We start from the raw sequence: 113,186 nt of genomic DNA, 5'->3' as shown, positions 1-113,186 counted from the left end.
ATGGGTTGCGTCCAGTCTAATCTACCATGCTTTCTTAACCATGTAAGGACCGTACTTCGACCTTGAATACCGTAGTGCTGTTGAGCTTGCTTATAGGTTAGCTCGCCTTTTTCTACTTGACTGACAACGGCTAATTTAAAGCCTAATGTGTAATCACGTTGTGTACGTTTAATGCTGATTGTGCTTGAAGGTTTCATAGATAAGTCTCCAAAGTGTCAACTTATCTCAGGACGGGACAACATAGGCAATAAAAAAAGCGCCCTGTTGGGCGCTTTTTATTAGTATGCAATCAAGTTTTAGAACTTAACTGTTACACCGGCATAGAAGCTACGACCAATAGTGTCATAAACTTCAGGTACTGTACCGCCGTCACTACCGTTAGATACGTTTGAAGGTTCTACATCAGTAATGTTTTTAACACCACCGCTGATCATCCAAGTATCGTTGATGTAGTATGACGCAGAAACATTGTGATATAGCACAGAATCAACTTTCTCACCTGTTGCCAAATCGTCCATTTCACCGATATAACGGTTGAAGTACATTACGCTCCAATCACCTTGACCCGCTTTGATGCTGAAGTTGTTACGATACTGAGCATATGCACCGAAGTTACCATCGATCTTGTTGGTGTAATCGATACCGTCTTGCTCAAAGTTCAACAAGTAAGTGGTGTCATTGCTAATAACCCAATCTAAGCTTAACGCTTCAAAGTTATAAGCTAGGTTGAAATCGATACCACTGGTGTCTTGGTAACCCACGTTGGTCAATGAGTTTGTCAAGTTAGAAAGATCACCATTTGGTCCAATGTTGAACGTTTCACACGCTGAAGTATCGCCACCAAAACAAGCATCAAGTCCCGCTTGAGTATCTAAACGCGTAATTGCGTTTTTCACTTTAAAGCGCCAGTAATCAACTGTTAGAGACAGACCATCAACATAACTTGGTGAGTAAACTAAACCAGCAGTATAAGACTCAGACTCTTCAGGTTTTAGATCTTCATCAGAGGTATAGTTAACTAAGATCTGTGGATCTTGCTCGTTGCCCCAAGGATCAGTTAGGTAGTCATATGAACCTGAGTTACCGCCATATAGCTCGCTAACGCTTGGTGCACGGAAACCTGTTGCAGCAACAGTACGTAGCATCAAGTCATCAGTCGCTTCATAGGTTAAACCAATTTTCCACGTTGAAGCATTACCGAAGGTAGAGTAGTCATCAAAGCGTAGTGCAAATTCACCGGTCAATTTATCTGTGAACGGTACACTCACTTCTTGGAATACTGAGATTACGTTGTAGCTACCATCAGTTGGATCTTGCTGTGCAGCAGTACCCTCACCTGCAACAATGATTGGGTCTGGATTGTAATAACCGCTTTCGTAGCGATATTCAGCACCGATAGCAAATGCAACTGCACCTGCATCCAAATCAAACAACTCACCGTTAATACCGGCAGAAATTGCATGCTGCTCGTTACCACCATCTGCTTTTTCTGTGTAAGCAACGCTATTTAGCAACTCTTGGTCGGTCATAGGTTGACCAGTTAACCAAGCATCTTGATCAGCATAAATTGCGTCTGCCATTAAGTTTGCGTTGATTGAGTTTTCTACTTGAGTTTTAGCCTTGTTATTACCATAGGTATAAGACACATCCCAAATCAGGCCAGTATTGACATCGATTGAACCTTCAAGGCCTGCAGAAACACGCCAAGTATCTGTGTCTTGACTATAGATACGTGGACCTACATCGTTCATACGTTTACGGTAGTTAACTTGACCGTTGTCATCTGGACCAATACCCGCATCAATCATGTCTTGATCAAGTTCAAAACACTTAGCTGGATCATCACCTGGCTGACAAACATCTAGCATAATATTAGCGGGTTGTGGTGCTAGCTGCTGGTTAGACTTACGCTTGGTATAAAGTACATCACCAGTTAACACTACATCGTTACCTAGCTCTTGTGTCATGTTAGCAAATAGGCTGTAGCGTTTGCTTGGTGTTTGGTAAAAGCTGTCTTGAGTGAAGTCATAACCTTCTTCACGATCAACCCAATTGCCATTCTCATCTTTAACCATACCGCCTAATGAACCATTAGGGATAAATGAGCTATTACCTGGATCAGTCCAGTCACGGTCAGATTGAATTACGCCACGACGTTCAGAATAAGCGGCACCGAAAGTATAGTTACCGGTATCAGTGTTGAAGCCATAAAGTGCACTTATCTCACCGTTTTCACCATCGCTCTTGTCGGTCATACCGCCAAGTACGTCAATTTGGAAGCCTTCAAAGTCTTTCTTGGTGATGATGTTAACCACACCCGCAATTGCGTCTGAACCGTAAACAGCAGAAGCACCATCTTTTAAGATTTCTACACGTGAAATCATCGCAACAGGAATAGCATTAAGGTCAACTGCGCTGTCTGCACCTGAGCCAGAGTTAACCATGCGACGACCATTAAGTAGAACCAATGTACGTTGAGAGCCCATACCACGCAGGTCTACTTGAGCCACACCGTCTGAACCATTGTTAGTGCTAGAACCTACTGCCGCACCAGCCATTGAGGTTTGAGCTTGTAGAAGCTCATCTACAGTGGTGAAGCCTTCTGCACGGATAGCAGCTGCATCGATAACGGTAACTGGAGATGCTGTTTCCATGTCTTGACGTTGAATACGAGAGCCAGTCACCGCAATACGCTCTACATTCGCTGACTCTTCTTCAGCCGCTGCAGTTGCACTGGTTAACGCAGCACCACTTGCTACTGATGCAATTAAGCTGTACTTAATTGCTGAGGCCAATTTTGATGTTCTGATCATTACGATTCACTCCCTAAATTAATTATTTTTATTAGCGCCAGAAATTAATTAGTCGGCGTTGGAATCGATACTGTAGTTTCACGTAACTACAGTCAATCACGATTTAAATTAACCTAAGATAATAAAGTGTTAAAATAACGTACCAATAAAGTTTTAAACACAAACGCCATTTTACAAAATATCGCTAAAATTGATTTAAAAAGAGTAAAACGCTAGATATGAATACTTAAAGCCGGATTTGCAGACAGCGATACAGCAACAGTTATTTAACTTCGCAAAGTACCGCTTTTGTGATATTGATCACAGTTTTTCGCATTTAGCAGGCTCTCGAGATCGAAAAAGTGACTAACTAGTGAGCCAGGTCAAATATTTATTCTGGCTAAAATAAGCCCATAAAGCTTAGGTACAGGATTCAGTTAACCTTGATAACAGAATGTTACACTGTCACAGCCCTGATACAATTTGCGACAAGTGTAATTTAAGATGGCTTAATGGTTTATTTTTGGTTGCATTAAAGTAGGTGGTATACATATTTAAGCGATGAACTTGACGAGTGAGATAATTAATTATTCGTAATTAATTTCCACTGTGTAATTAACTGTGTAGCTACCATTTTCAGCCGGTTTTATAACAGTTAATTTCCCACCTACTATTAACGTGAGTTGGCCTGATTGGATATCAAAAAGCTGTTGTTGAGCACCATCTTGCAGATTCGGCTCAAACGTAAAATGATCAGTAACGACATTATGCACTACCACATTGATGTGGGACTGCCCCACGGCTGAGATATTAAATTGCGCGACATTAGCATCAGAAGTCAGGCAACCCGAACCTGTACGCCCTGCACTACTGATTTGGCACACTGAATCAGCCGTGTTGAGCACATCGCCTAGTTGTAAGGTGGCGTGCTCGGCAATATCAACCGGGTAGACTAAATTAAAACCCGCCTGACCGATGGCTGCGGTAAGCAATATGTTGAGCAAATAGAAACCAGATTTGATGGGGATAAAGCAATTATAGTGGCTAGCTCAATAACTGCATTGTACAAAACTATACCCAGGTCACAGTTTATGATTTTGAAAACATTAGTGAGAGAGTTTTATCGGCGCAAGCTGTAAAAATTCACCTGGTTGAATATCAACGATAATAGCGTCCTCAGAAGCGACTCTGAGCTCGTAGCGACCAGGGACAATCGCATCAAATAGAAAAACGCCATCAAATTCCACACGTGTTTTGTAATAGTCATTGGTTTGCAGCGCAACGAGCTCCACCAGTTTGCCTTTAGCGGGTAGCGGCGAGTTACCAGACACAATCACAATGCCTTCTATTTCAGCGGTATTTACCACGGGGTACATTATCTGTTGAACATGCCCAGGTTGCGCATTAACGCTAAAAATTGGTGTTCTAGCCACCAAAAATGGGTCAGGTAAACTACCTTCATTTAACATCAGTTTATGGGGTTGGCCGACTCGGAGCTGATTGATCAACAACTCGCCCTCTGCATTGGTTGCCAGTTCTGCCTGACTATGACCCGAAAAGCGCACACCTTCTAAAGGGTGTTCAGACTCATCTAAGTGGTTATTACCGTTATCATCTTGGAACACAACTAACTTAACCGCACCGGTATTAAGATAGTTTTGACTGTCAATCAACAGCAAATTGTCATCGGCGTACCACAACGCCGAGCTATTCCATTTAAGTTGACCAAACCAATCACCTTCATCGTCAGCGTCTACCATAAATCTTAATGTGCCATAATCAAACAGATAGGATAACGCATTACGAATACTGTATTGCGCGCTAGTTTGCGGATGGTAGCGCATCTCTACCTGATAATTAAGGCGCTCACCTATCGTGCGGTTTGCGTTAGCCACCCAGATATCAACCTCCGTGCCTTCACCTAGGCCGATATCTAGATAGCTACGCAAGTACCACTGTCCAAGCTTGCCTGAAATGGCTAACCGAGAAATATACTCATCAATGCCACCTGATTGTAGCCAGCGTAATTCGCCTGACATTGATATCCTGCCCAACTGGCTTGATAACCTGGCATTGGCTTGTAAACTATCACTGCTTAGTCGATAGTCTCGCCAATCTCCACCAAGCGACCAGCTCATAGCGGTGTTAGCAAAGCTACCATTTAACGATAGGTTTGCTTGCTGGTTTAAACGCATTTGTGGATTATCCCATGACTCAAAATCATCAAAATGCGACCAGTCGGCAATCCAATCTACACTCTCTATACTCCCTTGCAGCGTTGCACCGATAGCATGCCCCTCGCCACTGTTGGCATAATTGATCTGCAGTAAATTATTTTCGCCAAGCAGGTTCATGCTCAGTTTAGGTATGGTAAGCCATTGATCATCATCTAGTTGTTGCCTAACAATCGCAAGGCCAGCAGTAAAACTGTCAGTCAAAGCGTATTGGCCACTTATATAGTACTGCTGTAAATCATCCTGCTCTCTAGCAAGCGCGCCTACTTGGACGCCACTATCGCCCTGCTCCAACACCGAGTCATCCAGTAATTTAGAGAAATTCTCTACTTTGGTTTCACCGTTTGGCCCAAAGAAACGCAGTTGATACTGGTTTAAGCCTATAAAATAAGGCACCTGCTCAAAACGGTATAAGCCGTCTTGGGCGATGCGTTGTACATTGACTAGCGCGTTATTGCGATAGAGTTCTACGTCCCAATCACTTAACCACTCACCCTCCACGGTAATGTAGCGTAAATCTTGGGTGATGCCGTCGCCTGCACTTAAGGTTACTCCCAGCCCTTGGTCGCCATCGGACAACAAAGGTAGGCTTTGGGAATTTACGGTACCGAGGCGATAGTGCTTTACCCAGTCATCTGGGCTACGTTTTTCGATGAACGCAGTGACATTATCACCGGAATCAGAATGGGAGTAACTCACGTAAGCTTGATGGTGTAACAACTCGCTTTTTGCTTGTAATGAAACCTCTTGGCCTAGCTGTGTTTCGCCCCCTTGGTTATTAGCATTAATGCCCACATCCATATTAACGGCTAGATCACCCAAAATCGCATTCTGTTTAGGTATTTCGACAACTTGCTGATGACTTGCTGCACTCTTCTGAGCGTTAAAAAGTTGATATCGCTTTTGCCGTTCTCGTAATTGACTTAGTGGCACAGCATCAGAATGTTCAATCACAAAGCGCTGCCTATTAGCTTGAAAGTCTATCTTTAAGCCAAACATCTGCTGCACCACTCCCAAAGGTAGGTAAACATCCCAATCATCATAAAACAGCGCGGTATCGGCGCTTTCACATAAAGTCGAATGATTTTGATAACGCATTAAGCCATTACTGATATCAATGACTGCTTGCTCGTCTTTAAACCAACCATTAACTGAGAGCCCATCCATATCCACTGCTATTGGTAACATCAACAACTCAGCAAGTAGTTGCAAAGGAAGGTAGACCGCAGATCCATGCTGATAGGCAAATAGCTCTTCACTTAACACGTCTGAGCCGTAGCGTAATTGACTGATCAAAAATTGCTCATCGGCTGTTGGCTGAGTTTGATAGTGGCGATTAATAATTCGATTACAACGCCGAGGATGATGTTCCATAGCAGCGCCAATACTGCGGACGTTATTGTTACTGCTTTGCTCCGATTTGCCTTGGTGATGTGCCGGTTGAATGTGGGCGCGGGTCACTTGGCTAGCCTTTCTGGTCCCATAACCCGATGAGTCGGCACTTTCTTCAATCATTTCACCTTGAATGAAACGATGACTGTTAGGTTTAGGTTTTTTTGCTATTTTCGATACCGACGGTGGATTTTGCTTACCTTGTAAATCAACATTGGCGGCACTGTTATAATCAACTAGGCTTCGCGGCGACTGTTCGCTCCGTCGGCGATTATTGTTAACAGTGACTGCTAGTGAATTTGATTCAGATAGATGAGCGCGAATAGCTTGCTGATCACCTATGTAGTTATTCGCTACCTGTGACGATGAAATTTGATTGGAGGCTAATCTATCTGCCTGATTAGGATTATTCGAATGATAGGGCGTACTGTCAAATTTCTGATCATTTGGATTTGGAGTTGGCAAGGCGCTACCACCAAGAGCCACTATGCTACTATCTGTTGCGGTACTATCTGTTGCGGTACTATCTGTTGCGGTACTATCTGTTGCAGTGCTAAGCCAGATATAGAGCAATATTGCTAATCCTGACAACGGCAAAAGCACCAGGTAGAACACCCAGTGCTTAACCAAGCCCAACTGTTGCTCCGGAGCCTTATTCATGTTGCAGTTAATATGTGCTATCTAAGCGCGTACTCAACCACCTTAGGGTTTGGTAAGTGTTCATTTTCAGAGTAGCGCACCCAAAGGCGGTCGCTAGGTTCGATCATTTGGTCTAAGCTGACATTAAAAGTGCGTTGCTCAATTTCTGTGTAAAGGGCCGCATTCTTAAAACTGCCAACGGTTTGTTTTTCACCATTGGTCTCTCGCAGCACTTCAATATCGCCATAACTGCTGCGATCGCCTGTCCGCTTAAGCGTCACTGCTACATTGCCATTGCCTTGGGTTAAGTCACCTTTCTCAATAAACACTTCGCTATCAAGCTCACCGACTCTCAGCACTACGGGTACAGAGATCCGTAACATAGCCGAAATACTTAAAGATAGATCTTTAGCGTTTTCTGTAGCAGCACTATCTAGCGCTTCAGTGAGCGGAATTTGACTAAATACCAGATAACTCCGATATTCACCTTGCGCAGTCCCTCTAGGTAAGCGTAATGCGAGGCGCACTCTCGTCCCTTCTTCAGGCTCAAGAGTAATTCGACGCGGTGAATAACGCACAAACTGACTTAGTTTGCCTTTGCCTTCAAGGGAAACATAATCGCCACTGGGCAGCTGCTGTTTATCTTGAAAGTAGATGTTAAAACGGGATGTGACATTACCCTTATTAACAAGAGAAAAAATGGCACTTTTTTGGCGGCTGCTATCAAGCTCAGCACGGGTTGGTGTCACTAATAGACTTGCTTGCGAGTGTGTAGCAAGCATAAACAGGCTCAGACAGCCTAGTAAGATTCTTTTCATGTTATCGCCCAGCTAGTTTATATGAGACAAGCTCAATAATATTGTTGGTTAGCTTACTTCGAGCAGAATATAAAGGTGCCCTGCTGTTAGCAGGGCAAACATCTAAAGCGTTAGATTTTAGTAGATCACATCTACGGTGTAGCTGATAGTTTGGTCGCCAGATGATGCACTAGCAGCAACAATATCAATTGAACCGCCCACTACGAGTGTGGCCGTGTTTGAAGCAACAGTCACAGTGCTTGAAGCAATAGACGGTGTGAAAGTCACGCCCGCAACGCTGGTATCAGCACCTGACAAGGTCACATTTACATCACCATCATTGGCAGTAATTGTGAATACACCAGATTCAGAAGTATTACCGCCAGCAAGACACGCTGCACCAGTGACCGTATTGGCATAATCAAGCGTACAGTTGCCATCGGCAGAAATATCGATATTACCGAATTCCATGACAGTTGTTTCTGTTACGGTGATAGGTTGGACAAGTTTAAATTGTGCGGTACCAGTGGCCTGTTCAGCAGCACTTTGACCAGCAAAAAACATCATTGAAGCAGCAGCGGTAGCAAGAAGTCTTTTTTTCATTATTTTGAGTTCCATAAGTAGTACGTCTTATTATTATCACTCACACCTAGCCTTTCCCTAGCTAACTCCGCTCTTCCTTGATCACGTATAAGTCGATGTTTAAAAGGCACTTTAGCTGTGCCTTGAGAAGTAAACTACCAAAGATGACACAATTAGCAACACTTTATTTACATTTGGATCACATTTTGCAAAACTCGGTAACATAAAAACTTATAATCAAGCCTATAAACAGCATAAAACTCTACTGAAACCGCTTTCAAAAACATGTTTTTAGCAGTAAAGCTTGAATATCAATCACTGAGACCATCGTTATTTAAAAATGGAATAAGTTATTACCTCAAATAAAAAAATGGTTTTATACTAATGACTTGTAACCATTAAGTAGTTTATGGCAACTTAATAGCAGGTAACAGACTAGAAAAATATAATATGCCTAGCGATAAAATTTCTACGAAGAATTTGCAATCCCCAAGGTATTGCATGTTAACCACACACAAAGCCTTTTTGGCTACCTTGCAGGGATTAATGCTACTGATTGCCCTGTTTGCGAGTATCAAGGCCCATGCACAGATCACAATCACTGAAATACAACCGTTAAAGTATCCTAGCGTCATTCGTAATAGCACAGCGAGTTCGATTGTTGTGGTCAATTGGAAAGGCAATCTTGGCGCGTCAACCAATGTGACCTTACTTGATAACGATTTTCATAATGGCCAGTATTTTATTACCTCAGATACCGACCAACCTATCACCATTAACTTTTACCAATTGGCTAACGAATATAAAGTTAACCTCAAAACACTCAGAGTTAGATATCAAGGAACTACCCTAAAAACCTTTCCTGCGGTAGATTTACCTAACCCCGGCACAGATGGAGAGTATCTTGAAATTGGCGCCAAAGTGGTGGCTACCAAGAAAGCAGAAGCGGGTATAAAATACCCGCAATATGTACTTGAAGTGACTGAGCAATAGCGCTTTATTCAGGCTTTATAAGGTCAAAGTGGCTATAGGCTCTTGCGGTAGCGATACGACCGCGCGGGGTGCGTTGAATAAATCCTTGCTGGATCAAGAACGGCTCTAACACATCTTCTATCGTTTCCCGCTCTTCGCCAATGGCAGCGGCTAGGTTATCTAAGCCTACAGGGCCGCCCATAAATTTATCGATAATGGCCAGCAACAACTTGCGGTCCATATAGTCAAAGCCTTCGGCATCAACATCCAACATATTTAGCGCATCTTCAGCAACTGCTTTAGTCACATGGCCATCATACTTCACTTCTGCATAATCTCTGACTCGGCGCAGCAATCGGTTAGCGATACGTGGCGTGCCTCGAGAACGTCTGGCAACCTCTACCGCCCCTTGATCATCAATAGGCAGGGTCATTACTTTAGCGGAGCGCGTCACAATACTGCTTAAGTCCACCACATTATAAAACTCAAGCCTAAGTGGAATGCCAAAGCGTGCTCTTAGAGGTGAAGTTAATGCGCCGGCGCGGGTGGTCGCGCCTATTAAAGTAAACGGTGGTAAATCGAGCTTAATCGATCTAGCTGCAGGTCCCTCGCCTATCATGATATCTAACTGATAATCTTCCATGGCTGGATATAGAATCTCTTCAACCACTGGACTTAAACGGTGGATCTCATCGATAAATAATACATCGCCCGCTTCCAAGTTAGTCAGCAAAGCCGCCAAATCCCCAGCCTTTTCTAATACCGGGCCCGAAGTTGATTTAATGTTGACACCCATTTCATTGGCAACAATCATCGCCAATGTGGTTTTACCTAGACCAGGTGGGCCATAAATGAGCATATGGTCTAAGGCTTCTTTGCGCTTTTTAGCCGCCTCAATAAACACTTTTAGCTGTGCACGAGTATCGTCCTGGCCTGTATACTCGTCCAATAACTTAGGCCGCATCGCCCTATCAATATGTTCGTCTTGCTCTTCGATACCTTGTACCTGAGCGTGAACCAACCGATCTGCTTCTATCATTATTGCTTAGCGCCTTAGTTATAACATTGACTTCAATGATGCCTTAATGAGGGTTTCTGAGTCCATGCCTTCTTTAAAAGCAGCCGACACAGCTTTACTCGCTTGTGCAGGCTTATAACCCAAACTCAATAAGGCGGCAATGGCATCTTCCTCTGCAGTATTCACAACTTCCGCAGGTGTATAGTTGGTCTGGAGTACAAACTCTCGCTCAGAGCCGACGGATGCTTCCATCAGCGTTTTCAATTTATCGCGCATTTCCACTAGCAAGCGTTCAGCAGTTTTCTTTCCTACCCCTGGCAACTTAACTAAGGTAGCAATATCGTCATGTTCGACACATTTAACGAACTCGGCAGCAGTCATGCCAGATAAAATTGTCAGTCCAAGCTTAGGACCCACGCCATTGGCTTTAATCAACAGGCGAAATAACGCTCTTTCTTGCTTAGTAATAAAGCCATATAACAACTGTGCATCTTCGCGAACCACAAAATGCGTATAAATCACAGCTTCTTTATTCAGTTCGGGAAGCTCATAAAAACTGGTGAGTGGCATCTGTACTTCATAACCAACGCCCGATACATCAATTAACACTTCGGGTGCCTGCTTCTCTACTAAAATACCTCGGAGTCTACCCAGCATTGGACAATCCTTATAATTGTTTTTAGGTTATTTGTAACGGCCATAACTGCGTGACTTAGCTTTGCCACCCATTGCAATAAGCCCCTGATAAGTATGAAAGTGGCAAAGGGCTACCGCTAGCGCATCCGCCGCGTCAGCTTGTGGCGCAGCGCTAAGCTTAAATATCTGTTGTACCATATGTTGTACTTGGCTTTTTTGTGCTCTACCTGTACCTACAACGGCACTTTTGATCTGTGTAGCGGTATATTCAGCTACGGGCAGTTCGGCGTGGGTGGCTGCAACAATCGCTGCGCCTCTTGCCTGCCCCAATTTAAGGGCTGAATCAGCATTTTTAGCCATAAACACATTTTCAATGGCAAATTCATCGGGTTGATATTGCTTGATGATTTCAGACACGCCATCAAAAATAATTTTGAGCCGACTGGGTAAGTCTCCAGACTGGGTACGTATGCAGCCGCTACCTAAATAAATTTGCTGCCGTCCCTGACACTGAATAACGCCGTAACCACAAATTCTCGAACCTGGATCGATGCCTAATATGATTGGCATAAGTTAATAGTGGCCTATTCTAAATCTTGCAAAATGTCGTCAGCTATGTCGCCATTGTGATAAACCTCTTGCACATCATCGTGGTCTTCAAGATTATCAATGAGACGTAAGAATTTCGGCGCAGTCGCAGCGTCCAGCTCAGCTTTGGTCGATGGAATCATGGTCACTTCTGCGTTAATAGCTTGTAAACCTGCACCATCAAGCGCGTCTTTAACAGCACCAAAGTCTTCTGGGGTGGTGAACACATCAATTGAACTATCATCATGGGTAACGACATCATCAGCGCCCGCTTCTAATGCCGCATCCATCACTACATCCTCATCAGTGCCTTCAGCGTATGAGATCACGCCACGTTTACTAAACAGATAAGCAACGGAACCATCTGTCCCTAAATTACCGCCAGATTTGCTAAATGCATTACGCACACCGGAAACGGTACGGTTTTTATTGTCTGTCATGGTTTCCACCATCACAGCAGTGCCGCCAGGGCCGTAGCCTTCATACATGATGGTTTCAAGTACTTGGCCATCAAGCTCGCCAGCGCCGCGTTTAATCGCGCGCTCAACGGTGTCGCGTGTCATGTTGTTGGAAAGGGATTTATCTATCGCTGCACGTAATCTAGGGTTAGAATCAGGATCTGAGCCGCCTTCTCTGGCGGCAACAGTTAACTCACGGATAAACTTGGTAAATAGTTTGCCTCGCTTGGCATCTTGAGCGGCTTTGCGGTGCTTAATGTTCGCCCATTTACTGTGTCCAGCCATGTGTTCTCCTTATCGTGCCAATACAGCTTGCTGCGCTAAGACTGAGCTTAACGCAGCATCGCCATTACTGCTCTTTGTTTTCTTCAGCGGCAATGACGCTTACGCCAAGCTCTTCTAATTGAGCTGGGTTAGCAAAGCCCGGTGCATTAGTTAATGGACAAGCCGCAGTCGTGGTTTTAGGGAATGCCATCACATCACGAATCGAGCTCGCACCTGTCATTAACATGATAATACGGTCTAAGCCGAACGCTAAACCAGCGTGTGGCGGTGTGCCATAACGTAATGCTTCTAGCAAGAAACCGAACTTCTCATTCGCTTCTTCGTCATTAATACCCAAAATTCTAAATACCGCTGACTGCATTTTGCTGTCATGGATACGGACTGAACCGCCACCTAGCTCACAGCCATTAAGCACCATATCGTAAGCATCTGAAATTGCTGCAGTTGGATTCGCTTCCAACTCTTCAGGAGTTATACCGGTTGGCGCAGTAAATGGATGGTGCATGGCATGTAAACCGCCGTCAGAAGTACGCTCGAACATTGGGAAATCAACGACCCAAAGCGGCTTCCATTCATCGGAAACTAAATCAAAATCTTCACCGACTTTCAGACGTAACGCCCCCATGGCCTCTGCCACGATATTGGCTTTGTCAGCACCAAACAGGATTAGATCGCCGTCTTTAGCATTGGTGCGCGCTAGCAATGCTTTGACCACTGTCTCATTTAAGAACTTAAGTACAGGTGACTGCACACCTTCCATACCTGCAGCTAAATCATTCACCTTCATCCATGCTAATCCCTTGGCACCATAGATACCAACGTACTTAGCATATTCATCCAACTGTTTACGAGATAGCTTAGCGCCACCAGGTACACATAGTAGTGCTACTCGGCCTTCTGGATCTGTCGCTGGGCCTTGGAATACTTTAAATTCAACTTCGCTTAAAATATCCGCCGCGTCGATTAACTCTAATGGGTTACGAAGATCTGGCTTATCTGAACCATATCGCTGCATGGCTTCAGCAAAAGTCATACGTGGAAATTCGCCCAAATCGACATTCAACAGCTCTTGGAATAATGAGCGCGTCATCTCTTCGGTTTTCGCCATCACCTGCTCAGAGGTCATGAACGAGGTTTCAATATCTATTTGAGTAAACTCTGGCTGACGGTCAGCACGAAGGTCTTCATCACGGAAACACTTCACAATTTGATAGTAACGATCAAACCCAGACATCATTAATAACTGTTTGAACAGTTGTGGAGATTGTGGCAGCGCAAAAAACTGACCTTTGTAAGTACGGCTTGGTACTAAGTAATCACGCGCGCCTTCTGGGGTCGCTTTAGTCAGGATCGGAGTTTCAATGTCCAAAAAGCCATTGGTATCAAGGAAACGTCTAACCGCACTGGTCACTTTTGAGCGGAAGATAATACGCTCAGCCATTTCTGGGCGACGTAAATCTAAGTAACGATACTTTAATCGTTGCTCTTCAGTATTATGTTGGTTTTTATCCATGTTGATTGGCAATGGCGCAGCGGCATTAAGGATAGTAAGCCCTTTACCCAGCACTTCGATTTCACCGGTACGCATGTCACTGTTGATCTGGCTATCTGGGCGCGCTCTCACTAAACCCTTAACCTGAACACAGAATTCACCACGTAAAGTGCTCGCCACTTCAAAGACTTCAGGTAAATCTGGGTCATATACGACCTGAATAACACCTTCACGATCACGCAGATCAAGAAACACAACGCCACCTAAATCACGGCTACGGTTGACCCAACCTACTAAGGTAACTTCTTCTCCAACATGAGACCGGTTGACGTCTCCACAATAATGACTGCGCATCTTTCTTTTCCTTAACGCCCACAGATGACTAATCTGGGAAATATTCAATAACATGATAAAAGCGGCATTATAGTGAATTAATGCCAGTTTCAAAACAACTTCATGATTAAAGCACGTGAGTTACGATGGGTTTGTGCATTAATCCAGCAAAATGATGGCCTAGCCCGACATTTGATCGCAAAAAGCCAAGGATTACGCTGTACGATAGCAATTGCCACCGCACTCTCTTGCTCTAGACATCAATCCATCAGCCTTACGCAGCAGCTCTACGGCACTGTCACCATCATTAGGGTAACAAGCAACACCAATGCTCACTGAGACATCAATGGTTTTTTCATCCACACTGTAAGGTTTATTTAGCTGACGAATCACCCCATCGGCCATCTGGCAAACTTTATCTAAATCCTGTACGCGATTAAGCACAATAACAAATTCATTGTGACTAAAACGCGCTAACGTATCTGAATTACGCAGAAGATCCTTTAAATCATTGGCAATCATAGTAATGAGTCGGTCCCCAGTACTGTGGCCAAAATTTTGATTGACCCGCTTAAGGCTATCAACGGATACAAATAACACCCCAAAGCGCTGCATTTCGCGAGCATGATTGAGTATGGCCTGATCTAGCCTATCGTCCAAAATCAATCGCGTAGGCAACTGGGTTAAACCATCAATATGGGTTCTGCGATGCTGCTCTTCACCCAATGCCTCAGCAAGCTTGCGGTTGCGAGCGATGAATAGGGCTAAAATCAAACCGCAAACCAATATCGTGCCTAGAGCCAAGATGACATAACCGCACCACCACTGGCCATTGAAAAAGCCACTATTGACCTCAGTTGGCTTGACCCAATGTTGATAAATCTGTTGACGCTGCTCTGCGGTGATACTGGCCACACCGACATTTAAAAGCGGCAACAAGGCTTTATGGCGTGGGTGTACACCTATATGACTTTGCTGCTCTGAAAAGTCCGCTAACACCGACATTTTTAAACTGTTATGCTCTTTAGCGGTGAGTTCGTAAGCCATATTGAGAACTTTCTCAACAAACGCATCCGCTTTACCTTCAGACACCGCCTCAATACCTGCCCGCGTATCAGGCACCAGCACTAAATCAATATCAAGCTCATCAGCCATTAATCGATTGACTAAATGGTAGCCTTCCACGACCGCTAGGCGTTGCCCTGATAACTCTTTTAGGCTAAACAAGGACACTTTATCTAAATGAGTGACCAAGGCCCAAGGTGACGGCCAATATGGCTCAGTAAATAGTAAACTTGATGCGCGCTCGGGTGTTTTTGCAACACTGCCAGCAATGTCAATGTCGCCACGCTTTAACGCCTCAATCAGATCCTGCCAGCGCTTAAAGGCAACCGGTTCAAACTTGAAACCAAGCCCTTTTTCTAAATAGGCAAAAATTTCACCATTAATGCCGGCATATTCGCCATTAGCATCAACAAACTCCATAGGTTGCCAATCGTTCAAATGGCCAACCTTTAATGTTGGAGCCTGTTGAATCACGCTTTGTTGCTGTTTACTGAGGGACAATAAACTGCGCTTAGCGGCAAAAGTGTGATCGTTGCGATCTAACACCCACTTACGCTCGACATCAATTAACTCACGCTGGGAAATCAGATTAAACCCTGCTGCCACCCTTTGGGTTAAACCACTATCTTCCTTACGGGTCAGCGCAAAAATATCTGTGGTGAATTCAAGTGGGATATATTGATGAAAGTCACCCCATACTTTCAAACTAATCAAGTAATGGTGTGTCCAAGCTGATGACGCCACAAAAGCTTGAATATGGCCATTTTTAGCCGCCTCTATCATTTGGTCGACGCCTTGATAGAGCTTTAACTGCGAATCGGGCAATACCTCTCTAAGCTTGTCGATGTAGGGCGCTGTGGGCACCGCACCAATACGCTTACCTTGCAGTTGTTTTAAATCGGTGATCGGGGTTTGATAACTAAACAACCGGCTTTTGACCTGATAAATCTTATGTGCACGGGTTAAGCCAGTATTCATTGATTCACTTTCAGGGTAGCCAATATGGATATCACTGCGCCCCTGCATCACATCGCCTAAAGTCTGCTTCATGTTACCGACACGGAAACTAATGTTGATGCCCGTTTTCTGTGACCATAACTTCCATAAATCGATATACATTCCGTGTGGCTGACCTTCACTATCCACGTCCACAAACGGTTCTATACCTGAGGTTGTTGAAATCACTAACGCATCGGAGCTATTGCTATAACCGAGCCATAATTTTTTAATCTGCTTAACTCTTGCTGGGTTAATAGCTGCGAAGCCTTGATCAATCTTAGCAATCAGCTCGGCTCGGCCTTTGAGCACCGCGGGGACCACATCTATATTGTCGATATTAAGGCGCTGGTTGAGCGGAAACTGCTCAACAATGGTGCGATTTACTGACTGATCACGTAAGTACCCTTCCATACTGCCAAATATATCTAACTCTTGGCGCAGTACCGCTTCTAGCAGCTCTGTGCGATTTTCAAACTCAGTGATGGCAAAGCGTGAATCGATTTGCCTTAATGTACTGGCATGGGCAGAGCCTTTAACCACACCAATTTTGTAGGGTAACAGGTCGGCAAAATCATATTTTCCTGCCAGCGACGCACGCAAATAAAGATAAGTGCTAATTTCCGCTATCGGATCAGCAAAATCATAGTGCTCACTACGAGCCGCATTTTTTGCCATACCGATATGAATATCTGCATCACCACGGGCAAGTTGCTGTAATGAGTCTTGCCAATGGCGGGCAACAAACACCACCGGCATCGCGGTAACTCGCGACCACTCCTGCCACAAATCGACCAACACGCCCTGAGGCTGACCACTATCATCAACAAATTGATAAGGGTAACTGTCTTCACCCATGACGAGTACCAAGGGCTTTTCTGTTTCTGCGTACAAACTAAAGGACGCAAATACGGCGAATAGTGAAAACGTAAAAATGACGAGAATATTTTTCAACTGGCAGACCTTGAACGTCAATACGATGTGACATGAATGTTGTAATAAGGCTATTAGACAAAATTTTATCTATAATTTCCAGTACTAGCCTTGCTGACAACAGTTATCATTCGCTAGAATAACCTGTTGAAATTAACCAGTACTATCCAATGAAATCAGCTCAAGACACTATCTACGCTACAGCCTGCGAACATATTAGCGACTTCCAATTTGATGATAAAGTTGCCGGTGTTTTTCCAGACATGATCAGGCGATCAGTACCAGGTTATGGGCAAATCATTAATACCTTAGGTGAATTTGCCAATAAATACGTGACGCCAGGTAGCCAGGTTTATGATCTTGGTTGTTCATTGGGAGCGGCAACATTGAGTATTCGTCGTAGCATTCAAGGTCGTGGGGCGACCATTATTGCGGTGGATAACAGCGAAGCGATGACACAAGGGTGTCAAAATAATTTAGCCGCCTATGTCAGTGATATTCCGGTTGACCTCATTTGTGGCGATATACGCGATATTCAAATAGAAAACGCCTCTATGGTGGTATTGAATTTTACTATGCAGTTCTTAGCGCCTGCAGATCGCGATAGTTTGCTACGTAAAATCTATCTCGGTCTGCGACCCGGTGGTATTTTAGTCCTATCGGAAAAGTTATATTTTGAAGATGACAAAATTCAGATCATGCTCGACGACCTTCATCTAGACTTTAAACGAGCCAACGGCTATAGCGAGCTAGAAATAAGTCAAAAGCGCAGTTCGCTTGAACATGTTATGAAACCCGACTCATTACCCCAGCACGTTAATCGGCTAAACGCACAAGGATTCGAGCACACCAGCGTTTGGTACCAATGTTTTAATTTTGCATCTATGGTGGCAATCAAGTGATCAGTTTTAGTTCGTTCTACAAACAAATTTCAGATTCAAGTTTACAGCATTGGCTTGAAACTTTTCCGGCAATACTGGGTCAATGGCAACGTGACCATAAACATGGCAGTTTGCCCAAGTGGGAGAAAGTGCTCAATAAATTGCACTACCCCGCACCCGACCAGATTGATTTAAAGCACTCCGTCACTATAGGTTCTGGCGATCAACTCACTGACGGTGAGCGCCAAAAATTGGAAAACCTGCTGCGGATATTCCAACCATGGCGTAAGGGTCCGTTTTCACTGCACGGCATCGAAATTGACACCGAGTGGCGCTCAGATTGGAAGTGGGAGCGAGTTCAACCTCACATCAGTCCGCTTGAAAATCGCACAGTGTTAGATGTCGGTTGCGGCAGTGGTTATCATATGTGGCGCATGCTAGGTGAAGATGCCAAACATGTGGTGGGAATTGATCCATCAGTGCTTTTCCTCTGCCAATTTGAAGCGGTAAAACGCCTCGCAGGTGAAGAGCTGCCAATCCATTTATTGCCTTTAGGCATTGAAGAGCTGCCGCCGCTAGATGCATTTGATACTGTGTTTTCTATGGGCGTACTTTATCATCGCCGTTCACCCATCGACCATTTATTCCAGTTACGTGATCAATTGCGGACTGGTGGAGAGTTGGTGCTAGAAACATTAGTCATCGACGGTGATGAAAATACCGTATTAGTCCCGAGTGGGCGCTACGGAAAAATGAATAACACTTGGTTTATTCCATCAGCTAAAGCGCTAGAGCTATGGTTGAAAAAGGCAGACTTTATCGATGTTAAATGCGTCGATATTGATGTGACCTCTTTAGCAGAGCAACGCAGCACTGACTGGATGCCAAACGAATCATTGGTCGATTATTTAGATCCTAATGATATTAGCCTGACAATTGAAGGGTACCCAGCACCTAAACGTGCTACCTTTGTCGCTACAAAAAATCAGCCAAATAAAGACTTAATCTAAACGAAATAGTAATTGGGAATACAGGACTATGTTGAAAAAGATTATCACACTAGCCGTTATCGCGGGTTTAACAGGCTGTGCCGCTAAATCAAATACTGACGCTATGCCAGTACCCGTTGATGCAGCGACATTAGACAGTCAACTTAGCGCTCAACAAACCGAGCTAGTTAAGATTATCGAGACCAATCAACAAGCACAGCAGCAAGATGTAGCCGCATTATCAGACGAGATTAAATCTTTGCAAGCGCAAATAGCTAACCTTAATGTTGAGCAACAACAAGAGCAAGCCACAGTCATTCCCGTAGAAATGGAGTGTGACGTCTCTCCCATAGGTGACAAGTTCATTCTAGGTGCGACTGAACATGTGTATATTGAAGAGGTTAAAGGCCGCTTCAAAACACGTATTGATACCGGCGCTGAATCATCATCACTGGATGCACGCAATATCATCTTGTTTGAGCGCGACGGTAAGCAATGGGTTCGATTTGATGTCTTTACCTTAGGCGAAGATAATCCAGCACAAACTTTCGAATCTAAAGTCGAGCGTTTTGTCCGTATCAAACAAGATGCCAATGAAAGCAGTGACCGCCGCCCAGTTATCCACGCTCACTTACAAATCGGTAAGTATAAAGCGGAAACCGATCTTAACTTAGTTGACCGCAGCCATTTAGAGTTTCCATTGCTACTTGGACGTAAATTTATGCAAGATATTGCCGTGGTCGATGTCAGCCAAACCTATATCCATGGTAAGCCTGCTGTGAAGCAAGCCACTAGCAAGTAAGGAAATTATTAATAATGCATTCTAGAAAACCTTTTTATTTGTTAGTCGCGCTACTGTTTATCTCAGGGTTAGCCGCTAGCATCTATCGTGGTATAGAGCACAATGTGCCCTTCTTACCTGGTAAACAAGTACAAAGCTGGGCAGTTGATGCCAAAGTGCGCTTCCAAGCCACGGGCGAATCTGCTGAAGTGTCATTTTCTTTACCAGAAGATCCGGCTTATGAAGTGTTAGTAGAAAATGCGACCTCTCCAGGATACGGTCTCTCTATCACTAGCGATGAAGAAGGACGTCGCGCCGTGTGGTCGATTCGTGAAGCTGCGGGTCAACAAGATCTCTACTATAAAGTCACCTTAATCCCAACAGGTGTTAAGCAGATAGCGGCATCTGAAGAGCCACAAACACCAGAGCCATACAATTGGCCAGCAACAGAAAAAGCGGCTGCAGAACAAGCCATTGAAGAAGTGTGGTCTCGCAGTGCGACTAACTTATCGTTCGCACAGCAGCTTAATAAAGCCCTGACAGCAGCCGAGCGTAGCCAAAATATCGAACTGCTGCTGAGCAGCAACCGCCCCGCTAGACTATTTGTACGTATGCTAAACAGCAAAGGCGTACCGGCTCAAACCGTCAGTGGTTTGTTCTTAGAAGACCAACGCAGACGTCAGCAACTGGTGACTTTTGTTGAGGTTTATCATGATGGTCAGTGGCACCTATTCAACCCAATTGATGGCACTCAGGGTCGCCCTGATAACTTACTAATTTGGGATCGCTCAGGTAAATCAACATTAGATGTTATTGGTGGTATTAACTCACAAGTAAACTTCTCAATGTTGCAAGATACCCGCTCTGCCCTCGCCACCTCTATCGATGTGATGAAGAACAGCGACGCTCTTGATTTTAGTCTCTATCAACTGCCTCTCGAAGAGCAAAGCTTATTTAAAGGTATTTTGCTGATCCCTATCGGTGTGTTGATGGTGGTATTTTTGCGGGTCATTATCGGCATTAAAACCTCAGGGACTTTCATGCCGGTTTTGATAGCCTTAGCCTTCATTCAAACTACCCTATTAACCGGTCTAGTTGGTTTCTTACTGATTGTCGCGTTCGGTTTGATGATCCGCTCATATTTATCGCAGCTAAACCTGCTATTAATATCACGAATATCGGCGGTGATTATTGTGGTGATAGGCATCATCGGCCTATTCACATTGTTATCCTATAAGTTTGGTCTCAGTGAAGGCCTAACCATCACGTTCTTCCCCATGATCATTTTAGCGTGGACCATTGAGAGAATGTCGATTCTTTGGGAAGAAGAAGGCGCTAAAGAAGTCTTTGTCCAAGGTGGCGGTAGTTTATTTGTAGCAACCTTAGCCTATATGGCAATGAGCGCGACTTGGATTCAGCACTGGGTATTCAACTTCCTCGGTATTCACCTAGTGATTTTGGCTATGGTACTGCTTATGGGTCAATACACAGGTTATAAGCTACTAGAGCTAAGACGCTTTAAGCCATTGGCGGGAGAGTAATATGATGTTTGCTCGCCCTCGCGCGCTTGCATCCCAAGGGGTACTTGGGATGAATAAGCGTAATATTGACTTTATTGGCCGCTATAATCCGCGCAAATATTACAAACGCGTGGATGATAAGCTCACGACTAAGCAGCTGGCGCTCGCCAATGATATTGCGGTACCGGATTTGATTGGTACCGTGAGCGAACAGCACGAAATCGCCCATATACCAGAAATGGTCAACAACCGCACAGGATTTGTGATCAAGCCTTCTCAAGGCTCTGGTGGTAAGGGGATTTTGGTTATCACTAAAGTCGAGAACGGTCGATATTACAAGCCTAATGGCAATGAAGTCACACCGTCAGAAGTAGACCGTCACGTATCAAATGTATTGAGCGGACTGTTTTCTTTAGGTGGTAACCCTGATGTGGCCATTGTAGAAGGGCTAATTGAGTTCGATCCGGTGTTTGATGGTTACTCCTATGAAGGCGTGCCTGATATTCGCCTTATCGTATTCAAAGGCTTTCCAATTATGGGCATGCTGCGCTTATCTACTGCAGCATCAGACGGCAAAGCTAACTTGCACCAAGGCGCCGTTGGCGTAGGTGTTGATATTGGCACAGGTAAAGGACTGCATGCAGTTCAGTTCGACCAGCCAATTGACTTCCATCCGGATACCAACAAGAAGTTGATTGATATTGCTGTGCCGCACTGGGACACCCTATTACATACAGCCTCTAAAGCTTATGAGATGAGTGAGCTGGGTTATCTAGGGACAGATATGGTGCTAGACCAAAAACGGGGACCATTACTGCTAGAGCTTAATGCTCGTCCAGGTCTGGCTATTCAGATCGCCAATGGTCGCGGCATTTTGCCGTTTCTCCATCATGTCGAAAACCTAAAAAATACTGCTATGTCAGTGGAAGAGCGCGTTGCATATGCTAAAAAGCATTTTTGCAGTACTGCTCAGCCTTAGTTGTTTGACGGCAGCTTACGCTGCCGTCTCTCCCATCTCACTCTTACACAATCAGTGTATCGAATTTAATAACGATGCCTACCTCGCTGATCTCAATCAAAGCACAAGCATCGAATTAAGCCAGCAAGCCACCACACTTGAATATCACCTGTTGTCGATTGTTAATTTGCGTGACAGTGTGCACTACTACCGCCAATATTCGCTGGCACCTCAAGAGAATGAGTACTTATTACAATGCCAATTGCACTTAGCTGACTTATTCGAAGAGCTTATCCATCAGCCAAAAGTGGTTAGCATCGTCAACGGACTCTCTCAAGCTGCCGATCCGCAGTTGAGGCTATTGGGCGAGCAACTGACACAGCTACAATCACAAACTTTAGCCATCACCCCGAAGGCAAAACTGCATACTGCCCAAGCGACAATTAAGCGAGGTTTAGCGCCCGAAGATGTCAGCTTGCTGTTTAGTGAGAGTCAATGTGAGATAAATAGTACCGATGCAAACTCAAACCGCAGCATCAATCTAACAGTCGCAGGCTACTTGATGCGCCAAACCGATACAGATTGTCGCCGCAAGGTTTGGCAAGCCTATCAGGCTAGAGCGTCACAACGTAACTCACAAGCCTTGCAGCAAATCTGGGATATAAGACAGCAACAAGCAAATAATCAAGGTTTTGCTGATTACACAGCATATTCATTAACCACAGATATGCTGCAAAAACCGGCGCGAGTAAAGCTATTTCTCGACGGCCAGACAAAACCAACCGTGTCGCCGTGGGATCTTCCCCAAATGCTTAAGCAGGCAACAAGCACCAACACAACATCCATCAGCGGCCTGGAGATGTTATTACAGGCCTACCAAGTTTTAGCAGAGTTTGGCGTCCGTGTTGAGCAGATAGATCAGCGTTATCACCGAATCTGGTTGGACAATCGTTTACTGGGTGATGTGATTATCAGTAGTGGCAATCGCAGCAAATTACTAACTCGACGCCATGGTGTCCTTGGCCATCAATTTGCGCAAATTGAATTAAAGTTGCCAGACACACTCAATAACTACCGCCAACAGCAGCAATTGGTCAATACCGTAGCGCAGGCGTTCGAACAACTCAGTTATTCTCAAAGGCATTATCTGCTTAATAGCGGCAGCGCTAACAATGTGAGTCGACAAATAGGTCAACTTTGGTTGAGCCAATATTTACAAGCGCAGCTGTTGCCTGCCATTGCTGACAACAGCCGAGAAAAACTTTTGGCTGAGTTTCGTCACCAACAGCGAGTGTTTCGCGCTAAAATCGCTGTCAGTTTTTATGCGCTTGATGCCCCCTACACCGATTTACCCCAGCAGTTCACTAACAGTTTTGGCCAACCTTGGTTAGATGAAGCAAGCTACCCTTTGCATTTTTATGCTATAGCTGAGCAAGGCCCGCTGTATTATCAACATGTGTGGCAAAGTGCCTTAAGCCAATACATTTACCGAATTAATAAACCGTGTCAGAATCAACATCACGTGTTCACAACGTTACTTGTTAATGAACCCGCTTTGCCATTAGCGTCTATTTTAACGACATTACTCGGCGAAGCACTCACCCCGACTCAACTGATAGAAAGGATAAATCATGCACAAGCTGCTGAAAACAAGCACCTTAGTACTTGCGCTTCTTAGTGTCTCTCCGCTGACCTATGCTGAAAAACAAGCGCAGGCGGTTACCGAACAGCAGGTATACCAAGGCATCAAGATGAACCTTGAAAATCACTTGTATCAATTACCACCGCGTGTGCAGGGCCACTATGGTATACGCCAATTCCGCATGACAGGTGATGAAAAGTACGCCAATGCAGCCTTAATCGATTTATATGCCGTGACAGAATCACAAGCCTTCTATGCGTGCCAACTCGATAAACCAGGCTTTATTGAGTCAGAGTCTAAACGAGCAATTTCGGTATTAGGCAACGGTCCTCGTGCCAAAGCACGTAAAAAGGCCTTGAAGCCCTTTCCTGAGTTTTTGTTTTATACCGACGTACTGTTACGCTTCTCAAGTCGCATTGATGAATTTGGCTTAGTTGGGCCTTGTGATGATAAGTTACGCGCTGCTTTGAAAAAAACCGACCTACGCCAAGGCTTGACAGATAAAGCAATGATAGAAGCTTGGGCAGCGCAGCTGATTAACTATGTATACTGGGCCAAGCAGATAGGCGTAGGCGACTATGTTGACGAATACAAAGCTGCATTCAATGAAGTTTACCCAAGCGATAAAGATGAGCAGCTATCAACACGTCAGTACCGCAACAAAATCTATGGGCTCACTCATTTTATTTTTGCCGCCAGCGAATATTATCAACACCGTGTTGATGTCAAAGAGTTTGCTTGGATCCTCGACTACTTCGATGCCAATATCGAACGTATTTTAGAAGATGCTACCGATGACATCATTGCAGAGGTGGGCATCAGCTTTCACTTAGCTGGCCTGAGCGATCATCGGGTGGTAAAACTGACCCAAGCGCATATCGTAAATGCTTATGATGTTGAAGCTAATATCATTAAATCACCACGTGGTAATCCAGATTTAGCACTTGGTGAACATCGAAATGTGCTGGCGATGATGCTATTACAGTGGCCAGAAAAACTGCATAAAGGCCCCTACTTCCATAAATTAAAGGCAACCAAAAAGTATTTACCTAAACAGGTAAGCGAAAAACCTTAAGGAGCTCGCCCATTGTGCAATGAGTCATAATGGGCGACTTTAACCACTATGAGCAAAGCTAAATCCACCCTAGAACAGTGGCGAATTTTACAAGCAGTTGTTGACCACGGAGGCTACGCTCAAGCTGCTGCACAGCTAAATCGTAGTCAGTCATCGCTCAATCACGCTGTCGCTAAATTGCAAGATCAATTAGGTGTCACCCTTTTAGTCGTCAAAGGTCGCAAAGCTCAACTTACTGATGCTGGCGAAATGCTGCTTCGACGCTCCCGTGGATTAACCTATGCCATCAATGAAATTGAGCAGTTAGCAGGGAATTTGCACAGTGGCTGGGAACCAACACTGACCATTGCCCGTGAAATTGTTTACCCAACCCACCACTTAGTCGATGCATTGAGTGCATTTGAACCGCAAAGCCGCGGCACTCGCGTGACGATTATTGATTCTGTGATTAATGGGACTAAAGAGTTAATTGAAGCTGAGCAAGTAGATATTGCTATCGTCGGCGGCCTGCCCCCGACTGGCCACTTGATTGAACCTTTATGTGAAATTGATTTTGCGCTGGTTTGCCACCCGCAACATCCGCTTGCCTCTCATAATGAGGAGTTAGATGACCATACGCTTTCTCAACATTTACAAATCGTCATCAAAGATACCGGTTTAAAGAACACCGATGATATTGGCTGGCTCAAAGCTGAGCAGCGCTGGACGGTTTCGAACTTTCATGAAGCATTAGTGATACTCGCTAAACCCATCGGATTTTGCTGGATACCCCAGCATTTGGTAGCGCAGAGCTTGGCTAGCGGCAGCCTCTATCAACTGACCTTAAGAGGCGGGACTCGCCGCAGAGTGATGACAAGTTTAGTGATCCCCAATCGTGATAGACAAGGGCCAGCAAGTAAATTGGTTGAGCAACTGATCTTAAATCAACATCTCAAACCAGTAGAACCTAAGTAATACCAATCATATCAACATTCCTAAGTCGTTGCCTCGCTACCGGCTACGCAAGCCAAGCAGGCAAACATAAACCCGTTATACCAATCAGTATAAGAATTTGATCTACTCAGCGCGCTTTTGGCAAACTAATTCAAGACGAATAACTGAAACAATGGTTGCTCCCTTGTGAGGTTATTCAACGCAGAAATAGGCAGCCAAAAACGCGCCAGAATGGTGAGTTTTAGCGGTTTTGATACCGTGTTAACGAGTTTAACCGTAGAACAACTATGCTCTTCACTCGTTGCCTTGCCTCAGAACCGCTAAATTCTCACTGAGTGACTAAATGTTTATACTGATTGGTATTAGACGGCCATCAGCTAGCAATGAAAGAGATATCCAGGCTAGGAATTACAGCAATCAGTAAAAGGTAGAAAGACTTAATCTTGGTTAAGTGAGGTAAAAAAATCGATAGACGTTTTTAACGTCTAGCTTATACCCTAAAATCGATGCTAGAAGACGACGCCTGTTGCGGGTTATATTTTGATTGCAGAACATCTAGATTAACCTGCTGAATTTCAACACGCTCTTGCTGAGTCTGGCTTTGCTGCGTCACTTGGGTATTGATACTGTCTATACTTGTCGCAACAGCATTGTTTTGCTCGTCACGGGCCACATAACTAATATTGCCATCAGCATCTGTTTCAGGCTGAAAACGACTGCCTTCATTTTCAAAAGGATTAACCCGCGCTTGTTGACCGTTACCTGAGCTAAATATGGGGGGCGTTTGATTGTTGTCGCCAGCAAATTGCTCACTACGTTCGCTAGCCAAATCTGCTTTAGCACTATTTAGGTTACGCATTGCTTCGTTAGCCACTTGAATATCAGCCATTGATGGCTGTACCGGTGCCATTGCTGCTGCATAGACCTTTTGCATTTTATTGACCGTAGCCTGAGGATCATTAGCGATTGGCGTTATATCAATCTGCACTTCACCATCAACCGCATAGCGTTTGCCGTCACTTCCCTGTTCATAAGAGTAACTGGGAGAACCAGCATACTGGCCACCCACATTAGCGTGGGCTTGTTCATGGGCGCGTACTTCAGCATCACGTTTAGCAAGCGCTTGTAACTCTTGTTGAGCCTGTTGCTCTTTTACCGCTTGTTGATCATCACTTGATTTATCTTCTTCAGTATTAGTGCCAGCCTCTTCGGCGCCAGCTTGCTGAGATTCATCCTCAACACTTGGCGGCGCTTGCCTAGGCTCACCTTCCCCAGCGCGTTCACTGCTTTGGTTATCACTGGCAGGGTTAGTCTCTCCTGCAGCCACACTCGGTGCACTGCTGCTATCTGCTCGTGGAGTAGTTTCATCGCCGTTGTTAGTGGCACGATTATCTGGGCTAACATTGACCAAAGCATCAACAGATAATGCCCCTTGCTGCAAACTAAATTGCCCTTGCCCAACTTGAGTGGCTTGAGTGGTTTGGCTGTTTGCTGCTGCAGGCGCGCTAATCGGCACCGGTGTTTGCGGCACGGCGTGGCTAACACCAATGGCCTGGCCATGATGTAAGGTTTGTTTAGCGACCTTGGGGGCGTGTGCATGGCTTATTGAAGCCGATGAGGCTGTGCCTTGTGCTGTGCCCGTGCCTGATGTTGAGCTCGATGCCGTGCTAGATTTTGACTGCGATGAATGGTTGGATTGACGTGTAAAAGCCGCTTCACCACTTTTCAGTGGTAAAGCAGTCTGACTCGGCGCAGCAGTGACGCCTTGCATCATTAAACCTCTAAATCGATGATTGTTCCAATGGTCTCATTGGACGTTTCAATCACTTCTACAGCAGCTTCGGCTTGTTGGCCAGATTCTAAGGCTGACACCAATGCCTGTGTTTTATCAGTAGCTTCAACCGGCCTAGCGGTATCGGTCTCTGCCACTGGATCGTTTTTTTGAGTTGGCTTAGCAACATCAACGGTGGCCTGAGTTAGACCCGACTGTGCACTTTGTAACCCGGCTACGCCGGATGCAAAGCTCGATGGGATCTCCATGGAATGCTCCAATTGACTTTAAATTAACAGTGTAATTATTAGCCACATTAGCTAAAAAGTACAGTGAAACTCGTCAATACAGGCTAATTACTCCACTGCCCTTGCCAATCTTTCCATACCGGTGTTAAGCCTTGCGATCGAATCACCTGGGCAATCTGTGCAGGCGTACGATCGTCGCTGATCTCAAATTGATCCAGTTGTGTCTGTTGCGCAGCATATCCACCCGGTTGAGTTGAGCTGCCTGCGCTTAGATGTGTCACCCCTAAAGCAAATAATTTATCTCTTAGCGCTGGGGATTCACGCGTTGACAAGCTAATCTCAAGCTCTTGATTAAACAGTCTAAAAGCAAATATCATCTGCAGTAAGCCACGGTCGGTCAGTAACACCTTAGGCTCAACACCACCGGTGCACGGCCGTAACCTCGGCAACGAGATGCTGTAACGACTACGCCAGTAGCGCTGCTCTAAAAAAGCTAAATGATGACCCATTAGCAGCGCATCAAGTCGCCAATCATCAAGTCCTAACAATACGCCTAAGCCAATTTTATCCACGCCAGCTTGCGCCACTCTTTCGGGTGCCGCTAAACGATTTAGGAAGTCACTTTTCTTGCCTCTAGTATGGTGCTTGGCATAAGTATTAGGCTGATAGGTCTCTTGATAGAGCATCACCGCATCAAGTCCGGCCTGCTTAAGCTGTCGATACTCATCCGTTGCCAACGGCTGAACTTCCATCGCTAAATAGTTAAACTTGGGTTTAATGAGCGGCAGCGCAGACAAAAAATAATCAATACCTACTTTAGTTTCATGCTCACCAGAGACCAGTAAAATTGAGTCGTAGCCTAAGCGTTTAATCGCGTCAGCTTCAGCGTTTATCTCATCACTATTGAGTGTTTTACGTTTAAGTTTATTACTCATGGTAAAACCACAGTAGTCGCACTCGTTGGCACATAAGTTAGACAAGTACAATGGAATATACATGTTTAACGCAGCGCCAAATCGTTGCCGAGTCAACGCGACAGAACGCTGCGCCATCTGCTCTAAATAGGCTTCAGCCGCCGGTGACAATAATGCTAATAAGCTTTTAAGATCGCCTCTTGGCCGTACTAACGCTGCTTCAACGTCTGCAGCGGTTGTCGAGTACAGCTGCATCGATAAACTATCGCGATCTAAGCCGCTAAAATACTCAGCAAAACTCATTATCGTCCCCTAAACGCCGGATCATCCAAAAAGCCGGTTAGGCTGCTATCTTGGTTGATGACACTCTGACTCAGGCCAATATCTAGCGGGCTTGTATGTTGAGCCTGCTTAGTGACCTGGCCTAGTCCCGCTAAGTAGGCTTGCCGTCCACAGTCTGTGGCAGTGGCAAAACAGCGAGCCATCTCCACCGGCAAAGCACTGCTCGCGATTGCAGTATTAACCAGCACCGCATCTGCGCCCATCTCCATGGCCAGCGCCGCTTGCGATGGTCGGCCAATGCCGGCATCAATCACTACAGGTACATTGGCTTGCTCAATAATCATCTCTAAAAATGCCGTGGTTTGAATGCCGCTGTTGGAGCCAATGGGGCCCGCTAACGGCATAACCGCCGCACAACCCACTTCCTCTAAGCGGCGACACAATACGGGATCGGCATGCACATAAGGCAAAACAACAAATCCCTGCTCACATAACATCTTTGCGGCTAATAAGGTTTCTACCGGATCAGGCATTAAATACTTAGGATCAGGGTGGATCTCCAATTTAACCCAATTGGTTTGCATCATTTCACGGGCTAATTGCGCAACAAATACTGCTTCTTTCGCATCACGGGCGCCGGAAGTGTTCGGCAATAACTTAACATTGGCATCGACCAAAGGCTGCAGAATATCATCCGATCCGGTTTGTAGATCGATACGTTTTACCGCCATTGTCACTAACTGCGAACCCGACGCCTTGATTGAATCTAACATCGTCTTAGCGCTGTTAAATTTGCCCGTACCGGTAAACAGCCGCGAGTCAAAACTGTGGTCAGCTATCACTAATTTATCTTGCATCATTTACCCTCCCGCCACTGCACCGAACAGTTCAATATGTGCATTTGGCTCACAAGCGATGTTTTGCCACTGACTCTTTGGAATAACCTGGCCATTAGACACCAAAGCCACAGAGTCACTATCAATTGCCAATATTGCCAGTAGTTCACTCAAAGTTGTGCCCTGTGGCACTTGGTGACGGCTATCATTAACATGTAGCGCGATAAGCGCCGATTCATTTGAAACGCTCATGGTTAAGTATCCTTTTGCTGTAAGCTGCCACATACGGGACAATCTGGGTCGGCTAGTCGTTGCGACTGACGCCATTGCAGGTTTACGCCATCTAAGCGATGAAAAACACCTAATGGCTGCTCGATACCACTGAGGTATTTTATCGCGACCAGCGACTGTAGCGCCGCCATCATCGTCACCATGGGCCCAAGTACTCCCGTGGTACTGCAATTGTTGCTTACCCGCATGGATTGCGGAAATAAGCAATGATAACAACCGTTTTTTGCTAATAACTGTGGATGGTACAAGCTAAGCTGACCATCAAAGTGGCTCACCGAACCAGACAGCAGCGCAATGTCATTGGTAACACAAAAGCGATTGACCCAATGACGCGTATCAAAATTATCACTGCAATCAATCAACAAATCACAATCACTATCGATGCGGTGGTTGAGCGCGTCATTAGCAAATTCATTCACCGCACTTATCTTGGTTTGCGGATAGTTTTGCCCTAACCTGTTGGCTGCTACGGCTGCTTTGAATTGGCCAATATCTGCATCATTAAACAACAACTGCCGAGGCAGATTGCTACTGTCCACTTTATCGCCATCATATAAGATCATTTCACCTAGCCCAGACGCTGCTAGGCTATGGGCAAGATGATGACCTAAACCACCCACGCCGATTATCACCACTTTGGCTTGGGCCAACTTAAGCTGACCCACTTCACCAAATTCAGGCACCATGATCTGACGAGAGTATCGGATAAAATCACTGTCGCTGAGCACTATGCCTCCTGCCATGCGTGACTAAGCTGCTGATAAGCACTAGCGGGACAAGCCGCTTGGGTTACCGCGCGTACAACGGCTATGTCATCAACCTGAGTTTGTTTAACGAGACTCAGGTTTTCGGCGTCAATCCCGCCAATAGCCACTAACGGTACTGTGCCGCTAAACAGTTGCACGTAGCGACTTAAATGCGCTAGCCCCTGAGGTGTCGATGGCATGGTTTTAGTGGTGGTGGCAAAAATATGTCCAAGTGCCAGGTAACTCGGCTTAACTTGCAGGGCAATTAATGCCTCGAAATAACCATGGCTAGATAGACCTAAACGGCAACCATTTTCAGCAATCGCGGCTAAATCTGCTTGGTAGAGATCTTCTTGTCCTAAGTGAATACCAAATGCACGCTGTGCAATTGCCAACTGCCAATGGTCATTGATAAACAGCTGGGCCTGATGGCGATAGCCTAATGCCACCGCCTCGGTAATTTTCTCCGATAGCAGCGGATCATCATTTTGCTTAATACGCAATTGAATCGTCTTAGCACCAGCATCAAGTAGTGTGGCAATTAAACTCACCTCATCGACAACCGGATACACGCCTAAAGACGCCTGCTGGTCATTACAGCGTGGGAAGTTAACGTTAGCCGCACTCATCCACGGACCATCATCAAGCACATCGATATGGGGAAAATAAGCCAATGAATCAGGCCAGCGAGTTTTCTCTACCGGCGCATGGCCTTGACCCGGCGCAATGGCGCACGCTATCCCTTGAGTGACAAATGCTTTCGCTACCACAACCGCATCATGGAGAACAAAACCATGGGCCATCACTGTAGCAATCGCGGAAGATAGAGTGCAGCCACTGCCATGACAGCCTTGTTGGCGGTATTGTTGATCCCCAACGCGGGGCCCTTTTAATAAAAAGCTACGCTGCTGATGCAGCGGTGAAGTGCGCTCAGCCTGTCTGCAGACAAAAATATCCTGCGCATACTGCTGATGCCAAAGCCCACCATTATCACCACCTTTGACAAGCACATTGGTTTGCAGCAGCGCTGCTAGTTGCTGGCCAGCAAGGTGCGCTTGTTGTAGGTCATCAATGGGCTGAGTCAACGCTTGCAACTCAAACATATTGGGGGTGATCAGTGTGATGAGGCCTTTAAAGGGCGTAAAATCCAGACGATTAGCTAGATTTAGCTTATCACCACTACTGGCCACCATCACCGGATCCACAATCACCGCGACAGTGACATCATGACGCTTTTGATAGTCTTTAAGATCAATCGCTAACCAATTTGCGACTCGCTCAAGTTGCTGCTGATCGCTCAGTAAGCCGATTTTAATCGCTTTAGGCGGCAAATCACTTAGCAAACTATCAAGTTGGGCAAGTAGCATTTCATCGCTCACCGCCTCAACGAGATCAACTGCCACTGAGTTTTGGGCAGTAACAGAGGTAATGACACTGCAGCCATGAGCTTCTAACGCATGCATTGTCAACAAGTCAGCTTGAATACCTGCGCCACCGCCGCTGTCGGAGCCCGCTATCGTCCATACAATAGGTTTTTCACAGCCAAGGTCCATCGATGGCTGTGTGCTTGCCAATGCCACCTTAAGACTCCTCAGTGGCTTCGAGTTGAGCTTGGGCTTCGTGGTATAGCTCACCACCTTGAGCCTTAAATTGCGCCGACATCTGCGCCATGCCGATATCAGCAGTGCTTGCTGCGCGGTATTGTGAGTCAGTTTGCACGCTCACTTGCTGAGCAGCGGCATATTCACGCACTTCTTGGGTAATTTTCATTGAACAGAATTTAGGGCCACACATTGAGCAGAAATGGGCAACTTTGGCAGATTCCTGCGGTAGAGATTCATCGTGATAAGCACGTGCGGTATCTGGGTCTAAACCTAAGTTGTACTGGTCTTCCCAACGGAACTCAAAACGCGCTTTTGATAAGGCGTTATCGCGAATTTGTGCACTCGGATGCCCTTTAGCAACATCACCAGCATGAGCCGCAATCTTATAAGCAATTAACCCTTGCTTTACATCTTCTTTATTGGGTAAGCCTAAGTGCTCTTTTGGAGTCACATAGCACAGCATCGCACAGCCATACCATGCGATCATGGCCGCGCCAATACCTGAGGTAAAGTGATCATAGCCCGGCGCAATGTCAGTCGTTTGCGGGCCTAATGTATAAAAAGGCGCTTCATCACAGTGGTCTAACTGCTTGTCCATATTCTCTTTAATCAAGTTCATTGGAATATGACCAGGCCCTTCAATGATGGTTTGTACATCATGCTTCCAGGCGACTTTAACCAGCTCACCTAAGGTTTCCAACTCAGCAAATTGAGCTTCATCATTAGCATCCGCTATGGATCCTGGACGCATGCCATCACCGAGCGACAACGACACGTCGTAAGCGGCACATATTTCACAGATTTCATCAAAGTGGGTGTAAAGGAAGTTCTCTTGATGGTGAGACAAACACCACTTAGCCATGATTGAACCACCACGAGAAACAATACCTGTGAGCCTTTTCGCCGTCATGGGCACGTAGCGCAGCAATACACCAGCATGAATGGTGAAATAGTCCACCCCTTGCTCGGCTTGTTCAATCAAGGTGTCTCTAAATACATCCCAACTCAGGTCTTCGGCAACCCCATTGACCTTCTCTAAGGCTTGATAGATAGGCACGGTACCAATAGGTACTGGTGAATTACGAATAATCCATTCGCGAGTTTCATGGATATACCGGCCTGTAGACAGATCCATCACAGTGTCGGCGCCCCAGCGAGTTGACCATACAAGCTTTTCAACTTCTTCCTCAATCGATGAAGTCACCGCCGAATTACCAATATTGGCATTAACCTTAACTAAAAAGTTGCGGCCAATGATCATAGGTTCAGCTTCTGGGTGGTTGATATTTAACGGGATAATCGCCCGGCCTCGGGCAACTTCCTGGCGCACAAACTCGGCAGTGATTGGGGTTGAAATAGACGCGCCAAAGCTTTCACCCACATCTTTTTGAGTCAGCACTTCGTCGGTGATTTGATCACGCGCCATATTCTCACGAATGGCGATATATTTCATCTCCGGGGTGATTATGCCCTGTCTGGCATAATGCAGCTGCGTGACCACTTTGCCTTGTTTAGCGCGGATCGGCGGCACTAACGCTTCAAATCGTAGATGGTCAAGTCCATCATCGGCTAGGCGTTGCTGGGTAAATCCTGAACTCGCCCCGGCGAGCTTCTCAACATCGGCGCGCTCTTCAATCCAGTTCTGGCGCATTTTAGGCAAACCCACTCTAACGTTGATATTTGCTTGTGGATCTGAATATGGGCCAGCGCAGTCATAAACTTTTAGTGGCGGGTTAGCTTCAAATACTGGGTCATCTTCAGTGCCACCAACCAGCGTATCTGATTGAAATATCTGCCGCATACCCACTTGCAGATCTGGGCGAGAGCCCTGTAAATAAACCTTTTCAGAATTAGGGTGCTGCAGCGGCTTTAGGTTATCAATAAACTGTTGAGCTTGAGCCCGGGTTTCACGACGATTTGACATTAGCAATCTCACTTAAAATTAGAATGAAGTTGCTTGTCAGGAGAGATGAGAGTTGATGAGCTGCAAATCTATAACCGCATTTAGCATGTAGTAGATTTGCCAATAATCGCAGCTAATTCAGTCACCAATTGAGTAACAAAAATCAGCGATATAACAGCAATTATCATGCTTGTTTCCTTCGCAGGGATTAGCCTGATCAGGTTCAACGGATCCCGAATTAACGGTCTCAGCCATATGGCACTCCGACAAGATGCCAGCAGTATAGACCTAAAGTTCAGTCACTCACAAGCTAAAATAATAACTATGAATTGAAAGTATTTGATTACATCTAATACAATAAAAACAAATAATTAGAAGATTAATGTCAGAAATTAAATAAAAACAATTAAGTTAATATGAAAATACTTCATTTACACACTAGTGATTTTTTACTGCCGGATGATGCATTTTTTGCAGCCTTTTCGTCATAGCGGCTTGAATAGCGCGTTTAATCTTGTCGCCAGTGCAATTAAAGGGGAAACCAATATTCTCAGCATGGGGATTTAATGGTGTCGGGACTTTAGCGATGCGATAACAGGTATCGCCAATCTTAACGATACGATTGGGATCCATCTCATTATCCAGTGTCAGTGCCGTGTCGTAGTAATCGATTTTGGGTAACTCAAGTACCAACATATCTGGGGTTAAGGCACTCATGGTCTTAGTTGCCGTATACTGCTCGGCCTGAGTCGCAACCAGTGTATCGAGGGCTTGATTGCGTTGCTGCGTGATATAACTTTGGGTAAAGCTGCTGACATTATGCTCAACAATATCATTGCTTACCGTAGCAGCCCTGTCTTGCTGAATGTCAAAAAGATACTGGTTCTTCGCTGGCGCAGTCGTTTGCATCCAGCTAGGTTGTGGCTCGTTAAGTGCCTCAGGCAAGCTTGGCGCTTCGACTATCACCTCTAGTGCTGGCGGCATAAGCACTTGGTCTGTTGCTTCTCTCTCTACGGCTGTGGTGGCTACAGATTGCGATGGTGACGGCTGCGCTTCTTCAACTGGCTGCTGACTTAAGTGAGTTTCTGTTTCTGTTTCTGGCAATTCTTCAGCTAAGCTTGTCGATTGCCACTGCGTTAATTGTGCTGCGGTGACGGTATAAGCATTAATTTTCGGCGCTGCTGGCGGCGTGATAGTCAATGGCAAACTAGAACTATGCCAAAGTAAGTGCAGCGCCATCACCAGTGCAATATGACAAGCAACAACTAAAACCACCGCCTTGATGGCATTATCACTAAAAATGCGATTGGTATGTTCATAGGTGTCTACACGACTGGCGATCAAGGCATCGCCCATCGATGTTATATTTGACGCAGTATGATCTGTAGCAGGATCGGCTACAGCTAGAGTTGATGAATTAAACTCTATTGACGACGTTATTTCATCATTGTCAGTTCCAGCGGAGAATCCGCCACCTAAATAAGCGGGCGAGCTGCTATCCTTGTGGTTATCCATCTATCCTTACGAACTCCATTCGTGCTTTGTTTTGTGACTGTCACTCTGCGCCCATAGTTATCACTGTTACTTATGGGTTTTATCGATGAGCCTTGCGCTAAAAATGGCGAGTTAATCACTCCTTAGCTAAAAGTGGTTGGGCTAAGCATGCTTGAGCGATATTAAAAATAACCGCTGCTCAGCAGTCAAATTTTGCCATTATCTCATTTAACCGTACAAGCTATAACAGCAATGTAATGATTGCAGGTTTAGAAGCTACTAATGCTAATTAGTTCAATTTATTGCTTTAAGCAGCAATTAATTTTCAGCGTACAAGTGTACACTTAATTGATGTATTCAGTCGCACTTGCTGTTACACTGGCCAATCAGACCTACTTTAGAGTAAATACTTAATGGCCGAGTCCAGCACAACACTTCCGCAAAATAGTGAACCTAAAGCTATTTTGCCATACAGCGCCAAGGAAGAGTTGGCCAATAGCATTAGTCATGGATTGGGCGTGTTATTCGGTATTGTCGGGCTGTGGATGTTACTCAGCAAAGGCTTACCACATCTAACAACCGGCCAACTGGTCGGTGTAAGCTTATATGGCTTTAGCTTTATTCTGCTGTTTTTATGCTCAACACTTTACCATAGTGCGACATCGGCAAAGTGGCGCCAGCGTTGGAAGCTCGCCGATCACTGCGCCATCTACCTGTTGATAGCAGGCACCTATACACCAATGATGATGATTGAGCTCGCTGACAGCCAAGCGACCACCATTCTTATTGCGATATGGGCGCTAGCGGTGGGTGGTATTATTTTCAAAACCAAATTTATTCATCGCTTTAAAAAGCTTAGCCTAGCGCTATATCTGTTAATGGGCTGGCTATGTGTCACTGTCATGGAAGAGCTCATCCAATCAATGACTCACCTTGGATTTAATTTGCTGTTGCTAGGTGGGATCTTCTATAGCCTTGGCGTGGTATTTTATGTGGCTAAACGCATTCCATTCAATCACGCTATTTGGCACCTATTTGTACTCGCGGGTGCGGTCAGCCACTTTCTCTGTATCTATTTAACCGTGATTTAGCCACCGTCATTTAGTGACTGTCATTTAGCAACCATAGTTAAATCACGCTTTGGTACGCTGGGTAGGCATCATAGCTAAGGCTTGCGTGAGTTGCTCAGCATCAGCGGTTCGTCCTGCATCGCTCATCAACTGAGCCACACATTCTACGGTACATAAACCGCCGGCAACCTGATTACGCCTCAGTGCATACTGAGAGTTCGCCACAGAGGTAAAATTCAGCCGTTTGATTTGATTCAAATAAGGACTTTGACGATACATCTTGCGTGCTTCTTGCCAAGTTGCATCAAGAATAATCACCTGTATTGACTGATTATTGCTGTAAAAATCAGAGGTAGAGTTAGTCACCTCAACCATAACTGTGTCATCGGCAGGAAACAGCAACCAAGTGTCAGGCTGCTTTGTTATATCCATCAACAAAGGGTCGGGTTCAACCCGAGACCAGACGATACGTCGGCAAGTATCTGGGTGCATTTCTAATGCCAATCGTCCGGTATTCGTCGGTCTATCCACTTCACGTTCGTGGGTAAGTAAGATGATTTGTAAACTCATTATTATTTGCTATCTAATATTCTCACACCACAGTATACCAATTAGTGAAAATCACGCGAGCTCAAATTTAATGGCCCTAACTGATCAGAAATATCCTCTAATCTACCCGCAATAATATGGCAAACCCCAGATTGTGTTTCAAACACCCCTGTTACCTTCAAAATTTTTGACACCAAATATGCCTGACGTTGTGCTTTTGCCGTGGCACTCCAAACAATCACATTGATATTACCGGTCTCATCTTCCAGAGTCACAAAGGTTACCCCTGAAGCAGTTCCCGGACGCTGGCGGCCGACCACTAATCCCGCAACACTCACCACTTGTCCATGGCGACAAGTTTCAATATCGACAGCACTGACACAGTGACCTAGCTTTGGCCTTAATAGTGCCATCGGATGAGTCCCAAGGGTTACCCCAGTATAATGATAATCACTTTTTAAGCTCTCCAGTACCGAAGGCTCAGCCAGTGTTACATCACTTTCATTTGGCTCGACATCATCAAATAACGGTAAGCTAGGTTGATAGGCAGAAAGCTGCCAACGGGCTTGGTGGCGATGACCACTTAGCTGTTTAAACGCATCGGCACTGGCAAGCAGTTCTAGCTCATGGCGATTGACCCCCAGCTGATACAAGTCATCTAAACAACTAAAGCCACCTTCGGGGCGCGCGGTAATCAGCGCTTGCATCGACTGTTGTTGGCAGCCTTTAATTAAACGAAACCCCAAACGAATAGCCGCTTTGCCTTGCCACTGCACCAACTCATGCTGCCACAAACTATGATTGGCACAAATGGGCAATACCACAACACCATGACGTTTCACATCTTGGATCAACTGTGAAGGGCTGTAAAATCCCATAGGTTGGCTATTGAGTAACGAGCAGCAAAATGCCGCAGGATAATGATATTTTAAATAAGCCGAAACGTATGCCAGCAAAGCAAAACTGGCAGAATGGGATTCAGGAAAGCCATATTCACCAAATCCTTTAATCTGCCGATAGATCTGCGCGGCAAAATCGGCGCTGTAGCCCCGCTCCGCCATCCCCTGTAGCAGCTTATTTTCAAACTGTTGCAGCTCACCAGAACGCTTCCAACTGGCCATTGCCCGCCTAAGCTGATCGGCTTCACCACCACTAAAGCCCGCGGCCACCATTGCCAGCTCAATCACCTGCTCTTGAAAAATAGGCACTCCCAGTGTGCGCGACAATACCGACTCAACTGCCGCACTCGGGTAAGAGACACTTTCAATGCCATCTCGCCGACGTAGATAAGGGTGAACCATATCGCCCTGAATTGGCCCTGGACGCACTATGGCTATCTGCACCACCAGGTCATAATAGTTCTGTGGTTTTAGCCTAGGTAGCATTGAGGTTTGCGCACGAGACTCAACCTGAAACACCCCAATACTGTCGCCTCGTTGCAGCATTTGATAAACCTCAGCTTGTTCCCATTGCACCTGCGCCATCGTAAATGGCTGCTGCTCATCGCCTAATAAGCTAAAACACTTGCGAATGGCTGTTAGCATACCTAAGGCCAGTACATCCACTTTCAGCAAGCCTAGCGACTCTAAATCATCCTTATCCCATTGGATCACGGTTCTGTCTTGCATGGCCGCATTTTCAATGGGCACCAGCTCAGATAACGGACCAGCTGAAATGATAAACCCACCAACATGTTGCGATAAATGCCGGGGGAAGCCGAGGATCTCTTCCACCAGCGGCAGTAAATACCGGCCAAGTCCCTGTGCGGGCACTTGCTGTTTTTGCTGCAATTGCTGTTGCCAAGACTCACTCGCATCACGGCGATCAACTTGTTTAACCATGCGATCTACGGTTTGATGATCTAGCCCCAGTGCTTTGCCCACATCCGCCATCGCACTTTTAAAACGATAGCTAATGATTGTTGCCGCCAACGCGGCGCGATCGCGGCCATATTTGCGGTAAATATACTGAATCACCTCTTCACGACGTTCATGTTCAAAATCAACATCAATATCTGGCGGTTCATTACGCTCTTTAGAGATAAAGCGCTCAAACAGCATGTTGATCTTTGTGGGATCAACTTCTGTTATTCCTAAGCAATAACACACCACAGAATTGGCGGCCGAGCCTCGTCCTTGGTGTAAAATGTGTTGCTGCTTAGCAAACTGAACTATGTCATAAATGGTCAGAAAGAAATATTCATACTGCATCTGCTTAATTAAGCTCAGCTCTTTGTGATATTGCTTTGCAACTGACTCTGGCACTCCTTGAGGAAATCGCTTTAAAGCGCCTTTTTTCACCTCTTGCTCTAAATAGTCACTGGCATTCATCTGCGTAGGGATCACCTCAGATGGATACTCATACTTAAGCTCATCAAGGCTAAAATCACAGGCATTGGCAATATTAATGCTGTTATCTAGCCAAGCTTGTGGATAGCGCCTAGCCAGTTCCTCTAGCGACTTAAAACTGCTCTCGGCATTGGCACTAAGCAAACTGCCTGCTTTTTCAAGTTCAGTGCCGTGACCAATACAAGTCAGAACATCAAGTAGCATACGCCGCTGTTTATGGTGCATACGCACACCACCTGCGGCAACGCACGCAACCTGTTGTTGCTCTGCCAACATTTGCCATACCTGCATACGCCAAGCTTCAGAGCCCAGTAACTGTCGCTCCATCAATATGTACAACCTATCGGAAAAAGCCCGCTTTAGCTGCTGCATCAGTTGCTGCAACTGTGCCTGATAATAAGCTTGGGCCTGCTGTTCAATCTGGCTTTGCACATTCTCCCTACTGCTTGGCTCACAGACATCGGCATCATTGGCCACCTGATAGCTCATCTGCAGCTGCTCAGGGCTTGCAGGTCGCCAGAGCAATATTGTTTCATCAAGGCGGGTCAACATATCTGAAAAACGCAGTTGATAACTGCCCTTTTCATCACGTCGGCGGGCTAAAGTGATCAGCTGGCTTATCTGCCCATATGCACGGCGATTAGGTGCCAGTAACACAAATACCCCTTGTGGCAGTTGAAACTCGGCACCAATAATCAATTTAATGCCGTGTTGCTTCGCCGCATCATGGGCTTTAACAACCCCAGATAATGAACACTCATCGGTTAATGCCAATGCTTGATAACCTAGCGCTGCCGCCTGTGCCACCAGCTCCTGAGGGTGAGAAGCACCACGTAAAAAGCTGTAATTAGATAAAGTATGAAGCTCGGCGTACATTTAACTAAACCAGCCCTGTAGAAACCAGTCTTGTCCGTCATAGAAAACCCAACAAAGCCCGCCATCAATATGCGCCGCAATGTAGTAATCTCTGTCATGTTGTGTCAGCCACCAAGGTGGACTAATACGTTCTGGCCCTTTTAAGCGGGTAAATTCGTGCAGAGCAAGCGGTTGTGGCTGCTTGAGTAAAAAGCTCGGCCGAAACAAGCCTAAGGTGTCATAGGAGGCAGTACGCTCTGCAGCGAGTCTGTCATAAGCAATTCCTGCGGTTTTATGGCTCAAGTCACTTAAAGCCAAACGAGATCCACATTGTCCCCACTGTGTTAACGGCTTGACTTGGCAACTCTGCTCAGGGAGATGATGACTGGCCATCGCCAACCCTTTAACACAATGCTCACCTAACCTTGCCTCTAAAGTTGCAAATAGTTGGCGGATCTCAGCACTTACTCCCCGCTGCTGCCACCAGCAGTCTTCATCTAAGTGCTGTTCAACAAAACTAGACACATCGAGTTGTAGCGCAACCACCGGAGAGTATAAAGTCTGACGCTCAAGTTGCAGACGGCACAATGCCAGTAAGCTGTCACAGCGATGCTCCGCAAACGGGTAATGAATCAACAACGACAAAGGCGGCAACTCATTATCGCGATACGCTAAAGTGAGCTGCAAACGCAAAATAGCTAACTGCCGCTGCAATAGATAATCACTGAGTTGACTCAGCATCCGGCTTAAGGGAAACAACACCCCTTCAATATGCTCAACATCATACATTAAGCTCATTTTTTGCTGGTAAGTCTCTGCCGGTGTGTAGAAGCATTGCGGAACCTCGATACGCCCCTGCAATTGAGTGAGCAAACTCAGCAGCGACTCACCAAAGCGCCGCCCTAACTCAGCCCGTGGCAAGGCCATTAATGCCGCAATGGTATTAAGACCCATTTGCTGGCAACGTTGAATAACACTTGGCTCTACCGGCAGCGTCGATATTGCTAATGCTTTAAGCTGACTCAAAGCCGCTTTAGTTTCATAGACGCGCTGCACAGCAGTGCTTCCCTGTGCTGATATTAACTCTGACTCACTGGTTAATTGCGGTCGATGTACCGCCAATAACTGTGCCATAAGTGGATGCTCAGCTAACACCATCTGCCAGCGAAAACCATAACCACTGGCTTGAGTGGCATACTGATGAAGTAAATTGTCCAGCCCTGAAAACACCTGCTGCATCGAGCCCACTTCTAGCAGTAATACATCCATCACTTGGGTGCTATCGCCCCGGCATTGTGATTGTATCGCACACGATGGAATAACCACTCGTGCACTGTAGCTATAGCTCCACTTAGCCAGCCAATCGGTGTACTGTTCAGTTAAATTTGATTGGTACTCAATCAAGACTAGTTCTGCGCATAAGGCTTGAGCTGTCGCCACGCTCAAACCCACAGTGACAGCTTTATCTGCTCCCTCAACCGCCAAAATGGTCAATTGCTGTGGGTCATAAAAAGCCACAGGCCGCGCCGCACTAATATCGTGACATAAGCGCTGATACTGCAATACACCGCTAGGAAAATAGATCGCCAGCCAAATCATGATGACCAAGGCCCCTGAATAATATCGCTACTCACTGAATGCTCAGGTTTTGAAGGCGATTTTTGCCAATCGCTGTAAGCTAAGTATCGCGGCAACAGTGAAAGCTCAAAACCCGCAATTGGCCAACCACCACGGCGCTTCACAATCGTCAGCTCTGTAGCGGCATTATCGACGGTTTTGTTATAGTCACGGTGTAATTGAATTCGTAACTGCACAGGGTGCGATTGGGATGCTAAATGGCTAGGCAAATAACAAAAGCACAAGCTATGACCCTTTTCGCATGCTAGCTGTAAACGCCGAGACTCAGTGACTGACAGTGTAGACAGCCAAATTAAGGCTAACTGGCACACGCCACTGGCTAATGCTTGTTCTAACGCCCACAGTTGTTCTTTGCGATCAATACAGTCCACCCATACGATCCGCTCAACATCAATATTGTGCTGGGCCAAGCCTGCGGCAAAGGGAATAAACGGAGGTGCAACAAGTGCTACCGCCCCATTACGCTGCTTGTCAGCCGTGCCACTTAAAGGAATGTGCTGCGCAATCAACGGCAGCAACAACGTCAATTCGCCAATACCAACTTGATCGCTCAAGAGTTCACAAACGCCAGAGCTTGGCCAACCTTGACCCGCTAATACTTCATCTAAGCTGGTATAACCACTGCTTAAGCAGTCAGATTGCTGCTGCCATTGCTGGCCACGCCAAAGATCTTCTCGGCTCAATAAACTGTCCAACGCAGTTGCTTGTTGATGCTCATCAACCTGAGATATCGGTTCTGCTTTCATGACATTCTCACACTATACTGTACATATATACAGTATAATGTGAAATTTGCAGATCTCAACCACAATAACGCTAAGATCCCATAGCGATCCTAAGTATAAAAAGTTAACATTAATGAGAATCGTTTTTATTTGGTATGGGTATGTCAGCGTCATTCAACAAGCTGTTTTCACATTTGCAGATCCGAGTATTTAGTTTTTTTGCTGTCTCTTTACTGGCAATATTATTAATCGCAACCGGCATTGAGAGTTTAATTCTCAGCCGCTTACTGACACTATCTCCAGCAACTCAGCAGCAGCTCCATACGCTGGCTGAACAAGCTAACCAATATATTCAGCGTAAAGACATTGCCGGGTTAGCCCAATGGGAAAGCGAGCAAGCTTTTACGCTCTATACCTTAGACCCACAAAACCAAGCCATTAGCCAGCGCGCAATGCACCCACACTTTGTTTTTAAATTGCAGTTTTCAAGACAGATCCAACAACCTATGGGCGACAGAGTCCGTAAGCCACTCATTGCTTTACCTCTCGCTGACACCTTAGATGACCAGCAGCCATTGAGTTTAGTGGTCCAACTTAATGCCGACCTGCACCCAGCCCAACAACTCAATACCGCGCTGTGGACCATTCGCACTATTGTTGGCATTACCGTGTTGCTGCTGTTTAGTTACCTACTAAGCCGCTACCTTATTACCCCGCTTCAACACCTCAAACGGGGAACTGAAGCGCTGGCACAAGGTAAGCTCGACACCCGTATTGCCAACCACTTTTCAACTAAGGAGCCTGAGTTTTATCATCTGGCCGCTGAGTTTGATCATATGGCTGAACAACTGCAACAAGGCATGCAGAACCAAAAACGACTATTAAGAGATGTGTCCCATGAGCTACGTACCCCACTGGCAAGACAAGAGCTCGCGCTGCATTTACTCGAAGGACAATTAGATGAGCGCCATCAAAGCGCCATTGCCCGTTTGCGCGCAGAAGGCGCACAAATGTCGAGCTTAATTAATACCATTCTAGACTTTAGCCGCTTAAACAACGCTTATATTCAACTAAACTGCAGCCAATTTGATGTGGGTGCCCTGCAAGCGCAGATTCAGCAAGACTGTCAATTTGAAGCCAAAGAAGAGCAACAGATCCATTGGCATAACCATGATCCCCTAACGCTGTTTACCGACCGTCAGCATCTCTGCAGAGCCATTGAAAACATTGTGCGTAATGCCCTTAAATATGCGGGTGAACATTGCGAAATTCATATTGAAACACAGTTAGTCGCACAGCAATTACAGATAACCATTGCCGATAATGGCCCAGGCATTCCAGCAGAAGAGCTGACCAACCTGTTTAATCCTTTTACCCGGTTAGATGAAGCCAGACACTCAAGCCAAGGTGGCTTTGGGTTAGGACTGGCCATTGTGAAGCAATGTATGAAACTGTTAGCTGGCGAGGTGGTTGCAAGTAACCACCCGCAGGGGGGGCTGGTATTAACTTTGACGTTACCGGTGAATCACCCTAACGCCGAACAAGAGCCGAAGAAAACCTCGGCTCAGCTTAGTGCGCCGCTGGTTAGTTAAGCAAACTTCTTCACTTTTCTCAGGGCAATTTGCTGTTTCATCTTAGATAGGTGCTCAATAAACACTTTGCCCTGCAGATGATCCATCTCGTGCTGCAACACTATTGCGAGAAAGTCATCAGACTCCACTTCTATAGGCTGACCGTCACGATCAAGACCTTTAACTTTGACATACTCAAAGCGAGACACTTTAGCGCGATAACCCGGAATAGATAAGCAACCTTCTTCACCAACAAACTCACCTCGCCCTTCTACTAACTCTGGGTTAACCAATACTAGCGGTTGATTGCGCTCACTGGACAGGTCAATCACTAACACTGCATCGGTACTGCCAACCTGGGTAGCAGCAAGACCAATACCATCGTCGGTGTGATACATGGTTTCCAATAAATCATCAATAAAACCACCAATCGCAGCGACACCGCTAACAGCAACGGCTTTACGTTTAAGGCGTTCATCTGGAATGGTCAAAATATCAAGTACGGCCATGGTAAATCATCTTTTAAAAAATTTGCGCCATTATGACGAATGTCACACTAAAGGCAAGCTTAACCTGTTAAGCCGATACCTGCATCGCCTTGTATTTATCAGAAATAGTCAGTAGCATGAACCAATTGTATAAAATATACGGACTGTATTATGTCATCTTCTGCACGTACCCCCTTACCGCGCACATTTTATGTTGCCAATACCATGGAGATATTTGAGCGACTGGCCTGGTATGGCTTTTTTACCTTATCTTCGCTTTACATGACCTCACCCGCCAATCAGGGCGGACTTGGCTTTAATGAGCAAGAGCGTGGCTTACTGCAAGGTATGATTCCATTCTTTCTCTACCTTTTTCCTGTACTCACTGGCGCCTTAGCTGACCGTTATGGCTATCGAAAAATGTTCATCATCGCCTATGCCATTATGTGTCCAAGTTACTATTTGCTGGGTCAGGTCAGCAGTTTTTCCGGCTTCTTTTTCGCTTTTATGGGGGTCGCTGTGGGGGCCGCCTGCTTTAAACCGGTAGTTACAGGTACCATTGCCAGAGCCACCGACAGTAGTAACCGTGGCCTTGGCTTTGGCATTTTCTACATGATGGTCAATATCGGCGGTTTCCTCGGGCCATTTATTGCCGGTTACGTACGAGCAATTAGCTGGGACTGGGTATTTATCATGTCATCTTTCTGGATAGCGCTAAACTTTATTCCGGCGTTGTTCTTCTATGAAGAACCCACAGATCAAGCGCAGCAAAAAGGTCGTCCTTTAAAACAAGTTATGCAGGATATTCAAGAAGTACTGGGTAATGCCCGTTTTGCGCTAATTTTTTTTGGCAGCTTGATCATCCTAATGGCCTACGGCGCTAAATGGCTCGATGGCCAAACCACCGCCATGCTGTATATCGTTTGGTTTGCCGGCCATTATTTATGGAACATCAGTGCTAGCAAACAACCCAATGCAGCTTGGTATCGCCAAAAAATTCGCGTCGGCAATAAACCCTTTGTCACCTACTTGCTTATCTTATCTGGCTTTTGGATGGTGTATCAGCAAATCTTTATTACCTTACCAATTTTTATCAGAGACTTTGTTGATACCTCAGATTTGGTGATTGCCCTAGCCAGTTACCCAGACTTGCAAACCTTTTTGGCCCCAGTTGATCAACTGCACTTACAAACCGAGTTAGTGCGGCTAGCAGCAGAGTTCAGCCAAGCTAACATCAATGTCGAACAAGCCTATTTTGAATTAGTACACAGTAAAGTGATGGTGCCTCAAGCTGAAATTACCCAAGCGCTCGCTGCCATAGCGACTGACACAGACAGCGCCTCATCAGTTGCTGCTAATTGGGCACAGCAATATAGACAGGTTAACCCAGAGTACCTCATCGGTCTCAACTTCCTGTCTATTGTGTTACTACAAATACTTGTCAGCCGCACTATTGAGAAATACCAAGCCTTACCTATTTTGGTTGCTGGAACCCTCATTCTGGCAATGGGTACCGCCCTTGGCGGACTGGCTACTGGTATGCTCATGGGTGGCGCGATGGTACTGACCTCTATTTTAGTGTTCTCTTTGGGTGAAATGGTGGCATCGCCGAAAAGCCAAGAGTACGTTGCCAGTTTTGCCCCTAGCGATAAAAAAGCCATGTTTATGGGCTACTACTTTGTCTCATCAGCCATTGGCTTTTTGTTGGCAGGCCCGCTATCTGGCTATCTATATAGTGAAGTCGCTAAGGCAGCGCAGCGGCCTGATCTTATGTGGTACATCATTGGCGCCTTTGGCGGCTTAACCGCATTAGGTTTAGTCCTGTTTCATCGTTTCGGCGTGATGGATAGCATCACTGAAAACAGTCACGCCCAAACCGTGTCATAGTTCCCTTAGGCTTGGGTCCGCTTAGACTGACACCCAACAATATCCACTCATCCCGCAACAGCAGACCCTCAGGTCTGCTGTTTTTTATTGCTTAATCCGCCCCGCCACTTACCCTTACATCACAACAAGTTCACAGCAGTGAAACAGCCACATCACATAGGACAGTTATCACTGGTATCGCTTTGCAGTTATCAGTAATATCGAACACAATTGATAAATTGAGGCAAGTAATGGACAAACCAAGCCTTTCTAATGCTGAGCGAATTTGGCAAGTGGTGGCGTTAATACCCCACGGAAAAATCTCCTCATACGGCGTTATTGCAGATCTCGCCGGTTTACCAGGCAGAGCTCGCTATGTATCACGCGCGCTCAAACTCGCCAGTGATGAGTTAAACTTACCTTGGCACCGCGTATTAAACAGCCAAGGTAAAATTGCCTTCAACAAAGAAACTGAGGCTTTTGCAGAGCAGATGATGTTATTGCGTTTAGAAGGTATTGATGTCAAAAACGGCCGAGTAGCGAAAGCTCAATATATGTGGCAGCCAGATATGGCAACTTTAGTCATGCAACTGGCTTTTTAATTTCATCCGATCAGGAGTTAGTATTGTCGTTAAAAAATAAACTCATCGCCTTAAGTAGCTTGTTAACCCTATCGGTTAGCTTTGCATCGTTCGCTGCTTACAGCCCATTGACGCCACACACTGCCGAATACCAAGTTAACTATGGCAGTATTGAATTGGGCAAGGCTCGCTATATTCTCAACGCCCCACAAGACAATCTCTATCATTACCGTTTTGACAGCGATGTGAGCTTATTACTGCTGTCTGATAGACGCACGGTCACCAGTGACTTTTCGCTGCAAGATAACCAACTGCATCCGCTGCGTTACATTCATCGTCGCAGTGGCACAGGCTCAGACTTTCAAGAGCAAGCTGCCTTTGCCAAAGGTCAACAAGCGGTGCACAGTCGCTACAAAGATGAGCGTGCCAAGCTGCCTTATACCGAAACACTGTACGACCCATTAATGGTGCAACTGCAATTTAGAATGGAGATGGCTGAAGGTAAGCAGCACCTTAACTTTAAAATGGTCAAAGAAGGTGAAATTGATGAGTACGATTTTAATGTTGTCTCAAAAGAGCGTCTCAACATTGAAAGTGGTAGCTATGAAACCGTAAAAATAGAAGTGGTGCGTAACAGTAAAAAACGCCAAACATTCTTCTGGATGGCACCCGAACTGGGTTATTTGCCGGTGCGCCTCACTCACTTCGAGCGCGGCAGCAAGCAGCTGGACATAAAACTGCTCAACTACAAGTTTGATAAGGGACCAATGGCCGGCATTGCCGAAAGCGCAGCCCAGCCCGCAGATGCCGAAGCCGCACAGGCCCTCATGGAAGAAGTTGAAGAGGATTTAACCAAAGATTTAGGCCAAGGCTTATCGGAAAATAACCCTTAACTCCCAATAACTAACATCAATCGCTTGGTCGCACTGCACTTCAACATTGCAGTGATAGCCAGTTAACGGCTCAAGCGATTAAGCCAATTTATTTCTAGCACATACGGAAACGCCCAAAGTTATTAGCTTTGGGCGTTTCTACTAGCAAACTGAATTACGACAAACCGAGCACTATCTTGTCATATGAAGAATTGGAAAAGGTTTTCCCATATCATCAAGTGGCGAACGTGAAACGACGTTGAACCCCATATGCTCATAAAAGCCTACCGCTTGTGGGTTTTGCTCATTTACGTCAACCTTGGTTGCACCTAATTGTGCTATTGCGTATTGCAACAATACTTTACCAACACCTTGCCCCCTTGCCTCATTTAAGATGAACAACATTTCAATTTTTGAGTCGTGGACACCCACAAAACCTAAAATTGAACCATTGCCATTTTTTACACACCTTAATGTGACAGCAGGAAAAGCCTGCTCAATGATAATCGGTTTAAAAAACGCGATATCTTCTTCTGTTATGAAGTCATGAGTTGCTCGCACTGAATTTTCCCAAACACTCAACATTTCTGCATAATATTCAGGAAGCACATTTTCTACAATCATTGTATTCTCTCTGAGTTTGATTGAAATGTTTGACTGAATTGATGTGCAGCCGCGAGGGCGCTATTTTAGCTGTTTCAACTCAGGCCTATCTACACTTGCCCTTACAAAGTGAGACGTAAAAACAGCCCGCTTTTTTGGGGCTTGATATCGCTCAAACTACATCATAATAGCCGGCCGATAGTATGCCAGAACTTTCCAATCCAACTCCTAGGCTAGTCACTCCCCCATCTTTACGCCAAGTTAAGTGAAAGCTAGTACCATTGCTCACTATTTCTAAATCAAGTTTAGCCAATACTGTTCCACTTTCATCGAAGTACTCAATTAGATAGTTACCCTCAAAGTGAGTGTTGGAATCACCAATCGCCAAACCGGTTCCTTGGCCGTAATCAGCATGTACCCAAACGGCTTTGAGTTCATTGGGCTTATCTCCTTTACAATACTGAACATGTCCTATATTTGGCATTATACTGTCCCAATCTAATGTGTTTTCTGCTTTGATTAATATGCGCCACTATACTGCTCGTTTGCTTTAGCGGCTTCGAGCTCCAAAGGTGCTTTGTCGTAGCCATACTTTGCCATATCAGAGAAGTGTTGAGTTGTCACAGCGGCAAAACTTGATCTTTCAACTTGTAGCACATGCACCAGCTCGTGGGCGAGCTTTGGTCTATCTAATTGGTAACCTTTTCTGCTATAGATAGAATAGCCAAAAACTTGAGCATTATTAACGATTCCTTCGCCGACAAAACCAAGCGCTTCACCTAGTACTTTTAAAGCAAAATTTTCGTAAGGAAAAGGTACTTCATCAACATAAACAATTCTTACTTTTTCTGGGAACTTAATACCAATTTCGCTGGCTAACAATAACTGTTTTTCATCCAATGGCGCGCCAATATATTCCGCTTGCGCATCGATATCATGGGCCCAGGAGATATACTGAGGTAGCAGTACATGAGTAATTATTTTTTCATATGAGAGGACTAACATGAGCATGACAACCGCAATTGTTAACAATAACAATTTGAGTGTTTTCATAGTTTTTGACTTCCTTTTCTAAAACGAGCGGTAACGACATTACGGCAAAACAATGAAACAAATAAACATAACTCCCTAATGACGGGAAAATATAGGTGGCTACAACTAAGTGATGAAGTAGTCAAAACCAACTGCATTAAGCCATTGTTTATATTGTTGTTAGACTACTACACTCTCACTATGGGTGTGCCGCAGCCCCACCAAATTCATTTGCTAAATAGTTAATAATTTCCACTGGATCAGTGATCGTCTTATTATTTTCAAGTATCAGCACAGGAAGCCATTGGTTTTCTTCACCCAATATATCCACTACTTCTTTTCTTGGTTTTGGAAACTCTATACGGCTAACTTCCACGCTATCCTCCCAATGCGTGTTTACTGACAATGCACCCTCAATAAGTGCACAATGTGAGCATATCCACATTTTTCCGGGACCATCTTCAAATGGCATTTTTAAGATAAATAATTTTGGTTTCATCAATTACTACTCTAAGTTGATATGAACAAATTGCCAGAAAGCCTAACGCGCAGTAACGGGCTAAGTAATGGTTGGCTAAAAATGTGTAGTGTACCTAAACCAAGCAAACAGCTAGCAGTCTGCTTTTAAATTTTTGTTTTTTATTATGACGCTACACTATATCAAAGTTTCAGTTCGTCAGTCTCAGCTGTCTATCATTACCCTCCTTATATTATTCGTTCGTGTTATTCAAACGACGATCGACTTCGCTGCATGCTATCAACACCAAGCGCGATTTCTTTTAGTTCGAAGGTTAAGGTACGTATTGAGAATCTGCGTACGTTAGCCAGAATAATCACTGTAAGTTGATCGTCGGTATAACGATGTAAGTTTGATGAAAAGCCATCCATAGAACCGCCATGACGAGTCAATTTCCCTAAATTGTTATGCTCACGACTACGTTGATATTCTCGGATTCTAAAGCCATAGCCATAATACCCCAGCGCTTTGTTTTCCCCCTTAAACATCAGGTCAATGCTCTGTTGCGACAAGAAGCCAGGTGTATAGAGAGCTTGCTCCCACTTGAGTAAATCTTCCACAGTCGAGTAGATATCGCCTGAGCCAAGCGCATAAGAAACAATATTTTCATCTCTATTGATGCCAAACACACTTTTTCGATAACCATTAGCACGATTCTTGGGAGGGTTAGCGATACGCTCAACACCAGAATGCTGCATCTCAAGTGGCGCGAAAACTAATGTATGCATCGCCTCTGCGTAGCTCTTACCGGTGACATTTTCAATAATGAGTGCAATAAGATGATAATTTAAGTTACCGTATTCGTACTGTGTTCCTGGCTTAAATGATTGCTCTGATGTGTTGATAATACCGAGAATTTCACTTGAGGTGACATCTTTTTCTTCAAAGCTTGCAAGGTGCTCTAAATGCCGTGTTAATCCAGATTGATGCTTGAGTAAGAGATGTAAAGTCAGTCCGCTTGCCAGTTTACTATCAAGCTTTGGAATATAAGTGGCAATAGGCGCATGTAAATCAAGTTTGTTTTGTTCCACCAAGCGCATTACAGCAACTGCGGTGAATGACTTAGTCATCGAGCCAATAAGGAACTGATGCTGCGTTGTATTTGGTATTTCATTTTCAATATCTGCATAGCCATAAGCTTGCTTAAAAAGCACCTTACCTTGTTGAGCAAGCAGCACTGCACCTTGAAACTTCTCATCTTCAACATAGTGCTGAATATGCTGGTTTAGCTTATCAGCAACTGGTGCGGTTGTTCCGTACGCAAAGGGGGGGAATAAGAGCATTAACGCAATACTTGTAACAAACACTTTAATCATAGCTTTTCTCTTTTGAGTCCATTCAATTCATTGCGGTAAAGCAATGAAGTAAGATAAAAACATAACGAATGATATGGACTCCCCTTACCAAATGGCCACTATGTGCCATATTGAAAGTGCGAACATTCAATCAAGGAGAGTCCATATGTCCTTAATTAAAGCAATTGGCATCGATTTAGCCAAATTAGTTTTTAGCATTCATGGTGTTGATGAATACGGTAAAACCAAACTAAAGAAAATAGTTAAAAGAAACAAGCTCTTAGCTAAAATTGCCTCAATACCTCCTTGTATTATCGGCATGGAAGCTTGCTCAGGTGCACACTATTGGGCAAGGGAGTTTACTAAACATGGCCACGATGTCCGTATCATGGCTTCTAAGTTCGTTATTCCCTATCGCCAAAGTGAAAAAAACGATGCCAATGATGCTGAAGCTATATGTGAAGCCGTGACCAGACCTAAAACACGCTTTGTCAGTATTAAAAGCGAAGAACAACAAGCCGTTTTATGCCTGCATCGCATCAGACAAGGTCAAATCAAAGACCGTACAGCCATGATTAATCGGCTTCGAGGCCTATTATCTGAATTCGGGATCATTATGCCTAAAGGTCGTTATCCTGCCCAAAAGCATATTGTTGAAATTCTTGAAGATGCTAGCAATGTTTTGCCTGATTTAGCCCGCGAACTGCTTCATGATTTATGGCTTAGCATAAAACAACAAAACCAAGACATATTAAAGTCTGACCGAAAGCTTTATGCCCTTGCTAACCAGATGAAAGACGCCAAACGATTAATGACCATACCAGGTATTGGCGAAGTCACCGCAACAGCTGTGGTCGCGACAGTCAATGATGCTAAACATTTTGCAACTAGTCGCCAATTTGCAGCTTGGATAGGCTTGGTACCTAAGCAGTATTCAACAGGCGGTAAGCCTACATTAGGAAGAATAAGTAAACGCGGTGAGAAGCATATCCGCACCTCATTAATACATGGTGCCCGCGCTGTCATCGCTAACTGTACAAACAAAATGGACCGCACAAGCTTATGGGTAAAAGCCCTTATCGAGCGTCGAGGTTTTAAGCGAGCAGTAATAGCACTAGCCGCAAAAAATGCACGATTAATCTGGTCTTTATTACAATCGGGACAAGAGTATCAAGTTAACTATGTAAAAACGTAAAAAGGATTAGCCTAAACGGTTAACCCCACCGAGTCGACGCACTAGCAATTGACGATAACACGGTCAGACCGAGAGTAATTGAATCTGGTTAGTTGGGAAGTACATCTTGCTTGAAAGAGTCAGTAATACTGTTTAACGAATGAGACCTTTGCTCAAGCGCAAATCATCAGGGCGATAGCCAAAAGCTGTTTAGGCAGCAAGCTAATCAAACGCCGAATGTAGAGCTGCTGTCAGATCCACTGTTGTTGTGGGATTACTATTGCTTGACAAAGGGGAGTCCATGTAGCCCCGCTAAAGGGCAGAATGAGTAGGCTGGACTGGCGCGAAATGTTGCCCCGCCAGCGGCTTGTTATGTTTCATTTTTTCTACGCCGCGCGCTCATTAATGTTCCCAAATGGAAAAGCAATAGGCCAAATAGTATGAACGCATATTGCTCTATTAGCTCAACTATTTGGCCAGCCGTTTTATAACCATCCAAACCAATTAAACCTGCACCTCTAATTGTCCGAGTTACCATTTCTTTGGTCAATGGTACCTCGCTCTCTTCCACCGACTGAATTAAATCAGAAATAAATTTTTGTGAATGCTGCTCGGATTCGTCTAATAACAGAATATCGTTACTAATATATCTAGGAATAAAAATAGCAGAAACTGAATAAAAAACTAAAAGTAAGTAACTCAAAAATACGAGTTTATTCTTCATCTTTCCTCCATGAAACATAACGCCGCATTAAGGTGTGAGCAGCGCTTGGCTATACTTGAGCGAAGCGAAAATGCCAAGCGTTGCGAATCACTCTTAAATGCTTTGTTATGTTCGTTTTTCAATCAACCACTGAACCAGCCCTGTAGTCAGGACCAGACGTGCTAATGATTTACCACCGAGAACATGTATATGCTTTTCCGCAAAAGACAATGTTTCTAAGTCATCACTAGAGGTGTGATAAATAAAGAAAAACTCATCATAGTTCTCGTAGTTTTCAAACTTTCGGAGATAACATTCTAATTCAGTTTTAGAGGTAGAAGATTTTACCTGAGCAAAAGCACGCCTAGTTGTTGTTGGAGAAAACAGGTCTAAATCAATATCCTTTTCCGTTTTGCCCAATACTGAATAACGATGCCAACCTGATTTAGTAAAAACTAAATCAATTAGCAATTCAAAGTCATACCACCACAAGCCTTTGATTAATTGCTCAATACTATGAAGTAATTCATCTACTCTGTGTTCTGCTCTTTGAACCTCGGGATTTGGTAGCCCGATGATTTTTCGGTGCAAATATTCTTGCATTGCAACAGTACATATCGTTCCGCGATATCCTTGCACTTTAGAAACTCGACCATCAAGGTTATCAATCGTGAGCTCCTTACCATTTGCATCCAGACACGACCAATTGCCTATTACCTTGCGCACCCGACTAAGATCATCACTATGCTCTTCTACTTGCGAATATGCTTTACACCAGTACATTTTACGTTGATAAAACGTAATCCATATGTCGTTTTCGCTCGCCTCATAAAAGCTTCGAATTTGATTGATATCATTGGAGGCAACACGCTCTTTGCCACCACGTACTTTTAACCAATGGTCCCTAACAATACCCCATTGACCATTAAGTGACTCTAGATGAAATGGACTTGTATAACCAAGCCTGAGAGTTCCGTCTTCAATACAACTAGCTTCCCATTCGCCACCCTCACCTAACTTTATGAAACGAATATTACTATCCATAAACCCAAATCTTCCTTTTAGAACATAACGCCGCGCTAAGCGGCGAGTAATTGTTGGCTAAAATGTGGAGCGAAGCGGAACCGAGCCAGCAATTACGAATCCGCCTTTAGCGCCTTGTATGGATAATAAACCCACCTGATTTACAAATACTTCCCTGTTTCGGGTAATGTGAGACCCAGGCTTTAGCTGCAACTAAAGCTTTCCTTGTCGTAGTTCGATTGAGCGATGGCTCCTCTATTGAGAGACCGATAACAAGAAAGAACGCGACAAAGGACTCCAAGCAAAACACTCGAATAGTCTACTGGGTCTCGAACCCGCATTTGCAAGCAAGAGTTAGCTTATTATGAATTCAAAAACTTATCAAAACATTAGCGTAGGTGTCGATACTGGCAAATTTCAACTCGACATCTATATTCGGCCACTCGATATCTTTTTTACCGTTAATAACGATGAACAAGGTATTAAAGATGCGGTAAAAAGGATTAAACAATACTCACCAAAACGCATCGTTATTGAAGCGACAGGTCGACTAGAAATGCCATTTATCATCGCCTGCTCTGAAGCCTGTCTACCATTCGTTATCGCCAACCCCATACACATAAAACGTTTCGCTGGCGCAATTGGTCAACGTGCAAAAACCGACAAGTTAGATGCTCAACTTATCGCTCATTATGGCGATGCAATTAAACCTAAACTATCTACGTTAAAGCCCAACATAATGCAGGCCATGAGCGATTTAGTGTCAAGACGCAACCAAATATTGGCAATGCAAACGATGGAGAAAAACCGACTTCAAATTCTGCCGAAAGAACTAGCAATGACTATCAAACCCATCTTAACGGCCTTTAAAAATCAGATAGAAAAAATTGAAGTTAAAATCATTAAACTCATTGAGTCATGCCCTGATTATCAGGCCAAAAACGTCATTCTACAAAGCATGAAAGGGATAGGTAAAATAGCGGCGGCTTCAATCATAAGTAATCTTCCTGAACTCGGTTATATCAATAACAAAGAAGCAAGCTCACTGGTGGGTGTTGCGCCAATGAATAAGGAAAGTGGTCGCTTCAAAGGCCAAAGAAAAATTCAGGGAGGAAGACATTAAGTCAGAACCGTTTTATACATGGCGATGATGTCTGCGATTCAGTCTAACCCTGTTTTCAAAGAAACTTATCAGCGACTTGTCGCTGCTGGAAAACCAAAGAAAGTGGCGATAATTGCCTGTATCAGGAAAATGGTTGTCACGTTAAATTCGATGCTAAGAGATGGTGTAATGTGGGAAGCGCCAAAAGCTCAAAATTAGCTATTGACGCCATAGTCTCTTGTTATGCATATTTTGCACATGAGATTGGCGCCATAAATACAACAAAACAGAAATTATGAATCCAACAAATATATATAAAAGGTTTTGTAATGTGTTGTATTGATCTTTGAGAGATGCAATTTGCCCATTCAATACCTTAAATTCTGCTTCTTGTTTCAATTGTACTCTTTCAAGTTTCACAGCTTTCTCTGGGGTTTGAAGCATTAAATCTTTTAGTTTAGTCAATTCAGTATCGGTAACGGCTAAACGCTCACTTAATTTTGACGCAACTAATTCTTTGCGTTGCTCATCCGACAGGTTTGTAAGAACAGTGAATTGCTTTTGAATTTCAGTTTGAGACGCTTTTAAATTAACATTTTCTAATTTAATAATAGCTATTTGGTCATTTTGCTCATGAATACGATCAGATAGCTTTTTATTGAGGATTAAAAGCTGGAATAGAGCCCAACCTATAAAGCCGATAATAAGAAACCCAAATACAGCTTTAGCTATTTCATCAATTATTGACATTTACACTCCATTTTTTAATACGCATAACGCTTCAATAACCGGTGCAGCTTTGCTGCGTCCGGCGCCTAAGGCGCGTAGTTGATTGATTTGTTATGTTTTAGATCGCAGGCAGTTCATTATTATCATCTTTTTTATCAGAGGATTCGATCGATACCCCCATGTCAGCTTCAGACGGAGGAGCTGCTACCGCCGGGTCGTCTTCAAGCTGCTTAAATGCGGAAATAATTTGCTCGATACCACTACCTAAACTATTCAGCTCAAAGTTCGCCCCCCAGACTTCAGCTTTTCCTCCACTGATAATGACTGCTGCTACCAATGCAACAATCGTTCCCCTAGTGAAAATAGAAAGGGGGCTATTGTATGAAATGCCTACTATTTCATAATTGGATATGTTTTTAGACACTTGACATACATCTGATTGATCACCCTCCCTCAAAAAGTCTTTGATTTCTTTAATATATAAATTCGGATTAATAACGAATTCTCTTTCACTTACTCCATTAAGGATTTCAGCGGATGCTCTGTATACGGAACCGAATAAGAGTAAAAATTTGGATAGCTGATCAGGATCAATTGAATTATCTTCCTGACTAAAAACAACCTCTATTCTCTTTTTCATATCAATCTCAAATCATTTAGGAAACATAACATTTTATTAGTGCGCATGCGCGTTTACCACATTGGACCAGTGAAAACGCGCACAGTTAACTATCTGTATACAATGAACTTATCAGCATTTTGTTAAATATACTATCTGAAAAAACGCGCATGCACACTTTGCTTGCCTATTATCTCGGTAATTCAAGGTTGCACACTTTCATATTGCTGAATTTACGCAACTTATTTCCCCGTGCAATAGCAAACCGTGAATAGCTCTGCCATGCATGACGCTATTTTTTGAAAACACGATAATATTTTGTATACATACAGCCTTTTATCAGCTGTGAATATGAAACAGACAAGCCCAGTTTTAGAATCGATACAGCAAGACATTCGCATACGTGGTTACAGCCTACGTACTGAAAAAGCGTACTTATACTGGGTCAGGCGATACATACTCTTCCTAAAAAAAGCACATCCAGAAAACCTTGGTTCTGTCGATGTAAAAAATTTTCTGAATTGGTAAGCTAATAGCCAAAACGTGGCAGTGATTACGCAGAAAGTTGCACTGAATTCACTAGCGAAAGTTAGCCAGCCATTATTTATCCAAATCCCTTCTGGTGATGTGACTGGTTAAATACTAGCTTACATAAAACCAAATTCACTCTCGTTTCCAGACAGTTTTCGCCGCCAAGAGTATATAGTTCAAGCATATCTGATAAACCATTTACAACCTCTAGACAAGCACTTAAACCATGCTCTAGTTCTGGAATACTAACCAACCTCGAGAGTAATAGCCTCTTAAAATTTGGATAACCCTAAACTGGATTTTAAATCTGATCAAAATGCCGAAAGCTGCCTGTTTCAGAATATTCACTTTTAGAAACGACTAGCATTTTGATGCATTGACCTAACTCTGTAAATTTAACCACGATTTATTCTAATATTGATTTCTGTAAATTTGTTAGATTGTTCAGATAAATATTTATCGCCCAATTAATGGGGAAAAGGTGTTTGGCTAGAATTTTGATCGCAGCGACAAAAACCAGACAGTATTTGTTATCTTAAATTGCTTGTTATCTGCTTAGAACTTAACTGAATAAACCGAACCTTCACAGCTTAAATATTTATCGCAGCCTCTATAGTATTGCCCAGTTTTACAGCGTCCGTAAACTATACCGTTACCACCAAGCTTTTGTGCTTTATCTTTTAAAATACGTTGAAGACTACTTTTAGGTGGTAACTTACCAAGTTTTTCATTTTGACAAAAATCAGTTTCAACTTCCCCAAGATAACTTGTTTCGTACCTAAAAATCTCGTTAGCACCATAAGCTTGGTGCACTACTGCTACGAATTTCTGTTCCAGCGTTAGACTTTAGCGAACCATCCAAGTTTGTATTTATGGTGCATGACGCTAAAAGCAATATTGAAATTAGTAAAAATACCTTTTTAAACATCTACAACTCCTTTTGATTAAGCTTGTTACCGCGAATTCCTCGGAACATCCAAACCGGAAATCACCTGAATCGTCATTCACGCTTCGTTTAATTTAATAATATTAGCAACTTAACAGGGTGAGATCGCTACCGCAATCCCCCTTTAGTCTGGATAATAACGACACTTTACTTATTTACTTATCCGTCTTTCTCGTTATGGAAAAAACGACATACCATCAAGACACTGATTATTATCAATAATCTATAGTTTTACCGCTGAAACCGAGCGTTTTGGAAAGACATAACGACATCTAAATGAAATAAAATTCAAGCAAGTCATTATCACTGTGTAAACAAACAGCCGTGCCAGTTCGCCAAAAATAAAACAATAGCAACTAGAACCCCATCAGGCTTACCGAACATTTGGCTTTCCTTAGCGGCATTAGATGCAAATGAGCACTACCGCACCAACAAGCAAAAACCCACCTATACTCAATGATTCTGCAAAAGGAATTATCGGTTTCTCGATAATGGTTCCTAGGTTAGGGTTCCTAGGCTAGGGTTCCGCAATGACAAGGAGTTTTAACTATGCTCACCCCACCCAATACTAATCACACCTACCCGCGCTCGTTTAGTCACATTGGCATTTCAGTGCCCGATCTTGAAGCCGCGGTAAAGTTTTATACTGAAGTGTTAGGTTGGTACCTGATAATGCAGCCCACCGAGATCGTTGAAGATGACTCAGCGATTGGTGAAATGTGCACTGATGTGTTTGGCGCGGGTTGGGAGCGTTTTCGCATCGCCCACTTATCAACAGGCGATCGCATTGGTGTAGAGATATTTGAATTTAAAAATCAGCAAAACCCTGAAGACAATTTCGAATATTGGAAAACAGGTATTTTTCACTTTTGCGTGCAAGACCCAGATGTTGAGGGTTTAGCGGAAAAAATCGTCGCTGCGGGTGGTAAAAAACGTATGAAGCAACCGCGTTATTATTACCCTGGTGAAAAGCCCTATCGCATGATTTACATGGAAGACCCCTTTGGCAATATTTTAGAAATTTACAGCCATAGTTATGAGCTGCACTACGCGGCAGGTGCCTATTAGTTAAGAATTGCTCTCAATAATACTAGCAACTTGCCTACTGTAAAAGTAGGCAGGTTATTATTGCTAATTCTGACTTGTGACTAATTCTGACTTATTAATAGCTGCGGTTTGTTACTTGTTTTGGCTTGCTTGAGCGCGTTGTTGCTCGTAATGGTTAGCGATGGCCTCAAATGCCGCTAAGCGCGGTTTATTGGTTGTCCGTGCAGCGTTTGATGCTGATTCTGCAGATGAAAACGTGGCGATAACCAGATTCTGCTCTTGGTTAATATAAAGGTGTTGGCCAAACACACCGCGGAATGTCGCGATCCCTTTGTCACTATCGTGCACCCACAAATAGTTTTTGTATCCCTCTAGCCATTCGTCATAAACACCTGAATCTTTATCCTTGTAAATGCTACGCTGCATATGGGCTCGCTCTTCTTCCGTTAGCTTAAAAGTGTCATCTATCCAAGCTTTTGAAAATACTTGCTGACCATTGTAGCTACCGTGGTTAGCCATCGCGATACCCACTCTAGCAAAGTCTCTCAAGGTAGATGCAAAACCACCTGTGGCCACAGGTGTATATGTCATATCTGTCATAAAGGTGGCATCGTGCTCAACCCCCAGTTTGTACCAGATGTTTTCGGCAATAAATTGTTGTAATGGCTGCCCTGACACCCGCGCGACTAACCAGCCGGCCACATCTACATTGGGCGAATGATATTCATATTTGTGATTGACTGCGAGGTCTGAGTTTTGCTTAAACTCGGGCGCAAATGCCAATAAGCCTCTTGGAGTATCATCCTTAGTGGGATCAAGCTTCATTAGATCATAGGCTGGGACCAACCCTAAGCGGCGAAAGTATTCAAAGTGCATCGTACCAGGCGCAATATTGGCGTAATCTTCACTGTAGTCTAATGCGCTTGTCATGTTGATCACGGTTCTCACCGTCTGCTGACCAAAATGTGAGCCCTTTAGTTCTTCGATATAGCTTTCAACGGATTTACTGGGGTCTATCTTGCCCTGATCTACCAGCAAACCCACCGCCTGACCAACGAGTGATTTAGTGCTTGAAGCCCACATGTGGTGATCTTTAGGCCCAAATGTACCAAAGTACTCTTCATGAACGATTTGACCGTCTTTAATAATCACGTAACCATCAGTTCGGTCATTTATCATGGCTTGTTTAACCGAGAAACTTTGACCTGCATATTCAAAGTTCAGTGCGGCAATCTTGGGATCTAGATTTTCAGGTAGCACTGATAGGTTACCATCGCGAGGCACCATTAGCGTTGGGTGGATCCCCATGTTCTGAAATGACCAGTGATTGAACTCTGCATCTGCCCAATTAGAAAGTGTCACCTGATCTTTTGCAGCCGTTGAGGTTGAGTACATGGCTTTCGCATTGTCATTGCCATTTGCCGATGCTGAAAGTACTGCGCATGTTGATAGTGAGATAATAATGGCGAGCGATGTTAATTTCATATTTGAATCCTTACTGACTTTGCATTCTGTTTACGGAAAACCTAAACCCCACCACTAACGGTGAGAGTTTCCCTTAATGTAAAAACCATATAAAAGCGTAAATCTGGTCATTTGATGTTGATTGTCTCGGTTGATTGCCATCTACACTGAGTCACTGCTGCGTCGCTGCTCAGTCTTGTTCATCAAAGGCGCTTGATGACAAACGGGACCGGGCTATCAACTTGGCACCATAATAGATTTGAAAATAGATACACACGAATACATAATGTATGGATTACACGTACATAAAACTGAGGGCAATCGATGGTCACTTTGGAGCAACTGTCTTGTTTTAAAGCGGTTTACGAGCTTAATAGCTACAGTAAAGCTGCTAGAGCAACTCATAAAACAAGAGCGACGGTTCGTGAAAGAGTAAAAGCGCTAGAAGATACCTTGGGGTTTGAACTATTTGAAACTCAAGGCAAAGCCGTGCTGCCAACTAAAAGCGGCATACATCTCTATCCCAGGGCCGACAATTTAACTCGCCAGTCAAAAGAGTTTTATAATGTTGCCTTGTCCACTTTCTCCACTGCCATCACGTCTATTGTGTTGCACCACGATGATCTGATTCCTTTGTGCCTATTATCAGATATCGATGATGCGATCGAACGTGAGTTTCCTGACATCTCAATAAACTGGTTACAAAGAGACCGCGCAGCCAGTTTAAAAGATATCGAATCCGGTAATGCGCTATTTTCTATCATGCCGACGATAGGAAAAATCTTCCCCAACACAAAAGTTGGCATCGTCAACTTAGGCACCTATCAATATGCGGCCTATACGTCAGTAAACTCAGGGATCTCTCAACAAGGAATTGATCTTAATGAGCTAACTACCGAGGACTTTTTGCTCACCGAAAACTCGGTACTCAATGAGATGCGCTATGCCAATATTAGCAATCGCAAACATCTGGTCTCAAACAACGACATGTTGCTACATAAAATTCAGAAAAAAGGCTGGACCTTGTTAAGCACGGCGAATGCCCAAGAATTTGTCGAGGCCGGAAAACTGCGAAAAATACACATCAAGGAGACCATAGTTAATCTAAGACAAGAGATGGTTTTGTTTTACCCGCTGCATGCAGAAATCGATAAAACCCGCAGTCGAATAATCGCCATTGCCAGAGAAACAGCCACTACTTTTGCTAGCAGCCGCTTTGCTTAGCTAACGCTTTGATGGAATGCTAATTACGCTTGGGTCAACAATGACAACAAACCTATGTTTGCTTGTAATTTATTACAAATACCAAAAAAGATAATTTTTCGTTATTATCAACAGTAATCGATAACTACTCAGCCACTGCCAATGAATCCTGCCTGGTTACATACCTTTAAAACCTTAGTCGACATCGGTCATTTCACTAAAACAGCCGAAGCGCTGTTTATGACACAGCCTGGTGTTAGCCAACACGTGAAAAAGCTAGAGCAAGCTACCGGCTACGATCTGATAAAGCGCAGCAATAAGCAGTTTCACCTGACTGAACAAGGTCGCTTGGTTTACCAATATGCTCAGCAAGTGGCAGATAATCAAAAGCAACTGTTAGAAAGTTTAGGTTTTGATGATGCCTATGCGGGCTTATGTTCATTAAGCTGCTCAGGCTCTTTAGCCATGAGTGCCTACCCTAAGCTAATTGAGCTGCAACAACAGTACCCAGATCTGTCGTTTCATATTGAAGTGTCACCCAATGACAGGATTTTGCATGATGTACAACAAGGTCGTATCGACTTAGGCGTGGTGACTCACCTGCCTAATAGTCATTTGTTTAATAGCCAAGTGATTGGCGAAGAACCTTTGTGCTTAGTTTTACCTAAGGCTTACGAGTCGCAAACCATCAATGCGCAGACCTTGTTAGACTTAGGGATGGTTAAACACCCAGATGCTGTGCACTATTTATCTTTATATCTTGCCCAATGTGACGAGCCAGGTTGGGATCAAATACAGATTAATCAGATCCGCCCAGCCAGCTACATTAATCAACTAAGCCAAATATTGCTGCCCATTGCCCACGGTATCGGCTTTACTGTGTTGCCCTACAGCGCGGTGGCTTATTTCCCATTAAACGATAAGTTACACGTACACCAAACAAAGCGCGCCGTTACAGAGCCGTTATATCTGATTTCACAGCGCTATCGTCAGTTACCGAAACGCTATGAAACCATAAAAAGCCTTATTCTTGAGAAGCTGTGTCAGCCGCAACGTTAGTGGCAAAATGGTCGATCACCCGCTCGCCTTTGTGAAACAGCTTCCAGTCGCCTGGGGCTAAAATATGCCAGTCTTCGTTATCGGTTAACGGCCGTGTTGCAATAACGGTAACAATATCGTTTGGGGTGGTCTCTTTATCAAAGTCGATCACCACGTCGGTATCAATAAGTTTAGCTTTACCAAACGGTGCCCGACGCGTGATGTAACACAAGTTGTTGCTGCAGTAACTCATGAGGTTGTCGCCGTCGGTTAAAATCATATTGAAAACCCCAAGCACACGGATTTCATCCGCTAAGGTGGCAATAAAGCGATAAACCACAGTTAAATCTTCAGGCTCTTCATCGCCAAAATGGTCAACGACCTTTTGTAAAATCCAGCAAAAGGCTAATTCACTGTCGGTGTCGCCAACGGGTTGATAGCGTGATACTTGAAACTTTTGCTGATAGTCACTCAGCTGACCATTATGCGCGTAGGTCCAGTACTTACCCCACAACTCTCGGGTAAACGGGTGAGTGTTTTCCAAACAAACGCCACCACGATTAGCTTGGCGGATATGGCTAACCACGACTTCACTCTTTATTGGGTACGACTTAATTAAGCTGGCAACATGTGACTCACTGCTTGGACGGGCATCTTTAAAGGTACGGCTGCCCTTGCCTTCATAAAAGGTAATACCCCAACCATCAACATGGGGACCGGTGACGCCACCGCGTTCAGCCAAACCGGTAAAACTAAACACGATGTCGGTTGGCACATTGGCGCTCATGGCTAGCAGTTCACACATATAAAACAACACCTCACAATTAACCCTTTATTTATAGGGCTATTCTACCTAGTTGGCCTAGGGAGTGGAACAAGCAGCAACAGAAATTATTTAAACATTTGTTTGAAAAAAGACTTGTATAAAAACCGTCATAGGGTTAGATTTTATGCGACACAGGTCAGACCACATACTATAATCGTGATACGGGTCAACAAAAAAAGCGTCTTATGGCTTGTACTGTGAAGGTTGCAATTAAAGGAGAATTAACGTGACTACCCTACTTTGGACATTTGTCATTATCTTTACGTTAGGTGCGCTCGCCTATCTAAGGGTATCTTTACTTACATCAAGCATCATTACCGCCTTAGTACTGGCTGCAGGCACGTTTACCAATACCTTATCACCGTTATTGTGGCTGGTATTTTTAGCATTGGCGATCCCGTTAAACCTTAGCAATATTCGTAAGAACTTTATCACCCGCCCGTTGTTGAAAATGTACAAAGGCATCATGCCGGAAATGTCTTCAACAGAAAAAGAAGCTATTGAAGCGGGTACCACTTGGTGGGAAGCAGATCTTTTTGCCGGTAATCCAAACTGGAAAAAACTGCACAACTATCCGCAAGCGCGCCTTAGCGCAGAAGAACAAGCGTTTCTCGACGGCCCAGTAGAAGAAGTGTGTAAAATGGTTAACCAACACGAGGTTTCCCATGAACTAGCCGATCTACCCGAAGAAGTTTGGCAGTATTTAAAAGACCATGGTTTCTTTGCCATGATCATCAAAAAGAAATACGGCGGTTTAGAATTTTCAGCCTATGCCCAATCTCAAGTGCTACAAAAATTAGCCGGTTTGAGCAGTGAGTTGGCATCGACTGTGGGTGTACCAAACTCATTAGGCCCAGGCGAACTATTACAACACTATGGTACCCCTGCCCAGCAAGATCATTACCTACCCCGCCTTGCCAAAGGGCTAGAGGTTCCTTGTTTTGCACTCACCAGCCCAGAAGCTGGCAGTGATGCCGGTGCGATTCCAGATTTTGGTGTTGTGTGTAAAGGTCAGTGGCAAGGTGAAGAAGTCCTTGGTATGAAGCTAACCTGGAACAAGCGTTATATTACCCTTGCCCCTGTCGCAACCGTACTTGGCCTTGCCTTTAAACTGCAAGACCCTGACAAGTTACTTGGCGACACCGAAGATTTAGGTATTACTTGCGCCCTAATCCCAACCGATTTAGAGGGTGTTGAAACTGGTCGTCGTCACTTCCCGCTTAACTGTATGTTCCAAAATGGTCCAACACGCGGTAACGAAGTATTTGTACCACTAAGCTTCATTATTGGTGGCCCTGAAATGGCTGGTCAAGGTTGGCGCATGCTAGTGGAGTGTCTATCAGTAGGCCGCGGTATTACCTTACCTTCAAACTCTGCTGGCGGCATTAAAACCGCAGCACTAGCAACAGGTGCATACTCACGCATCCGTCGCCAATTCAAACTGCCTATTGGTAAGTTGGAAGGGATTGAAGAGCCAATGGCACGCATCGGGGGTAATGCTTACCTCATGCAAGCCGTTAATACCCTAACCACCACAGGCATCGACCTAGGTGAAAAGCCTTCGGTTATCTCGGCGATTGTGAAGTACCACCTCACTGACAGAATGCAAAAATGCGTTATCGATGCCATGGATATCCACGGCGGTAAAGGCGTATGTCTAGGCGAAAACAACTATTTAGGCCGAGGTTATCAAGCTGCTCCGATTGCGATTACGGTTGAAGGCGCCAACATTCTTACCCGTTCAATGATCATTTATGGTCAAGGCGCTATTCGTTGTCACCCCTATGTACTGGCTGAAATGGAGTCGGCATTCGATCCTGATCAGCGCAAAGCGCTCAATGATTTTGATGCGGCGTTATTTGGCCATATTGGGTTTACTATCAGTAACTTAGTTAAGAGCTTTTGGTTAGGTTTAACCTCTGCGCGTTTATCGAATAGTCCGTACAACGATAAAACTAAGCGTTACTACCAACATATGAATCGTTTCAGTGCTAACTTGGCGCTACTATCGGATCTGGCGATGGCAACCTTAGGGGGTGGACTAAAACGTAAAGAGCGTATCTCGGCACGTTTGGGCGATCTGCTTAGCCAACTGTACTTAGCTTCAGCAACGCTAAAACGCTACCAAGATGAAGGCCGTCAAACTGAAGACTTAGTCTTAGTTCAATGGGCAGTCGAAGATGCCTTGTACAAACTACAAGATTCTCTTGATGACTTGCTTAATAACTTCCCACTTGGGTTAGGCAAAGTGCTACGAGTGATCATGTTCCCATTTGGTCGCCCTATCAAGCGTCCTAGTGATGTACTAGACCACAAAGTAGCTAAGATCATGCAAACACCATGTGCCAGCCGTGACCGCCTAGGTAAAGGACAATTCTTAACGGCATGTGCTAACAATGCTGTGGGGATTCAAGAAGAAACCTTTAAAGACATTTTGGCCTGTGAACCATTACACGACAAAGTCTGTAAAGCCGCCGGCAAACGTCTACCCTTTATGTGGTTAGATAAGGTTGCCGAACAAGGTGACGCATTGGGCGTACTCAGCCAAGAAGAGATTGAGCTACTAAAACGCGCTGAAATCGGTCGTATGAAGTCTATCAATGTTGACGACTTTGCACCTGAAGCCCTTCGTCCTGAAGTCACCAGCAGCGATTCTCAGCATCAAGCAGCATAATATCTACCAAGCCAATTTGGCTTTAAGATAAAAAAAGGAGGCATCAGCCTCCTTTTTGTTTCTACTGTATTTTATCAATCGCTCAAATTGGCTTTATCAGAAGCGCTTATACCCCAAGCGCTTATATCAAAAGCGCTTATATCAAAAGCGCTCCCATAATAATCGCTCATATCAACAGCAACAAATTATCCTGATAAACTATTTTATCGCTGCGCTTTGGTCGCCAGATTCTTCTGCTGACGGTGCTTGACCATTTGTCACCGCCTCTGCCGTAAGTAAGAATATCAGCTCAATACCAGCAGGTACCTCTTTGGTTTGGTCAGTTATCACATGCACTTTTTTGCCTTGAAGGTACATTAACGGCAATGCGCCCTCACCATAGCGCTGCTTCAAATCTGCCAAACTAAAGTTATCGGTAATATTGGTCACTTTTATCACCCCGCCCTTAGCCATAGTGGTTGCTAAGCGCGCGTAAGAGACATTGTCACCAAACAAACACAAGCGTTTCAGGTAATCTTCTGATAGCTGGTGCCGGGCGCTACTGACATCATTGTTATTAAGCCCATATACCCGATTTTTTCCGAAGTAGTCTTGATAGTGATACGAAACCAACGGATTAAACTGTCGGTACGGCGACAACACCAGTAATCGACCAATCCCCGTCATATCCATGTGATTTTGCGCGTGCTCAGAGGTAGGATTACCAAAGTACACTGGGATATTATCCATTCTGGCGAGGCGAATATTATCCCAGTTATTATCTGAAATAATGACATTGATTTGACGTTTCATCAGTACCTTAGCGATTTCTCTAGCAAACTTAGAGCCACCAAAGATCAAAAAACCCTGAGGTGAAACTGAAGCGACGCCCAAAAACCGCGCCCATGCGCCGGCAGTCAGGCTTTGACTCACCACTGTGCCGATAATAATTAAAAACACTAGCGGCACAATGAGCTCGGCATCAGGGGTACCTAACCGCTCAAGTTTAATAGCAAATAGTGATGATACTGCTGCTGCCACAATACCTCGCGGTGCCAGCCAGCTTAAAAACCAGCGATCTGGGTTGGCAATGTTGCTGCCAAGGCTGCATAGCCAAACGCTAACTGGTCGAGCAACAAACATCACCACAGCCAATAACAGCAACCCTTCCCAACCTAAACTAAATAGCGCGTCTGAATTTAACCTTGCTGCCAGTAGAATGAACAATGCAGAGATAAGCAATACCGTAAGCGTTTCTTTAAATTCAATAATGTCATCAACAAACACGCCTTTCATGTTCGCAAGCCAAATCCCCATGACGGTCACGGTTAACAAACCCGACTCTTCTTGAATAATATTTGAGCCAACAAAAACACCCAGCATGATGGTCAAAACCGCGGTATTTTTTAAATAGTGGGGTAGTAATTCACGGCGCAATATTTGCCCAACTAAATATCCCGCTAAGGCCCCTAACCCTAAACCGGCTCCCAGCATATAGCCCAGCGCATGTAGCACATGTTGAGTAGGATCAGCTGCCACTGCAATGTACTCAAACACTAATACCGCAAGCAATGCACCAATAGGATCAATCACTATGCCTTCCCAGCGCAAAATATTAGCGATACGCGCATTGGGCCGAATACTGCGTAACATGGGTACGATAACTGTTGGTCCGGTCACCACCACTAACGAGCCAAACAGTAACGATAGCTCCCAGTTAAAGCCAATTATCCAATGGGTAGCCGCGCTGATAATCGCCCAAGTGATTAATGTGCCAAAGGTCACCAAATTAATGACCATACGACCGTGTTCTTGGATCTCTTTAAAGTTAAGGGTTAACGCGCCTTCAAACAGGATAATGGCCACCCCAAGTGAGATGATAGGAAACAGCAAGTCACCAAATATGGCATCAGGGTTAAGAAAGCCCAACATCGGCCCGAGGATTAAACCACATAACAGTAGCGGCAAAATGGCGGGTAAACGTAACTTCCACCCTAACCATTGGCAGAGCAGTGATAACACCCCCAACAAACCCAACATTGCCGACAAATGTTCGACCATAGCTTCATATCCCTATATTGCTTTGTGCTGTTTTAGAAAATACGCCCAAAGTGCAACAATACCAATCAGCATTAGAGTTTTATCTACTCAGCGTGATTTTTGGCAAACGAGTTCAAGGCGAATAGCAGCAATAATGGTTGTTCCCTTATAAAGCTATTCAGCACTGAAATAGATAGCCAAAAGCGCGCGAGAATGACGAATGGCTAAATGTTTATACTGATTGGTATAACACCTTGTGCTAGATAAACTTTAGCTGATTTATCACAAACCGGGTAAGTAAAATTGGCCATTAAATTGGCAAGTGCTCCCACCGCGCAAACTCCATCCTCGCCCGCAAGCAATAACGGCAATTAATCAGCAGAACACGCAAACCAGCCATTACAGCCGCTTTGACAAAAGCTGACAAGAATGACTGGCGATGTCGCTATTGGCATGAAACACGGAGATTCGAGTAAAAATGCTTAGCTATATGAGTGAATACGGCATTCGGCAGCTTAAGGGAGAGTAAAAAATTAGGTAACAATCACTAATGAAAGTTAGCGCTATGCTGAGTCATACTTAGAAAAATAGCCATGACAGAAATAACGGCAACAAAAAAGCCCTAGCATTAATGCTAGGGCTTCAATGTTTGGCGGAGCGGACGGGACTCGAACCCGCGACCCCCGGCGTGACAGGCCGGTATTCTAACCAACTGAACTACCGCTCCTAAACTTTTGTTACTCGATTAACGTCTTAATCAACTAACTAAATCTATTGACTTGAGTGGCGGAGCGGACGGGACTCGAACCCGCGACCCCCGGCGTGACAGGCCGGTATTCTAACCAACTGAACTACCGCTCCACATCAAGTTGCGGTGAATAATACGTAGGCCGCTGGTGGTCGTCAATAACTTTTTTCATGATTTTGTTCAATCAGCTAAAAAATCATCAAATCTCGCCTTTAGCTTGGCTTTTTGCCACTTTCGTCCGGTAAATCTTCTGGCATAGTCAGGTCAATTTCATCAAGCGCCGGACCAATCTCTTTGGCTCGCTCTTGCTCAAGCCGCGCAGCGGTTACCGCTAACGCTTCTTTCAAATTTTGACGCTTACGCCAAATTAGCAAGATTATCGTACCCAGTATGACTAACAGAGTATTGATGGTGATAATCCAAAATAGCGCGTCATCTTTGGCCTTTTTCTCCTCTGCCGCTGCTTTTATCGCGGCAATGGCTGCTAACTCTTCTTCCGTTGGCGGCGGATCGGGCGGTCTAACTAAATTGAAGAACTGTTCGGGGAGTTTAAGGTAAATCTCACGCCCACTGCTAGTGGTGCTCGCGGCAATGCTCTTAATCCGGTAACTGCCAAAAGCCGATACCTGTGGCAATAAAAACTGACTATCGGCGATTTCAATATCTCGATGATCAAGTGTCAACTGCAAGCCTGCGGGGCCCACCAAGTCAAACTCAAAAAAAGTATCTTGTAACTGTAATTGGCTGTCATCAATTTTTAGGGCTAACGCCCAGCGGCCCGTAAGCGGGTCTTCAGGTTCAATAACATCAATTTCGATTGGCATGGGTTTCAGTTCAAACTCTTGTTTGGCTACCCTTTCGAATAGATTGTTAGTTGCCTTAACCTCTAACGTGTAATGACCCCATGGCTGATTGAGATTGATATCACCGGTAAAAATGCCATCATCCGGTGCTTCATCGAGCTTTTCGCCATTGTCATTGTAACTGCCAACCACAATCGTACCGGCAGCAAAGTTCTCTTCACCAGGTAAATGCTGACTGACAAATTTTGCTGTCCAATCAACTAAATAGTCTAGCCCTGGCATACGCATACGTTGCTCATCGGCCATTAGCTGCGCAGTTAATTTAACCCGCTCGCCTTGATAAAGTGGCTGCGGAATGGCCTCGACGTTGATGCTGAGATCAGACACTTTTTGAATCTCAGAGCCTTCGACAACGCGACCGAGCAGTTGCCAAGGTCCGGGCATGGGGTTATTGATAGTAACAATATCACCTGTCATACCATCAACCCACTGTACGTCTTCTGGATGGCGGTTGGCATACCACTTACTGCCATCAGGCAACACGATAACCACAGGCGCACTGCCATATTGGCGTTGGATAAATAACGTGACACTGTCGACCATATGATCGATACGAAAACGGTTTTTTAATTCACTCGCCTGATGCGACGGCACCACATTTTGCGCTAAGACAGGCTGCCACAACAGCGCGCTAATGAATGCAATGCTCGTTATCCATCTCTTCATAAATTAATGTTTATCCTCGCCAGATGCACTGCCCTGATTTAGCAACTAAATCTAATCTTTCTTCGTGCTTTAATAGTTCATCGGCAGATGCCGCGATCACTTTAAGGGCGCTACGGTTTGGATCTAAACGTTGAATGCCGCCAGCTTCTTGTCCAGGCTTTTCACTGCTAAGGTCAAACTTGGTTTGTCCCCCAGTCATCACCAGATAAACGTCGGCTAAAATCTCAGCATCGAGTAATGCGCCGTGAAGGTCGCGACGGGAGTTATCAATACCATAACGCTTACACAAGGCATCAAGGTTATTCTTTTGCCCGGGATGTAAGAACTTAGCAATATCTAACGAATCGAGGATCTGACAAATACTATCGGTTTTGGGACCTTGAGGATTAAGTAACGAGAACTCGTGATCCATAAAGCTCACATCGAACGATGCGTTATGTGCCACAATTTCAGCGCCGTCAATGAACTCAATAAACGATTGCGCTATTTCACTAAACTTTGGCTTGCTAGCGACAAATTCGTTGGTGATACCGTGAACTTCAATCGCTTCTTCATCAATTAATTGCAGAGGGTTAATGTATTCATGATAATGCCTGCCCGTAAGCTTGCGGTTTACCACCTCAACACAACCAATTTCAATAATTCGGTGACCTAGGAAAACCGGTCCTGCGCCTTGGTTCATACCCGTGGTTTCTGTATCTAAAATAACCTGTCGTTTTGCATTTGAGATTAAATTCATGACTTCATTATGCTATTGAGTGAGAATAAACAGTATTGCTTGTATTTGACTATGGTAACAACTTGATGAGCGGACTGAAACAACTCTCTATCTATACTGATGGCTCCTGCCTTGGCAATTCCGGTCCAGGTGGCTACGGCGTGGTGATGAAATACAAGCAGCACACCAAAGAAATTGCCGCCGGATTTGCGCTCACCACCAACAACAGAATGGAGCTACTGGCGCCGATAATCGCCTTGGAAGCCCTGTATGAGCCCTGTCAGATCACCCTCACCAGTGATAGCCAATATATGTGCCAAGGTATTACCCAATGGATCCATGGCTGGAAAAAGAAAAACTGGATAACCTCAACAAAACAACCGGTAAAAAATGTCGATTTATGGAAACGACTAGATAAGGCCATTGAAGGCCACACGATTGATTGGCGTTGGGTTAAGGGTCATTCAGGCCATACAGAAAATGAACGCTGTGACACGCTAGCCCGTCAAGCGGCTGAGGCTAAACCCGACACAGCCGACGAAGGATATTTGCAGCAAATCCAATCTAATTAGTCTCACTGCGCTGGTTCGCGCGTTGGCAAAATTCTACAAAAGCATCAGACAACGCACTGCGGTGGCGACTTTTGTGGCGGATTTGATAAAACTGTCGGCTGAGCGCTAACCCCTCAACCTCAATGAGTGACAGCTCTTTGCGGCTTATCTCTTTTTGCACCGTAAGCTCTGAGAGTACTGCTAAGCCAGCCCCTTGTTTAACCGCTTGTTTAATCGCCTCAGGCGTCGAAAAACTAAACCGCTCTTGCAAGCGCATGCCTAAGGCATTGGCATTGCGAATAAAATACTCTCGGGTACCCGAACCCGACTCTCGCATCACCCAATATTGATCGTTAAGGTCTGCTGGGGCGACGGTTTTACCAGCCAAAGGGTGAGCAGGATGACAGAAAACTAGTAAATTATCTTGGTGCCAAGGGTGCACATTCAAGCGGCTATCTACGCAATCACCTTCAATAAAGCCAATTTCACTACCAAATTCTAATACTGAGTCAATCACGGCTTGGGTGTTATCAATATTTAAATCAACTTTTACCCCAACATGTTGCTGACAAAATGCGACTGAGCTTTTGGCTAACAAAAAATTGCCAATCGTTGAGCTCGCCGCCACATTTAAGGTGCCATGTAAGCTTTGATTAGGTGCACTAAATAGATGCTCAATCTGATCAACTTTCTGAATAGCTTCGGTGGCTAATGGCAACAACAAACTTCCTTGGGCATTCAGTCGCAACTTGTTGCCAATGCGTTCAAATAACCGCGCGTCCAATTGCTTTTCTAATTCTGCCAGTGCCATTGAAGTGGCTGGCGCTGATAGGCTCACCTGCTGAGCGGCTTTTGCCACTTGCCCAGTACGGGCAATTGCTTCAAAAATAGCTAATTGCTTTAAGGTTATACGCATAGTTACGATCAGTTATCTAATTTTGCATGACTGTTTCGGCCAGCACTTGGCGCTGTAGCCCAATTGGGCTGGCGTACTTTCTGTTTTTCATGGATGGGGGTTAATGGGCTTTCCATCTTGCGGGCAACAATGATGTAGACCGAGCCACTACTAGGTAACCATGCCTGTAAAGCATGTTGCCAAATGCTGTCGACAACAATATCGCTCATTAAATGATGATAGAGCAAACGTTCATCGGCTAACACTTGGTAACCGAGCAGTCCGAGCCAATCTTTCACCCTGGATGGACGGAAAAAATGACCACACCAAGGTACTTTTGTTTGATAAGACGGCAGTAGCTTGCCAGTAAATACGGGGCTTAGTGGATTAAAACCGACAATAAACAGGTAGCCCCCTGCAATTAATACCCGATCGGATTCCCGTAGCAATTGATAAGGATCATTATCAAACTCTAATAGGAAGCTACTGACAATGGCATCAATACTACTCGATTGTACCGGCAGGTGATGATAATCCCCCACCACAGACACCAAGGATTTAGGGGCTAAGGAAAATTCCTTGCCGATTGGCAGCTGAGGCTTGTCAAGCTGCTGACTTAATGGACCAAGGCTTAACATATGATAGCCAAATACCTTTGGCCACCAAGGTGCTAAGCGCTCTTCAATCGCTTCTTGAATCACAATACCATTGGGTAAATCTTGCCAACAGATAGCCGGATGAGTATCGCTTGAAGTCAACCCTGCCCCCTATGTTTATGATTGTCGTTGCCCGTGCAGTTTAATCATTAAATATCTAAAAGCCTATACAAGCAACTGCTTTGCTCAGTAAACTGAGCATTATCAGCTTAATGGCTAAAATAAAGGCACGATATGCTACAAGTCACTCCAATCCCCGCTTTCAACGACAACTATATTTGGCTGTTACAACATACGGCTACAGGGCGCAATTATGTGGTTGACCCTGGCTGCGGTTCCACCGTGGCGAACTACTTACACCAGCACCAGTTAACCTTAGCGGGTATTTTGATCACGCATCACCATCAGGACCACACTGGCGGGATTAAGACATTACAAGCCAGGAGCGAAGCACCGATACCAGTATATGGCCCAAAGAAGGAAAATATTGCTGGCTTAACCCATACCATTAGCGATGATGATAAGCAGATAAGCTTAGATAACAATCTTGACGTGGACATCATTCACTTACCGGGACACACATTAGGCCATATCGCCTATAAAATTGGTCAGCATGTATTTTGTGGAGATACCTTGTTTAATGCAGGGTGCGGACGTTTGTTTGAGGGGACTGCTGAGCAAATGCATGCCTCACTGAGTAAATTAGCGGCGTTAGATGATGATACGCTATTTTATCCCGCTCACGAATACACCTTGAGTAACCTAGCCTTTGCGACTCAAGTCGACCCCGACAACGTTGCACTGAGTGATTATCTGCAGACTTGCCAACTGCAACGCCAGCAAAATAAGCCAACTTTGCCCACTAAACTTGCGACTCAGCTAAGCATCAATCCTTTCTTGCGCGTAGACAAAGAGGCGATCCAGTCCGCACTCTCAATACATTTTCAAACTCATATCGCGGATCCTGTGCACGCATTTGCGTTATTGCGCCAATGGAAGGACAGCGCTTAAGAAATGCTTTACAATGCTCGGCTAAAGTAAGTCCCCTACGCTATCTATCGGCGAATAGAGAGGGACAATATTGAGGAAATTTTTAGATGCGCTTACCTATCTTGGTTATCACAGGAGGAATCCTGCTGCTAAGTGGTTGTCAAACTTCACCCGATTTACCACAAGAACCACAAGCACCGGTAACAATTGCCCCACCTAAACCGCTTCCAGAGGTGGAAGTAGAACAACCCATTGCGGTTACTGATGTTTGGCAACGCATTCGTCTAGGGTTGAGCATGCCAGTCCCCGACCAAAAGCTAGTTAATCAATACCGCGATTGGTACATCAAGAACCCACAGCATCTTGCTCGCGTCTCACAACGCGCTACGCCGTTCATGTATCTGATTGTTGAAGAAGTAGAGAAACGCGATCTGCCAATTGAACTGGCACTTTTGCCGATTGTCGAAAGTGCCTTTGATCCGTTCGCATACTCTCATGGTGCCGCGTCTGGTCTTTGGCAGTTCACTTCTCCTATGGCAAGACACTTCGGCTTAGAGATGAATTGGTGGTATGACGGCCGCCGTGATGTACCCGCCGCGACAGTAGCTGCCATGGATATGATGGAATATTTATATGACCGCACCGGTGAGAATTGGTTATATGCCATCGCGGCATACAATACTGGCGAAGGCCGGGTTAACAATGCTGTGCGTAATAACAAACGTAATGGTAAATCCCACGATTTTTGGTCTTTGCGTTTACCCACCGAAACTCGCCGCTATGTGCCGCAACTGCTGGCATTAGCTGATGTGGTTGCCAATGCAGACAAATATGGTATCGAATTAACCCCAATCGCCAATGAACCACAACTTGAAGTAATCGATATTGGTAGTCAAATTGACTTAGCACTAGCCGCTGAATTTGCCGGTATGACCACAGATGAACTGCATAAAATTAACCCGGGCTACAACCGCTGGGCGACCGCGCCTGATGGTCCGCACAATTTGGTTTTGCCCATCGATAAGGCAGAGAGCTTTAAGCTTGAGTTGGCTAAAACCGATGAGAAGTCTCGCCTTAAATGGCAACGTTACCAAATTCAATCAGGTGATAGCTTAGGTGTTATTGCACGTAAATTTCACACTACCCCTTCAGCGTTAAAAGCGGTTAACGATCTTAATGGCAATACTATTATCGCCGGTCGCCATCTGTTAATCCCTGTCGCGACGCAGGATTTAAGCGACTATAACCTCAGCGCAGAACAACGCTTAGATCAGCACCAAAACCGTCAACGCAAAGGTGTTAAACTTGATTATCAAGTCAAATCGGGTGATTCACTTTGGAAAATTGCTAAGCAACATAAGATTAAGGTGAGCCAACTGGCGAGCTGGAATAATATGGCACCTAGCGATCCACTCAGAGTCGGGCAAAACATGGTAATTTGGACGCAGACCTCCGGTAATGGTCAGGGCGTAACCCGCACCGTAAATTACACTGTGCGCTCAGGCGATTCATTGGCCCGTATCGCTTCAAAATTCAAAGTACGCGTGGGTGATTTGGTGCGTTGGAATAGTTTAGACAAGCAAAAATATCTACAACCAGGTCAAAAGCTTAAGCTCTATGTAAATGTCACGGGCAATCGTGTTTAAGCGAGCTTTTACATGATTTCGCTAAGCATAAAAAAGGTTGCCAATAGGCAACCTTTTTTATATCCAACACAAGCTAAACGATGGTTCAATAACGCTTAAAATCCACCAAGCTTTTTAAACAAGCTGTCTTTTAACTTGTCTGTTTCTTCTTTAATCTTCGAATCAAGCAAAGCATCAGTATCTAAAGCAAACTTAGGTTCGGTGAAACTGCCACTGATAGCAAATGGAATCTCAACACCATGTAGCGCATCACGACCACCACCACCTTGTCCCTCAAGCGACCCGACCACAGAGGTCGTTAATGAATAATCAATTGTCTCACTAAGCAAGTTAGCACTGCCCTTACCCGCCAAGCGAATAAGCGGTGATGCCATCTCTAGGTCTTGATTACTAAAAACACCTTTAGCAATAGAGAAGCTGCCTGTCAGACTGGTAAAATCTGTTTTCTTCTCTTCGGCTTTACTACTTGAAAAGTCGCCACTCATTTTGGCTTGAGCATCACGGATCATTTGCGGAATATTAACTCCATAAAGTGCACCATCTAGCGCTGCAAACTTGCCTTTGGCGTTAAGGTTTCGCTTAATATTGTCAGTGATTAAGCTCTTACCATTACCAGATAGTTCAAAGTTTGTTTCGCCCGCCAACATATCAACCTCAGCCGCATCAATCAGTAGAGGCCTAATTTGTACACCGGTAATTTTCTTATTGAATTGATAACTGGCTACTTTTTTGCGGCCATCTAATTTAGCTGAAGCTTGCAACTTTCCTTCATAAAGTTGCGCCGTTAGTTTGCTGACACTTAACACGCCATTTTTCAAATTGGTATTCATCACCCATTTTTCAGTGGTTAAGTTACTGACTTTGACTGATTCTATGGTTAAATCAAACGTGCCATTGACCTGTTTAAGTCCACGAAGATCGGGCTCTGTTTGCGAGCCACCGGCCGGTTGACTCGGCTCTTTACCTTGTGCAGACGTACTGTCTGTACTAGCTAACAATTTGTCCAGGTCAACAGGCCCAACATCCAGCTTAGCGTTAACATTTGGCACTTTGTTTGCGAAGTTAACATCAACTTTACCGCTCGCACTGATATCTGCAGCACTGAATGATTTCAATTCTAGCTTAGCCATTTTCTGAGTAACATTAACTGACATATCTGTGGTTAAGTTAATCGTCATACTGCCTTGTGGGATCGACTTACCACTGACACTATTACTCACCTTTAAATCGGTTAGCTCATACTCACTAAAGTCACTGGAAATTTTAACTTGTCCCTCGCCTTCGCTGGTAACCAACATATCCGGCAGTTGCCCTTTAAATTGGTAACTCAATTTGGCAAATTCATCTAAAGTAAATTGACTCAACTGGATGCTAGCGAGTTCAAAGGTCTGGGTGACGCCCGTTGCTTGATCAAATGTTTCTACTTGGGTGTTAGTGATATTAATGCCACCAATATCAATAGAGGAAATAGCGATACCCGATGACTCAGCTGCCGGTGTAGATGGTTGTGGTTCTACCTGAGCATTGCCACTATCGGCTAGGCCATCAAAACTGCTGCGGCCATCTTTGTAGGTCGCAAGATTAACAGTCAACCCGTCTAGGCTGATCTCTTCTATTTCTACTTGCTTGCTCAATAGTGGCATTAACGCCACACTGGCTACCACTTGGTTCACAGCCAGCATATTTGCTTTATCAAAGCCTTGGGGATTTGACAGCGCAATGCCACCTAGCTTAATTCCAACGGAGGGGAAAAATGTCCACTCCAAATCCTCGTTGATTGTAAGTGTCCGACCCGTTTTATCTTTAACCGCATCCACAAGTTGCGGTTTAAAGTCATTGGGGTCAAAAACTAAGGTAAGATAGGCCGCTAGCGACACAAATAGCAGCAACACTGCTACCAAAATCCACTTTACTACTTTCATACTCGAATCCATCCAACAGTTAAATAGCGTGTAATAATCGTAACTTTAACATAAGCATAGCTGTTGAAACACGTGCTGCCTAGGCAAAAATTATGACCATCTCGTGATCGTATCCATCTAGAATACGAGCTGCTAGGTTCTGCCAAGATTAAATAGCTATTTAAATTAATATCAAACAAGATTTTACCACTATTAATAGTGATTGCTTGTAATAGTGATGACTTGATAGCCAAAAAATAAATATAATATAGACACCGTATTTATTTACAGACAATATTGTTTACTGATATATAATCATACGAACAAGCCACATTAATTAACCTTCCTAAAAAATGTTATTAAGAGAGCCGAAATATAATGAGCAAACAATATGATGTAGAGCAAGCATTAGCAGCGCTTGACAGCTATGGTAAATATAAAAAGTATGAAGGTTCTTTAGAAAATGCTAGAAACAAGGAGCAGATAGCAAAATATTTACAAACATTAGATCTTAGCTTGCGTAAAATGCTCATTTTACAAGAGTCGGTTAATGAACTTGTTGAAGACAAAAAGCGGTTAATTATTAAGCAAGAACACATACAAACATATAAGACTAAAGTGATCAATTTGTCTCGTCAGTTTAATATGAGCTACGACGAAGTTATTCAAGTGATGAAAACCCAATCCCAACAAAATTAACCGCCAGGATTGAGTTATCTTATACCCTATACTTTAAAGCTCGATACTAATTGCTCTAGCTGCGATGAACCTTGTTGTATCTGCTCGCTTGAATCGCCTATCTGAACACTTTTTTGCTGGTTCTCTAGTGAGATATCATTGATACGGGTTACATTCATATTTAGCTCAGCTATCACTGCACTTTGCTCTTCGGTCGCGGTTGCGATCTGAATATTCATATCAGATATTTGTCTAATCGATGATTTAATTACATGTAACGCTTCAACCACTTCAGAGGTTTCACTGACCGTTTCACTGGATTGCACTTTAGCTCTCTCAACCGATTTATTCACATTTTCAATAGAATCTCGAATCGCATCAATAATGCCGTTAATCTCTTGTGTAGACTCTTGGGTTCGGCTCGCGAGTGTTCTCACCTCGTCTGCAACGACCGCAAAACCGCGCCCAGCTTCGCCTGCCCTTGCCGCTTCAATAGCTGCATTTAGAGCTAGTAGATTGGTTTGCTCAGCAATACCTACAATCACGTCCAAGATCTGACCTATCTTGGCTGAATTAACTTGCAGTTCTTGAGCAACTTGCGATGTTGTTTCTAGCTCATCAGATAACACATTAATTTTTGATACGGCACCATCAACAACTTGAGTGGTCCGGTCCGCTTCCGTATCTGCGCTGGCCGCACTATCAGCAGCCAACTGTGCGTTTGATGCCACCTCTGACGCCGCCATCGACATTTCGTTAATCGCAGTGGCAACACTCTCGGTTTCTGTTTGCATATTGTCAGTCACTTTATTGGCTTGGGCCGAAATATCTGCAAGGCCAACAGCGAGACCTCGGCTGTGGCCAACGGAATCGGCAACGGATGCAACAACCGATTGAATTTTCGTAATGAATGCATTGAATCGCTCTGCCACCTCCTTGAGCTCATCAGCCCCATTTTCTTCTAACCTAAGTGTAAGATCGCCCTCACCCCTAGCGATATTTTCAAAGGCATGTATGGTCTGCTGCATTGGTCTAGAAATACTATGGGTGATGAAAAATAGCAGCGCCACAACAGGCAACCAGACAATGGCACCAATAAGTAAGTATTGCCAGGTAAAAGCATATTTTTGCTCATCAATATCATCAACATAAATACCTGTACCCGTGATCCAGCCCCATGGTTCGAAGCGTTTAACCACACTCATCTTTGGACTTGGCTCAGATGCATCAGGGCGGTTCCACATATATTCAACTTTAGTCCGCTCACTATTAGCCGTACCGGTAACCATCTCTTGGAACAACCTTACACCGTTAGGATCTTTCATCCCTAATACGTTGGTATTAACTAATTTTTTGGCAAAAGCATGCTGGACCATCACCCCTTGTCGGTCAATGGTCCAGTAATACTCCTTGCCCGCATAACGCAGTTTATCCAGCGCAGCTATAGCGCCGGCTTTAGCTTGCTCTTCACTTAGCAGTCCTTGTTGTGATTGCTCATAAAACCCTGCAATCACCTTCTCACCTACATCAGCCAATGAGGATAACTTGGCCTCTTTCTCTTCCATCAATAACTGCTCGATGGAGATCAATGCAAAAATAAACATTAATGCTGTAGCTAGAATAGACAGGCCCAGCATCAAGAACAGACGACTCGATATTTTAATCTTTCTAAACAGATTGTTAATTGAATCCATGGCTAGCCTCTTTCTAAAGAGTTTTTATAGTTAATGTTATAAACCTTGTTCATGGAGCGGTTTTTGTCAAAGTCATCAGCAATTAAAACGACAACTTTGTGGTTATTTTTCCACCAAACTTAAGCAGTTCAGCATTAATCCACTATATTTATAAGGTTAATGTTAAAACAGAAACTCAACTGGATGAATTCAACCTTAGTAAAAGGCGTAATGATCATGGCTGCCGTAGCCGTTGGTTATCTGCTGATGGCTACCAAGGAAGCTGCCCAAGTCAATGAGCAACAGACTGCTCGTATGGCTATATCGACCACGCCCTTGTCTGCACCAATTATTATTGCTCAAGAGCTGGATTATTTTACTGAGCAGAATATCTACGTAGAGCTGCAACCACTTCGCGGCGGCCACCTGTGCTTTGAAGCCTTAATGAAAGGCGATGCTGATCTCGCAACGAGTTCTGAGTCAGTTGTGATGTTTAATAGCTTTCGTCGCAGTGACTTTCGAATTATTTCCAGTTTTGTCGAGTCCGACAATGACATCAAATTGCTATCGCTCACCACAAGTGAGTTATCCACGCCACAACAGTTGCGGGGAAAGCGCATTGGTATGGTGCAATCAAGCGCCAGTGAGTTCTTTTTGTATGCCTACTTAATCATGACGGGCCATGCAGATTTATCCATTATACCAATTTATATGGCTCCACAAGATTTAGGCCCAGCGCTATTGGCCGGCGAAGTTGACGCGATATCTATTTGGGAGCCCTACGGCTATCGCCTGCATAAAGCCTATGGCGACAAGATTGCCAGCCTTAATAGTAAAGGCAGTTATAACCTGAGTTTTAATCTCATCACCAATACTCACAATAATCTTAGCGACGAGCAATTAGTGTCTATTCTCACCGCATTAAGAAAAGCTAGCCAATATATTGCGAGCTCTCCAGAACAAGCTAAACAGCTGGTTAGCGACTACCTTAACATCTCACCAAAACAGCTTAATTGGGGCTGGGAAGATTATATTTTTAGACTATCACTTAACAATTCATTAATTGCAAACCTGCAAACCCAAGCGCGGTGGGCCAAAGCAGCCAACTTAGTCGATGCCAAACAGTTGCCAGACTATAGACTGTTAATTGACGACAAATATTTAACTCAAGCTCTTTTAATTAATCGCGACCACTAGTTATCAACATGAATATTAAAAGCCAGATATTAACGCAACTTATTCTCGCAATTTTATTAGTGGTAATGATCAGTATTAACCTGTTTGGCTTAAAAGAGGTGCAAACTTATAGCTATGACAAACTCCAAAACGTCCTAGAGATCGAGCAATCTATCGCTAACCTCAAAGGCAAACTCTGGTTACTGCAGAAATACCAAGACACGGCAGCGCGTATTCAGGCAGATGAAGCGCGTAATCAACTAGGTCAATTACTGCAAGCTTTAAAGCTTGAAAGACCTCAAGAACAAATGCTTATAAACAATATAAAACGCCTTAATAGCACGCTAAATAGTCTACTGCGCTTGGCTGAGACCGCCCCCTCCACCAACAATGACACCAGCATTTTGTCAGCAACGGGTATGTTAACCGCCAGACTAAATACCACCATGCTATCAATGGGAGAAGAGCTGACTCAGTTACAACAACTTGTGATTGGCAATGCCCAATCGACCCAAAATAAATTACTCTATATCGTTGGCTCAACCCTACTGATTATCGCCTTGTTGGTGATTTCATTTAATTTGTTTACCTTAAGCCGCCTAAGAGCTGGCCAACGCATTTTCACTGACGAATTCAAGAAAATGGCTAAGGGTGATTTAGACAGTCAAGTTCATATTAGCCACAACAACGAGTTTAAAACCCTAGGGCAACATTACAATCAGATGAAACGCTCATTGGCGACTATCACTCAACGCAAAGAAGCACTTGCAAACGAGGTTGAAGCCCAAGCAAAAGCCTTAAAATCGCAGCACCTCAAGTTACAACATCTTGCAGAACATGATGATTTGACCGGCCTATTAAACCGAAGAGCCTTTGAAAGCCTCGCCGACAAGACTTTGAGCCGATGTAGACGGCACCATCAAGGGTTGGCACTACTGTTTATTGATATCGATAAATTCAAGCAGATAAATGATGTTTATGGCCACGGCGCCGGTGACGATATGCTAAAAGCTCTTGCACGTAGCATCACCGCCATGACAAGACAGGCTGATATTTGCTGCCGGCTTGGCGGTGATGAATTTATTATCTGTATCGAGCCGATTAAAGATCCAAGTGAAACATTAGTGATTGTTGAAAAACTATTTAGCCAAATTGATTTATATAATCAGCAAAATCACCATAAAAACGCGCTTCGCGCTCAGCATAGCGCAAAGCAAAACCCTGACAAAGTTGAACAACATCAACTGCAGATCAGTGTCGGCATCAGTTGTTTTCCCCATAACGGCGACAGCTTGCCACTGTTAGTTAAAACGGCAGACCACGCAATGTATCGCGCCAAAAAGGCGCAAGGTAACAGTTTTTATATAGCCGATAGCAGTCCAAACTTAGTCAGCGCCGACCAAACAACTCACCTCAGCAAAAAACCTAAGCGCCTATCTTCTTAGTGGCTGCCCGCCCAGAAAAATGTGCGCTTTTTCTTTGTCTTTTAGGTGACTTAAGCCAACGCCAGATCAGCAAGCCCGCTAGTATTAAGATATACACAATCGGTTCAATGATTTCTGACTTTACCGACCAGTAAAAATGCACCGGCACTGCCAATGCCAAAAAATAGATACTATTGTGCAATTGTTGCCAACGACGGCCCATCTTTCGGCGAACTTTGGCAAAAGACGTGATTGCTAGCAGAGCTAACAATAAAAAACAAACCGCACCGAGCAAGATATAAGGACGCTTAATCACTTCTTGAATAAGCAGATCCCAAGCAAATAGCAGATCAAAAGCAAAAAATGACATCACATGTAAGCAAGCGTAAAAGAATACGTATAAACCTAACAATCGACGCGTTTGCATCAATGCGCTAAAGCGCAGCGCTTTGGCCAGCGGGCTAACTAGCATGACAGCCACCAAGCTGTTAAGCGCCCCCATGCCGGTATAGTGAATAATATATTGCGCCGGATCGCCGCCCGCTTTATCCGCCAAAACTAGCAAAGTTAAATAGACTATCGGTAAAATAGCGAGCAGGTGAAACACCGTCTTCATCAGTAATATCTGTTTTGAGCTCAATCTCAACATCCACTCCCCCGCATTAATAATTACGGTGTAAATCTAAGCCAGAATACAAAGATGCCACTTCCTCTTGGTAACCATTGAACGGCAAGGTTGCAATACGTTTGGCCGAGAACAAGCCTCCTTCGCCAATACGACGTTCAGACGCTTGTGACCACCGTGGATGATCAACTTCAGGATTAACATTGGCGTAAAAGCCATACTCTTGAGGCGCCAATTGATTCCAGCTAGTGGGCGGCTGCTTATCCAATACCCGAATTCGCACAATGGATTTAATACTCTTGAATCCATATTTCCACGGCACAACCAAACGAATGGGGGCACCGTTCTGCGCGGGTAAGGTTTTGCCATACAAGCCCACCGCTAAAAAGCTTAAGTCATTCATCGCTTCCGCCAGTGTTAGCCCCTCAACATAGGGATAATGGATTCCGCCGCCCATTAGGCGGCTTTTCTGGCCGGGCATTTGTTCAGGATCATAAAGGGTTTCAAAGGCAATATGGCTTGCCGAGCTTTTCACCCCTGCGAGTTTAAGCAACGAACCTAAGCTAAATCCGACCCAAGGGATCACCATAGACCACGCTTCAACACAGCGTAAGCGGTAAATTCGCTCTTCCAATGGTAAAATACCGGTTAAATCATCAAAGTTTAACGTAATGGGCTTATCCACTAAGCCATCAATCTTTAGCTGCCAGGGGTTAACGTTAAAGCCCTGGGCATTATCGAGTGGATCGGTTTTACTGGTACCAAACTCATAAAAATTATTATGGCTAATAACCTTGTTCTCAGGGGTCAATAATTCATTGACTTCAAAACGACTGTTCTTACTGAAATCAAGCTTTTTGGTCACAAAAGGGTCTTGAGCTTTAGATTCACCAAAAAGATCAAACAATCCTGCTTGCACTTGACCTGGTAGTGATGCACCCACAGCACCTAGGCCTAACGCTTTAATGATGGCGCGCCTGTCATTAAATACTGCCTCTGGAGTCACCTGATTTTCTCTGATTGACCAGCGTGGCTTTTGTAAAATACCGCGTTTAAAATTTGATGCTGCCATTACTGTCGCCCTCATAAATTGTCATTCTTATTGATAGGATCGGACTTTAGCCAAAATTATTTCATTGTTTTTTAAACAAATGCTTAAAGGTTATTCATACGGGGATTAAACACTTGAAGATCACCTTGTTGCATGCCAATCTTACTGCACTTTTTCTTAGAGAGTCCGACTTCATGGCATTTGACCTCGCATTCACAGCACCACAGATTGCCGCATTCGCGGGAATCGCATTTCTAGGCTTATTAATTGGTGCATTACTGAACCAAAAACTCACCCGCCATCGTTGGCAACAAGTGCGCACCGAACTTGAGCAACTCCATTCTGATACGGTGGCAGAATTAGCGCAACAGATGGACACCCAAGACGCACACATTGACACTCTCACCAACGACAAGCAAAAGCTATCCGATAAGCTTGAACAGCAGCTCACGTTATTAGGCATGGCGCAACAGCAAGCCAATCGCACTGAAACATTAGAACAGCAGTTAGCTGATGCGCAGCGCAAACAGATTGAAACTCAACTAGCACTATCAAAATCTCACGCGATGGCGCAGACCCAACAAGCAACGTTTAATGTTGAGCAACAAGCTTTAGAAGAAAAAGTGGCCCACTTGAAAGAATCTGAGCAACGATTGACCACTCAGTTTGAAAACTTGGCCAACCGTATCTTTGACGATAAAAGTGAAAAGCTCAGCGTGCAGAGCCAAGCACAATTAGACAAGGTGTTAGCACCATTTAAGCAGCAAATTGAAGGATTTAGAAAACAAGTTCAAGAGTCCTACACCGTAGAGCAATCCCAGCGCAGCGCTTTTACCCATCAATTAGAGTCGCTCAAAGCGCTCAATTTACAAATGAGCCAAGATGCGACAAATCTGACGAAAGCCTTAAAAGGTGACAACAAGCAGCAAGGAAACTGGGGCGAAGTCATTTTAGAGCGAGTGCTACAAGAAAGTGGCCTGCGAGAAGGCCATGAATACCGAACTCAAACCGACTTAAAATCAGATAACGGCAAACGCTTTAAGCCCGATGTGATTGTACATTTACCCGAAAATAAAGACGTGGTTATTGATGCAAAAATGTCACTGGTGGCTTATGAACGCTATTTTAACAGTGATGATGAGGCAGAAAAGTCAGCTGCAATAAGCGAGCACTGCCAATCAATTCGTAATCATATTAAAGGTTTAGGGCTTAAAGATTACCAACAATTACATGGGCTCAACAGCCTAGATTATGTATTGATGTTCATTCCACTGGAGCCCGCGTTTTTACTCGCCCTTGAACACGACCCCAGCATTATCAACTTTGCCCTTGAAAAGAACATTATGTTGGTTAGCCCAACTAATTTACTGGTAGCGCTGCGCACCATCAATAACATTTGGCGTTATGAATACCAAAATCAAAATGCACAACATATCGCCAAACAAGCCGCAAAGATATACGATAAGCTGTGCGGCTATATAGACGATATGGAAAAGGTGGGCCGCGCGATAGATAGTGCAGACAAAAGCTACCAGAACGCAATGAAGAAGCTCGCTAGCGGTAAAGGTAATTTAGTCAGGCAAGCACACCAAATGCAGCAATTGGGCGTCGCCACCAGTAAACAAATTGAGCCAATCATGCTCGATACAGCACTCGATGAAACATTAGATGAAACGCTAGATGACAAATAGTCCGCTAAGCCAAAAGTGTCAGCAAGGATGCACATTTTAGCTTAGGCCATTAAATCCATTGATAGCAACAGAGGTAGTAATGCGCAAGGTGTTGTTTGCCCCAATCAATGTACTGTTGATCATCAGTTGGCTGCTAATGAGCAATCAAGTGGTTGCCCAGCCATTAACAGAGCAACAACAGCGCTATCTTGATGCCAGGAAAGCATTAGATAAGCGCCAACTTACGACTTATCAATCATTGCGAAAACAACTCGATGATTATCCTTTGGTGCCCTATTTAGACTTTCATGCTGATATCGAGAAGATTTTGAAAATGGACGGCGAACAAGCCGCCCAGGCCATTGAACAATTTAGACACACACCATTGTATAACAGCGCACGCTACCGATACTTAAAACGTGCCGGTAGCCAGCGGCGCTGGCAAGACTTCCTAGCGATAAGCCCACAGGCGCCGAATAATAAGGTGCTGCAGTGTTATTACTATCGTGCTCAGGTCAGCAAAGAACCGCAAATTGCCTATGCTGGCGCGGAAAAACTGTGGCTCCACGGGCGCTCACAACCTAAAGAGTGTGACCCGTTATTTAAACAGTGGGAAAAAGCAGGCTTACGCTCACAAGAGCTGATTTGGTCAAGGATGCTGCTGGCTTTTAATGCTGGTCAAACTAGCCTGCTTAAGTATCTAAGCCGCAAGATCACTCGGCATCAAGATCAGGCTAAGCGTTTGCTTGCAGTCTATAAAGACCCTCGTAGCCTGAGACATAAGAGCCGGTTTACTAAACAGGCTAAAATCAATGGCGATATAGTCGATGCCGGCCTTAGACGTTTAGCCAGAAAGGATGTGGTCAAAGCGGTCACGTTATTTGCCGATTACCAAAAAGCAGACCGATTTACCGACTACCAAGGACGCCAGCTTGGGCGTCACTTAATTCGCCGCGCCATTATCAAACAAGAAATGGGCTTGCAAAGCCTTGTCGATGAAATGTTGCCGCTGCTCGATTCTGACGATTTAGTCATTTTGCGGATTCGCTGGGCACTGCGGCAAAATGAACTCCAGCAAGTGCCGCAGTTTTTAGCCCTGCTCAGTGATGATAATCGCCATAAAGCACGCTGGCAGTATTGGTCACACCGACTTACTGAGCAACCTCAGGATCTTAGCAATTTAAGCACACAGCGAAACTTCTACGGATTTACTGCCGCTTACTTAACTGAGCAGCCCTTCAATATGGGCCATCAAGCAACGGAATCCGATCCACAAATTCAAGCGAAATTGAAAAATGATAAAGGACTGAGCCGAGTCACTGAGCTAATGGCCATCGACAAAACCATTGATGCCCGCGCAGAATGGATAATGCTATTAGGCCGCCATGATAAAAGCATTCAAGCACAATATGGCGCTTTGGCGGTCTCCAACCAATGGCATGATCTTGCTGTGCAAGCCAGCATAAAAGCCGGCGCCTGGAACGATATGACCATGCGCTTCCCTTTTGTTGAATCGCCACTATTCACCCAAGCAGCCGACCAACGCCAAGTAGACGTTGATGATTTACGCGCTATCGCACGCCGCGAGAGTGCTTATTATCCTTACGCCACATCGGGCGTAGGCGCCAGAGGGCTAATGCAACTCATGCCTGGCACTGCCAAAGATACCGCCAAACGTTATAAACTTAATTACCAAGGTCAGCGTAGCTTGTATCAAGCCCAGATCAATATCCCGCTCGGCAGCGCCTACTATGCCCAACTACTCAAGCAATTTGATGGTAACCGTGTGTTAGCCGCCGCAGCCTACAATGCCGGGCCGCATCGGGTAAAATCTTAGCTTAAAAAATCAGATGGCCAATTAGATGTAATGACTTTTATCGAGTCAATCCCATTTACGGAAACACGAGAATATGTACAAGCCTTACTCAGTTATCGAGTGATATACCAATTAAAACAACAAAAGCAGCCACAACTATTTAGCGAAGAAGAATGGAACAGAAAGTACTAGTTTGTTGCCAAAACCCAGATATATCATATGGTAAAAACGGCTAAATAAGTAGAATATTTAGCCACTTAAATCAGATATTAAAAGAAGAGTATTAACTTAATAGATAACCTGATATAAATGTTAATAATTCTCAATAACATCTAGATATTGGCAAGCAATGCTTAATTTACTTTCTCTGAGTATGGGATGTGAATACCAGCCTTTGGTTTTCACTGCAACGCAACAAATCGCTGGATATGAAGCACTATCTCGTTTTTATGACCAACAGGGAGTCCCTACCCCGCCGAATCAAATCTTTGAGCAACTTCATAGCCAAGACGAGCAACTCGCTAAAGTGGAGTACCACGCTAAATTGCTACAAATCGAACAGAGCAAACCCAAACTGCCGCTATTTCTTAACATCGACCCCCATGCGTTAGACACAGACAATACGCCGGCAATGCTTGCATTGCTTAGCAGCAGAGAAGCCACTACCGTTGAGATCATTGAGAACACTTGCATCAGCGATGCTCGGCGCTCAGAAAAACTGGTGGCGCAACTAAAGAAACAACAAATAGGTGTCGCACTTGATGACATAGGTGCACCACACTCTATGCTATCACTGCAGCTGTTGAGCCTAGTCGATTGCCTTAAATTTGATATCAGCTGGTTGCAACTACTCGATAAACCAGAACAGCGACAACTGTTCATCGCTTTACTCAACTACGCTAAAGCCAGCCATAAACAAACGGTGCTAGAAGGCGCCGAAACCCACAAACAACTGCAAATGGCCTGTGAATTAGGGGTAGATTTAGTACAAGGTTTTCTATTCAAACCCTGGTTTATTCAGCCACAGTCTAGACTAGCATTAAAAAAAATCCTCAATGAAAATATTGCCGTACCCCAGGCGGTAAACTTGTGCTCTGTTAGCTGAATATTAGTGGATCATTTGATTGTTATATCGCATAGTAAAATGAGTAATTAAAATTCATTGCCAATTAACAGGCTGATTAATTCAGCTACACAATGAATTCACGCTCAAATACTCGCCATTGAACACGAGTAACCAGCTAAGATTTATTGTTGTAATCAATGCTAGGAACATGGATGACTCATACTGCTTTAACAACTTTATTCGAGCAACTCACCACAGTTTTAATCGGTAAACCGCAGCAAATAAAGCTTGCAGTGAGCTGCATTTTGGCTAAGGGGCACTTGCTAATTGAAGATCTACCGGGAATGGGGAAAACCAGCCTATCACACGGATTAGCGCAAAGCTTAGGTCTGAGTTATCAACGAATTCAGTTTACCAGTGATATGCTACCTGCCGATATTTTAGGGGTATCGATTTTTGACAAAAATCAGTCCGAATTTGTTTTTCACCCCGGTCCTATTTTCAAACAGATGATCCTAAGTGACGAGATAAATCGCGCTAGCCCCAAAACCCAATCAGCACTGTTAGAGGCAATGGCTGAGCAACAAATTACCGTAGATGGCGTCACCCATTACCTGCCGTCACCTTTCTTTGTTATCGCCACCCAGAATCCGGTCGAACAATCTGGGACTTTTCCACTGCCTGAGTCTCAGCTCGACCGATTTATGATGCGTTTATCTATTGGTTACCCCAGTAAAGAAGCTGAATTTGCCATGTTACGTGGTAAAAGTAACCCGCCTAATAAGCCATTACCGCAGTGTATCACTCCAATGGCCTTAAGCGAGATGCAGCAACAAGTAGAACAAATATCAGTTTCTGATGCACTACTGCACTATGTTTTAGCTCTGGTTGAAGGCTCAAGAAATTTAGATGAGGGCTATGGGTTATCGCCGCGGGCGAGTAAAGCACTGCTGCAGGCCACGAAAGCTTGGGCCTATATTGAAGGCCGTACCTACGCGGTACCTGAAGATGTCCAGGCGGTCTTTTCAGCCGTAGCAGAGCATCGTATCCGGCACACGAGTCAACAACAAGGCGAGGCCCTGTCGATGACCTTACTTAACAGTATCAATCCTATTTTGTAGTGACGCTGATGGCGATAACCACCAACAAGCAATCTAGGTTGAATCAATGGTTTCGTCACTGGCTGGCGCGGCGTTTGCCTGCATCAAAGAGCATCACTCTCGCCCATAAGAGTATTTTCATTTTACCCACGGGTTTTGGTGTCATCTGGTTAATGCTAGTGGTACTGCTGTTTATATTTGGTACTAATTATCAAAACAACCTAATTATTGGCTTAGCCTTTTTGCTCCTAAGCGTATTTAATACCTGCATTATTTATAGCTATCGCAATCTCGCTGGCATTCACTTTACCGCCAAACCTAGCCCGCAAAATTATGCGGGTGAAAAACTACTTTATGCCATAGAGGTTTCGGCGAAATACCCACAATTTGATTTACAAGTAAACTACCCAGAAAACACGACAGTTACCCTAGCAGAGGTTAATGCCACCACCATGCAAACCTTGGTGCCTTTGGCAAATGAGAAGCGCGGTTATGTGCACCCCGGCAGGCTGAAAGTTTGTTCTCGCTACCCATTGGGTTTATGCCGAACCTGGTCACATTTAGATCTAGATAATCAACAAATTGTTTTTCCAAAACCCATTAAAACCGAAGCAAGTCTGCGTGCATTAGATGAGCAAAGCCAACAAAGTGAGCAGCTGCAAGGAAAACAAATCATAGGCGTTGATGAATACCATGGTTTGAAAGAGTATGTGGTTGGGGAATCCCTCAGGCAAGTTGCATGGAAACAATGGGCACAAGGTAAAGGCATGTTGACTAAGCAGTTTCAACAACCTCAAGGCGCCCCATTATGGCTGGCATTAACAACCGACACCAGCAAAGATATTGAAACACAACTCGGAGAGTTAACTTGGTGTGTCGACCAACTAAGCCGTAAGAAGCAGACATTTGGCTTAAAACTAACAGCGCAGACAATTAACCCTGATAGCGGCGAAAATCACCGCCTAAGATGTTTAACCGCCTTAGCGACCTACGGTCAACAATCAAGCGGCGGTGCGTCATGAAGATGCAACAGGAACTGATCACCCGTAACAGTCAACTGCTGCTATTAATTGTTAATATAGCCGTACTTAGCCCGCTATATGGCGAGATGACCCCTTGGAGTCTGGCAATTTGCGGCATCTGTTTTTTATGGCAACTTGGCATCTATTTGGGCAAAGTGGCCAAGCCACCTAAATATTTAGTCACCATACTCGCCCTAGGCTCAGCATCAACTTTAATTCTGGTTAGCAGCCAAATCGGTATGCTCGATACCTTAATCAATTTACTGACGCTAGGTTACGCGCTTAAGTTCATTGAAATGCGGCAACGCCGCGATGTCCGAGTAGTGGTGTTGGTCGGCTATTTTTTGATTGCGATGACATTTGTTGAAAAGCAAAGCCTGTGGTTTGCACTGCACTTAACCTTTGTAACTGGCATTAACACCGCTGTTTTGGTCAGCTTGTACCGCGCTAACTCATCGGTAAAACCCGCAAGTAAGCTTGGGTTTAAGATCATATTACAAAGTATTCCAGTCGCCATTTTGCTGTTTATCGTCCTGCCGCGTTTGCCACCCATTTGGATGGTACCTAAACTTAACACTGCAACCACCGGGCTGTCTGATCAAGTCGCATTTGGCAATATTGAGGAGCTCACACGCTCCGCTAAGCTGGCATTTAGAGCAACATTCACCGACCAACGCCCCAGCAATGCCGAGCTTTATTGGCGCGCCATTGTGTTAGAAAATTATGATGGCGCCACGTGGACTCAAGACACGAGTATTCAATCGCTGCAAGATGCCGCAATGTACGGTAATAACTACCGTAAGGCGCCTCAAGGTGATTCCCTAAGCTACAGTATCATCGCGGAGCCTAGTAAACAGCATTGGCTCTATGGTTTAGATGTCGCTTACAGTGACAATAGTCAAATCATCAACATGCCTGACTACCGACTGTACAATTTTCAATCCGTCGATCAGAAATTTCAGTACGCAGTCCGTAGTTATCCAGCATTTAAAATGGACGCTTCACTGCCTAAGCCTGTAAGACAAACCAACCTTGCACTGCCAGAGTCGAGTAACCCGCGAACTTGGCAGTTAGCTCAGCAGTTTAAAACCAGCTATCCTAAGCCAGCCGAGCGTATCGATGCCATGATGGCAATGTTCAATCAACAACAATATTTTTATACCTTGCGTCCCCCGGCCGTCGGCCCCCAGCAGATAGATGACTTTTTACTGGAAAATAAAGCTGGATTTTGTGTCCATTACGCCAGCGCGCTGACTTTTATGGCCCGCGCCACGGGTATTCCTGCCCGCATGGTCACTGGCTATCAAGGCGGTGAATATAACCGCAGTGCGGGTTATGTAAGCGTGTACCAATATATGGCTCACGCTTGGGTTGAGGTTTGGCTGCAAGACAAAGGTTGGGTGCGAGTTGACCCAACGGCAATGATCGCCCCAGAGCGAGTAGAAGATGGTTTTGATGCGTTTTTTAATCCTCAGGAAAGTTACTTACTTGATAGTCCCTTTACCCCACTACGTTTAAGGCAGTTCCCGTTGCTGGACAATCTGCGTATGTCTTTGGCGAGCATTGATTATTATTGGAGCAAATGGGTACTAGGCTTTGACAATGACGCCCAGCAGCAACTATTAAAAGACCTGCTCGGTAATATAACCCCTGTGAAACTAGCACTATTTATCTTAGCGGTCATCGGTTTTACCGGGCTCATCATTGCCTATAACATTGGCTTAATCAATTTTACCCGTAGTAAAGATCCTGTCACGCAGCGCTATTCTCAAATCTGCAATATGCTGCAAAAACGCGGTTTGCCGCGACAAACCAGTGAAGCGCCCAACCAATATATGCAACGTGTCGCGCAAACAATGCCGAGTTTAGCCAGTCCACTGTCTGAATTTACTCAAACTTACACGGCGCTCAAGTATAAGCCTTTATCCGCCAATGCTCGCAAGCACTTAAGCCAGCGTTTAAAAAAGCAACACCGACTCCTCAAATTAGCCATAGTTAAGAGTAAGTCTGTCGCTAAGAACGATTAATACGCCATTGTAGATAGTGACAGAACGCCGCAATAATCAGCAAATCAATAGATTTACTGATTAGACAATAGACTTCATAAACTAAACCCATACAATAGGTTAAAGCACTCGTTTCGCGTACATTCAGCGCAGTATTTATTCCGCGCCGTAAAAAGGACAACCATGCTATATCTCGTACAATCCAACCAGATGGAGCAGCTAGCAAAGCAGCTCTCTGCAGCCTTGCAAACCCGGCACCCTGATATGCCAACACTGATGCAAGAGCAAATTTTGGTACAAAGTCCCGGGATGTCGACATGGTTACGTCTTCAAATTGCTGCGCATAATGGCATTGCGGCTGGAGTTGAGTTCCCACTGCCATCAAGCTTTATTTGGCAGCTTTGTCATCAACTATTACATGATGTACCAAAAGAGAATGCTTTTACCAAAGCGGCCATGACCTGGAAATTAATGGAGCTATTGCCGCAACTATTGGATAAACCCGAATTCGCCCCATTGGCTGACTACTTAGCCAGCCAACAAGCTGAACCCTCAAGCAATGCCGAGCGCAACCGGCAACAGCAGTTAGCGGCGCTTAAGTCTTATCAATTGTGCGGCCAAATTGCTGATATTTTTGACCAGTATCTCGTTTACCGACCGGACTGGATATCGGCCTGGGAGCAGCAAGATGAACAAACAATTAAGCTGTCCGCTGCCCAAGCATGGCAGCCAATCCTATGGCGGGCGCTCATCGATTTTAATCAGCATGCTTTAGGCCAAAGCCAATATCACCGCGCCAATTTACACCAAGCGCTGTTTGATGCATTAGACGATCCAGCTCAGTCTCTTGCAGGGCTTCCCAAACGACTCTTTGTGTTTGGTATCTCGTCGATGGCACCGCAAACATTGGACGTACTTTATCATCTGGCTAAACGTATCGATGTTGTGATGTTTAATCTCAGCCCGTGTCAGCACTACTGGGGGGATATTGTCGACCCTAAAGTACGCGCACGCATGGCGGTGACCTTCGCAAATAAATATCAGTTAAGTGAACGCTGGGAAGAAAAATTGGAGGTGGGTAACCCTATTTTAGCCAATAACGGCAAAATGGGACGTGAACTACTCGATCTTATTTTAGAGCTACCTGAAGCGCACACCAATTTCAATTTTGAATCCTACCAAGCACCCGCGGGTGACAGCCTACTCAGTGGAATCCAAGATGATATATTACAGCTATCCACTCGCGGTGAAACCTTAGGACCCGATACCAAACTCTACCTCAGTGTATCAGGCCGTCGAATACTCACCGACACCGATGATTCCTTAACTCTACGCAGCTGTCATAGCCCACTGCGCGAAGTAGAAACACTGCACGACCATCTACTCGATATGCTGTCTCGACATGCTAATGATGAACAGCCTCTGCGGCCAAAAGACATTGTGATCATGATGCCTGATGTGGCGAGTTACGCCCCATACATCGACGCGGTATTTGGCGCAAAACAAGGGCAACATTATATCCCCTATGCAATCGCAGATAGAGGCGCCGCGCAGGAATCACCACTCATTAACAGCTTCTTGCATTTGCTTGCCATCAATCAAAGTCGATTCTCGTTGAGCGAACTGCTGGGTATTTTAGAAGTCCCCGCCGTGTTGCGCCGCTCTGATATCGATATTGATGAGCTAGCATTACTGCGCCGCTGGTTAGAAGAAGCGGGCGTACGTTGGGGGCGCGACAGTCAAAGCCGCCGCGAATATACCCTACCGGAGTTTGAACAAAACTCATGGACCTTTGGTATTAAACGGCTGATTCTAGGCTACAGCTTCAGTGATAACAGCGATATTTATCAAGATAGCTTGCCCTTTGATGGTATCGAAGGCCAGTCCGCCCAAGCGCTGGGGAAATTGCTCAACTTCATTGAAACTATTGATCACTATAAAGAAGCCTTGGCCGAACAATGCATGATATCCACTAGGGTCAGCCAACTCACCGAGTTGCTTGACGCACTTTATGATGTCGATGAGCAAGAGTTAATTCAGCTGCAAACCATTCGCGAGGCGATCAGTAAGTTAGAGCAAGAAATAGAAGACGCTGGGCATACCAGTCCGTTACCGATCGAGATTGTACAAAACTGGTTTAAACGCACGTTAAGTGAGTCCCGTGTAGGCCAGCGATACCTTGCAGGTAGCGTTAACTTTTGTACCCTAATGCCAATGCGCTCTATTCCCTTCAAACTGGTCTGCTTACTGGGTATGAACGATGGTGTTTACCCCAGAACACAGCATCCGGTGGGGTTTGATCTTGTGGCGCAACATGGCCCACGCAAAGGCGATCGTTCGCGCCGATTGGACGACAGGTACCTATTTTTAGAAGCCCTTCTTAGTGCCCGGCAACAACTTTATATTAGCTACATAGGTAATAGCGAGCGCGACAATTCAGAACGTATCGCGTCAATGTTGGTTTCTGAACTGATTGAGTATTGTCAGCTTTGTTACCTACCCCAAGCCTTTGCAGCTTTGACCGACGACAGTGTGACACCGCAAGATATTGATGCCATTGAAGCCGCAATTAAAACCAAACTTATTAAGCACCAACCACTGCAACCCTTTGATGAGCGGTTATTTTTAAATACTGACAGCCGCGACAACCAGGCCCACTCAGCCGCCACAGAGGTGCAATTAAGCCACTCTAACCAGTGGTGCCCAGCAGCAATCAATAACCACTCAGACGGGAGAAGCGATCCCAGTACCAGTACTAAAGGCAAATTTATAACTAAGGCGTTAACCTGGCAAGAGATGCAAAGCCCACTTGCTGGCGATGTGACCGCCGATCAAATTGAAGTCGAGCTTTCAGCCCTTATACGTTTTTTCCGCAACCCTGCTCAGTACTTCTTTAATCGTGCCTTAAAGTTAGATCTTAACCTCAATATCCAGCAAGACGATAACGATGAGCCGTTTGATATTAATCCATTGGGTCGCTATCAAATCCAATCTACTTTAATCGAAGATGCCATCGCCCGTAGCGAACCCCAGCCCAATGCCAGCTTGTTAGCACAACTTAAAAAGGCCGGGCACCTGCCCTTAGCCCCTTTTGATGAGTTATTGTTAGATAAATACCTGCACGACATTAAGCCGCTAATCGGCCGCACCTTGTATTTAAAGGGCGAACAAAGTCATAACCTGACCATTAGCCTGCCATTGACCACGCAGCCAGCGGTCACCTTAGTTGGTCGTATCGATGACATCAGTGCTAAAGGGCTAGTCAATCATAGGCCCGGTACCGCCAATGGCCGCGATCTTATTCGAGTATACCTGCGGCATCTTTGCATTTGTGCCATGGGCAGCCAAGTCAGTGCTAAAGCCAGTTACTTGCTTGATATTGGTCATTTCCATAGCTTCGCAACTATCACTGCCGCCCAAGCTCAGCAACAGTTAACCCTGTGGCTGCAGTACTTTATTGATGGCCAGGCAGCACCCTTACTGTTTATGCCACGTACTGCTTTGGCTTATGTTGAAGCAGAAGGCGATCACCAAGAAAAGCTGCTGAGTGCCCAAAGTCAGTGGCAAGATGAACAAACTGGCTTAGGTGAAGGATACGAGCCGCATTTTCAGCGACTGTTTACTTTCCCCGATGATTTTACTGAAACTGAATTTGGCGCCACTGCGCAGCAACTGCTGCAACCACTGCTAAGCCTTTATCACAAAGGTAAACTTGATGAACTTGCCGATTTTGTTGAAGCTGCCAGTGATAACGCTTTAGCTGAAACTGCAGCCACAGTGCAGGAGGCGCGCTAATGTCACATCCTCAAATAGGCGATGCGCAAACCGTGCAAACACTCGATACCCTAACCTTACCGTTTGGCGGCAATCGGCTGATTGAAGCCAGTGCCGGCACAGGAAAAACCTACACCATTTCGGGGTTATACCTGCGCCTGTTGCTCGGTCATGATATAGAACAGCCACTGAGCTGTGAGCAGATATTGGTGGTGACCTTTACCAATGCGGCAACGGGCGAGTTACGCGATCGTATTCGCAGTAAGATTCAGCTCGCCTATCGACGCTTTATCGGTTTAACGGTACAAGATGAACTCATTAACCAATTGTACGACGCTACCCTACCAGAGCACCGTGCCAACAGCTTGCGTTATTTAGATTTAGCACTCAAATCCCTCGATGAAGCCGCCATATATACCATCCATGGGTTTTGTCAGCGTATCTTGGCTGATATGGCCTTCGAGTCTTCATTGCTGTTTGAGTCTGAATTTGTCTTAGATGATGGCGAGTATCTGCATCATGCCGTACGTGATTTCTGGCGAGAAGCCTGCTATCCGCTACCTAAATACATTGCCGCGGTAATTCAAAAGCAATTTGCCGATCCCGATGCGTTAAGTAAACAGCTACGGGCACTAATTGGCGCCAATCAGGCACAAGCAAAACCTAAGCCGGCAAGTTTTACTAAAGCCAGCGAACAGCTCAGTCAATGTTTAAGCCGCCTGCAACTGATTTGGCCGCGAGAGAAAGCCGCCACCGAAGCCTTACTCCACAGCTTGCCGCTTAACGGTACTCGTTTTGGTAAAAAAGCCGATAACTATCCTAAGTTAGCCGCCATGTTCGACAATATGGACAACTGGGTTGCCAATACTCAAGCAGCTGGTCAGCTTAGCCTGCCCGCCACTAAAACCTTAGAAGGACTGGCACTATCTGGATTAAAGCTTAATAAAGGTGGCGAAATCCCAAGCGTCAATGATGCACCACTGCTGGCACATATTGACAATCTATTGGGTTACATCAATGGGCTAATCCCCAGTTTTTTATACGCTGCCAGAGCGGGAATATCCCAGCGCTTTTATGCAGATAAACAGCAGCGTAACCTTATGTCGCCGGACGATCTCCTCCTCACGCTATCGGGTGCGTTAACTCAGTCAAGCGAGGCAAGCGGGAGCAATCGATTAGCTCAAAGCATCGCTAAGCGTTTTCCGGTGGGGTTAATTGATGAATTCCAAGATACCGATCCGCTGCAGTTTAATATTTTTAACAGCATATACAGCCAAACCGCTGTGATAGAAGCTCAGCCAAGCCAAGGCAGTAGCAGCGACAACAGCATAGAAAACAGCCAAACCGGCAAGCTCAGTTTGCTAATGATTGGCGATCCCAAACAAGCCATTTATGCATTTCGCGGCGCAGATATCCACACCTATATTAATGCCCGTCAGCAAACTGCCGAGCGTTATAGCTTAGACACCAACTACCGCTCAAGCGCGCGTATGGTTCAAGCGGTCAATCAGTTATTTAGTTTGCGCGACAACCCGTTTATTAACCAAGCTATCCCGTTCGATTCGGTTAAATCAGCTCCCAACGCGGCCAGCAAATGCTTAACCGATTCAAGCGGTCTGCAAAGTGCATTAAGGGTGAGAGTGCTAAGTGAAGATGAGGAAGTCGGCCTTAACAAAACCACGGCAAGGCAGCATATCGGTAATGATGTCGCCGATGAAATTACCCGTTTGCTCAACGAAGCAGCCCAAGGCGCCTGCTATCATGGCCACCGCGATGCTGCGAATAAACGCGCGCTGGTTGCCAAAGATATTGCGGTTTTAGTGCGTGATCGTCATGAAGCGCAGGTCATTAGGGATGCGCTGCGCAAGCGTAATATTGGCTCGGTGTTTTTAAGCCGCGATAGTGTATTTGACACCGTTGAAGCCAAAGAGCTGGCGTTACTGCTCACCGCCATGGCCAATCCCAAAGATGAACGCGCACTGCGCAGCGCCTTAGCGACGTCATTGCTGGGTTATGATGCACAAGCAATCCATAATTTTAATCAAGATGAAGAAGTCAGGCAGACTTTACTGAGTCAATTTGCCGAACTACACCAACTGTGGTTAAAGCGCGGTGTTATGCCTGCACTACTGAGTATGGCGAGTATCACCAAGCTTATCGAGCGGGTACTACAAACCCCCGATGGTGAACGGCGTTTAACGGATTTTCGTCACTTAGGTGAATTATTGCAGCAAAAATCCACCGAAATAGACGGAGTTAGTGCGTTACTCAACTGGTATGAACAAGCCCTGCTTGAAAATAATGGCAGTGAAGAAGCGCAACTGCGTTTAGAGAGCGAACAAAACTTAGTGCAAATCGTCACCATTCATAAAAGTAAGGGGCTGGAATACCCGCTGTGCTTTGTGCCATTTGTCAGCCTCAGTCGTGACATCCGCCGTAAACCCTCGCCCATGTTGTATCACCAAGATAACCAGTTAATTTGGGATATTGAGCAAACAGACGATGGCTGGGCATTGAATAAACAGGAAGCCTTAGCCGAAGATCTACGCTTGCTGTATGTTGCCCTCACCCGCCCAGTACTGGGTTGTTACCTGTATATTGCAAACCACAGCAGAGTGACCAAACGGGCAGGCATCAATAGTCAGTTACATCAAACAGCAATCGGATACTTGTTAGGTATTAACGATAAAAACTGTGATGCTTTACAGCTTGATGCCGCTGTACAAACGCTGATAAGCGATGCTATCAGTGTTGCGCCGCTTCAGCTTGTAGATGCTTTTAGCCAGCCGCAGGTATTAATTGAAACTGACCTAAGCCCAACGCAGCTTCAACCGGTAGCTGTTAGTTATCAAAGTGGCACCCCGTGGCGAGTGGGCAGCTATTCAGGATTAGTGAAAAACCTCCCCCACGAACACATTAGTGTCGGTGCCGGCGATGAACAATTTCCAGAAACTGAAATCATTGAAGACCGTCAAGACGACTGTTTAGATAGATTCAGTTTTGAGCGTGGCGCTAACGCTGGTAGCTTCATGCACTTAGTGCTAGAGCTCATTGACTTTACCCAAGCGCAACAGCAGTTACCAGAGCAGCTGCCCATAGCCATGCAGCGCTACGGCATTGCAGAGCAGTGGTATACGCCATTGCTCAATTGGTATAACGATATTATTCACACACCGCTTATCAGTGCGCACTCAACGGTCAGCCCGCGCCTTGCCGATATTAGCGAGACACAACGTATTGTTGAGATGGAATTTTATCTGCCGCTGTCGCGACTCACCGCAACAGCGCTCAATCGGTTGCTTAAGCAATACGGCTATAGCGAGCAACTTAACTTTGATGACTTAACTGGCATGCTAAAAGGCTTTATCGATTTAACTTTTGAATACCAAGATCAGTTCTATATCGCCGATTATAAGTCTAACCACTTAGGCAATCAGTTTATTCACTACCAGCACCAATACATGGGCGCGGCGATTGCCTCACACCGCTATGACTTGCAATACATCATCTACATCGTTGCCCTGCACCGCTACCTAAAACTTAGGGTGCCTGGCTACCAGTACGATACGCATATCGGCGGCTGTTATTATCTATTTTTACGCGGCATGTCGTGTCAGCAGCCCCAAGCTGGGGTATTTTTTGACAGGCCTGATCGCCAGTTAATCTTAGCCATTGACCAACTTTTTGAAGTCGGCGATCACGCGAATGATCCACATAATTCAAATAGTGATACCGCCCCCAATGACACTAACAACGGGCAAGCTCAGTTAGAGCAAGCACAAACGGAGCTGCCTTTATGATAACCCTACAAGCACCGCTAGACAGTTTATTGAAACAGTGGGAATCGGAGCGTTTGCTCACCGCATTAGACCGCCACTTCGCACTGCAAATGCGGGCGCTACATGATGACAGCGACCCATTGTTTGAAGTCATCTGCGCGCTACTAAGCCGGCAGCTATCTCAGCAACACACCTGTTTACCGCTCGCTTTTATTGACTTTGCCAACCCATTTACAGAGCAGCGTAGTCAATGCCAAATACAGACTAACTTAGCTGAGTTAACCGAGCAGCTGAGCCGCTACCAAGCCGTGAGTTTGGCCAGCGACAATCAACAAACGCCATTGGTACTCGATGGTCAATATTTGTACCTGCAGCGTTATTATCAGTTTGAAATGGATGTCAGCCACACCCTCAATCGGTTGGCATCTTCGCCAGTAGCAGTAGAAAACCAAGCACAACTGCGCACGCAACTGGGATTACTGTTTGCTGCTAGCGATCAACAATACGACTGGCAAAAAATCGCTACCGCCACCGCTTTTAACCGACAACTGGCGGTTATTACGGGGGGACCGGGCACCGGTAAGACCACTACCGTCACTAAACTGCTGTTTTTATTGGCTCAGCATCAAGATATCGATATCAAATTGGTCGCCCCCACAGGCAAAGCAGCAGCAAGGTTAAGCGAGTCGATAAAAGCATCAAAAGCACGCTTACTGACTGAGTTGGCCAGTTACGGCCACCTATTCGAACTGGAAAAGATGGCCGCGGTACCCGAAGATGCAGCCACTTTACATCGGCTATTAGGGGTAATTCCCAACTCACATCAATATCGCCACCATAAAGACAATCACCTGCGTCTTGATTTACTGGTGATTGATGAAGCATCTATGGTGGATCTTCCTATGATGCACAAAGTGCTGCAAGCCCTGCCAGCCCATGCAAGGCTGATTTTACTTGGCGATCAAGACCAATTAGCCTCGGTGGAAGCTGGCGCGGTACTCGCAGATATTTGTGCAGGTTTAAAACAATCCTACACCGATGAACAAGGTCAGCAGCATAATTATTGGCAGATGCGATACAGCAGTGAACAGGCGCAATATTTATCCCATGTCACTGAAACCAACCTCAATGATTTTGTCCATGATGAGCCCAAACTAGGAGACAGCCTGTGTATGTTAATGCACAGCCATCGATTTAAAGGCGATGCTGGTATTGGTCAACTCGCGGGCGCGGTTAACCAAGCCAATTTAGCAGCGATTATGCAAGTATGGCAGCGCGGCTATGCTGAGCTATTGTGGATTGAGCATCAGCAGCAAAATGATATCAACTTAGGCTTACAGCAGATCCAATCTCAGGCAGTAGCGCAATATGGCCACTACTTGCAGCAGATACAACAAGCCACTGGCGGTGAAGATAATGGGGTTGATGTCAGTGAAATTATCGATAGCTATAACCAATATCGGTTGCTATGTGCCATGCGCGTCGGTGAATACGGTGTCGAAGGTATCAACCAAACCATTACCCAGGCACTAAAACAGGCCAAATTAATTGAGCCCAATCAAGAGTTCTATGCAGGCCGACCTGTGATCATTCAAAGTAATGATTACAACTTGGGATTATTTAATGGTGATATTGGATTAATCATTGCCGACAGTGCCCATAGCGAACATCGCCTTATGGCGCATTTTGTTCAAGCAGATGGCAGTGTGTTGAAAGTGCTGCCAGCAAGGTTACCAAAACACGATACCTGTTTTGCGATGACCGTGCATAAAAGCCAAGGTAGTGAATTTCAGCAGGTGGCGCTAGTATTGCCGCCAAAGCCAAGCGTAGCCCAGCAAAGCTTGTTAACCAAAGAGCTTATCTACACCGCCATTACCCGGGCTAAACAACATTTTACCTGTCTAGGTAGCCAACAAGTGTTTGAACGTGCTTGCCTGCAAGCCACCAAACGATCATCTGGATTAGCAATGCGTTTATGGTCAAACTAACGCTGATTCACATCAAGCCTGCCGCGTAATACGGCAGGCGGCTGATTTTGCAAGACAGTGACTTTAATGATGTATTTTAGCCTTAGTTAGCACCATTGAGCTCAGCGGCAAAACGCGCTTCATGTTCCAGCAACCACTTTTTACGCGGCAAGCCGCCGCCATATCCTGTTAATGACCCATCCTTACCTATCACCCTATGGCAAGGGATCACGATAGAGATACGGTTAAAACCATTCGCCGAAGCGACGGCGCGAACTGCCTTAGGATTGTTTATCTTTTCAGCTTGCTGTTGATAGGATGCCGTGGTGCCATAGTCAATTGTCTGTAAACACTGCCAAACTTGCTGCTGAAACTCTGTACCTGGCGTGTCGAGTGGCACGCTAAACTGACACCGTTTGCCAGCAAAGTACTCGCTGAGCTGTTGTTTAAGCTGTTTTATATGTTGATTTTCACCCATCAGAATTTGTGCATTTAGGCGCTTTTGCAGGTCTTTAAACTCGGTTTCCAACATGCGTCTGTCAACAAACTCGAGTAAACACACCCCCTTGTCTGTCGCGCAAACAAACATAGGCCCAATGGGTGTGGTTAAGCGGCTGATTAATATAATCTGTTTATCCGCTTTGCTTTTAGGTGAGTGCCCCACTACTTGCTTGTAGGTATAGCCAAAGCCACTGAGTGAATTAAACCCTGCATTAAAAGCGGTATCAGTGGCCGTGTTGCCCTTTTTGAGCTCTTCAAAGGCGGTATTGATGCGGTACATACGCTGATAGGTTTGAAATGTCATACCGTAATGCTGCTTAAACCACCGCCTAACAAATTCTGGGGCAATGCCCTGTTCACGCAAATGCTGATCGGTCACTTTATGCTTTAAATCAGCTTTTACCAGCATAATCGCTTGTTCAACTTGTTTAGGTGCAGCCTGCGCATTTTCTGTGGGTTTGCAGATTTTACACGGACGATAACCTGCATCTAACGCTTCTTTAAACTGCGTATAAAACTCAACATTTTGTAATTTAGGCTTGCGAGCACGGCAGGTCGCAATGCAAAAGATTGAGGTGGTTTTCACCCCGACATAAAAAGTGCCTACATAGCTAGGTTCACGATTAATGAGGGCATCATAATAGGTGGAAATGGTTTGCTGCTCGGTAATTAACATAGTTTTTGCCATCAACACTAAGGATTAAAGCCACGGTAACGTGTACAACAATTTTGTGGCAACCGAAAATTGAACAAGTATTTTTTATATTTATAATTCAGCTAATTAGTCTCTTTACTCAGCGCCCATGCCACGGCACTTTTGGCGTGAATTGCCGTGGTATCGTAAAGGGGAATGGATGTGTCGGACTGAGCCACCAATAAACCAATTTCAGTACAGCCTAAAATAATTGCCTGAGCACCGCGCTTAACTAAATCATCAATAATCGCCAAATAAGCTCGCCTGTCTTCTGCTTTAACTTGCCCTTGGCACAGTGAGTCATAAATAACGTTATGAACTTGGTCTCTTTGTGCCTCGTTAGGTATTAGCACCTCCATTGCATAACCCTCAACAAGCCGCGACTTATAAAAGTCTTGTTCCATGGTAAAGCGTGTACCCAGTAAGCCAACACAATCGATACCGTCTGCTATCAGCTGCTCAGCGCTGGCATCAGCAATGTGCAATAGTGGCAACGCCACGTTTTCAACCACTTCGTTGGCAACTTTATGCATGGTGTTAGTACAAATCAGCAATATCTCAGCACCACTTTTTTCCAGCGAGTGCGCCGCAGCGGCTAAGACTTTAGCCGCGCCTTGCCAATCATCTTGGTGTTGCAACTTAGCTATCTCGGCAAAATCAACACTGACTAAATGAACTTTAGCACTGTGTAAGCCACCTAACTGGTGTTTAACTTGCTGATTGATCAACTGATAGTACGTTTGGGTCGACTCCCAACTCATCCCGCCAATTAGGCCAATAGTACGCATCGGTGATCTCCGTTGATAGGTCGCTAATTTAAAGCACTAGATTAGCCATATCGTTGGCTAAAGAAAAGGCGCGATTTTTAGTACCGAACGCGTTAGACATCGCCACACTGACTATCTGTTTATCAAGTATAAATCTCACCAGTAGAAAGAGCTGTTACTCGTTGGCCTCACTCATAGTGACATTATCAATACGATAAACTGCTCCTTCCCCTTCGCCCCACTTAGGAAACACCATCACCACATCTATCGCCGACACATCTAAGCCAGCTTCGGCCAATCCTTGAATCCCATAGGTGAAAGTCTGCCATTCAGTTGTTGGCGCCATGCCTTCGTTAGATGAGGTTAATTCAAGCTCAACTGCTGTTGCAGCATTATTAGATTCAACCTTTAGCATCCATGGTGTGGTTGCATTTTGGGTAGCATTAACAATTTTCAAATCAAATTGCAGCACGCCATTATCTAGCAAGCTACTGGCATCAAATGGCAATCCACTGCCACCAAATTCGGGACGATTGATAAACCCCATCACCGTTGGCGTTGCACCAATACTAAATTGCGATACAACCCCATGCTCAGCATCATCTGATACGGTTTCAGGGCTAGTGCCACCACAGCAATCCCACAGCGGCCAATTAGGGTTAATATCATCGGCAAAAATCGTCAATGACACTGGCTCAGTTGTGGCTTCCGCATCGGCAATATTAACATTGCCCACAAGATACTCAGCCCCTTCGCCGGTGCCCCATGCAGGGAAAAACATCACCACATCAATGCCATTTAAATCTAGCCCTGCCGCGGCTAAATCACTTAACGCAAAGGTATAAGTCTGCCACTGACCAGCCACAGGTGCCGCGCCTTCTTGGCTCGCTGTTAGCGCCAGTTCAACGGCTGTCGCTCCGCCATTGCTTTCAACTTTTACCAGCCATGTTGAGCTCGCATCGATAGGTTGAGATACAACTTTTAAATCAAAGCTTAACGTACCACTACTAACCAAAGGCGACGCATCAAAAGGTGAAGCAACGCCTTGTGGATCGGTGATAAATTCAGCGCGGCTAATAAAACCGTTAACTGTGGGCTCTGCGCCAACCATGAATTTGTACACCGCACCCTTGTCTGCATCGTCAACCAGCTCAGGCGTCGAGCCACCACAGCAATCCCATGCTGGCCAATCAGGGTTAGCTGAGCCGTCAAAAATGGCTAAATCCCGTGCAATACCATCGGATGGCGCAATAGGGGCTGGCGCTTTGCCTTCTACGAGCGCATCATCAAGGCTATCGTACCCATCCCGCAGCGTTTCACAGCCTGCGCCGGTCTCTAAGTCGGCTTCACACTGATACACTCGAACATAATCGATTTGGTAGGCATTGTTTTCATTAAAAGCGCTCGCGTCTATGCCGGTTTGGTTAACAGCTTCGGGCCAATTACCACCCACCGCAAAGTTAATCAGAATATGAAACTTTTGATCGAATGGCTCATTGCCTAGCACCACATTTCTGTCACCTGTGGCCGTATCGAGTACTTCGGTAAACCAGCCTTTGTGCGCAAGCCCCACTGCTTGCTCATCTTCATTGTAAACAACTTGGGTTTTTCTTTGGGTAGCATACAAATAATCGTCAACATACCAACGGATCTCGCCTTCTTGCCACTCTACTGCATAGGTGTGAAAATCATCTGCCGGATTAGCGTTGTTATCTAATAGGTATTCTTTACCTGAATATTCATTGTTTGGCCATGGGCGACCGTAATGAAGCGTGCCGTGCAAGTGCGCCTCTTCAATACCATCAGCATCGGTAACTTTGAGGTTAACCGCTTCCATCACATCGATTTCACCCGATAGTGGCCAGGTACCATACACATTGTCAGTGGGTAACAACCAAAACGCTGGCCAACTGCCCTGTCCACTGGGTAATTTAGCGCGCATTTCAAAGCGACCATATTTAAAATCAGCCTTATCTTTAGTCACTAGCCTTGCCGAAGTAAACGGCTTGTCGGCCCCAGCAGCCGCGTTAAGCGCAACAATATTTAGCATGCCATCGGTAACAAATGAATTTTCAGCTTCTGCGGTATAACATTGGGCTTCGTTATTACCGCCGCCATCACAATTCACTTCATGAGTCCATTTGCTATCGTCGATGCTGCTACCATCAAATTCATCGCTCCATGCTAACGTCCAGCCGGGCGTAGGGGCTGGTGTAGACACTGGCGGCGTATCAGCAGCTTGTTCGGTAACCGAATCGGAGTCATTACACCCAGCTAGCGCTATCACTATCGCGCTAGCGGTGAAGTATTTGAGTGCGCACGAACTTTTTTTCATTATTTGAGCCTCAATTGGGTACTTAAATTCAAAAGGTTTGATGACCCCAAACACCTGTAAGCGCTTACATCAAATCCACACAAAAAGCGCCAACTCTAAATGTAAGCGCTTACATTTGAATCTAAATGACCAAATAACAAAGATCAATCACTTTATTTACAACTCTATTACACAAGAGGCGTTATAAAGATGGAAAGCCTTTTATAATAAGCAGTTACTAATATTGATGGTGAGAAATTATTTTTGATGTGAAGCTATTAAACCGCTCTAAATTGGTCATGATTCGCTACTAATCTGGCTAAATTTTAACCGCATGTCGATTGAAAGCGTGATGATTTTACTTGTGAGTTATCACTAATGTGCTGAATCATATTTCAGAAAAAGCCACTGAAAAAAGGTACTAATACAGTCTCCTAATGCAAAGTACTGATGCAAGTTACTGAACAGAGTGCTACAGCATGGGCAATATTAGCCGCTCCCCCCTACCCTTATCGAGCGGTATTTACTTCTTTTCAGGCTTTACTCGGTTTCAGCATAACCATGCCAAGCCATGCAAACCAAATAATCTGGCTTATACCAAATATTTCAGTGAGCACTTGGGCAGGATACATAGTCGCAATCCCAGCACTACCTACAAAAATGCCAAAGGAGTTGAGCAGTTTCGGTAACTGCGAACCTTTTAGTGCTGCACAGCTCAACAACACCACCCAAAGACCACCCACAACTTCGTTGCCTCCGCCTAGGCCTTCTACCACTGAGTAGATGGCGCGCCATACTGTCATCGCCTGCTCAGCATCCTTAGTCGACAAATCTAAGGCCGTCGCTAGGCCAATTTTTGCAATCATGCCACTGGCAATCACTAAAGCCACCCATATTATGCCAAATATGGCGGCTAGCTGTGACAGGATTGGACTACGCTCATTCAAGCGATGATAAAGCGCCAGCACTAATACGGCTAAAAGCACGCCAAACATGACATACATGACCAGATTGACAATAGAAAACGCCAGCTGATTTTCTGCTAGATAGGCAAATTGCACCGCTGTATCCGCACCAGCTGGATAATCCCAAAACAGGCCAAAAAACAGAAAAGCGGATACGTAAATAACCGATTCTAAAAGCGCTGCAATACCGCCTATTCTTTGCAAATTATTCACAACTGACCTCTGTGTTAATGAGAATTTTATACACAATGCTAAGCACTGCATCTGCTTGCCAATTCAGTTACCAGTAGCTGTGGTAATGATTACCTGTCAGCTGGGTGATGCACGCCGTCTACAGTAACAATGTCGCCCAAATCAAAAGGGTTAACGCCCTCTAGGCAACCAATATTAAAACCAAATAAATTAGGATTTGAACGGCGACGGTGATGAGTATAAATACCACAGTTGGAACAAAAATAGTGCTCAGCCGTATTGGTATTGAACTGATATAACTTCAGCACATCAGCGCCCTTGACGACACGTAATCCACTGAGTGCTACAGAACCAACAATTGCGCCTTTTCTTCGGCAAATAGAGCAATCACAGCGCCTGGGGTTTTCTACCCCTTTGGGTAAAGTCAGCTCCAACTCAACAGACCCACAATGGCAGCTAGCCTTATGTTTCAGCTGAATATCAGTATTTCCAATCACTTTAAACATCCCTGCAGTATCTCCTAGCTTGTTAACTCGCTGCCAAACGGCCGAAACGACCCAACTATTCTAGTTCGGTTTAAAACTGGTGTTAGCTCTACTTAACTTTGCTGATAACTTTAAGAAATAATATCCAGAGCAAATCAATGTACAGACAAAGAGCCAGTACCCTAAACCCATTGATATTCTGGCAACGATGATTGCCTCTTTGGCAGAAAAAGGAATTGTTATCCCATCTCAACCAGATGTAGACACAATTGCGCCTGCTAGAGTCAATGCCCACGCACCTAAAGATGATACAGAAAAAAAGCTAATAACGGAGATCCAAACGATATCTTGTCTATCAAATGTACTTCCAATTTTCTCCCACAACTTTCCAATCCCGCCCGCATAAAAAGTTAGAAATGCAGTAAGAACTGGAATCATGACTTTAACTGCTTCAAATAGTAATTTTGATGTTTCGAGATCGGTACCGGCAGACATAATCAATCCTTGAATTAAAAACTAACATCTAATTAAGATAACAAATAATACCTGCCATTATTAATCATAAAATCAATTAGATTTCCCAATATCACCCTAAACCATGAATATTACTGTGTATCGGCATTGTGAACTCGGCCTAAATTTATGGGGCATGCAATATCGTTATCAATACTCAAACAAAGCATAAGTGCAGATGATTGATACCATAATCTATGCCTGTTCACTGCATTCCGGTGTCTGCATTGCTGGCATATTCTGCGCTTTGACTTGCTGATAACGGCTTAGCAACTGATACAAACTAATAGCGTAAACAAACACGATGACAAATGGAATCACGATAAAGCGCTGCTCAGGAAAGAGATACCAAGCGATGACGATAAGTACGGTACGAAGCAAAGTATGAATAATGCCAACGTTGTGCTCTAACGACCATGATATAGGTAGCCACATGAGCCCAGACACAATACCAATGGCCATTGGCACTGCGGTATAGTTCTCTAATCCAAACGGTATAGCGACTGCAAACGCGCACCATGACATACCTAAGGTATACAGAAATAACGTATCGAATGGATTGCGCTGATCTTTTTTAACCAGTAATTTTTCACCGGTAAAACGAGAAATAAAAAGTGCGAGATAAAAAATACAACCCGTACCAATATACACAGGTAACACCATATTCTTAGCAGGCACTACTAGCGCGGTGATCCCGAGTAGCAGCCAAACAATCGCGCCTGCAATAGGCATAGTGATTAACTTCTTTTGCTTATACTCTTCACGATACTGCTCCAGTGATTTGGCCATGTCCATTTGTCCCTTGTTTAATGTCTAATGCTTAATGTTTAATGTCTGGATATATTATTGATGCAAAGGCAAAACAACATCAGAGACAAAAGTCATCAATAGATTATGACAATTGTCATCAAGCTACTTTTGCAGTGAAAAATCCACCGCACTTAAGCGGGAAAGCCCTAGCAGGAAAGCTCAAGCGGGAGAACTTAATTGGGAAAACTCAACTGGGAAAATCGTGATTAGGGTTAGGTTGTCATTGTTCCCACGAAATAGGCAATTGCTCCTAGCGAGTTGCAAGCGACTTAATGTGGGCGTCGATGTGGGCGTCGTCGTGATGGGAGTGTCTAGGGAGTCACAGTAAAAGAGTAACACCCTACTTGAATTGGGCTGCACGCCAGCTCATGGAGCGTTGCAGATTTAGCTCACAACCACCTTGTTATGTCTGTAAATCAAGCATAGTCGCAGCTTGTCATTTACAGCATTAACTGTGGCTGTCTATATGTTTTATGTTGGTGTCTATATGTTTTATGTTTAAAATTAACCAAGCCTTCGATGGTATCTCACCTAGTAACATAATCAGCTCATTTGTTAACAATCATAAGCACTTATAAATAACTGGCCACAGCATTGTTAAGTATCATCTTGCAAACACCAAAATTAGAGCTTAAATTCTATTTTTTGATGGTTTATTACTCTTTTTCTGCTAGTATTCGCGACCCTAAATCAGCTAACCACTCGATATGATTGTTGGTAGTTGATATCAGGTGACTATTTATATGCATCACTAAAAGTTATATGCATCACTAAAAGCGAATAAATATCACTAACTCCTATTGGCATGATGAAGAGGTAAAAATGAGCGAAGTAGAAGTGTTTCTTGACATGTTGTGGAACAAAAATAGTGCGATGGCGCTAGGAATGATTGGGTTTTATACACTTTGCTTAGTCCTCGTTTGCCTTGTATGTGATAACGTTAAACAGCGCACTGCAGAATAGGTCATTCGGCCTTTCTTTTGGAAAAATAAGCCAGCCGTTATTAATCACCTATAGCAAACTTCTGTGTTAAGCCTGTTCCTTTAAACAATTTATGCCATTGCAGTACCACATTCCTATCCGGCCTGGTATTAACTTGCTCTACATCATTATGTAGGACGAGATGAAGGTGGTTGCTTCCTGTCTATCAACAAGATTGCATAAGCCACCACGTCAATGGCAAATACTTCGGTAAGTTTCAAGGTTTGAGCTTCTACCCAACCACGGCGACGATCATAGTTTTTGCTGGTGTATTGGTCGTCATCGGCTATTCAATATTGTAAAAGACCGCACGTCCTACCGCTCGACTGCAACTGTGGTCGTAGGATCATCTTATTAATAAGAGTTCGAGACCAATGAGGGTTCGTCTAGGCCTTTGCATGCAACCTCCTTGTGATATGCGCAAATCAGGCATAGTCGGAGGTTATCATTTACGACATTAACTATGGGTGTCTATATGTTTACTTAACTCGGCACACGTTTGCGAATCCGAGTTAAAAATTTTGTTAAGCGCTCCTTTGGTCGACTACAATTTTAAAAGACTTAAAGGCAGGTCTAACCTTAACTATTCGAATACTTAACTCATTCTCCCCAACAAAATCTAATACTTTCTCTTTATCAACAGATGCTGAGTGACCGATAAATATGTCTGTTAGCCTGAGTGTTGAATCGAACTTTTGGAAATATAGCCCGTTTACCCTTTCTATAGACTCTAAATCTACAAACATTCGATACTCATCTTCATATCGCCAGTGTTCAAACTTGGATGAGAGCAGTTTATTCATGAAGTCTTCATCAAATTTTGCAGGTTTCTCGTACCTAGCCTCGATATAATTAACTGCGGATAGCAAACTGTCATCAACTTCAAAACCTAAGCAAATTCCCCCATGATTCGAAGCATAATGAGACCACTGAACTGGGTTATTCCAGTTACCACTAAAGCACAGAATTCCTCTAACTTTAGATAGTGGTAAGCCCCTAGAACAGTAGACACTTCATAGAGTTATAATGAACCAAAAATATGAGGTGTTACATGCGCGGAAAACGATATCCCGACGAATTTAAAATCGAAGCCGTTAAACAAGTTACAGAACGTGGTCACCAGATCGCCGATGTGGCAGAGAGATTAGGCGTTACTCCCAAAAGTTTGCACAACTGGATTAACAAGTTTGATAAGCCAGAAAAGCAACACGTCACCATTGATAATCAACAAGACGAAATACGTAAGCTCAAGGCGGAGTTACGTCGAGTAACCGAAGAGAGAAATATCCTAAAGGAGGCCGCCGTGTACTTTGCA

The 113,186-nt window shown here is 44.7% G+C and carries 90 protein-coding genes, 2 tRNA genes, 4 pseudogenes and 1 riboswitch; of the genes and pseudogenes, 38 read left to right on the top strand and 58 right to left on the bottom strand.

The window, feature by feature from the left end; translation table 11 throughout:
• The 6 genes from L865_RS0107940 to L865_RS0107915 form a co-directional block, all read right to left on the bottom strand.
• On the bottom strand, window positions 1–197 hold a 197-nt coding region (locus tag L865_RS0107940; RefSeq protein ID WP_028772737.1), incomplete at its 3' end, for a helix-turn-helix domain-containing protein.
• A 99-nt stretch (window positions 198–296) separates the two neighbouring features.
• Window positions 297–2,813 (bottom strand): TonB-dependent receptor plug domain-containing protein, encoded by a 2,517-nt coding sequence (locus tag L865_RS0107935; protein WP_028772736.1) that lies wholly within the window; start codon window positions 2,811–2,813, stop codon window positions 297–299.
• 566 nt (window positions 2,814–3,379) lie between these two features.
• The gene (locus tag L865_RS24515; RefSeq protein WP_169732696.1) at window positions 3,380–3,796 is read right to left on the bottom strand and encodes a DUF4402 domain-containing protein; all 417 of its coding nucleotides are present in this window, start codon (window positions 3,794–3,796) and stop codon (window positions 3,380–3,382) included.
• A 102-nt stretch (window positions 3,797–3,898) separates the two neighbouring features.
• Entirely contained in the window at window positions 3,899–7,078 is a 3,180-nt protein-coding gene (locus L865_RS23400) for a carboxypeptidase-like regulatory domain-containing protein (RefSeq protein ID WP_051484514.1), read from the bottom strand.
• A gap of 17 nt (window positions 7,079–7,095) precedes the next feature.
• Window positions 7,096–7,875 (bottom strand): fimbrial biogenesis chaperone, encoded by a 780-nt coding sequence (locus L865_RS0107920; protein ID WP_028772735.1) that lies wholly within the window; start codon window positions 7,873–7,875, stop codon window positions 7,096–7,098.
• Between the two features lie 117 nt (window positions 7,876–7,992).
• Window positions 7,993–8,457, bottom strand: coding sequence for a DUF4402 domain-containing protein (locus tag L865_RS0107915; RefSeq protein WP_037470759.1), 465 nt, complete (start codon window positions 8,455–8,457; stop codon window positions 7,993–7,995).
• Between the two features lie 480 nt (window positions 8,458–8,937).
• Between L865_RS0107915 and L865_RS23395 the strand changes: the two genes are divergently transcribed.
• Window positions 8,938–9,429: a DUF4402 domain-containing protein gene (locus tag L865_RS23395; RefSeq protein ID WP_051484513.1), complete on the top strand. Its 492-nt coding sequence runs from the start codon at window positions 8,938–8,940 to the stop codon at window positions 9,427–9,429.
• A 4-nt stretch (window positions 9,430–9,433) separates the two neighbouring features.
• On the opposite strand, the gene ruvB is transcribed toward L865_RS23395, so the two are convergent.
• From ruvB to L865_RS0107880, 6 genes are all read right to left on the bottom strand, one after another.
• Window positions 9,434–10,447 carry a Holliday junction branch migration DNA helicase RuvB gene (ruvB, locus tag L865_RS0107905; protein WP_028772733.1) on the bottom strand — a complete coding sequence of 338 codons (1,014 nt, stop codon included), beginning with the start codon at window positions 10,445–10,447 and terminating at the stop codon, window positions 9,434–9,436.
• Between the two features lie 18 nt (window positions 10,448–10,465).
• Window positions 10,466–11,083 carry a Holliday junction branch migration protein RuvA gene (gene ruvA, locus L865_RS0107900; RefSeq protein ID WP_028772732.1) on the bottom strand — a complete coding sequence of 206 codons (618 nt, stop codon included), beginning with the start codon at window positions 11,081–11,083 and terminating at the stop codon, window positions 10,466–10,468.
• 27 nt (window positions 11,084–11,110) lie between these two features.
• The gene (ruvC, locus tag L865_RS0107895; protein WP_028772731.1) at window positions 11,111–11,632 is read right to left on the bottom strand and encodes a crossover junction endodeoxyribonuclease RuvC; all 522 of its coding nucleotides are present in this window, start codon (window positions 11,630–11,632) and stop codon (window positions 11,111–11,113) included.
• 14 nt (window positions 11,633–11,646) lie between these two features.
• On the bottom strand, window positions 11,647–12,393 hold the full coding sequence (locus L865_RS0107890) for a YebC/PmpR family DNA-binding transcriptional regulator (RefSeq protein ID WP_028772730.1): 747 nt from the start codon (window positions 12,391–12,393) through the stop codon (window positions 11,647–11,649).
• A 64-nt stretch (window positions 12,394–12,457) separates the two neighbouring features.
• Entirely contained in the window at window positions 12,458–14,239 is a 1,782-nt protein-coding gene (aspS, locus tag L865_RS0107885; protein ID WP_028772729.1) for an aspartate--tRNA ligase, read from the bottom strand.
• Window positions 14,240–14,431: 192 nt separating this feature from the next.
• The gene (locus L865_RS0107880; protein WP_028772728.1) at window positions 14,432–17,233 is read right to left on the bottom strand and encodes a transporter substrate-binding domain-containing protein; all 2,802 of its coding nucleotides are present in this window, start codon (window positions 17,231–17,233) and stop codon (window positions 14,432–14,434) included.
• Between the two features lie 149 nt (window positions 17,234–17,382).
• Between L865_RS0107880 and cmoA the strand changes: the two genes are divergently transcribed.
• The 9 genes from cmoA (at window position 17,383) to L865_RS25455 (ending at window position 26,315) form a co-directional block, all read left to right on the top strand.
• Window positions 17,383–18,114 carry a carboxy-S-adenosyl-L-methionine synthase CmoA gene (cmoA, locus tag L865_RS0107875; RefSeq protein ID WP_028772727.1) on the top strand — a complete coding sequence of 244 codons (732 nt, stop codon included), beginning with the start codon at window positions 17,383–17,385 and terminating at the stop codon, window positions 18,112–18,114.
• A complete protein-coding gene (cmoB, locus tag L865_RS0107870) occupies window positions 18,111–19,103 on the top strand; it encodes a tRNA 5-methoxyuridine(34)/uridine 5-oxyacetic acid(34) synthase CmoB (RefSeq protein WP_028772726.1) in 993 nt (330 codons plus the stop codon). The genes cmoA and cmoB overlap by 4 nt, the downstream gene beginning before the upstream one ends.
• A 28-nt stretch (window positions 19,104–19,131) precedes the next feature.
• Window positions 19,132–19,884, top strand: coding sequence for an ATP-dependent zinc protease family protein (locus tag L865_RS0107865; protein ID WP_028772725.1), 753 nt, complete (start codon window positions 19,132–19,134; stop codon window positions 19,882–19,884).
• Between the two features lie 14 nt (window positions 19,885–19,898).
• Complete coding sequence (locus L865_RS0107860) at window positions 19,899–21,404, top strand: UUP1 family membrane protein (RefSeq protein ID WP_028772724.1); 1,506 nt, start codon at window positions 19,899–19,901, stop codon at window positions 21,402–21,404.
• A gap of 1 nt (window position 21,405) precedes the next feature.
• Window positions 21,406–22,362, top strand: a complete 957-nt coding sequence (locus L865_RS0107855; protein WP_028772723.1) for an alpha-L-glutamate ligase-like protein — start codon at window positions 21,406–21,408, stop codon at window positions 22,360–22,362.
• Window positions 22,325–24,019, top strand: a complete 1,695-nt coding sequence (locus tag L865_RS0107850) for a M3 family metallopeptidase (RefSeq protein ID WP_028772722.1) — start codon at window positions 22,325–22,327, stop codon at window positions 24,017–24,019. The genes L865_RS0107855 and L865_RS0107850 overlap by 38 nt, the downstream gene beginning before the upstream one ends.
• Complete coding sequence (locus L865_RS0107845) at window positions 23,973–25,058, top strand: DUF3541 domain-containing protein (RefSeq protein ID WP_028772721.1); 1,086 nt, start codon at window positions 23,973–23,975, stop codon at window positions 25,056–25,058. Before L865_RS0107850 ends, L865_RS0107845 begins: the two co-directional genes overlap by 47 nt.
• A gap of 48 nt (window positions 25,059–25,106) precedes the next feature.
• A complete protein-coding gene (locus L865_RS0107840) occupies window positions 25,107–26,012 on the top strand; it encodes a LysR family transcriptional regulator (RefSeq protein WP_028772720.1) in 906 nt (301 codons plus the stop codon).
• Window positions 26,013–26,177: 165 nt separating this feature from the next.
• Window positions 26,178–26,315 (top strand): hypothetical protein, encoded by a 138-nt coding sequence (locus tag L865_RS25455; protein ID WP_157577491.1) that lies wholly within the window; start codon window positions 26,178–26,180, stop codon window positions 26,313–26,315.
• A gap of 166 nt (window positions 26,316–26,481) precedes the next feature.
• On the opposite strand, the gene L865_RS24510 is transcribed toward L865_RS25455, so the two are convergent.
• The 9 genes from L865_RS24510 to L865_RS24505 all read right to left on the bottom strand — a co-directional run bounded on the left by L865_RS24510 (window position 26,482) and on the right by L865_RS24505 (window position 36,101).
• Entirely contained in the window at window positions 26,482–27,765 is a 1,284-nt protein-coding gene (locus tag L865_RS24510; protein WP_051484512.1) for a putative metalloprotease CJM1_0395 family protein, read from the bottom strand.
• Window positions 27,765–28,031: a hypothetical protein gene (locus tag L865_RS0107830; protein ID WP_028772719.1), complete on the bottom strand. Its 267-nt coding sequence runs from the start codon at window positions 28,029–28,031 to the stop codon at window positions 27,765–27,767. Before L865_RS0107830 ends, L865_RS24510 begins: the two co-directional genes overlap by 1 nt.
• Window positions 28,032–28,114: 83 nt before the next feature.
• Window positions 28,115–29,227: a 2-iminoacetate synthase ThiH gene (gene thiH, locus L865_RS0107825; RefSeq protein WP_028772718.1), complete on the bottom strand. Its 1,113-nt coding sequence runs from the start codon at window positions 29,225–29,227 to the stop codon at window positions 28,115–28,117.
• Window positions 29,227–30,063 carry a thiazole synthase gene (locus L865_RS23385; protein WP_084632497.1) on the bottom strand — a complete coding sequence of 279 codons (837 nt, stop codon included), beginning with the start codon at window positions 30,061–30,063 and terminating at the stop codon, window positions 29,227–29,229. Before L865_RS23385 ends, thiH begins: the two co-directional genes overlap by 1 nt.
• A 3-nt stretch (window positions 30,064–30,066) precedes the next feature.
• On the bottom strand, window positions 30,067–30,294 hold the full coding sequence (gene thiS, locus L865_RS0107815) for a sulfur carrier protein ThiS (protein ID WP_028772717.1): 228 nt from the start codon (window positions 30,292–30,294) through the stop codon (window positions 30,067–30,069).
• Between the two features lie 2 nt (window positions 30,295–30,296).
• Window positions 30,297–31,061 carry a HesA/MoeB/ThiF family protein gene (locus tag L865_RS0107810; RefSeq protein WP_051484511.1) on the bottom strand — a complete coding sequence of 255 codons (765 nt, stop codon included), beginning with the start codon at window positions 31,059–31,061 and terminating at the stop codon, window positions 30,297–30,299.
• On the bottom strand, window positions 31,061–32,659 hold the full coding sequence (locus L865_RS0107805; RefSeq protein WP_342666128.1) for a bifunctional hydroxymethylpyrimidine kinase/phosphomethylpyrimidine kinase: 1,599 nt from the start codon (window positions 32,657–32,659) through the stop codon (window positions 31,061–31,063). Before L865_RS0107805 ends, L865_RS0107810 begins: the two co-directional genes overlap by 1 nt.
• Before the next feature lies 1 nt (window position 32,660).
• A complete protein-coding gene (gene thiC / locus L865_RS0107800) occupies window positions 32,661–34,607 on the bottom strand; it encodes a phosphomethylpyrimidine synthase ThiC (RefSeq protein ID WP_028772714.1) in 1,947 nt (648 codons plus the stop codon).
• A 156-nt stretch (window positions 34,608–34,763) separates the two neighbouring features.
• A riboswitch (TPP riboswitch) is annotated at window positions 34,764–34,862 on the bottom strand.
• 162 nt (window positions 34,863–35,024) lie between these two features.
• Entirely contained in the window at window positions 35,025–36,101 is a 1,077-nt protein-coding gene (locus tag L865_RS24505) for a hypothetical protein (RefSeq protein WP_028772713.1), read from the bottom strand.
• 392 nt (window positions 36,102–36,493) lie between these two features.
• On the opposite strand from L865_RS24505, the gene trhA reads away from it, so the two are divergent.
• Complete coding sequence (gene trhA / locus L865_RS0107785) at window positions 36,494–37,171, top strand: PAQR family membrane homeostasis protein TrhA (RefSeq protein WP_028772712.1); 678 nt, start codon at window positions 36,494–36,496, stop codon at window positions 37,169–37,171.
• Window positions 37,172–37,213: 42 nt separating this feature from the next.
• On the opposite strand, the gene L865_RS23375 is transcribed toward trhA, so the two are convergent.
• From L865_RS23375 to imuA, 4 genes are read right to left on the bottom strand one after another with little or no spacing between them, the layout of a single operon-like run.
• Window positions 37,214–37,720: a tRNA-uridine aminocarboxypropyltransferase gene (locus L865_RS23375; RefSeq protein ID WP_037470756.1), complete on the bottom strand. Its 507-nt coding sequence runs from the start codon at window positions 37,718–37,720 to the stop codon at window positions 37,214–37,216.
• Window positions 37,721–37,761: 41 nt separating this feature from the next.
• The gene (locus tag L865_RS0107775) at window positions 37,762–40,923 is read right to left on the bottom strand and encodes an error-prone DNA polymerase (protein ID WP_028772711.1); all 3,162 of its coding nucleotides are present in this window, start codon (window positions 40,921–40,923) and stop codon (window positions 37,762–37,764) included.
• Complete coding sequence (locus tag L865_RS0107770; RefSeq protein ID WP_028772710.1) at window positions 40,924–42,501, bottom strand: Y-family DNA polymerase; 1,578 nt, start codon at window positions 42,499–42,501, stop codon at window positions 40,924–40,926.
• Window positions 42,498–43,286, bottom strand: a complete 789-nt coding sequence (gene imuA, locus L865_RS23370; RefSeq protein WP_051484510.1) for a translesion DNA synthesis-associated protein ImuA — start codon at window positions 43,284–43,286, stop codon at window positions 42,498–42,500. Before imuA ends, L865_RS0107770 begins: the two co-directional genes overlap by 4 nt.
• A 140-nt stretch (window positions 43,287–43,426) precedes the next feature.
• Here imuA and L865_RS23365 point away from each other — a divergent pair, with 140 nt between their 5' ends.
• Entirely contained in the window at window positions 43,427–44,857 is a 1,431-nt protein-coding gene (locus L865_RS23365) for a sensor histidine kinase (RefSeq protein ID WP_084632496.1), read from the top strand.
• On the opposite strand, the gene def is transcribed toward L865_RS23365, so the two are convergent.
• On the bottom strand, window positions 44,854–45,345 hold the full coding sequence (gene def / locus L865_RS0107755; RefSeq protein ID WP_028772709.1) for a peptide deformylase: 492 nt from the start codon (window positions 45,343–45,345) through the stop codon (window positions 44,854–44,856). The genes L865_RS23365 and def overlap by 4 nt on opposite strands.
• Window positions 45,346–45,495: 150 nt before the next feature.
• Here def and L865_RS0107750 point away from each other — a divergent pair, with 150 nt between their 5' ends.
• From L865_RS0107750 to L865_RS0107740, 3 genes are all read left to right on the top strand, one after another.
• The gene (locus L865_RS0107750; RefSeq protein ID WP_028772708.1) at window positions 45,496–47,211 is read left to right on the top strand and encodes an MFS transporter; all 1,716 of its coding nucleotides are present in this window, start codon (window positions 45,496–45,498) and stop codon (window positions 47,209–47,211) included.
• A 230-nt stretch (window positions 47,212–47,441) separates the two neighbouring features.
• The gene (locus L865_RS0107745; protein WP_028772707.1) at window positions 47,442–47,792 is read left to right on the top strand and encodes an MGMT family protein; all 351 of its coding nucleotides are present in this window, start codon (window positions 47,442–47,444) and stop codon (window positions 47,790–47,792) included.
• A gap of 23 nt (window positions 47,793–47,815) precedes the next feature.
• Window positions 47,816–48,664 (top strand): DUF3108 domain-containing protein, encoded by an 849-nt coding sequence (locus L865_RS0107740; protein ID WP_028772706.1) that lies wholly within the window; start codon window positions 47,816–47,818, stop codon window positions 48,662–48,664.
• A 171-nt stretch (window positions 48,665–48,835) separates the two neighbouring features.
• Here the strand turns inward: L865_RS0107740 and L865_RS0107735 are convergent, their stop codons facing one another.
• The 5 genes from L865_RS0107735 to L865_RS0107715 all read right to left on the bottom strand — a co-directional run bounded on the left by L865_RS0107735 (window position 48,836) and on the right by L865_RS0107715 (window position 52,111).
• The gene (locus L865_RS0107735; protein WP_028772705.1) at window positions 48,836–49,267 is read right to left on the bottom strand and encodes a GNAT family N-acetyltransferase; all 432 of its coding nucleotides are present in this window, start codon (window positions 49,265–49,267) and stop codon (window positions 48,836–48,838) included.
• Window positions 49,268–49,418: 151 nt separating this feature from the next.
• Window positions 49,419–49,730, bottom strand: a complete 312-nt coding sequence (locus L865_RS0107730) for a hypothetical protein (protein ID WP_028772704.1) — start codon at window positions 49,728–49,730, stop codon at window positions 49,419–49,421.
• A gap of 35 nt (window positions 49,731–49,765) precedes the next feature.
• A complete protein-coding gene (locus tag L865_RS0107725) occupies window positions 49,766–50,299 on the bottom strand; it encodes a hypothetical protein (RefSeq protein ID WP_028772703.1) in 534 nt (177 codons plus the stop codon).
• A 178-nt stretch (window positions 50,300–50,477) separates the two neighbouring features.
• Complete coding sequence (locus tag L865_RS23360; RefSeq protein WP_037470754.1) at window positions 50,478–50,777, bottom strand: DUF3088 family protein; 300 nt, start codon at window positions 50,775–50,777, stop codon at window positions 50,478–50,480.
• Between the two features lie 224 nt (window positions 50,778–51,001).
• Entirely contained in the window at window positions 51,002–52,111 is a 1,110-nt protein-coding gene (locus tag L865_RS0107715; protein WP_028772702.1) for a serine hydrolase domain-containing protein, read from the bottom strand.
• 145 nt (window positions 52,112–52,256) lie between these two features.
• Here L865_RS0107715 and L865_RS0107710 point away from each other — a divergent pair, with 145 nt between their 5' ends.
• Window positions 52,257–53,285: an IS110 family RNA-guided transposase gene (locus L865_RS0107710; protein WP_028772701.1), complete on the top strand. Its 1,029-nt coding sequence runs from the start codon at window positions 52,257–52,259 to the stop codon at window positions 53,283–53,285.
• 349 nt (window positions 53,286–53,634) lie between these two features.
• On the opposite strand, the gene L865_RS25450 is transcribed toward L865_RS0107710, so the two are convergent.
• Together L865_RS25450 and L865_RS0107700 are read right to left on the bottom strand one after the other, a co-directional pair.
• The gene (locus L865_RS25450; RefSeq protein ID WP_028772700.1) at window positions 53,635–53,988 is read right to left on the bottom strand and encodes a hypothetical protein; all 354 of its coding nucleotides are present in this window, start codon (window positions 53,986–53,988) and stop codon (window positions 53,635–53,637) included.
• Window positions 53,989–54,093: 105 nt separating this feature from the next.
• Complete coding sequence (locus tag L865_RS0107700) at window positions 54,094–55,011, bottom strand: leucyl-tRNA synthetase (RefSeq protein WP_028772699.1); 918 nt, start codon at window positions 55,009–55,011, stop codon at window positions 54,094–54,096.
• A 343-nt stretch (window positions 55,012–55,354) separates the two neighbouring features.
• Here L865_RS0107700 and L865_RS23355 point away from each other — a divergent pair.
• Window positions 55,355–56,311: pseudogene (locus L865_RS23355) on the top strand (IS110 family RNA-guided transposase).
• On the opposite strand, the gene L865_RS0107690 reads toward L865_RS23355, so the two are convergent.
• Both L865_RS0107690 and L865_RS0107685 read right to left on the bottom strand, forming a co-directional pair.
• Window positions 56,312–56,842, bottom strand: coding sequence for a hypothetical protein (locus L865_RS0107690; RefSeq protein WP_028772698.1), 531 nt, complete (start codon window positions 56,840–56,842; stop codon window positions 56,312–56,314).
• Window positions 56,843–56,939: 97 nt separating this feature from the next.
• Entirely contained in the window at window positions 56,940–57,461 is a 522-nt protein-coding gene (locus L865_RS0107685) for a hypothetical protein (RefSeq protein ID WP_028772697.1), read from the bottom strand.
• A 330-nt stretch (window positions 57,462–57,791) separates the two neighbouring features.
• On the opposite strand from L865_RS0107685, the gene L865_RS26120 reads away from it, so the two are divergent.
• Window positions 57,792–57,968, top strand: coding sequence for a phage integrase N-terminal SAM-like domain-containing protein (locus tag L865_RS26120; RefSeq protein WP_084632490.1), 177 nt, complete (start codon window positions 57,792–57,794; stop codon window positions 57,966–57,968).
• A 558-nt stretch (window positions 57,969–58,526) separates the two neighbouring features.
• Here L865_RS26120 and L865_RS0107680 read toward each other — a convergent pair.
• Entirely contained in the window at window positions 58,527–58,784 is a 258-nt protein-coding gene (locus tag L865_RS0107680; RefSeq protein WP_028772696.1) for a hypothetical protein, read from the bottom strand.
• A gap of 682 nt (window positions 58,785–59,466) precedes the next feature.
• Here L865_RS0107680 and L865_RS0107670 point away from each other — a divergent pair.
• Window positions 59,467–59,985 carry a lactoylglutathione lyase family protein gene (locus L865_RS0107670; protein ID WP_028772695.1) on the top strand — a complete coding sequence of 173 codons (519 nt, stop codon included), beginning with the start codon at window positions 59,467–59,469 and terminating at the stop codon, window positions 59,983–59,985.
• A gap of 111 nt (window positions 59,986–60,096) precedes the next feature.
• Here the strand turns inward: L865_RS0107670 and L865_RS0107665 are convergent, their stop codons facing one another.
• Window positions 60,097–61,449 (bottom strand): serine hydrolase domain-containing protein, encoded by a 1,353-nt coding sequence (locus L865_RS0107665; protein WP_028772694.1) that lies wholly within the window; start codon window positions 61,447–61,449, stop codon window positions 60,097–60,099.
• A 303-nt stretch (window positions 61,450–61,752) separates the two neighbouring features.
• Here L865_RS0107665 and L865_RS0107660 point away from each other — a divergent pair, with 303 nt between their 5' ends.
• Together L865_RS0107660 and L865_RS0107655 are read left to right on the top strand one after the other, a co-directional pair.
• Complete coding sequence (locus L865_RS0107660) at window positions 61,753–62,652, top strand: LysR family transcriptional regulator (protein ID WP_028772693.1); 900 nt, start codon at window positions 61,753–61,755, stop codon at window positions 62,650–62,652.
• Between the two features lie 141 nt (window positions 62,653–62,793).
• Window positions 62,794–63,690 carry a LysR family transcriptional regulator gene (locus tag L865_RS0107655; protein WP_037470750.1) on the top strand — a complete coding sequence of 299 codons (897 nt, stop codon included), beginning with the start codon at window positions 62,794–62,796 and terminating at the stop codon, window positions 63,688–63,690.
• On the opposite strand, the gene L865_RS23350 is transcribed toward L865_RS0107655, so the two are convergent.
• Complete coding sequence (locus tag L865_RS23350; RefSeq protein ID WP_051484509.1) at window positions 63,656–64,474, bottom strand: class II glutamine amidotransferase; 819 nt, start codon at window positions 64,472–64,474, stop codon at window positions 63,656–63,658. The two genes, L865_RS0107655 and L865_RS23350, sit on opposite strands and share 35 nt — an antisense overlap.
• A gap of 247 nt (window positions 64,475–64,721) precedes the next feature.
• On the opposite strand from L865_RS23350, the gene fadE reads away from it, so the two are divergent.
• Window positions 64,722–67,169 carry an acyl-CoA dehydrogenase FadE gene (gene fadE, locus L865_RS0107645; RefSeq protein ID WP_028772691.1) on the top strand — a complete coding sequence of 816 codons (2,448 nt, stop codon included), beginning with the start codon at window positions 64,722–64,724 and terminating at the stop codon, window positions 67,167–67,169.
• A gap of 198 nt (window positions 67,170–67,367) precedes the next feature.
• Here the strand turns inward: fadE and L865_RS23345 are convergent, their stop codons facing one another.
• The 5 genes from L865_RS23345 to dnaQ all read right to left on the bottom strand — a co-directional run bounded on the left by L865_RS23345 (window position 67,368) and on the right by dnaQ (window position 72,204).
• A complete protein-coding gene (locus tag L865_RS23345) occupies window positions 67,368–69,209 on the bottom strand; it encodes a cation:proton antiporter (RefSeq protein ID WP_051484508.1) in 1,842 nt (613 codons plus the stop codon).
• Between the two features lie 629 nt (window positions 69,210–69,838).
• Window positions 69,839–69,915, bottom strand: a tRNA-Asp gene (locus L865_RS0107630).
• A 57-nt stretch (window positions 69,916–69,972) separates the two neighbouring features.
• Window positions 69,973–70,049 (bottom strand) — tRNA-Asp (locus L865_RS0107625).
• A 99-nt stretch (window positions 70,050–70,148) separates the two neighbouring features.
• Window positions 70,149–71,465, bottom strand: coding sequence for a TIGR03503 family protein (locus L865_RS0107620; protein ID WP_028772690.1), 1,317 nt, complete (start codon window positions 71,463–71,465; stop codon window positions 70,149–70,151).
• Window positions 71,466–71,475: 10 nt separating this feature from the next.
• On the bottom strand, window positions 71,476–72,204 hold the full coding sequence (dnaQ, locus tag L865_RS0107615) for a DNA polymerase III subunit epsilon (protein ID WP_028772689.1): 729 nt from the start codon (window positions 72,202–72,204) through the stop codon (window positions 71,476–71,478).
• Between the two features lie 65 nt (window positions 72,205–72,269).
• Between dnaQ and rnhA the strand changes: the two genes are divergently transcribed.
• Window positions 72,270–72,755, top strand: a complete 486-nt coding sequence (gene rnhA / locus L865_RS0107610) for a ribonuclease HI (protein WP_028772688.1) — start codon at window positions 72,270–72,272, stop codon at window positions 72,753–72,755.
• On the opposite strand, the gene L865_RS0107605 is transcribed toward rnhA, so the two are convergent.
• Both L865_RS0107605 and L865_RS0107600 read right to left on the bottom strand, forming a co-directional pair.
• A complete protein-coding gene (locus tag L865_RS0107605; RefSeq protein ID WP_028772687.1) occupies window positions 72,748–73,650 on the bottom strand; it encodes a LysR substrate-binding domain-containing protein in 903 nt (300 codons plus the stop codon). The two genes, rnhA and L865_RS0107605, sit on opposite strands and share 8 nt — an antisense overlap.
• A gap of 8 nt (window positions 73,651–73,658) precedes the next feature.
• Window positions 73,659–74,387, bottom strand: a complete 729-nt coding sequence (locus tag L865_RS0107600; RefSeq protein WP_051484507.1) for a class I SAM-dependent methyltransferase — start codon at window positions 74,385–74,387, stop codon at window positions 73,659–73,661.
• A 132-nt stretch (window positions 74,388–74,519) separates the two neighbouring features.
• Here L865_RS0107600 and gloB point away from each other — a divergent pair, with 132 nt between their 5' ends.
• Together gloB and L865_RS0107590 are read left to right on the top strand one after the other, a co-directional pair.
• The gene (gene gloB, locus L865_RS0107595; protein ID WP_028772685.1) at window positions 74,520–75,296 is read left to right on the top strand and encodes a hydroxyacylglutathione hydrolase; all 777 of its coding nucleotides are present in this window, start codon (window positions 74,520–74,522) and stop codon (window positions 75,294–75,296) included.
• Window positions 75,297–75,382: 86 nt separating this feature from the next.
• Window positions 75,383–76,921 carry a LysM peptidoglycan-binding domain-containing protein gene (locus L865_RS0107590; RefSeq protein ID WP_028772684.1) on the top strand — a complete coding sequence of 513 codons (1,539 nt, stop codon included), beginning with the start codon at window positions 75,383–75,385 and terminating at the stop codon, window positions 76,919–76,921.
• 95 nt (window positions 76,922–77,016) lie between these two features.
• On the opposite strand, the gene L865_RS0107585 is transcribed toward L865_RS0107590, so the two are convergent.
• Window positions 77,017–78,843 carry an AsmA family protein gene (locus L865_RS0107585; protein ID WP_028772683.1) on the bottom strand — a complete coding sequence of 609 codons (1,827 nt, stop codon included), beginning with the start codon at window positions 78,841–78,843 and terminating at the stop codon, window positions 77,017–77,019.
• Between the two features lie 357 nt (window positions 78,844–79,200).
• Between L865_RS0107585 and L865_RS0107580 the strand changes: the two genes are divergently transcribed.
• On the top strand, window positions 79,201–79,521 hold the full coding sequence (locus tag L865_RS0107580) for a hypothetical protein (RefSeq protein WP_028772682.1): 321 nt from the start codon (window positions 79,201–79,203) through the stop codon (window positions 79,519–79,521).
• A 26-nt stretch (window positions 79,522–79,547) separates the two neighbouring features.
• Here L865_RS0107580 and L865_RS0107575 read toward each other — a convergent pair whose 3' ends face one another.
• Entirely contained in the window at window positions 79,548–81,194 is a 1,647-nt protein-coding gene (locus L865_RS0107575; protein WP_028772681.1) for a methyl-accepting chemotaxis protein, read from the bottom strand.
• Window positions 81,195–81,377: 183 nt separating this feature from the next.
• Between L865_RS0107575 and L865_RS0107570 the strand changes: the two genes are divergently transcribed.
• Entirely contained in the window at window positions 81,378–82,370 is a 993-nt protein-coding gene (locus L865_RS0107570; protein ID WP_028772680.1) for an ABC transporter substrate-binding protein, read from the top strand.
• Window positions 82,371–82,378: 8 nt separating this feature from the next.
• A complete protein-coding gene (locus L865_RS0107565) occupies window positions 82,379–83,794 on the top strand; it encodes a diguanylate cyclase (protein ID WP_028772679.1) in 1,416 nt (471 codons plus the stop codon).
• On the opposite strand, the gene msrQ is transcribed toward L865_RS0107565, so the two are convergent.
• Window positions 83,775–84,422: a protein-methionine-sulfoxide reductase heme-binding subunit MsrQ gene (gene msrQ / locus L865_RS0107560; RefSeq protein WP_028772678.1), complete on the bottom strand. Its 648-nt coding sequence runs from the start codon at window positions 84,420–84,422 to the stop codon at window positions 83,775–83,777. The genes L865_RS0107565 and msrQ overlap by 20 nt on opposite strands.
• A 13-nt stretch (window positions 84,423–84,435) precedes the next feature.
• The gene (msrP, locus tag L865_RS0107555; RefSeq protein WP_028772677.1) at window positions 84,436–85,470 is read right to left on the bottom strand and encodes a protein-methionine-sulfoxide reductase catalytic subunit MsrP; all 1,035 of its coding nucleotides are present in this window, start codon (window positions 85,468–85,470) and stop codon (window positions 84,436–84,438) included.
• Window positions 85,471–85,643: 173 nt separating this feature from the next.
• Between msrP and rmuC the strand changes: the two genes are divergently transcribed.
• The 9 genes and pseudogenes from rmuC (at window position 85,644) to recD (ending at window position 103,670) form a co-directional block, all read left to right on the top strand.
• Window positions 85,644–87,140: a DNA recombination protein RmuC gene (rmuC, locus tag L865_RS0107550; RefSeq protein WP_028772676.1), complete on the top strand. Its 1,497-nt coding sequence runs from the start codon at window positions 85,644–85,646 to the stop codon at window positions 87,138–87,140.
• 79 nt (window positions 87,141–87,219) lie between these two features.
• Window positions 87,220–89,127: pseudogene (locus tag L865_RS23340) on the top strand (transglycosylase SLT domain-containing protein).
• Between the two features lie 157 nt (window positions 89,128–89,284).
• A complete protein-coding gene (locus L865_RS23335) occupies window positions 89,285–90,040 on the top strand; it encodes an EAL domain-containing protein (protein WP_051484506.1) in 756 nt (251 codons plus the stop codon).
• Between the two features lie 173 nt (window positions 90,041–90,213).
• Window positions 90,214–91,122, top strand: coding sequence for an AAA family ATPase (locus L865_RS0107535; protein WP_028772675.1), 909 nt, complete (start codon window positions 90,214–90,216; stop codon window positions 91,120–91,122).
• An 8-nt stretch (window positions 91,123–91,130) separates the two neighbouring features.
• Window positions 91,131–92,123, top strand: coding sequence for a DUF58 domain-containing protein (locus tag L865_RS0107530; RefSeq protein ID WP_028772674.1), 993 nt, complete (start codon window positions 91,131–91,133; stop codon window positions 92,121–92,123).
• Window positions 92,120–94,150, top strand: coding sequence for a transglutaminase TgpA family protein (locus tag L865_RS0107525; RefSeq protein ID WP_028772673.1), 2,031 nt, complete (start codon window positions 92,120–92,122; stop codon window positions 94,148–94,150). Before L865_RS0107530 ends, L865_RS0107525 begins: the two co-directional genes overlap by 4 nt.
• 162 nt (window positions 94,151–94,312) lie before the next feature.
• Window positions 94,313–97,924, top strand: coding sequence for an exodeoxyribonuclease V subunit gamma (recC, locus tag L865_RS23330; RefSeq protein WP_051484505.1), 3,612 nt, complete (start codon window positions 94,313–94,315; stop codon window positions 97,922–97,924).
• Window positions 97,924–101,703: an exodeoxyribonuclease V subunit beta gene (gene recB / locus L865_RS23325; RefSeq protein ID WP_051484504.1), complete on the top strand. Its 3,780-nt coding sequence runs from the start codon at window positions 97,924–97,926 to the stop codon at window positions 101,701–101,703. The genes recC and recB overlap by 1 nt, the downstream gene beginning before the upstream one ends.
• Window positions 101,700–103,670 carry an exodeoxyribonuclease V subunit alpha gene (gene recD, locus L865_RS0107510; RefSeq protein WP_028772672.1) on the top strand — a complete coding sequence of 657 codons (1,971 nt, stop codon included), beginning with the start codon at window positions 101,700–101,702 and terminating at the stop codon, window positions 103,668–103,670. Before recB ends, recD begins: the two co-directional genes overlap by 4 nt.
• 82 nt (window positions 103,671–103,752) lie before the next feature.
• Here recD and L865_RS0107505 read toward each other — a convergent pair whose 3' ends face one another.
• From L865_RS0107505 to L865_RS26010, 9 genes and pseudogenes are all read right to left on the bottom strand, one after another.
• A complete protein-coding gene (locus L865_RS0107505; RefSeq protein ID WP_028772671.1) occupies window positions 103,753–104,826 on the bottom strand; it encodes a bifunctional transcriptional activator/DNA repair enzyme AdaA in 1,074 nt (357 codons plus the stop codon).
• Between the two features lie 101 nt (window positions 104,827–104,927).
• Window positions 104,928–105,632 (bottom strand): aspartate/glutamate racemase family protein, encoded by a 705-nt coding sequence (locus L865_RS0107500; protein ID WP_028772670.1) that lies wholly within the window; start codon window positions 105,630–105,632, stop codon window positions 104,928–104,930.
• Between the two features lie 154 nt (window positions 105,633–105,786).
• The gene (locus tag L865_RS23320) at window positions 105,787–107,946 is read right to left on the bottom strand and encodes a family 16 glycosylhydrolase (RefSeq protein ID WP_051484516.1); all 2,160 of its coding nucleotides are present in this window, start codon (window positions 107,944–107,946) and stop codon (window positions 105,787–105,789) included.
• 512 nt (window positions 107,947–108,458) lie between these two features.
• Complete coding sequence (locus L865_RS0107490) at window positions 108,459–109,103, bottom strand: DUF4386 family protein (RefSeq protein WP_028772669.1); 645 nt, start codon at window positions 109,101–109,103, stop codon at window positions 108,459–108,461.
• 89 nt (window positions 109,104–109,192) lie between these two features.
• Window positions 109,193–109,588, bottom strand: coding sequence for a GFA family protein (locus L865_RS0107485; RefSeq protein WP_028772668.1), 396 nt, complete (start codon window positions 109,586–109,588; stop codon window positions 109,193–109,195).
• A 228-nt stretch (window positions 109,589–109,816) separates the two neighbouring features.
• Window positions 109,817–110,062 (bottom strand): hypothetical protein, encoded by a 246-nt coding sequence (locus L865_RS0107480; RefSeq protein ID WP_028772667.1) that lies wholly within the window; start codon window positions 110,060–110,062, stop codon window positions 109,817–109,819.
• Window positions 110,063–110,275: 213 nt separating this feature from the next.
• The gene (locus L865_RS23315) at window positions 110,276–110,869 is read right to left on the bottom strand and encodes a DUF7010 family protein (RefSeq protein WP_051484503.1); all 594 of its coding nucleotides are present in this window, start codon (window positions 110,867–110,869) and stop codon (window positions 110,276–110,278) included.
• 1,027 nt (window positions 110,870–111,896) lie between these two features.
• Window positions 111,897–112,161, bottom strand: a pseudogene (locus L865_RS25865) (transposase); the annotation flags it as partial.
• A gap of 234 nt (window positions 112,162–112,395) precedes the next feature.
• On the bottom strand, window positions 112,396–112,836 hold the full coding sequence (locus L865_RS26010; RefSeq protein ID WP_281171110.1) for a DUF2971 domain-containing protein: 441 nt from the start codon (window positions 112,834–112,836) through the stop codon (window positions 112,396–112,398).
• A gap of 86 nt (window positions 112,837–112,922) precedes the next feature.
• Between L865_RS26010 and L865_RS0107460 the strand changes: the two are divergent.
• Window positions 112,923–113,186 (top strand): annotated as a pseudogene (locus L865_RS0107460) (transposase); the annotation flags it as partial.

The sequence above is a fragment of the Shewanella waksmanii ATCC BAA-643 genome (assembly GCF_000518805.1).
In the GTDB taxonomy this organism is placed as follows: Bacteria; Pseudomonadota; Gammaproteobacteria; order Enterobacterales; family Shewanellaceae; genus Shewanella; species Shewanella waksmanii.
This window is presented reverse-complemented; position numbering and strand designations above follow the sequence as displayed.

Excerpts from the sequence above, each read along its gene's own strand:
- L865_RS0107735 (WP_028772705.1), bottom strand. The coding sequence starts at position 49,267 with ATGATTGTAGAAAATGTGCTTCCTGAATATTATGCAGAAATGTTGAGT.
- gloB (WP_028772685.1), top strand. The coding sequence starts at position 74,520 with ATGCTACAAGTCACTCCAATCCCCGCTTTCAACGACAACTATATTTGG.
- ruvA (WP_028772732.1), bottom strand. The coding sequence starts at position 11,083 with ATGCTGGGTAGACTCCGAGGTATTTTAGTAGAGAAGCAGGCACCCGAA.
- L865_RS0107585 (WP_028772683.1), bottom strand. The coding sequence starts at position 78,843 with ATGAAAGTAGTAAAGTGGATTTTGGTAGCAGTGTTGCTGCTATTTGTG.
- L865_RS0107860 (WP_028772724.1), top strand. The coding sequence starts at position 19,899 with ATGCATTCTAGAAAACCTTTTTATTTGTTAGTCGCGCTACTGTTTATC.
- L865_RS0107840 (WP_028772720.1), top strand. The coding sequence starts at position 25,107 with ATGAGCAAAGCTAAATCCACCCTAGAACAGTGGCGAATTTTACAAGCA.
- L865_RS23385 (WP_084632497.1), bottom strand. The coding sequence starts at position 30,063 with ATGCAAGATAAATTAGTGATAGCTGACCACAGTTTTGACTCGCGGCTG.
- rmuC (WP_028772676.1), top strand. The coding sequence starts at position 85,644 with ATGGCATTTGACCTCGCATTCACAGCACCACAGATTGCCGCATTCGCG.
- L865_RS23320 (WP_051484516.1), bottom strand. The coding sequence starts at position 107,946 with ATGAAAAAAAGTTCGTGCGCACTCAAATACTTCACCGCTAGCGCGATA.
- recC (WP_051484505.1), top strand. The coding sequence starts at position 94,313 with ATGCTATATCTCGTACAATCCAACCAGATGGAGCAGCTAGCAAAGCAG.
- trhA (WP_028772712.1), top strand. The coding sequence starts at position 36,494 with ATGGCCGAGTCCAGCACAACACTTCCGCAAAATAGTGAACCTAAAGCT.
- L865_RS0107850 (WP_028772722.1), top strand. The coding sequence starts at position 22,325 with ATGCTAAAAAGCATTTTTGCAGTACTGCTCAGCCTTAGTTGTTTGACG.
- L865_RS0107480 (WP_028772667.1), bottom strand. The coding sequence starts at position 110,062 with ATGTCTGCCGGTACCGATCTCGAAACATCAAAATTACTATTTGAAGCA.
- L865_RS23345 (WP_051484508.1), bottom strand. The coding sequence starts at position 69,209 with ATGGTCGAACATTTGTCGGCAATGTTGGGTTTGTTGGGGGTGTTATCA.
- L865_RS25450 (WP_028772700.1), bottom strand. The coding sequence starts at position 53,988 with ATGAAGAATAAACTCGTATTTTTGAGTTACTTACTTTTAGTTTTTTAT.
- L865_RS0107535 (WP_028772675.1), top strand. The coding sequence starts at position 90,214 with ATGACTCATACTGCTTTAACAACTTTATTCGAGCAACTCACCACAGTT.
- L865_RS0107775 (WP_028772711.1), bottom strand. The coding sequence starts at position 40,923 with ATGTACGCCGAGCTTCATACTTTATCTAATTACAGCTTTTTACGTGGT.
- L865_RS0107605 (WP_028772687.1), bottom strand. The coding sequence starts at position 73,650 with ATGCGTATAACCTTAAAGCAATTAGCTATTTTTGAAGCAATTGCCCGT.
- L865_RS23335 (WP_051484506.1), top strand. The coding sequence starts at position 89,285 with ATGCTTAATTTACTTTCTCTGAGTATGGGATGTGAATACCAGCCTTTG.
- L865_RS0107830 (WP_028772719.1), bottom strand. The coding sequence starts at position 28,031 with ATGGAGATCCCATCGAGCTTTGCATCCGGCGTAGCCGGGTTACAAAGT.
- L865_RS23315 (WP_051484503.1), bottom strand. The coding sequence starts at position 110,869 with ATGGCCAAATCACTGGAGCAGTATCGTGAAGAGTATAAGCAAAAGAAG.
- L865_RS0107935 (WP_028772736.1), bottom strand. The coding sequence starts at position 2,813 with ATGATCAGAACATCAAAATTGGCCTCAGCAATTAAGTACAGCTTAATT.
- L865_RS0107690 (WP_028772698.1), bottom strand. The coding sequence starts at position 56,842 with ATGTCAATAATTGATGAAATAGCTAAAGCTGTATTTGGGTTTCTTATT.
- L865_RS0107525 (WP_028772673.1), top strand. The coding sequence starts at position 92,120 with ATGAAGATGCAACAGGAACTGATCACCCGTAACAGTCAACTGCTGCTA.
- imuA (WP_051484510.1), bottom strand. The coding sequence starts at position 43,286 with ATGAAAGCAGAACCGATATCTCAGGTTGATGAGCATCAACAAGCAACT.
- L865_RS0107575 (WP_028772681.1), bottom strand. The coding sequence starts at position 81,194 with ATGGATTCAATTAACAATCTGTTTAGAAAGATTAAAATATCGAGTCGT.
- L865_RS0107505 (WP_028772671.1), bottom strand. The coding sequence starts at position 104,826 with ATGTTAATTACCGAGCAGCAAACCATTTCCACCTATTATGATGCCCTC.
- msrQ (WP_028772678.1), bottom strand. The coding sequence starts at position 84,422 with ATGTTGAGATTGAGCTCAAAACAGATATTACTGATGAAGACGGTGTTT.
- msrP (WP_028772677.1), bottom strand. The coding sequence starts at position 85,470 with ATGGCAGCATCAAATTTTAAACGCGGTATTTTACAAAAGCCACGCTGG.
- L865_RS0107750 (WP_028772708.1), top strand. The coding sequence starts at position 45,496 with ATGTCATCTTCTGCACGTACCCCCTTACCGCGCACATTTTATGTTGCC.
- L865_RS0107890 (WP_028772730.1), bottom strand. The coding sequence starts at position 12,393 with ATGGCTGGACACAGTAAATGGGCGAACATTAAGCACCGCAAAGCCGCT.
- L865_RS0107590 (WP_028772684.1), top strand. The coding sequence starts at position 75,383 with ATGCGCTTACCTATCTTGGTTATCACAGGAGGAATCCTGCTGCTAAGT.
- L865_RS0107565 (WP_028772679.1), top strand. The coding sequence starts at position 82,379 with ATGAATATTAAAAGCCAGATATTAACGCAACTTATTCTCGCAATTTTA.
- L865_RS0107660 (WP_028772693.1), top strand. The coding sequence starts at position 61,753 with ATGGTCACTTTGGAGCAACTGTCTTGTTTTAAAGCGGTTTACGAGCTT.
- L865_RS0107580 (WP_028772682.1), top strand. The coding sequence starts at position 79,201 with ATGAGCAAACAATATGATGTAGAGCAAGCATTAGCAGCGCTTGACAGC.
- L865_RS0107485 (WP_028772668.1), bottom strand. The coding sequence starts at position 109,588 with ATGTTTAAAGTGATTGGAAATACTGATATTCAGCTGAAACATAAGGCT.
- L865_RS0107665 (WP_028772694.1), bottom strand. The coding sequence starts at position 61,449 with ATGAAATTAACATCGCTCGCCATTATTATCTCACTATCAACATGCGCA.
- recB (WP_051484504.1), top strand. The coding sequence starts at position 97,924 with ATGTCACATCCTCAAATAGGCGATGCGCAAACCGTGCAAACACTCGAT.
- L865_RS0107920 (WP_028772735.1), bottom strand. The coding sequence starts at position 7,875 with ATGAAAAGAATCTTACTAGGCTGTCTGAGCCTGTTTATGCTTGCTACA.
- L865_RS23365 (WP_084632496.1), top strand. The coding sequence starts at position 43,427 with ATGTCAGCGTCATTCAACAAGCTGTTTTCACATTTGCAGATCCGAGTA.
- L865_RS23395 (WP_051484513.1), top strand. The coding sequence starts at position 8,938 with ATGTTAACCACACACAAAGCCTTTTTGGCTACCTTGCAGGGATTAATG.
- L865_RS0107670 (WP_028772695.1), top strand. The coding sequence starts at position 59,467 with ATGCTCACCCCACCCAATACTAATCACACCTACCCGCGCTCGTTTAGT.
- dnaQ (WP_028772689.1), bottom strand. The coding sequence starts at position 72,204 with ATGAATTTAATCTCAAATGCAAAACGACAGGTTATTTTAGATACAGAA.
- def (WP_028772709.1), bottom strand. The coding sequence starts at position 45,345 with ATGGCCGTACTTGATATTTTGACCATTCCAGATGAACGCCTTAAACGT.
- L865_RS0107855 (WP_028772723.1), top strand. The coding sequence starts at position 21,406 with ATGATGTTTGCTCGCCCTCGCGCGCTTGCATCCCAAGGGGTACTTGGG.
- L865_RS26120 (WP_084632490.1), top strand. The coding sequence starts at position 57,792 with ATGAAACAGACAAGCCCAGTTTTAGAATCGATACAGCAAGACATTCGC.
- rnhA (WP_028772688.1), top strand. The coding sequence starts at position 72,270 with ATGAGCGGACTGAAACAACTCTCTATCTATACTGATGGCTCCTGCCTT.
- thiS (WP_028772717.1), bottom strand. The coding sequence starts at position 30,294 with ATGAGCGTTTCAAATGAATCGGCGCTTATCGCGCTACATGTTAATGAT.
- L865_RS23375 (WP_037470756.1), bottom strand. The coding sequence starts at position 37,720 with ATGAGTTTACAAATCATCTTACTTACCCACGAACGTGAAGTGGATAGA.
- ruvB (WP_028772733.1), bottom strand. The coding sequence starts at position 10,447 with ATGATAGAAGCAGATCGGTTGGTTCACGCTCAGGTACAAGGTATCGAA.
- L865_RS24505 (WP_028772713.1), bottom strand. The coding sequence starts at position 36,101 with ATGGATAACCACAAGGATAGCAGCTCGCCCGCTTATTTAGGTGGCGGA.
- L865_RS24510 (WP_051484512.1), bottom strand. The coding sequence starts at position 27,765 with ATGATGCAAGGCGTCACTGCTGCGCCGAGTCAGACTGCTTTACCACTG.
- L865_RS0107685 (WP_028772697.1), bottom strand. The coding sequence starts at position 57,461 with ATGAAAAAGAGAATAGAGGTTGTTTTTAGTCAGGAAGATAATTCAATT.
- L865_RS0107570 (WP_028772680.1), top strand. The coding sequence starts at position 81,378 with ATGAATTCAACCTTAGTAAAAGGCGTAATGATCATGGCTGCCGTAGCC.
- L865_RS0107715 (WP_028772702.1), bottom strand. The coding sequence starts at position 52,111 with ATGATTAAAGTGTTTGTTACAAGTATTGCGTTAATGCTCTTATTCCCC.
- cmoA (WP_028772727.1), top strand. The coding sequence starts at position 17,383 with ATGAAATCAGCTCAAGACACTATCTACGCTACAGCCTGCGAACATATT.
- recD (WP_028772672.1), top strand. The coding sequence starts at position 101,700 with ATGATAACCCTACAAGCACCGCTAGACAGTTTATTGAAACAGTGGGAA.
- L865_RS0107530 (WP_028772674.1), top strand. The coding sequence starts at position 91,131 with ATGGCGATAACCACCAACAAGCAATCTAGGTTGAATCAATGGTTTCGT.
- L865_RS23400 (WP_051484514.1), bottom strand. The coding sequence starts at position 7,078 with ATGAATAAGGCTCCGGAGCAACAGTTGGGCTTGGTTAAGCACTGGGTG.
- L865_RS0107915 (WP_037470759.1), bottom strand. The coding sequence starts at position 8,457 with ATGAAAAAAAGACTTCTTGCTACCGCTGCTGCTTCAATGATGTTTTTT.
- L865_RS0107700 (WP_028772699.1), bottom strand. The coding sequence starts at position 55,011 with ATGGATAGTAATATTCGTTTCATAAAGTTAGGTGAGGGTGGCGAATGG.
- L865_RS0107725 (WP_028772703.1), bottom strand. The coding sequence starts at position 50,299 with ATGAAAACACTCAAATTGTTATTGTTAACAATTGCGGTTGTCATGCTC.
- L865_RS0107865 (WP_028772725.1), top strand. The coding sequence starts at position 19,132 with ATGTTGAAAAAGATTATCACACTAGCCGTTATCGCGGGTTTAACAGGC.
- L865_RS0107745 (WP_028772707.1), top strand. The coding sequence starts at position 47,442 with ATGGACAAACCAAGCCTTTCTAATGCTGAGCGAATTTGGCAAGTGGTG.
- L865_RS0107710 (WP_028772701.1), top strand. The coding sequence starts at position 52,257 with ATGTCCTTAATTAAAGCAATTGGCATCGATTTAGCCAAATTAGTTTTT.
- thiC (WP_028772714.1), bottom strand. The coding sequence starts at position 34,607 with ATGTCAAATCGTCGTGAAACCCGGGCTCAAGCTCAACAGTTTATTGAT.
- aspS (WP_028772729.1), bottom strand. The coding sequence starts at position 14,239 with ATGCGCAGTCATTATTGTGGAGACGTCAACCGGTCTCATGTTGGAGAA.
- thiH (WP_028772718.1), bottom strand. The coding sequence starts at position 29,227 with ATGAGTTTTGCTGAGTATTTTAGCGGCTTAGATCGCGATAGTTTATCG.
- L865_RS23350 (WP_051484509.1), bottom strand. The coding sequence starts at position 64,474 with ATGTGTGAACTGCTAGCCATGAGCGCCAATGTGCCAACCGACATCGTG.
- L865_RS0107845 (WP_028772721.1), top strand. The coding sequence starts at position 23,973 with ATGCACAAGCTGCTGAAAACAAGCACCTTAGTACTTGCGCTTCTTAGT.
- ruvC (WP_028772731.1), bottom strand. The coding sequence starts at position 11,632 with ATGCCAATCATATTAGGCATCGATCCAGGTTCGAGAATTTGTGGTTAC.
- L865_RS0107730 (WP_028772704.1), bottom strand. The coding sequence starts at position 49,730 with ATGCCAAATATAGGACATGTTCAGTATTGTAAAGGAGATAAGCCCAAT.
- L865_RS0107655 (WP_037470750.1), top strand. The coding sequence starts at position 62,794 with ATGAATCCTGCCTGGTTACATACCTTTAAAACCTTAGTCGACATCGGT.
- L865_RS0107770 (WP_028772710.1), bottom strand. The coding sequence starts at position 42,501 with ATGATTTGGCTGGCGATCTATTTTCCTAGCGGTGTATTGCAGTATCAG.
- L865_RS0107620 (WP_028772690.1), bottom strand. The coding sequence starts at position 71,465 with ATGAAGAGATGGATAACGAGCATTGCATTCATTAGCGCGCTGTTGTGG.
- L865_RS23360 (WP_037470754.1), bottom strand. The coding sequence starts at position 50,777 with ATGAAACCAAAATTATTTATCTTAAAAATGCCATTTGAAGATGGTCCC.
- L865_RS0107500 (WP_028772670.1), bottom strand. The coding sequence starts at position 105,632 with ATGCGTACTATTGGCCTAATTGGCGGGATGAGTTGGGAGTCGACCCAA.